This window comes from Vibrio sp. CJQ_6 (assembly GCF_043106745.1).
Lineage (GTDB): Bacteria > Pseudomonadota > Gammaproteobacteria > Enterobacterales > Vibrionaceae > Vibrio > Vibrio furnissii.
In genome coordinates this window covers 173,015-288,357 of sequence record NZ_JBICMV010000012.1, presented here as the reverse complement: position 1 = coordinate 288,357, position 115,343 = coordinate 173,015, and the positions used below count along the sequence as shown (strand labels likewise).

General features: G+C 50.5%; 111 protein-coding genes and 1 other annotated feature (2 of these 112 running past the window's edge). Of the genes, 51 read left to right on the top strand and 60 right to left on the bottom strand.

Annotation, left to right across the window (positions count from 1 at the left end):
* Window positions 1–315, bottom strand: partial view of an MFS transporter gene (locus tag ACF8PK_RS08300; RefSeq protein WP_172562118.1) — the 5' portion only. The gene continues 888 nt to the left of window position 1, outside the view; 315 of the gene's 1,203 nt are visible here — the first part of the coding sequence; its start codon is at window positions 313–315; its stop codon lies beyond the left edge, outside the window.
* Between the two features lie 114 nt (window positions 316–429).
* On the opposite strand from ACF8PK_RS08300, the gene soxR reads away from it, so the two are divergent.
* The 4 genes from soxR (at window position 430) to ACF8PK_RS08280 (ending at window position 3,206) form a co-directional block, all read left to right on the top strand.
* Complete coding sequence (soxR, locus tag ACF8PK_RS08295) at window positions 430–870, top strand: redox-sensitive transcriptional activator SoxR (protein WP_014205269.1); 441 nt, start codon at window positions 430–432, stop codon at window positions 868–870.
* Between the two features lie 312 nt (window positions 871–1,182).
* Window positions 1,183–1,506, top strand: a complete 324-nt coding sequence (locus ACF8PK_RS08290; RefSeq protein WP_038151260.1) for a DUF3392 domain-containing protein — start codon at window positions 1,183–1,185, stop codon at window positions 1,504–1,506.
* Window positions 1,479–2,285, top strand: coding sequence for a vancomycin high temperature exclusion protein (locus ACF8PK_RS08285; protein ID WP_199244870.1), 807 nt, complete (start codon window positions 1,479–1,481; stop codon window positions 2,283–2,285). The genes ACF8PK_RS08290 and ACF8PK_RS08285 overlap by 28 nt, the downstream gene beginning before the upstream one ends.
* Window positions 2,286–2,378: 93 nt before the next feature.
* On the top strand, window positions 2,379–3,206 hold the full coding sequence (locus ACF8PK_RS08280) for a DUF2797 domain-containing protein (RefSeq protein ID WP_392440720.1): 828 nt from the start codon (window positions 2,379–2,381) through the stop codon (window positions 3,204–3,206).
* 86 nt (window positions 3,207–3,292) lie between these two features.
* Here ACF8PK_RS08280 and ACF8PK_RS08275 read toward each other — a convergent pair whose 3' ends face one another.
* From ACF8PK_RS08275 to ACF8PK_RS08260, 4 genes are all read right to left on the bottom strand, one after another.
* On the bottom strand, window positions 3,293–4,519 hold the full coding sequence (locus ACF8PK_RS08275; RefSeq protein WP_238770296.1) for a cysteine desulfurase-like protein: 1,227 nt from the start codon (window positions 4,517–4,519) through the stop codon (window positions 3,293–3,295).
* On the bottom strand, window positions 4,503–5,159 hold the full coding sequence (locus ACF8PK_RS08270; RefSeq protein WP_392440961.1) for a 2OG-Fe dioxygenase family protein: 657 nt from the start codon (window positions 5,157–5,159) through the stop codon (window positions 4,503–4,505). The genes ACF8PK_RS08275 and ACF8PK_RS08270 overlap by 17 nt, the downstream gene beginning before the upstream one ends.
* 447 nt (window positions 5,160–5,606) lie before the next feature.
* A complete protein-coding gene (locus ACF8PK_RS08265; RefSeq protein WP_392440719.1) occupies window positions 5,607–6,008 on the bottom strand; it encodes an ACT domain-containing protein in 402 nt (133 codons plus the stop codon).
* A 47-nt stretch (window positions 6,009–6,055) separates the two neighbouring features.
* A complete protein-coding gene (locus tag ACF8PK_RS08260; RefSeq protein WP_004726267.1) occupies window positions 6,056–6,370 on the bottom strand; it encodes a DUF4144 family protein in 315 nt (104 codons plus the stop codon).
* A 297-nt stretch (window positions 6,371–6,667) separates the two neighbouring features.
* Here ACF8PK_RS08260 and trxB point away from each other — a divergent pair, with 297 nt between their 5' ends.
* From trxB to ACF8PK_RS08235, 5 genes are all read left to right on the top strand, one after another.
* Complete coding sequence (gene trxB / locus ACF8PK_RS08255; protein WP_392440718.1) at window positions 6,668–7,627, top strand: thioredoxin-disulfide reductase; 960 nt, start codon at window positions 6,668–6,670, stop codon at window positions 7,625–7,627.
* Between the two features lie 180 nt (window positions 7,628–7,807).
* Window positions 7,808–9,595: a cysteine/glutathione ABC transporter permease/ATP-binding protein CydD gene (gene cydD / locus ACF8PK_RS08250; protein ID WP_392440717.1), complete on the top strand. Its 1,788-nt coding sequence runs from the start codon at window positions 7,808–7,810 to the stop codon at window positions 9,593–9,595.
* A complete protein-coding gene (gene cydC / locus ACF8PK_RS08245; RefSeq protein WP_154181035.1) occupies window positions 9,588–11,309 on the top strand; it encodes a cysteine/glutathione ABC transporter ATP-binding protein/permease CydC in 1,722 nt (573 codons plus the stop codon). The genes cydD and cydC overlap by 8 nt, the downstream gene beginning before the upstream one ends.
* A 545-nt stretch (window positions 11,310–11,854) precedes the next feature.
* Window positions 11,855–13,552, top strand: a complete 1,698-nt coding sequence (locus ACF8PK_RS08240; RefSeq protein WP_392440716.1) for an ATP-dependent endonuclease — start codon at window positions 11,855–11,857, stop codon at window positions 13,550–13,552.
* Complete coding sequence (locus tag ACF8PK_RS08235; protein WP_222792762.1) at window positions 13,549–14,925, top strand: UvrD-helicase domain-containing protein; 1,377 nt, start codon at window positions 13,549–13,551, stop codon at window positions 14,923–14,925. Before ACF8PK_RS08240 ends, ACF8PK_RS08235 begins: the two co-directional genes overlap by 4 nt.
* A 307-nt stretch (window positions 14,926–15,232) precedes the next feature.
* Here the strand turns inward: ACF8PK_RS08235 and rluB are convergent, their stop codons facing one another.
* The 8 genes from rluB to ACF8PK_RS08195 all read right to left on the bottom strand — a co-directional run bounded on the left by rluB (window position 15,233) and on the right by ACF8PK_RS08195 (window position 25,128).
* The gene (rluB, locus tag ACF8PK_RS08230; protein ID WP_004726272.1) at window positions 15,233–16,177 is read right to left on the bottom strand and encodes a 23S rRNA pseudouridine(2605) synthase RluB; all 945 of its coding nucleotides are present in this window, start codon (window positions 16,175–16,177) and stop codon (window positions 15,233–15,235) included.
* A 146-nt stretch (window positions 16,178–16,323) separates the two neighbouring features.
* On the bottom strand, window positions 16,324–16,944 hold the full coding sequence (locus ACF8PK_RS08225; protein ID WP_004726273.1) for an L-threonylcarbamoyladenylate synthase: 621 nt from the start codon (window positions 16,942–16,944) through the stop codon (window positions 16,324–16,326).
* Window positions 16,945–17,258: 314 nt separating this feature from the next.
* The gene (locus ACF8PK_RS08220; RefSeq protein ID WP_392440715.1) at window positions 17,259–19,709 is read right to left on the bottom strand and encodes a family 20 glycosylhydrolase; all 2,451 of its coding nucleotides are present in this window, start codon (window positions 19,707–19,709) and stop codon (window positions 17,259–17,261) included.
* An 83-nt stretch (window positions 19,710–19,792) separates the two neighbouring features.
* Entirely contained in the window at window positions 19,793–20,431 is a 639-nt protein-coding gene (locus ACF8PK_RS08215) for a bifunctional 4-hydroxy-2-oxoglutarate aldolase/2-dehydro-3-deoxy-phosphogluconate aldolase (protein ID WP_392440714.1), read from the bottom strand.
* A gap of 16 nt (window positions 20,432–20,447) precedes the next feature.
* The gene (locus tag ACF8PK_RS08210; RefSeq protein ID WP_392440713.1) at window positions 20,448–21,392 is read right to left on the bottom strand and encodes a sugar kinase; all 945 of its coding nucleotides are present in this window, start codon (window positions 21,390–21,392) and stop codon (window positions 20,448–20,450) included.
* Between the two features lie 101 nt (window positions 21,393–21,493).
* Window positions 21,494–23,014 (bottom strand): sodium:solute symporter family protein, encoded by a 1,521-nt coding sequence (locus ACF8PK_RS08205; RefSeq protein ID WP_014205284.1) that lies wholly within the window; start codon window positions 23,012–23,014, stop codon window positions 21,494–21,496.
* 225 nt (window positions 23,015–23,239) lie between these two features.
* Window positions 23,240–23,632: a RidA family protein gene (locus ACF8PK_RS08200; protein WP_004726278.1), complete on the bottom strand. Its 393-nt coding sequence runs from the start codon at window positions 23,630–23,632 to the stop codon at window positions 23,240–23,242.
* 53 nt (window positions 23,633–23,685) lie between these two features.
* Window positions 23,686–25,128 carry an amidohydrolase family protein gene (locus ACF8PK_RS08195; protein WP_004726279.1) on the bottom strand — a complete coding sequence of 481 codons (1,443 nt, stop codon included), beginning with the start codon at window positions 25,126–25,128 and terminating at the stop codon, window positions 23,686–23,688.
* Between the two features lie 179 nt (window positions 25,129–25,307).
* On the opposite strand from ACF8PK_RS08195, the gene ACF8PK_RS08190 reads away from it, so the two are divergent.
* Complete coding sequence (locus tag ACF8PK_RS08190; RefSeq protein WP_392440712.1) at window positions 25,308–26,579, top strand: amino acid deaminase; 1,272 nt, start codon at window positions 25,308–25,310, stop codon at window positions 26,577–26,579.
* Window positions 26,580–26,668: 89 nt separating this feature from the next.
* Complete coding sequence (locus ACF8PK_RS08185) at window positions 26,669–27,532, top strand: MurR/RpiR family transcriptional regulator (RefSeq protein ID WP_004726281.1); 864 nt, start codon at window positions 26,669–26,671, stop codon at window positions 27,530–27,532.
* A gap of 30 nt (window positions 27,533–27,562) precedes the next feature.
* On the opposite strand, the gene ACF8PK_RS08180 is transcribed toward ACF8PK_RS08185, so the two are convergent.
* Window positions 27,563–28,414: a PHP domain-containing protein gene (locus ACF8PK_RS08180; RefSeq protein ID WP_392440711.1), complete on the bottom strand. Its 852-nt coding sequence runs from the start codon at window positions 28,412–28,414 to the stop codon at window positions 27,563–27,565.
* A gap of 93 nt (window positions 28,415–28,507) precedes the next feature.
* Here ACF8PK_RS08180 and ACF8PK_RS08175 point away from each other — a divergent pair, with 93 nt between their 5' ends.
* The 12 genes from ACF8PK_RS08175 to ACF8PK_RS08120 all read left to right on the top strand — a co-directional run bounded on the left by ACF8PK_RS08175 (window position 28,508) and on the right by ACF8PK_RS08120 (window position 39,218).
* Window positions 28,508–28,618: a Trp operon leader peptide gene (locus tag ACF8PK_RS08175; protein WP_392440710.1), complete on the top strand. Its 111-nt coding sequence runs from the start codon at window positions 28,508–28,510 to the stop codon at window positions 28,616–28,618.
* Window positions 28,565–28,664 (top strand) — a sequence feature (Trp leader region). (Overlaps the previous gene by 54 nt.)
* A 113-nt stretch (window positions 28,665–28,777) precedes the next feature.
* A complete protein-coding gene (locus ACF8PK_RS08170; RefSeq protein WP_014205288.1) occupies window positions 28,778–30,343 on the top strand; it encodes an anthranilate synthase component 1 in 1,566 nt (521 codons plus the stop codon).
* A gap of 11 nt (window positions 30,344–30,354) precedes the next feature.
* Window positions 30,355–30,945, top strand: a complete 591-nt coding sequence (locus ACF8PK_RS08165) for an aminodeoxychorismate/anthranilate synthase component II (protein WP_014205289.1) — start codon at window positions 30,355–30,357, stop codon at window positions 30,943–30,945.
* Window positions 30,946–31,059: 114 nt separating this feature from the next.
* The gene (gene trpD, locus ACF8PK_RS08160; RefSeq protein ID WP_392440709.1) at window positions 31,060–32,058 is read left to right on the top strand and encodes an anthranilate phosphoribosyltransferase; all 999 of its coding nucleotides are present in this window, start codon (window positions 31,060–31,062) and stop codon (window positions 32,056–32,058) included.
* A gap of 7 nt (window positions 32,059–32,065) precedes the next feature.
* The gene (trpCF, locus tag ACF8PK_RS08155) at window positions 32,066–33,496 is read left to right on the top strand and encodes a bifunctional indole-3-glycerol-phosphate synthase TrpC/phosphoribosylanthranilate isomerase TrpF (protein ID WP_392440708.1); all 1,431 of its coding nucleotides are present in this window, start codon (window positions 32,066–32,068) and stop codon (window positions 33,494–33,496) included.
* Between the two features lie 86 nt (window positions 33,497–33,582).
* Window positions 33,583–34,773 carry a tryptophan synthase subunit beta gene (gene trpB, locus ACF8PK_RS08150; protein WP_004726287.1) on the top strand — a complete coding sequence of 397 codons (1,191 nt, stop codon included), beginning with the start codon at window positions 33,583–33,585 and terminating at the stop codon, window positions 34,771–34,773.
* A complete protein-coding gene (gene trpA / locus ACF8PK_RS08145) occupies window positions 34,773–35,579 on the top strand; it encodes a tryptophan synthase subunit alpha (RefSeq protein ID WP_392440707.1) in 807 nt (268 codons plus the stop codon). The genes trpB and trpA overlap by 1 nt, the downstream gene beginning before the upstream one ends.
* Window positions 35,580–35,896: 317 nt before the next feature.
* The gene (locus ACF8PK_RS08140) at window positions 35,897–37,156 is read left to right on the top strand and encodes a dicarboxylate/amino acid:cation symporter (RefSeq protein WP_004726289.1); all 1,260 of its coding nucleotides are present in this window, start codon (window positions 35,897–35,899) and stop codon (window positions 37,154–37,156) included.
* Window positions 37,157–37,376: 220 nt separating this feature from the next.
* Window positions 37,377–37,922, top strand: coding sequence for a septation protein A (locus ACF8PK_RS08135; RefSeq protein ID WP_004726290.1), 546 nt, complete (start codon window positions 37,377–37,379; stop codon window positions 37,920–37,922).
* A gap of 113 nt (window positions 37,923–38,035) precedes the next feature.
* On the top strand, window positions 38,036–38,437 hold the full coding sequence (yciA, locus tag ACF8PK_RS08130) for an acyl-CoA thioester hydrolase YciA (RefSeq protein ID WP_004726291.1): 402 nt from the start codon (window positions 38,036–38,038) through the stop codon (window positions 38,435–38,437).
* 93 nt (window positions 38,438–38,530) lie between these two features.
* Window positions 38,531–38,827, top strand: a complete 297-nt coding sequence (locus tag ACF8PK_RS08125) for a YciI family protein (RefSeq protein WP_004726292.1) — start codon at window positions 38,531–38,533, stop codon at window positions 38,825–38,827.
* 1 nt (window position 38,828) lies between these two features.
* Window positions 38,829–39,218, top strand: coding sequence for a GspS/AspS pilotin family protein (locus ACF8PK_RS08120; protein ID WP_392440706.1), 390 nt, complete (start codon window positions 38,829–38,831; stop codon window positions 39,216–39,218).
* A gap of 99 nt (window positions 39,219–39,317) precedes the next feature.
* Here ACF8PK_RS08120 and ACF8PK_RS08115 read toward each other — a convergent pair whose 3' ends face one another.
* The 14 genes from ACF8PK_RS08115 to lafA (ACF8PK_RS08050) form a co-directional block, all read right to left on the bottom strand.
* Window positions 39,318–41,240, bottom strand: a complete 1,923-nt coding sequence (locus tag ACF8PK_RS08115; protein WP_055466405.1) for a methyl-accepting chemotaxis protein — start codon at window positions 41,238–41,240, stop codon at window positions 39,318–39,320.
* A gap of 184 nt (window positions 41,241–41,424) precedes the next feature.
* Window positions 41,425–43,719, bottom strand: coding sequence for a 5-methyltetrahydropteroyltriglutamate--homocysteine S-methyltransferase (gene metE, locus ACF8PK_RS08110; protein ID WP_392440705.1), 2,295 nt, complete (start codon window positions 43,717–43,719; stop codon window positions 41,425–41,427).
* Window positions 43,720–43,925: 206 nt separating this feature from the next.
* Entirely contained in the window at window positions 43,926–44,189 is a 264-nt protein-coding gene (locus ACF8PK_RS08105; RefSeq protein ID WP_004726296.1) for a hypothetical protein, read from the bottom strand.
* Window positions 44,186–45,160 (bottom strand): flagellar motor protein MotB, encoded by a 975-nt coding sequence (locus ACF8PK_RS08100; RefSeq protein WP_392440704.1) that lies wholly within the window; start codon window positions 45,158–45,160, stop codon window positions 44,186–44,188. Before ACF8PK_RS08100 ends, ACF8PK_RS08105 begins: the two co-directional genes overlap by 4 nt.
* 2 nt (window positions 45,161–45,162) lie before the next feature.
* On the bottom strand, window positions 45,163–46,020 hold the full coding sequence (motA, locus tag ACF8PK_RS08095) for a flagellar motor stator protein MotA (RefSeq protein ID WP_392440703.1): 858 nt from the start codon (window positions 46,018–46,020) through the stop codon (window positions 45,163–45,165).
* A gap of 1 nt (window position 46,021) precedes the next feature.
* Window positions 46,022–46,762 carry a sigma-70 family RNA polymerase sigma factor gene (locus ACF8PK_RS08090; RefSeq protein ID WP_232281696.1) on the bottom strand — a complete coding sequence of 247 codons (741 nt, stop codon included), beginning with the start codon at window positions 46,760–46,762 and terminating at the stop codon, window positions 46,022–46,024.
* Complete coding sequence (locus tag ACF8PK_RS08085) at window positions 46,717–47,184, bottom strand: flagellar basal body-associated FliL family protein (RefSeq protein ID WP_004726300.1); 468 nt, start codon at window positions 47,182–47,184, stop codon at window positions 46,717–46,719. The genes ACF8PK_RS08090 and ACF8PK_RS08085 overlap by 46 nt, the downstream gene beginning before the upstream one ends.
* A gap of 1 nt (window position 47,185) precedes the next feature.
* Window positions 47,186–48,088, bottom strand: coding sequence for a flagellar hook-length control protein FliK (locus ACF8PK_RS08080; RefSeq protein WP_392440702.1), 903 nt, complete (start codon window positions 48,086–48,088; stop codon window positions 47,186–47,188).
* Window positions 48,085–48,378 (bottom strand): hypothetical protein, encoded by a 294-nt coding sequence (locus ACF8PK_RS08075; RefSeq protein ID WP_004726303.1) that lies wholly within the window; start codon window positions 48,376–48,378, stop codon window positions 48,085–48,087. Before ACF8PK_RS08075 ends, ACF8PK_RS08080 begins: the two co-directional genes overlap by 4 nt.
* A gap of 28 nt (window positions 48,379–48,406) precedes the next feature.
* Window positions 48,407–48,796, bottom strand: coding sequence for a flagellar export chaperone FliS (gene fliS / locus ACF8PK_RS08070; RefSeq protein WP_004726304.1), 390 nt, complete (start codon window positions 48,794–48,796; stop codon window positions 48,407–48,409).
* 16 nt (window positions 48,797–48,812) lie between these two features.
* The gene (gene fliD, locus ACF8PK_RS08065) at window positions 48,813–50,135 is read right to left on the bottom strand and encodes a flagellar filament capping protein FliD (protein ID WP_206981490.1); all 1,323 of its coding nucleotides are present in this window, start codon (window positions 50,133–50,135) and stop codon (window positions 48,813–48,815) included.
* 110 nt (window positions 50,136–50,245) lie between these two features.
* A complete protein-coding gene (gene lafA, locus ACF8PK_RS08060; RefSeq protein ID WP_392440701.1) occupies window positions 50,246–51,079 on the bottom strand; it encodes a lateral flagellin LafA in 834 nt (277 codons plus the stop codon).
* Between the two features lie 356 nt (window positions 51,080–51,435).
* Window positions 51,436–52,320 (bottom strand): lateral flagellin LafA, encoded by an 885-nt coding sequence (lafA, locus tag ACF8PK_RS08055; protein ID WP_392440700.1) that lies wholly within the window; start codon window positions 52,318–52,320, stop codon window positions 51,436–51,438.
* A 254-nt stretch (window positions 52,321–52,574) separates the two neighbouring features.
* A complete protein-coding gene (gene lafA, locus ACF8PK_RS08050) occupies window positions 52,575–53,441 on the bottom strand; it encodes a lateral flagellin LafA (protein ID WP_392440699.1) in 867 nt (288 codons plus the stop codon).
* A 311-nt stretch (window positions 53,442–53,752) separates the two neighbouring features.
* Here lafA (ACF8PK_RS08050) and ACF8PK_RS08045 point away from each other — a divergent pair, with 311 nt between their 5' ends.
* On the top strand, window positions 53,753–55,840 hold the full coding sequence (locus tag ACF8PK_RS08045; protein ID WP_038151275.1) for a flagellar biosynthesis protein FlhA: 2,088 nt from the start codon (window positions 53,753–53,755) through the stop codon (window positions 55,838–55,840).
* Window positions 55,841–56,127: 287 nt separating this feature from the next.
* On the opposite strand, the gene flgA is transcribed toward ACF8PK_RS08045, so the two are convergent.
* The 19 genes from flgA to ACF8PK_RS07950 form a co-directional block, all read right to left on the bottom strand.
* Window positions 56,128–56,829, bottom strand: a complete 702-nt coding sequence (gene flgA / locus ACF8PK_RS08040) for a flagellar basal body P-ring formation chaperone FlgA (protein ID WP_392440698.1) — start codon at window positions 56,827–56,829, stop codon at window positions 56,128–56,130.
* Window positions 56,822–57,241 carry a flagellar export chaperone FlgN gene (gene flgN / locus ACF8PK_RS08035; RefSeq protein ID WP_014205305.1) on the bottom strand — a complete coding sequence of 140 codons (420 nt, stop codon included), beginning with the start codon at window positions 57,239–57,241 and terminating at the stop codon, window positions 56,822–56,824. Before flgN ends, flgA begins: the two co-directional genes overlap by 8 nt.
* A complete protein-coding gene (locus ACF8PK_RS08030; RefSeq protein WP_392440697.1) occupies window positions 57,241–57,516 on the bottom strand; it encodes a flagellar biosynthesis protein FlgM in 276 nt (91 codons plus the stop codon). Before ACF8PK_RS08030 ends, flgN begins: the two co-directional genes overlap by 1 nt.
* Window positions 57,517–57,581: 65 nt before the next feature.
* On the bottom strand, window positions 57,582–58,604 hold the full coding sequence (locus tag ACF8PK_RS08025) for a hypothetical protein (RefSeq protein WP_392440696.1): 1,023 nt from the start codon (window positions 58,602–58,604) through the stop codon (window positions 57,582–57,584).
* A 10-nt stretch (window positions 58,605–58,614) separates the two neighbouring features.
* Window positions 58,615–59,634 carry a FliG C-terminal domain-containing protein gene (locus ACF8PK_RS08020; RefSeq protein ID WP_004726314.1) on the bottom strand — a complete coding sequence of 340 codons (1,020 nt, stop codon included), beginning with the start codon at window positions 59,632–59,634 and terminating at the stop codon, window positions 58,615–58,617.
* Window positions 59,631–61,337: a flagellar basal-body MS-ring/collar protein FliF gene (fliF, locus tag ACF8PK_RS08015; protein ID WP_238810421.1), complete on the bottom strand. Its 1,707-nt coding sequence runs from the start codon at window positions 61,335–61,337 to the stop codon at window positions 59,631–59,633. The genes ACF8PK_RS08020 and fliF overlap by 4 nt, the downstream gene beginning before the upstream one ends.
* A gap of 22 nt (window positions 61,338–61,359) precedes the next feature.
* Window positions 61,360–61,710 carry a flagellar hook-basal body complex protein FliE gene (locus tag ACF8PK_RS08010; RefSeq protein ID WP_014205308.1) on the bottom strand — a complete coding sequence of 117 codons (351 nt, stop codon included), beginning with the start codon at window positions 61,708–61,710 and terminating at the stop codon, window positions 61,360–61,362.
* 29 nt (window positions 61,711–61,739) lie between these two features.
* A complete protein-coding gene (locus ACF8PK_RS08005) occupies window positions 61,740–62,573 on the bottom strand; it encodes an OmpA family protein (RefSeq protein ID WP_238529574.1) in 834 nt (277 codons plus the stop codon).
* Between the two features lie 5 nt (window positions 62,574–62,578).
* Window positions 62,579–63,469, bottom strand: a complete 891-nt coding sequence (locus ACF8PK_RS08000) for a flagellar biosynthesis protein FlgL (protein ID WP_392440695.1) — start codon at window positions 63,467–63,469, stop codon at window positions 62,579–62,581.
* Window positions 63,470–63,483: 14 nt separating this feature from the next.
* A complete protein-coding gene (gene flgK, locus ACF8PK_RS07995) occupies window positions 63,484–64,854 on the bottom strand; it encodes a flagellar hook-associated protein FlgK (protein ID WP_392440694.1) in 1,371 nt (456 codons plus the stop codon).
* Window positions 64,855–64,857: 3 nt separating this feature from the next.
* On the bottom strand, window positions 64,858–65,520 hold the full coding sequence (locus tag ACF8PK_RS07990) for a rod-binding protein (protein ID WP_392440693.1): 663 nt from the start codon (window positions 65,518–65,520) through the stop codon (window positions 64,858–64,860).
* The gene (locus ACF8PK_RS07985; protein ID WP_055466392.1) at window positions 65,520–66,641 is read right to left on the bottom strand and encodes a flagellar basal body P-ring protein FlgI; all 1,122 of its coding nucleotides are present in this window, start codon (window positions 66,639–66,641) and stop codon (window positions 65,520–65,522) included. Before ACF8PK_RS07985 ends, ACF8PK_RS07990 begins: the two co-directional genes overlap by 1 nt.
* Entirely contained in the window at window positions 66,641–67,279 is a 639-nt protein-coding gene (flgH, locus tag ACF8PK_RS07980; protein WP_041942698.1) for a flagellar basal body L-ring protein FlgH, read from the bottom strand. The genes ACF8PK_RS07985 and flgH overlap by 1 nt, the downstream gene beginning before the upstream one ends.
* 74 nt (window positions 67,280–67,353) lie before the next feature.
* Window positions 67,354–68,139 carry a flagellar basal-body rod protein FlgG gene (gene flgG / locus ACF8PK_RS07975; protein ID WP_004726324.1) on the bottom strand — a complete coding sequence of 262 codons (786 nt, stop codon included), beginning with the start codon at window positions 68,137–68,139 and terminating at the stop codon, window positions 67,354–67,356.
* 18 nt (window positions 68,140–68,157) lie between these two features.
* Window positions 68,158–68,892 (bottom strand): flagellar basal body rod protein FlgF, encoded by a 735-nt coding sequence (locus ACF8PK_RS07970; protein WP_014205313.1) that lies wholly within the window; start codon window positions 68,890–68,892, stop codon window positions 68,158–68,160.
* Between the two features lie 2 nt (window positions 68,893–68,894).
* Window positions 68,895–70,088: a flagellar hook protein FlgE gene (gene flgE, locus ACF8PK_RS07965; RefSeq protein ID WP_004726326.1), complete on the bottom strand. Its 1,194-nt coding sequence runs from the start codon at window positions 70,086–70,088 to the stop codon at window positions 68,895–68,897.
* Window positions 70,085–70,789 carry a flagellar hook capping FlgD N-terminal domain-containing protein gene (locus tag ACF8PK_RS07960; RefSeq protein WP_154181011.1) on the bottom strand — a complete coding sequence of 235 codons (705 nt, stop codon included), beginning with the start codon at window positions 70,787–70,789 and terminating at the stop codon, window positions 70,085–70,087. The genes flgE and ACF8PK_RS07960 overlap by 4 nt, the downstream gene beginning before the upstream one ends.
* Window positions 70,790–71,212, bottom strand: coding sequence for a flagellar basal body rod protein FlgC (flgC, locus tag ACF8PK_RS07955; protein WP_004726329.1), 423 nt, complete (start codon window positions 71,210–71,212; stop codon window positions 70,790–70,792).
* Window positions 71,213–71,229: 17 nt separating this feature from the next.
* Window positions 71,230–71,580, bottom strand: a complete 351-nt coding sequence (locus tag ACF8PK_RS07950) for a flagellar basal body protein (RefSeq protein ID WP_038151279.1) — start codon at window positions 71,578–71,580, stop codon at window positions 71,230–71,232.
* Between the two features lie 245 nt (window positions 71,581–71,825).
* Here ACF8PK_RS07950 and ACF8PK_RS07945 point away from each other — a divergent pair, with 245 nt between their 5' ends.
* Genes ACF8PK_RS07945 through flhB form a run of 6 tightly spaced genes read left to right on the top strand, consistent with a single transcriptional unit; the run spans window position 71,826 to window position 75,867 of the window.
* Window positions 71,826–72,587 carry a FliM/FliN family flagellar motor C-terminal domain-containing protein gene (locus tag ACF8PK_RS07945; protein WP_143679171.1) on the top strand — a complete coding sequence of 254 codons (762 nt, stop codon included), beginning with the start codon at window positions 71,826–71,828 and terminating at the stop codon, window positions 72,585–72,587.
* Window positions 72,580–72,966, top strand: a complete 387-nt coding sequence (locus tag ACF8PK_RS07940) for a FliM/FliN family flagellar motor switch protein (RefSeq protein WP_004726332.1) — start codon at window positions 72,580–72,582, stop codon at window positions 72,964–72,966. The genes ACF8PK_RS07945 and ACF8PK_RS07940 overlap by 8 nt, the downstream gene beginning before the upstream one ends.
* Window positions 72,959–73,708, top strand: a complete 750-nt coding sequence (fliP, locus tag ACF8PK_RS07935) for a flagellar type III secretion system pore protein FliP (protein ID WP_004726333.1) — start codon at window positions 72,959–72,961, stop codon at window positions 73,706–73,708. The genes ACF8PK_RS07940 and fliP overlap by 8 nt, the downstream gene beginning before the upstream one ends.
* A gap of 1 nt (window position 73,709) precedes the next feature.
* A complete protein-coding gene (locus ACF8PK_RS07930) occupies window positions 73,710–73,979 on the top strand; it encodes a flagellar biosynthetic protein FliQ (protein ID WP_004726334.1) in 270 nt (89 codons plus the stop codon).
* The gene (fliR, locus tag ACF8PK_RS07925) at window positions 73,976–74,752 is read left to right on the top strand and encodes a flagellar biosynthetic protein FliR (RefSeq protein WP_392440692.1); all 777 of its coding nucleotides are present in this window, start codon (window positions 73,976–73,978) and stop codon (window positions 74,750–74,752) included. Before ACF8PK_RS07930 ends, fliR begins: the two co-directional genes overlap by 4 nt.
* Window positions 74,749–75,867 carry a flagellar biosynthesis protein FlhB gene (gene flhB, locus ACF8PK_RS07920; RefSeq protein WP_392440691.1) on the top strand — a complete coding sequence of 373 codons (1,119 nt, stop codon included), beginning with the start codon at window positions 74,749–74,751 and terminating at the stop codon, window positions 75,865–75,867. The genes fliR and flhB overlap by 4 nt, the downstream gene beginning before the upstream one ends.
* Before the next feature lie 210 nt (window positions 75,868–76,077).
* Here flhB and ACF8PK_RS07915 read toward each other — a convergent pair whose 3' ends face one another.
* Together ACF8PK_RS07915 and parM are read right to left on the bottom strand one after the other, a co-directional pair.
* Window positions 76,078–76,764, bottom strand: coding sequence for a hypothetical protein (locus ACF8PK_RS07915; RefSeq protein WP_283512887.1), 687 nt, complete (start codon window positions 76,762–76,764; stop codon window positions 76,078–76,080).
* Window positions 76,757–77,806, bottom strand: coding sequence for a plasmid segregation protein ParM domain-containing protein (gene parM, locus ACF8PK_RS07910; protein ID WP_014205321.1), 1,050 nt, complete (start codon window positions 77,804–77,806; stop codon window positions 76,757–76,759). Before parM ends, ACF8PK_RS07915 begins: the two co-directional genes overlap by 8 nt.
* 388 nt (window positions 77,807–78,194) lie before the next feature.
* Here parM and metR point away from each other — a divergent pair, with 388 nt between their 5' ends.
* A complete protein-coding gene (gene metR, locus ACF8PK_RS07905; protein ID WP_392440690.1) occupies window positions 78,195–79,106 on the top strand; it encodes an HTH-type transcriptional regulator MetR in 912 nt (303 codons plus the stop codon).
* A gap of 52 nt (window positions 79,107–79,158) precedes the next feature.
* On the opposite strand, the gene ACF8PK_RS07900 is transcribed toward metR, so the two are convergent.
* Together ACF8PK_RS07900 and ACF8PK_RS07895 are read right to left on the bottom strand one after the other, a co-directional pair.
* Window positions 79,159–79,359, bottom strand: coding sequence for a DUF4250 domain-containing protein (locus tag ACF8PK_RS07900; protein ID WP_004726340.1), 201 nt, complete (start codon window positions 79,357–79,359; stop codon window positions 79,159–79,161).
* A gap of 129 nt (window positions 79,360–79,488) precedes the next feature.
* Complete coding sequence (locus tag ACF8PK_RS07895; protein WP_014205322.1) at window positions 79,489–80,169, bottom strand: hypothetical protein; 681 nt, start codon at window positions 80,167–80,169, stop codon at window positions 79,489–79,491.
* 241 nt (window positions 80,170–80,410) lie between these two features.
* Between ACF8PK_RS07895 and ACF8PK_RS07890 the strand changes: the two genes are divergently transcribed.
* A complete protein-coding gene (locus tag ACF8PK_RS07890; protein WP_392440689.1) occupies window positions 80,411–83,164 on the top strand; it encodes a M16 family metallopeptidase in 2,754 nt (917 codons plus the stop codon).
* Window positions 83,165–83,226: 62 nt separating this feature from the next.
* On the opposite strand, the gene ACF8PK_RS07885 is transcribed toward ACF8PK_RS07890, so the two are convergent.
* Both ACF8PK_RS07885 and ACF8PK_RS07880 read right to left on the bottom strand, forming a co-directional pair.
* Window positions 83,227–83,415: a hypothetical protein gene (locus tag ACF8PK_RS07885; RefSeq protein WP_004726343.1), complete on the bottom strand. Its 189-nt coding sequence runs from the start codon at window positions 83,413–83,415 to the stop codon at window positions 83,227–83,229.
* Between the two features lie 40 nt (window positions 83,416–83,455).
* The gene (locus ACF8PK_RS07880; protein WP_392440688.1) at window positions 83,456–84,058 is read right to left on the bottom strand and encodes a glutathione S-transferase; all 603 of its coding nucleotides are present in this window, start codon (window positions 84,056–84,058) and stop codon (window positions 83,456–83,458) included.
* A gap of 345 nt (window positions 84,059–84,403) precedes the next feature.
* Between ACF8PK_RS07880 and ACF8PK_RS07875 the strand changes: the two genes are divergently transcribed.
* Window positions 84,404–85,939, top strand: coding sequence for an EAL domain-containing protein (locus tag ACF8PK_RS07875; protein WP_014205325.1), 1,536 nt, complete (start codon window positions 84,404–84,406; stop codon window positions 85,937–85,939).
* 41 nt (window positions 85,940–85,980) lie between these two features.
* Here the strand turns inward: ACF8PK_RS07875 and ACF8PK_RS07870 are convergent, their stop codons facing one another.
* From ACF8PK_RS07870 to ACF8PK_RS07860, 3 genes are all read right to left on the bottom strand, one after another.
* Window positions 85,981–87,630 carry a methyl-accepting chemotaxis protein gene (locus tag ACF8PK_RS07870; protein ID WP_206981474.1) on the bottom strand — a complete coding sequence of 550 codons (1,650 nt, stop codon included), beginning with the start codon at window positions 87,628–87,630 and terminating at the stop codon, window positions 85,981–85,983.
* Window positions 87,631–88,009: 379 nt separating this feature from the next.
* Complete coding sequence (locus tag ACF8PK_RS07865; protein WP_004726347.1) at window positions 88,010–88,189, bottom strand: hypothetical protein; 180 nt, start codon at window positions 88,187–88,189, stop codon at window positions 88,010–88,012.
* Window positions 88,190–88,395: 206 nt separating this feature from the next.
* Window positions 88,396–89,319 (bottom strand): LysR family transcriptional regulator, encoded by a 924-nt coding sequence (locus ACF8PK_RS07860; protein WP_172562088.1) that lies wholly within the window; start codon window positions 89,317–89,319, stop codon window positions 88,396–88,398.
* Window positions 89,320–89,420: 101 nt separating this feature from the next.
* On the opposite strand from ACF8PK_RS07860, the gene ACF8PK_RS07855 reads away from it, so the two are divergent.
* From ACF8PK_RS07855 to ACF8PK_RS07820, 8 genes are all read left to right on the top strand, one after another.
* A complete protein-coding gene (locus ACF8PK_RS07855) occupies window positions 89,421–89,876 on the top strand; it encodes a nuclear transport factor 2 family protein (protein WP_392440687.1) in 456 nt (151 codons plus the stop codon).
* A gap of 161 nt (window positions 89,877–90,037) precedes the next feature.
* On the top strand, window positions 90,038–90,460 hold the full coding sequence (locus ACF8PK_RS07850) for a VOC family protein (RefSeq protein WP_004726349.1): 423 nt from the start codon (window positions 90,038–90,040) through the stop codon (window positions 90,458–90,460).
* A gap of 230 nt (window positions 90,461–90,690) precedes the next feature.
* On the top strand, window positions 90,691–91,266 hold the full coding sequence (locus ACF8PK_RS07845; protein ID WP_004726350.1) for an NADPH-dependent FMN reductase: 576 nt from the start codon (window positions 90,691–90,693) through the stop codon (window positions 91,264–91,266).
* Window positions 91,267–91,516: 250 nt separating this feature from the next.
* On the top strand, window positions 91,517–93,112 hold the full coding sequence (locus ACF8PK_RS07840; RefSeq protein ID WP_004726351.1) for an ABC-F family ATPase: 1,596 nt from the start codon (window positions 91,517–91,519) through the stop codon (window positions 93,110–93,112).
* Window positions 93,113–93,646: 534 nt separating this feature from the next.
* Complete coding sequence (locus ACF8PK_RS07835) at window positions 93,647–95,992, top strand: YgiQ family radical SAM protein (protein WP_392440686.1); 2,346 nt, start codon at window positions 93,647–93,649, stop codon at window positions 95,990–95,992.
* 387 nt (window positions 95,993–96,379) lie between these two features.
* Window positions 96,380–97,774 carry an MFS transporter gene (locus ACF8PK_RS07830; RefSeq protein WP_014205331.1) on the top strand — a complete coding sequence of 465 codons (1,395 nt, stop codon included), beginning with the start codon at window positions 96,380–96,382 and terminating at the stop codon, window positions 97,772–97,774.
* 11 nt (window positions 97,775–97,785) lie between these two features.
* Window positions 97,786–98,724, top strand: a complete 939-nt coding sequence (locus ACF8PK_RS07825) for a family 43 glycosylhydrolase (protein WP_392440685.1) — start codon at window positions 97,786–97,788, stop codon at window positions 98,722–98,724.
* 106 nt (window positions 98,725–98,830) lie between these two features.
* Window positions 98,831–99,391: a sugar O-acetyltransferase gene (locus ACF8PK_RS07820; RefSeq protein WP_004726355.1), complete on the top strand. Its 561-nt coding sequence runs from the start codon at window positions 98,831–98,833 to the stop codon at window positions 99,389–99,391.
* 133 nt (window positions 99,392–99,524) lie between these two features.
* Here ACF8PK_RS07820 and serC read toward each other — a convergent pair whose 3' ends face one another.
* On the bottom strand, window positions 99,525–100,619 hold the full coding sequence (gene serC, locus ACF8PK_RS07815) for a 3-phosphoserine/phosphohydroxythreonine transaminase (protein ID WP_014205334.1): 1,095 nt from the start codon (window positions 100,617–100,619) through the stop codon (window positions 99,525–99,527).
* Between the two features lie 119 nt (window positions 100,620–100,738).
* Window positions 100,739–102,010, bottom strand: a complete 1,272-nt coding sequence (locus ACF8PK_RS07810) for a DUF945 family protein (protein ID WP_004726359.1) — start codon at window positions 102,008–102,010, stop codon at window positions 100,739–100,741.
* A 232-nt stretch (window positions 102,011–102,242) separates the two neighbouring features.
* Here ACF8PK_RS07810 and ACF8PK_RS07805 point away from each other — a divergent pair, with 232 nt between their 5' ends.
* From ACF8PK_RS07805 to ACF8PK_RS07795, 3 genes are all read left to right on the top strand, one after another.
* On the top strand, window positions 102,243–104,186 hold the full coding sequence (locus ACF8PK_RS07805; RefSeq protein ID WP_392440684.1) for an ATP-binding protein: 1,944 nt from the start codon (window positions 102,243–102,245) through the stop codon (window positions 104,184–104,186).
* A 9-nt stretch (window positions 104,187–104,195) separates the two neighbouring features.
* Window positions 104,196–104,693 (top strand): response regulator, encoded by a 498-nt coding sequence (locus ACF8PK_RS07800; RefSeq protein WP_004726361.1) that lies wholly within the window; start codon window positions 104,196–104,198, stop codon window positions 104,691–104,693.
* A 224-nt stretch (window positions 104,694–104,917) separates the two neighbouring features.
* The gene (locus ACF8PK_RS07795) at window positions 104,918–105,466 is read left to right on the top strand and encodes a hypothetical protein (RefSeq protein ID WP_392440683.1); all 549 of its coding nucleotides are present in this window, start codon (window positions 104,918–104,920) and stop codon (window positions 105,464–105,466) included.
* A 132-nt stretch (window positions 105,467–105,598) separates the two neighbouring features.
* Here the strand turns inward: ACF8PK_RS07795 and ACF8PK_RS07790 are convergent, their stop codons facing one another.
* Window positions 105,599–106,192: a TfoX/Sxy family DNA transformation protein gene (locus tag ACF8PK_RS07790; RefSeq protein WP_038151289.1), complete on the bottom strand. Its 594-nt coding sequence runs from the start codon at window positions 106,190–106,192 to the stop codon at window positions 105,599–105,601.
* Between the two features lie 372 nt (window positions 106,193–106,564).
* Here ACF8PK_RS07790 and ACF8PK_RS07785 point away from each other — a divergent pair, with 372 nt between their 5' ends.
* The 5 genes from ACF8PK_RS07785 to ACF8PK_RS07765 all read left to right on the top strand — a co-directional run bounded on the left by ACF8PK_RS07785 (window position 106,565) and on the right by ACF8PK_RS07765 (window position 112,015).
* Complete coding sequence (locus ACF8PK_RS07785; RefSeq protein ID WP_004726364.1) at window positions 106,565–107,485, top strand: HDOD domain-containing protein; 921 nt, start codon at window positions 106,565–106,567, stop codon at window positions 107,483–107,485.
* Window positions 107,486–107,504: 19 nt separating this feature from the next.
* Entirely contained in the window at window positions 107,505–108,410 is a 906-nt protein-coding gene (locus ACF8PK_RS07780) for a lysine exporter LysO family protein (protein ID WP_392440682.1), read from the top strand.
* Between the two features lie 143 nt (window positions 108,411–108,553).
* Window positions 108,554–109,066 (top strand): hypothetical protein, encoded by a 513-nt coding sequence (locus ACF8PK_RS07775; RefSeq protein WP_055466373.1) that lies wholly within the window; start codon window positions 108,554–108,556, stop codon window positions 109,064–109,066.
* Window positions 109,067–109,204: 138 nt separating this feature from the next.
* The gene (gene panP, locus ACF8PK_RS07770) at window positions 109,205–110,848 is read left to right on the top strand and encodes a pyridoxal-dependent aspartate 1-decarboxylase PanP (protein WP_392440681.1); all 1,644 of its coding nucleotides are present in this window, start codon (window positions 109,205–109,207) and stop codon (window positions 110,846–110,848) included.
* Window positions 110,849–111,160: 312 nt separating this feature from the next.
* Window positions 111,161–112,015 (top strand): MurR/RpiR family transcriptional regulator, encoded by an 855-nt coding sequence (locus ACF8PK_RS07765; protein ID WP_014205342.1) that lies wholly within the window; start codon window positions 111,161–111,163, stop codon window positions 112,013–112,015.
* A gap of 50 nt (window positions 112,016–112,065) precedes the next feature.
* Here the strand turns inward: ACF8PK_RS07765 and ACF8PK_RS07760 are convergent, their stop codons facing one another.
* A complete protein-coding gene (locus ACF8PK_RS07760; protein ID WP_143679188.1) occupies window positions 112,066–113,322 on the bottom strand; it encodes an iron-containing alcohol dehydrogenase in 1,257 nt (418 codons plus the stop codon).
* Between the two features lie 310 nt (window positions 113,323–113,632).
* Here ACF8PK_RS07760 and ACF8PK_RS07755 point away from each other — a divergent pair, with 310 nt between their 5' ends.
* Both ACF8PK_RS07755 and ACF8PK_RS07750 read left to right on the top strand, forming a co-directional pair.
* The gene (locus ACF8PK_RS07755) at window positions 113,633–113,899 is read left to right on the top strand and encodes a GrxA family glutaredoxin (RefSeq protein ID WP_004726370.1); all 267 of its coding nucleotides are present in this window, start codon (window positions 113,633–113,635) and stop codon (window positions 113,897–113,899) included.
* A 168-nt stretch (window positions 113,900–114,067) separates the two neighbouring features.
* Window positions 114,068–115,343, top strand: partial view of an aspartate:alanine antiporter gene (locus ACF8PK_RS07750; RefSeq protein ID WP_004726371.1) — the 5' portion only. Its footprint extends 407 nt past the window's final position; only the first 1,276 of its 1,683 coding nucleotides appear in the window; the start codon lies at window positions 114,068–114,070; its stop codon lies off the right edge, out of view.

Below are 115,343 nucleotides of genomic sequence, written 5' to 3'. Positions count from 1 at the left end.
CACTGCCAGCAGCCCATTCGACTCATACCCAGCCCAATAGACCAAAGCCACCACCCCTGCGGTACTGGCCTGAAGCCATTGCACCAAGACCAGTAAGCGTTTGCGCGAAAATCGGTCGATCAAGGTCGAGAAAAACGGCGTCAGCACAAAAGACGCGGCGGTACATGCCAGCGCCACCATCGCAACAAACGCGCCCATATTGGGTGTCGACAGCATGGCCCACGGCAGAGCCATCATAAACAACCCAGAAGAGATGCCGTCAAAGAAGCGCCCGGTCAGATAGGCGCGCGTGCGGGTTTTATTATTCCATTCCATATTTGTATTCCATATCAAGCCAACTTGGTGTTACGGTAATACCTCAAGTTAACTTTAGGTAAAGCGCTTTTTTATCATTCATCAGAAAAGCGTCGCTGAGCAGGAGTCCGGACGATGGAAATGACCGTTGGTGAAGTGGCCCAACGCGCAGGAGTGAAGGTATCCACCCTACACTTTTACGAGCAGAAAGGATTGATTCATAGTTGGCGTAATGCTGGTAATCAGCGTCGTTACCATCGCAATGTGCTACGTCGGCTTGCGGTGATCAAAGCCGCGCAAATGGTCGGGCTCACCTTAGACGAGGTGGCCGAATCGTTGGCGGATTTACCCAAGCATCAAGCGCCAAGCCGACAAGAATGGGAGCAGATGGCGTCCAACTGGAACGCCATGCTGGAGCATCGCATTGCGCAGCTCAAAGCACTGCAAAGCGATCTCGGCGGCTGTATTGGCTGCGGCTGTTTGTCGATGGAATCTTGCGCCATTTACAACCCGCAAGATATTCGAGCGCAGACCTTTAGCGAAAAAACACGCCTGACGCATCCAGAAGAGTGGTGAAATAACCACCAAACTCACTGCCATGCTGAGTGATGGGCCTCGCCGCACTCATGGAAACACCTCACCCTGTCACGTGAAAACAGGCACATATGCGGGCGCAATGGCGGGCAGACAAGCCATCGCTGTCCGGAAGCTCAACGCCATTAGGCAGTCACCATCCCCCCCAATAAGCGTACGTCAAGGCTGAACCGCCTTAAAACATTCTGCCTCGTCTTCGGTTAAGAGCTTGATAGTTCACCGCAATATCACTTATTATTTTTGCCACTGACACGTTCACGCCGTTTGTTGGCGTTCTACTGATAGATCACGGATATGATGAGCTTTTTTGCCCCAGCGGGACATTACATCGCCCCTTACCTCAGCGAAATTTCCACCGCACTGATCGCCTGTTTGCTGGTGATGCTGGGTGGAGAGATCAATGCGCTGCTGCGCCGCTTAATGCGCGATCAACATTTTCTTTTGCGCACCATCGCCTTTATCTTGGTCAATGCGTTTGGTTACGGATTAATCATAATTAAAGCAAGCCCTTACCTCACTCGGACACTCTCCCATTTAGAGCAAGGCATGATGTTTAGTATTGTTTTTATCAGCTTTATTGTGATTGGCCTATGGGCGCAAAGAAACCGTCAAATCTAAATCTCAGAGTGATGTTCACTCGTCTGAAATCCCGGCTTCGACGTCTGAAGCTGGGGCTTTGGCTGCGTCGAATGTCACTGACGCTGCTTGCCTGCATCGCAGGCATTTACGGCATTGATCGTTGGGTGAGCTGGCAAACCCAAGATCACATCATCAGCAACATTTACAATGTGCCAAAGTTTCAAGTTGCCGTGGTGCTGGGCACCAGTAAGTACCTTGGCCGCACGCTGAATGACTACTATGTTCACCGCATCAACGCCGCGATTGATCTGTTTGAACAAGGCAAGGTCAATGGCTTTCTGCTCAGCGGAGACAACGCCCATCGTTCTTACAATGAACCGTGGACGATGAAACGTGATTTGCTCAAAGCGGGCGTTCCCAACGAACAGATCTATCTTGATTATGCAGGGTTTCGCACCCTCGATTCGATCGTGCGTGCCAAGCGGATTTTCGATACCGATAATTTTCTGATCATCACCCAACGCTTCCACTGTGAGCGCGCGCTGTTTATCGCCAATCATCACGACATCAACGCCACGTGTCTCGCGGTTCCTGGGCCGACCAACCATTCCGGTTTTCAAGTCCGCCTGCGCGAAGTGTTTGCACGCACCAAAGCGTTTTTCGATCTCTATATCTTTGATACTCAGCCGAAATTCCTTGGCCCGAAAGAACCCATTATCTTCGACAAGGCTTCATCAACCGAGATTGCCGATGCCAGCGTGAGCGACTCCGATGCGCTGACGCCCAATGAATCCGCTGCAACACCAACGAACGAATAACCAACAAACAGCGCCATGTGGTCGGCTTGGCGCCCTTTCTGCTTTTCTTTTCTGTTAAACTCACACCAAACAATAAAACCATAGAGTAATGTCATGTCGATCATCGCAACAGGCGTGCTGGATAAAATGCGCGCCAATTTGGAAGGAACCGTCGCTTACCGACTGCCAGTCGGTGAGGACGAAATCGATCTCAACCCACTGATGGGTCACACCATCACGCTGAAACACACGGGCAATATCTATTGCTGCTCATGCGGCAAGAAAACCAAGAAGAGCTATTCACAGGGCCACTGTTTTGTGTGCATGAAGAAACTCGCCAGCTGCGACATGTGCATCATGAAGCCGGAAACCTGCCACTTTGATCAGGGCACCTGCCGTGAACCCGATTGGGCACAAACGCACTGCATGGTGGATCACTACGTGTACCTCTCCAACACATCGAGCCTGAAAGTGGGCATTACCCGCCACACGCAAATTCCAACCCGTTGGATTGACCAAGGCGCGACTCAAGGTTTGCCCATCTACAAAGTGAAGACACGTCAGATCTCAGGCTTGGTTGAAGTGGAATTGGCTAGACACATCGCCGACAAAACCAACTGGCGCGAACTGCTCAAAGGCGACGGCGAACCGATGTCACTGGAAGAACGCGCGGCCGAGCTGAAACCGTTGTTGGCTGACAAAATTGCCGAGATCAAACAACAATTTGGTGACGATGCGGTCATCGAAGTGAGCGAGCAAACCACGCAGCTTGCCTACCCAGTCGAGGTGCATCCGAAGAAAATCACCTCGCACAACTTTGATAAAAACCCGGAAGTGACGGGTGTGCTGCAAGGGATCAAAGGCCAGTACCTGATCCTCGACAGCGGCGTGATCAACATCCGCAAGTTCACGTCATACGAAGTGGAAGTGAGCACCGACTAAACGTCGAACGCCTCGGCATACACTCGCCCAACGCATAGAGAAAGCCCGCATCACGCGGGCTTTTTTTGTTGGTAAATCGAGCGATATTACAAACGTTGTAACGCGTCAAACAGCGCATCGATTTCCTCCGTAGTGTTGTAGTGCATGCACCCGATACGCACCACGCCACCTTTGTCTGCCAAATCCAGTTGGCGAACCAACCCCAACGCGTAGAAATGACCATTCCAAACGCAGATGTTCTGCTCACCCAGTGCTCTGGCGACCAATTCGGGATGGAAATCATCCAACCGAATGGCAAATGTCGGCGTGCGATTTTCACTCTGATAATCGTCGCGGCCATAAAGCGTGGCGCCTTTTAACTCGGCGAGTCTGGTCAGGAAATGCTTGCTCAGCGTCTGTTCGTGTTCATTGAACTGGGCAAAGCTTTGTTCGAGCCGTTCCCGCAGGCTCAGCCCCGCCTCGCCCCACTGCGCGAGATAGTCAATGGCTGCAATGACGCCAGCCAACCCTTCGAAACTCTGTGTGCCGGTTTCAAAACGACCCGGACCAATATTGGTCGCCGGTTCAACTTTATAAGGCTTGAGCGCATGTAGCCATTGCGATGAAACGTAGGCAATCCCCACATGCGGGCCAAAGAATTTGTACGCCGAACAGGCGAGAAAATCACACCCGAGTTCCTGCACGTCGATCAGGTGATGTGGCGCGTAATGCACCGCGTCCACGTAAACCATCGCGCCCGCTTGATGCGCCGCTTCAACAATGCGCTTCACATTGACGATCGACCCCGTGGTGTTGGAGGCGTAAGTGAGCGCCACCAGCTTGGTGTTCGGATTGATGAGTGAAATCAGATGTTCTTCATCCAGCGTGCAGTCTACAGGATTGATGCGCGCCTGATGCACCATCGCCCCTTTGTCTTCGGCGGCTTGCTGCCAGCTCGAGACATTGGAATAGTGGTCGAGCGCGGTGACGATCACTTCATCGCCCACCTGCCAATCACGGCTGATTGCGCGGCTGAGCGAAAACGTCAGCGAGGTCATATTCGCGCCGAAGACAATATTGCCGGAAGACTCAGCATTCAACAGCGCCTGCGCATGTTCACGCGCCTGCTGCATCACATCCGTGGTGATCTGGCTGGAGAAATAGTGCCCGCCAAGGTTGGCGTTGTAATGGCCCAAGTAAGCGGTCATTTTCTCCAGCACCGATTGGGGCACTTGCGATCCCCCCGGGCCGTCGAGGAACACCACCGGCTTATCGTGAACACGTTGATGGAGCGCGGAGAACTGCGCGCGCGCTTGATCAGGAGTGAAGCTCATGAGCATTGCCTTTTGCTGTCAGGACAAACAAGTCCATATAACCTTGTTCATTGCCGCTCAGTGAGCGAATCGGACGGGCGTTATGCCACAACTGGTTGTCTGCCAACATCGCCACTTCCCCATTACCCAGCGCTTTACGGAAAAACGGGTCGTCATGGCAATCTTGATAAAGCAGAATTTCACCGCCTTCAATGTTATGGCGGCCAATGCCCACAATGGCTATGTGATCAAAGCCATCCTGATGCACGCCTTCCGGCGCCACTTGTGTTTCATCGAACACGGTGGCGATGCGAATCTGATGAATTTCGATTTCCTGACCGTTTGGCAGGCTATTAGTTTCCACGAAGAGCTTGCACAGTTCACGCATGCCATCGCTTTGCAGCGTCGACTTTAAAATGGGTTCAAACTGACGCACGACATTGCCCTGAAAATGGTTGAAGTGATCGGTTTGCATGAATTCGTTTTTGCCTGTTTCCAGCACAATTCCGTCCTGAAATTGAACCACCGAGTAGCGACGTAAACGGTACTGGCCATCGGCATGTTCCGTGTGCGGCAGGTCGACAAACGACGGCGCGAGCTGGTTGATCGCCTGAAGACTCAGTTGAGTGATATGTAGGGTATTTTGGTGTGCGTGTAACATCATCGACTCCTTAATGAAGACACATTAATTATCAGTTTTGTTAACAAATAATTTACACACAGAATACGCAATTATTTTGTCAGATCAAATTTCCACCACAAATAAATCCAACAAATATAAATAAACGACATATATACCCAATAATTTGCAATTTGTTAGTCGTTACGACCAAATCTAACATTGCAAGCATTCAAAAATTGAACAGTTTCACTAGCAAATAAAATAACCGATATAAATCAGTTAATTATATGAAACACCTATCATTAAGCGTGGAAAGAAACGGCTTGATCTCGGCTAAAGAGATTGTAGTGAATCATGCTGCCAATCTAGCGCGATGCCAGCGTCTTGAAATCACCAACCCCGCGTCATCGCAGACAAAGAAAACCCGGCAGATCGCCGGGTGAGATAAGGAGAAAAGAGACGGCCGAACGGCGTTATGGGTGCTGATCATGACGCATTGGATAAAGCCTTCAACGCGTTGAGCGCATCATGGGCACGCAGCGTTGGCACAAAAATGTGGTCATGGTAATAAGCGGCAATTACGTTGGCACTGATCCCCTGCTGCGCCAGTGCAGCAGACACCGCAGCGGTCAAGCCGACCGCTTCTAGGCTTGAGTGGACGTTCAGCGTGATCTGCTGAAAACTGCCATCAAATGCCAAGCCGCGCGCTAGCGCTGTGATTTTCGATAGCACCAACGTCAGCCCTTCCCGCTCGTGAAACATCGCGAGCGGCTTTAGCGCGAGATAATCTTGCAGGTCGCCGCTGACACTACAAAACACCACCTCTTCATCGTGCAGTTCCGGCTGCATACTGCGCAGCAACACTGGTAACTCGGTCATGCCTGTCATTGGGTTTCCTCTCCGTTTGAAGCGATGTCCTTTTTCGGCGGGAAAGCCTAAAACGCCATCGCTTTTACCGCTTGTTCGACCGTTGGGAAGTAAATTTTCGTCACGCACACCTGCGCTGCGGCAAATTCATGCGCTTGAATCAGTTGGCTCACCTCGGCGGCGCTATACCATTGATGATCCGCCACCAAAGTCAGCGTATTGGCGGCACGATGAATGTGATAACGCTGCCCTTGGCAGTCAATCACATGATCCGCAGCGCCCAAGATCATGTCGTCGCACTCATGATGAAATTGTATTTCGGAGGCGAGATAAAGCAGTTCGTCGTCACCATCGAGTTTCAGTAATGCAGGCCAATTCACCATGATTCATTCCAACTAAATTGATAAGCAAAGCGATAACATACGCCTGAATGAAAACCCTTCGCAACCCCAAACTTTTTGTGGTGGGAATCCAACACGTTGTCGCGAAACTTCGGCGACGCTTTGTTCAATTCTAAGAATTGGAGATGAATTCCTTTATATTCAAAGGGATTTATTGACACGCTAAGTTCTAACTAATAACGAATAATTACAGTTTCTGCGCGCGTTTAGGCTTTAATTGCCCGACTATATTCCCTACAATCGATCCCATTTACTGAGCACATTGAACGTGGAGCAATCATGAGCGACGTTAAACATTGCAAACTTCTTATTCTCGGTTCGGGCCCGGCTGGCTACACTGCCGCCGTGTACGCAGCACGCGCGAACTTAAATCCTGTTCTAGTGACAGGGATGCAACAAGGTGGTCAACTGACCACAACCACAGAAGTGGAAAACTGGCCGGGTGATGCAGAAGGGCTGACTGGTCCTGCGCTGATGGAGCGTATGAAAGAGCACGCCGAGCGTTTCGAAACTGAAATCGTGTTTGATCACATCAACCACGTTGATTTTTCTCAGCGCCCTTACCGCCTGAAAGGCGACAGCGGCGAATACACCTGTGATGCCCTGATCATCACAACCGGTGCCTCAGCGAAATACTTGGGCCTAGACTCGGAAGAAGCATTCAAAGGTCGCGGCGTCTCTGCGTGTGCAACCTGTGACGGATTCTTCTATCGCAATCAAAAAGTTGCGGTTGTAGGTGGCGGTAACACAGCGGTTGAAGAAGCGCTGTACCTCTCGAACATTGCCGCTGAAGTGCACCTGATCCACCGTCGTGACAGCTTCCGTGCCGAGAAGATTCTAATCAACCGCCTGATGGACAAAGTTGAAAACGGCAACATCGTCCTGCATACCGATCGCACTCTGGACGAAGTACTGGGCGACGAGATGGGTGTAACGGGCGTACGTCTGAAAGATACCCAATCCGGTGAGACGGAAGAGTTCGACGTGATGGGCGTGTTTATTGCCATCGGCCACCAGCCAAACACCGCGATTTTCGAAGGTCAACTGGACATGAAAGATGGCTACATCATCGTCAAATCCGGTTTGGAAGGTAACGCGACACAAACCAGCATTGAAGGCATCTTCGCAGCGGGTGATGTGATGGACCATAACTACCGTCAAGCCATCACTTCGGCGGGAACAGGTTGTATGGCCGCGCTAGACGCAGAACGTTTCCTTGATGCGCTGAATGACAAATAACCGTCGCCACTGCCACATGATGCAGTGAGCAACAGACTTGCAACGTCGCGAGCATGCCGCGTACAAGTTTATTTTTCATTTTTGACAAGACAGCAACAAACCCGGCGGTATATCCGCCGGGTTTTCTTTTGTATACTAACGCCTTTCCAAAAACATAATAATTCTCAATAAGCCTTCAACATGGATAAGAAAAAGCAACGTAGCTTGAATATTTGGCTCAAGCAGCAAAGCAAACTCGCCAAGCGTTGGCTGATGCTTGCTGTAGGGCTCGGTGTGTTATCAAGCGTGTTTCTACTCGCCCAAGCCGCCCTTCTCGCCTCGATTCTGCATCAGCTCATTATTGAGCATGTCGACAAACACGAACTGGTCCCATATTTCATCGGATTGGTGGTCACCATCGCCATTCGCGCAGGCTGTTCTTGGGCCCGTGAACTGGCTGGTTTTCGCGCCGGTCAGCAAATTCGAATCTACATTCGCCAGCTCATTTTCGACAAACTGCGCGCGCTAGGCCCAGCCTACATCAAAGGCAAACCGGCGGGTGCATGGGCCACATTGACGCTGGAGCAGGTCGAGAACATGCACGACTTCTTCGCGCGTTATCTGCCGCAAATGTCGCTTTCGGTGCTGATCCCGTTTGTCATTCTTATTGTCGTATTCCCGGTCAACTGGGCTGCGGGTTTGATTTTCCTCATCACCGCACCGCTGGTTCCGCTTTTCATGGCCTTGGTCGGCATTAAAGCCGCTGATGCTGGGCGCAAAAACTTCAAAGCACTGCAACGCTTATCCGGTCACTTCTACGACCGCCTGCAATCAATGACCACCATTCGTCTGTTTGACCGTACCGGTGCGGAAACGGAGCAGATGAAAGGTGCATCCGAAGTGTTTCGTAAACGCACCATGGATGTCCTGCGCATTGCGTTCTTGTCATCTGCCGTGTTGGAATTTTTCACTTCAATCTCGATTGCGATTACCGCGGTGTACTTCGGCTTTAGCTTTATCGGCGAACTGAATTTCGGCGGCTATGGCGCCAGTGTCACGCTATTTGCTGGTATTTTTGTGTTGGTGCTTGCGCCTGAGTTCTATCAGCCATTGCGCGATCTAGGCACTTTCTACCATGCGAAGCAGCAAGCCGTCGGCGCTGCCGAAAGCATCGTTGAGTTTTTGAATATCGATGTCAGTCAAGTGCAGTCGGGTTCACAAACCCTGCCGGAGATGCAAGGTGTTGAAATTGTTGCGCGCGATCTGGAAGTGTTCAGCCCAGAAGGCAAACGCCTTGTCGGCCCACTGACCTTTACGCTGAACAGCCAACAGACGACCGCACTGGTCGGCCCAAGCGGCGCAGGCAAAACCAGCCTGATCAATGCCATTCTGGGTTTCATGCCTTACCGCGGTAGCTTGAGCATTAACGGCATCGAACTGAGTGAACTGGATCATGCGCACTGGCGCAAACAGATCAGTTGGGTGGGACAAAACCCATTGTTGGTGCATGGCACCATTCGTGACAACGTCACTCTCGGTAAATCCAATATCGCGGATGCACAAGTACAAGCAGTCCTAGACAGCTCCTTTGCATCTGAGTTTGTCAGCAAACATGGCCTAGATTACCCAATCAGCGATCGCTCCGGCGGTTTGTCGGTAGGTCAGGCGCAGCGCCTTGCGCTGGCGCGCGCAATGTTGCAAAACGGCCAATTCTGGCTGTTGGATGAACCGACCGCCAGTTTGGATGCACGCAGCGAACAACTGGTGATGCAAGGCCTCAATCAACAAATCACGCACAAGACGGCGCTGCTGGTGACGCACCAACTGCTGCCACTCAAGTCTGTGAATCAAATCTTGGTGATGCAAGAGGGTCAGTTGGTTCAAGCGGGCGACTTTGCCACGCTCAGCCAACAAGAGGGCTTGTTTGCCACCATGTTAGCGTCTAACCAAGCCCTTCAAGAAGCCAATAAGGGGAACCTCGATGCGTGATTTACTGCCTTATCTGAAACTGTATAAAAAGCATTGGTTCGGCCTAACGCTAGGTATGCTGCTAGCGTTTGTCACGCTGTGCGCCTCGATTGGTTTGTTAACGCTGTCCGGCTGGTTCTTGTCTGCCGCAGCGGTTGCCGGGCTAACCATCGCCCGTGAAACATTCAACTACATGTTGCCGGGCGCGTTTGTGCGTGGCTTTGCGATGGGTCGTACCGCTGGTCGTTGGGGCGAGCGTGTTGTGAGCCACAACGCAACGTTCAAACTCCTGACCGACCTGCGAATTTTCTTCTTTGAAAAGCTGGCACCGATGATTCCGGGCCGCGTGTCGAACCTGCGCGATGCTGATCTGCTCAACCGTTTGGTGGCAGACATCGATGCGATGGACCACGTTTACCTGCGACTCATTAGCCCAGTGACTGTTGGCGTTTTAGGCATTGCAGCGCTTACGGCACTACTCTGCTGGTTTGACATGGCGCTGGGTTTGACGCTCGGTGGTGTGTTACTGGTACTCCTCTTGGTGTGGCCGGTGATGTTCTACAAGCTGGGGAAACGTAACGGCGCAGAGCTGACACAGCACAAAGCCGAGATGCGCGTTGCCACACTCGACTGGCTGCAAGGCTACAGCGAACTGACCATTTTTGGCGCGGAGTCTCGCTACCGTGACGCAATTTACGCGGCGCAGGAAAAACTGCTGGCAAACCAAAAAGTTAACGCAAGCTTTACCGGCCTTGCCTCTGCCCTGCTTCTGCTGGCGAACGGCTGGACCTTGGTGCTCATGCTGTGGCTCGCGGCCGATGGCGTGAATGGTCAAGCGCCAGATCCGATGATTGCTCTGGTGGTGTTTGCCACCATGGCCAGTGTTGAACTGCTGATGCCAATCGCGGGCGCGTTCCAACATCTGGGTCAAACGCTGACTTCAGCACGTCGCCTAAATGAAATCATTCTCTCCGAACCGGACGTGAAATTCCCTAGCGAAGAAACACGTCATTCGGGTCAATTTGATATCACGTTTGAACACCTGACGTTCAACTACAGCGGCGGCGAACAGCCAGCCTTGAAAGACGTCAGCCTGACCGTTCCAGCAGGCCACAAAGTGGCGATTGTTGGCCAAACGGGTTCAGGCAAATCGACGCTGATTCAATTGCTGTGCCGCTACTGGGATGCACAACAAGGCGACATCCGCATTGCGGGTACGCGCCTGCAAGAGTGGAAAGAGAGCGATCTGCGTGCGGCAATCAGTGTGGTGAGCCAGCGCGTTGATATTCTTAACGGCAGCCTGCGTGACAACCTCAGCATGGCAAAACCTCATGCCGATGACAGCGAACTGAGCGCGATGCTAGAACGCGTGGGGCTGGGTAAGCTCCTCGAAGCGCCGGGGCTGGATACATGGCTCGGTGACGGTGGCCGCCAACTTTCAGGTGGCGAAAAACGTCGTATTGGCATTGCCCGCGCCCTACTACACGATGGCCCAATCCTGCTACTGGATGAACCAACTGAAGGTCTGGATAAACAGACTGAGCAACAAATCATGGCGCTGTTTCAATCCCATTTCGAGAACAAGACGGTCATCTTCATTACCCACCGCCTAGTCGAATTGGAAACGATGGATGCCGTTTGCCTAATTGAGCAAGGTGAAATCGTGGAGCACGGTAGCCACCAAGCCCTGTTGGCACAGCAAGGTCGCTACTTCCAGCTCAATCAAACACTGTGATGTGATGATCATTAAATAACAAAAAAGCCCCGTCGCCGATTGGCCCGGGGCTTTTCTTTGTCTAGTGTGGGAGAGGAATCTAGTTTCGAGTGGGTTGTCTTGACCATCTACTGAAATACGTTGCTGGTTTAGTTTGGTGTGGTTTGGTGTGCTTTGGTTTGTTTTGGTGTGCTTTGGTTTGTTTTGGTGTGCTTTGGTTTGTTTTGGTGTGCTTTGGTTTGTTGCGCTTTGGATTTAACGAACCACGTGGCTTTGGTTAAAGCGCACCAGATACTCTTTGCTGGCACAAAGAGTATCCAGAAAGTGCCTTTTGCTTCGTAGTCGCTGGCCGGGACGGTTTTAGGCGTTCCCGACGCCGAAAACCTAAAAATTCATCCATGAATTTTTCCCTGTTTGTGGGGTACAAAGCTAACTCGTAACTGGACATTGGTGAGTTACGTGCGATCACACTTAGGCACCAACAAGTAGTAGGAATAATACAATAACCACATAACCTGTAGTACATTATCAGCATATGCGCTTGTATGCTTTTTAGGGAAATTCCTATGTACGTCAGAAAGGTAACGATTAACAACTACCGTAGTTTCCGCACTTTCGAAGCTAAACTTCAACAACTGACAGTTGTTATTGGTGAAAACGATACTGGTAAAACGAACTTTTTCACCGCACTTTCGTTACCGTTAAGCGGCAACCTAATAGACTTCAACCAGAAGCGTTTGAGTGTTTCTGATATCAACAAAGATTCCGTTATTGATTTTCTAACATCCATTGTCAATGATGACACCGAAGAGAATCAGCTTAGAAAGATCCCTAAAGTATCAGTAACCGTAGAGTTCGCTGATCCGAAAGATGCTTATGAAACAGCACTGTTAGCTAAGTGGATTGTTGCAGATGGAGATAAAGAAACTTACAAAATCAGATACGACTTTAAGCCTAAAGACGACAAAGATTTGCTTGAGGTCGTGAAGAAATCGCTCGCTGGTAAGACTTTAGATGATATTAACTGGTTTACTCTACCCGTTGAGCTATACGACTACCAAGTCGTCTCTGTGAACAATGAAAAGCCTATCGCATACAGTGACTTAAAACACGTCAGTCTCCATAGCATCAATGCAGAGCGAGATGACTTCTCAGAAAGCAGTTCAATGAAGTCCAATAGCATTTTCACCAAACTGCTTATGAACACTCTCAACGATGACGACAAAGGTCAGATCAATACCGCCTACTCTGAGTTTTTTAGTGCTATTGAAAAGACTGAAACATTCGACAAGGTCATTAGAACTAATGACGATTTTGAGAATTACGACAGTATTATCAAACAGCTTGAGTGCACTCCTAACCTGCCTAACTTGAAGAACATCTTATCGAATATCACTTTGAAATACGGGAATGAATTTCTGTACCAAAAAGGCTTAGGACAACGAAATCTTATCTACATACTCATCCTGTTTGCTTACTACAAGTCATGTGGTGATACATTCAACTTGTGCTGTATAGAAGAACCAGAAGCACACTTGAGCGTTAACAACCTTCGTTTAGTAAGAGACTTCATTGAGAAAAGCTCAAGCAACAGTAGCTCGCTTGTACAAACTATCATCTCGACCCATAACCCATCGATCATCAACAAGCTAAAAATCTCTAATGTGTTGGCGTTTACTGGCGAGAAAGCAATTAGTCTGTCTGATACGCCAACTAAGCTAGTTGACTACCTAAGAAAGAGACCTAACTTCGACATCTTAAAGCTGCTGTTTGCGAACAAAGTCATTCTCGTAGAGGGTCCGACTGAAGAAATGCTAATCAGCACTTATCTGTCTAAACAACCAGCCCTCAACGACATTGATATTATTCCAATTGGTCAACGTGGTTACGCCACTTTCTTAGATATATGGCTAGCCTTGAACAAAGATAACCAGAACAAGAAAATTGGTGTTGTCCGTGATTATGACAATTCAGATGCGGCTAAAGCCAAACATGATGCCTATGACACAGCGCATGCGAATGTCACTGTAAGAACAACAACAAACTACACACTTGAAATTGATTTAGTAGAAACAGAAGACAACCTAGCTTTACTAAATGGTTTATTCGAAATGGAAGGCGACCTCGACGCAGTATCCAAACACATGATTAATGGTAAGACAGCAAGAATGCTTGATGTATGTGATGCGATGGTTGAGGAAGAGAATCCACTGGATATCAAGTTACCAGCACACATCGCTGAGGTTATCGAGGCTGTATCATGATAGAAGTACAGATTGCTGGTGCAGGTGCTGGAAAAACTTATGGCTTAGCAAAGACTTTGATAGAGCACATCGAAGCTTGTACTAGTCACAAAAAGACATTTGCACTGACGTACACAAACTCTGCAACAGCGAAGATAGAGCAAGAGATAATCAAACAACATGGCTTTATTCCGTCGAATCTCTATATACAGACCGTACATAGCTTCTTGTTAAACGAAATCATCTACCCATTCTCGTCATTCACTCTCGGAGATGTGTATAACGACGCATCAATAATGATGTTACCGAGCGATGCTAGATTCAAAAACTGGCACTTAAAGCGATTAAAAGATAAAAACATCATTCATGCCGAGAGCGTCTACAACATCGCTAAACAAATTGTTGATGAAACCACCAGCAAGCACAACAACAGAGCGAAGAAAGATAAAGTCCGCAGACTTTTGGCTATTCTAGGAAGCTGTTTTGACAAGATATTCATCGACGAAGTCCAAGACTTAGATAAAGATGCACTTCGCTTTTTCGAAGTTCTAGGCAGCAACGATATTGACATATACATGATCGGAGATCCAAAACAAGCAATCAAGTTTCCCCAAGATCTTGATGCTTTCGTTCAAAAATTAGCTCAAAAAAAATATGCGACCATACTACCGATCAACAATCAAACTAGGCGAGTCCCCAGAGAGATACTAACTGTCTCAAACAGCTTCTGTTATGAAAATCAGCAACAAGAGTCACTATCAGAAATGGTTGGTGAACTCATGTACATTGAATCGACGGACGGGCGATATGACGATCTACTAACGAACTATTTAGACACAAAACAACTTGTTTGTATCGACAAAAAGAATGGTCGCTATACAACTTCATCTAAACACAAACACTCATTCCCACGAGAGATCGAGGAAATGATTCGTGATTCTAACCATAAGAAAGACAAAGCTTTGTTTGTTAAAGCTGCTTTTTCTGACTTTATGGACGATGCGATCAATGAAGATAATAAGAAAGCCATAAGTAAACTCATTGCTCGGCATTCATTGGCTCTTAATAAACAGCACTTCGCCCAATTACATGAGCTATGCAATTCATGCACTAAAAATGATGTTCAATTCAAAGTCCAAAGTATCGAATCTATCAAGGGATTGGATGCTGATGTGTGTGTAATCATACTTAGCCCAAATACCCTGAAATACTTAACTCAAAATGGTATTAGCAAAGCAAATCGATTTAATAAAGAATGGAAAAAAATCTATGTCGCTCTAACTCGTGCCAAAAAGAGGCTGGTGTTAGCTTTAGATCACGATTTACTCGCTAAAGAAGATATGGCGGCTGTTAGGAATTCTATAGGTGAACTGGGATTCGTTACTCATAACTAGTATGCATCCGTCCACAAATACCCATGTAGTCTAATAGAGGTCAGACTCAAAAAATGTGTGATATCTAGTGACCCTGCAAATAATTCTCTTTGACACTGATTGCAACTCATTTTGGGGTAGAAACGCTTTTGAAAAGACAGCGTACCAATGTGATCGCTGCCTTTTTAGTATGAGACGTTATGACTGACTCTCACCTGTTGCTTTTCTTTTGCTGTTTATTGTTTGGACTTGCGACTTCACGCCGTTTTCCGGGCATAAAAAATCCCGGGACAAGCCCGGGATTTTTATACGTTCTGACAGCGAAAGATTAACGACCTTTGCGCGGCGAGCTGTTGTTGCCCGCTTTTTGGCGAGATGCTGCGTCTTTGCGACGAGAGCTACCGCTGCGGCCTGCCGGAGCCGTGACACGTTCTTCGTGACGGCGCACTGCACGACGAATTTTCTGGCTGCGTGAACGCTCACGTTTACGTGATGTGTTGTCTTTGGACACGTCCAGCATGGTGGTTTTCTCTGGCTTCAGTTCAACCAACTCACGCAGGTAGTTCACATCTTTCAGATCCAGTTCCATCCAACCGCCACGAGGCAGTTTCTTATCAAGGAAGATGTCACCGTAACGCACACGTTTCAGACGGCTTACTGTGGTTTCTTGCGATTCCCACAGACGACGAACTTCACGGTTACGACCTTCGTTGATCACCACGTAGAACGTATGGTTCATGCCTTCACCGCCCGCGTAGACTACGTCTTCAAAGCGAGCCAGACCATCTTCCAGTTGCACACCGCGAACCAGATTGCGGATTTTATCTTCGGTCACATCACCGAATACACGCACAAGGTATTCACGTTCAACTTGACGGCTTGGGTGCATCAGGCGGTTCGCCAGTTCACCATCAGTTGTGAACAGCAGCAGACCTGAAGTGTTGGCATCCAGACGACCCACCGAAATCCAGCGAGAACCACGAATCTTGGGTAGACGGTCAAATACTGTACGACGACCTTCAGGATCGTGACGAGTACACAGTTCACCTTCTGGCTTGTAGTACGCCAGTACGCGGCAAATGACTTCTTCTTGTGCTTTTGCAGACACAGCATGTCCGTCAATACGCACTACGGCGTTTTCATCTTCCAGGCGCTCGCCCAGTACAGCTACCTTGCCATTAACACTTACGCGCCCAGCTCGAATCAGAGCTTCTAGCTCACGACGAGAACCATGACCAGCACGTGCTAAAACCTTTTGTAACTTTTCGCTCATTTATCTACCTAATTGTGTCGTCTTCTCAGACGTCGAATAACAAGATGCGACCTCAAAATCGCGGTCGCGTAGTATCGCAAATTCTCTCGCAAAAAGCACCCGTTTTATCAGGGGCTTTCACCCACGCGGCTTTTCCCGCAACCGGGTTATTGGAATGGGGTTGGATCACCGGCGCCAAAACGAACAACTTGCATCTCATCGTCACTGAAATCGACAACGGTCGTTGGCTGCTCGCCCAAGTAACCCCCGTTCAAAATCACGTCAACCGCATGCTCTAGGCGGTCGCGGATCTCTTCTGGATCTGATTCTGTGGTTTCGTTGCCCGGCAAGATCAATGATGTCGACATCAGCGGTTCGCCCATCGCTTCCAATAAATCCAGTGCAATTTGATTGTTCGGCACACGAATACCGATGGTTTTACGCTTTGCATTCATCAAACGGCGCGGCACTTCTTTGGTCCCTTTAAAAATAAAGGTGTATGGCCCCGGCGTGTTGTTCTTCAACAAACGAAACGCAGTGTTATCCACGCGCGCGTACAGCGAGAGTTCAGACAAATCGCGGCACATCAATGTGAAGTTGTGCTTGTCGTCTAAACGTCGAATTTGGCAAATACGCTCCAACGCGTGTTTGTTTTCCAATTGGCAGCCCAGCGCGTAGCCAGAATCGGTCGGGTAAACCACCACACCACCGTTACGAATGATAGCCACCGCTTGGGTGATCAAGCGCGCCTGCGGGTTTTCAGGATGCACATAAAAAAACTGGCTCATTGTCATTCCTCACTTTCGAGTTGGCAGGCTTTTAACGTCGTCCAACCCTGTATATTTTGCAATCAATAGTTTAGATATAGAATAACACGGCACAATAAACTCTGTCCTATTTCATTGGCACTGACATACATTCAAGCGATTTAAAATGGATAGCGATGACTGGACATGGTCGGCACTGAGTGGAACCCATCAAGATGGATGAGGATGACGAAAAGGACTTTGCGCGGCTCGCCCCATAGTAACTTAACGATATCAAGACAAAGCCCCTTGAATCACCGCCCCTGATCAACCATCAGAAAGGCGGTGTTCCATGATTAGAGAAGGGTATCGAGTAGCTGCTTTGTCGGTGTCACAATAGCGACGATGGTTTCATCAAAAATAATGGCATTTTCATTGAGGATTCTTTGATACGCTTCCACGTCAGATTCAGCCAGTGCATCGCCGCGTTTCGCTGTATCAATCAAAATCAGCCCCAATTCAGCCACGTTGATTGCCGCTTCTGCAACTCGCACAGTTTCTACCGACGCCACGTTGGCCGCAAAAATAGGTTTGGCTTGCTGCGCCGCTAACTTAACGCTTTGATAATGCATCGCTAACGCATCCAACGCTGTTTTATCACCTTGAGCATAAGTCGCGACCAAATCGTTCATCTCATACACTGTTAAGCTTTCTACTGGCAATGCATCCGCAAAGCGATTTAATCGTTCGTACTGGTTGTATAAATCGCCTTTGTTTGGCGTCGCGATCCACTTCTCCCAATGACGAGCGTAGTATTGAGCTGGCTCAATGTACTTGGCTAGCATTTGTAGTGGCGTTTCGTCTGCGCCATTTGCAAGGCGTTTGAGCATCATGTTTGCATCCGCATGATGACGCATCCCAAGCGAAATCTCAGACCATGAATCCATCGCTTTCATACGCTTGTACATACTGCGCTCATCGGTCAAATCTTGACGAGACCAAAGCCGCTCGGCAATCGCGTAGCTTCTCGGCCATAAACGTTGCTCGATGGTCATTGAATCGAGGTTCTCCCCCCAAATGGTGATTTCCCCACCCAAGATTAACTGCTGTTCTTCTTCGGTCAGCTCAGCCGGATAGCCGCCATTCGGCTCAGGAATCATGCTCCCTACCCTATCACTGCTCGCCACCAGTTCTCCAGTCGTAGGCCAACGAACATTGCCAATCAACTGGTAACTACTGTCTTTCAACTTGCCATCCGAAAAATCATAGTTGAATTCGGTGTAAGACATAAAGTTATCAAAGTGCCCTCTAAACTTCACACCCGGTACGTACTCGATGATAAATACCTCTTCACGAGACTTACCATTGTAATCCGTAAATGCGCGATAGCTGCCGTCAGTCGCTTCGATAATCGTTAAATTGCCAGTACGAGGCCCACCTTTGCTGCGTGGTTTCACCCATTTGTAAGTCGCAAATGTCTCGCCTTGATGGCGCTTGTCATCAACCGTAATCCCTTTCGGCATCGGGTCATTTCGATAGTGATAACTGGTCGGTTGCGGTTGATCTAAATAATAGCCCGTTGAAAGAATACCTTGATAACCCTCTTTTGCCGCACGACCAATGCTGTCATGTCCTTGCCAGCTTTGAATCACGATCGAAGTCGGCAGATCGTTGTGCCAGATTTCATCCCACCCCGTCATCTTCTTGCCGCGCTTCTTGAGCATGTGTTCAACTTGAGTGTTTAGGTATGATTGCAGGCCCCGTTCACCATTCAGATGGTTGTCATGGATAAATTGCTGAATCTTCGGGTTGTCTTTCCATTGTTGGTAATTCGGCTCATCGCCCCCGATATGAACATACTCATCAGGAAACAACTCAACCACTTCGTCAAACACGCTCGCCAGTAGCTTGTAAAGTTCAGGATTGGTTGGATCCATCAAAGGCTCGAAAACACCCCAACCGCGTTGATGCGGATAAGATTGGTCCCCCATACCAGACATCAGTTCAGGATACGCATGTGCTACCGCTGAAGCATGTCCCGGCAAAGAAATTTCAGGAATCACTCTAATGCCAAGGTTACGCGCGTAATCCACCACATCACGGATTTCGTCTTTGGTGTAGTAATCACCATCGGCCGTCTCTTGCCATAACTTTTGGTAGTTATCGAGCTGGATACGAATCGCTTGATCGTCCCAAAGATGCCAATGGAAAACATTCATTTTTGCAGATGCCATCGCATCAAGCTGACGAAGAATGACATTGAGTTCAATGAAGTGACGCGACGTATCATAGGAGACACCACGCCAAGGGAAACGCGGTTCGTCTTGAATGAACACCGCGGGTACAAAATATCCAGCCGCATCCGTCGTCACAAGTTGCAAAAAGGTTTCTAAACCATGGAACGCACCGTAAGGGCGTTCAGAGCGAATGATGATCTGACCATGACGCGAATCAAGTCGGTACGATTCATCGCTGTTGATGTCCTGTACTTCGGATTTCGGCGCATGACGAATATCAATCACTAAAGTTGCGTCTTTTTCCGACTGGGCATGCCAGTTCAGCATGGGCAATCCCGTTTGTCGATACAAACGGGACATAGTGCGTTTTGCATTGAACTGCACGCGTGGAGAATCATAGCCTTTGATATAAATGCTAAAGGATTTATCCAGTGTGATTTTACCTTGCCCTAACTCTACATTGTGTGGGTAGGGCATCAGGTTCAGATCGGTGTTGGGAGTCATCGCCATCGTTGCCGTTGGAATTGTGATTAAGCCTGAAATGAGTAGTGCTAATGTTCCTTTGTTCATTCGCGCCATCCTATCGTTGTGATTCAACCTGAGTCATGCGGTTTCAAAGCGTCATGTGACTCAGTCAAAAGACTTTGCTTGCGTTATGCGACAAGCGCCACCGCTTCACGAACTAGCTCGCCAATTTTGTCCCACTGTTCGCTTTCAATTAAGCTCGGTGCAACCATCCACGTGCCGCCGCAACAAACCACACGGTCGATGGAGAGATACTCATTGATATTGCTTTTACCAATACCGCCCGTCGGCATCAGGCTCACATCGACGTAGGGCGCCAATAGAGACTTCACCATTGCGATTCCCCCACTCGCTTCTGCTGGGAAGAATTTGAGGAAGTTCAAACCCAACTCAAGTGCTTGTTCAACCTGACTTGGGTTATTCACACCCGGAACGATTGGCATGTTGATTTCTTGGCAACGACGAATGGTATTTGGGTTCAACCCCGGCGCGACAATAAACTCTGCGCCAGCATCTTTCGCTTGGGAAATTTGCTCTGGCGTTAGCACGGTGCCAGCACCGATACACATTTGCGGATACGCATCGCGCATGGCTTTAATCGCATCGGCAGCTGCTGCTGTTCGAAACGTCACTTCCGCGACTGGCAGACCGTTTTCGACTAACACTTTCGCCAGTGGAATTGCGTGCTCAACCTTGTTAATTTGAATCACTGGGATAATTTTAAATTGCTGAAGTTGCTGAAGTTGCTGAATCATGACTTGAGACATAATCGGTTCTCGGAAATTATCGAATAAGATGAATCATGGCTTCGTTTGGAATAATCGCGCCAGGATATTGAATGACGGTCGCCGCTAACGCGTGCCCCTTTTGTGCGGACGCTTCGCAGCTTTGTCCGGTTAATCGCCCTGCAAGGTAACCAGCGGCAAATGAATCCCCAGCAGCACACGTGTCGATCACGTTTGCGACGCTCTCTGCTGCCACATGAGCAAGTTTGTATTCACCATCTTGCTGCCAAATCAATTTGCATGGTTCGCAGCCCCGTTTAATTACGATTTCTTGGCAGCCAAATCGAAGACAACGCTGCGCCACACTTTCCTCTTCTCCCCACACCAATACGTCGTCATCTTCCGTGATAAGCGCAATGTCAACGAATGGTAGAATTTGGCTGTACCAATACTGAGCGTGAGCCGCAGACCAAAGTTGGGGACGAAAGTTATTGTCGAAAACCACCGTTCCCCCAGCGTCTGAGAATTGCTTCAACGCCCTGCTCAGCCTGATTTTGCTCTCGTCATCCAGAATCGCGATGCTGATCCCGCTTAGATACAAATAATCCAATGCTTTGTTCAAAATAGCGGTTTCTAGCTTATTGAGTGAAGATGTTGAAAAATAGCTTTTCACAGCGGCCTTATCGCGCCAATAGAGAAAGCTGCGCTCACCTGCTTGATCGGTTTGTACCATGTACAACCCAGGGAGCTTCGCTGGGAAAATCTCGATGAAATCAGTCGCAATGCCTTCGTGTTGCCAACGCTCGGTGAGCTCTCGAGAAAGTACGTCATCACCAAGACCCGTCGCATAGAAGACTTGCACAGGATATGAGGCTGTGAGTCGAGAGAGATATAGTGCGGTATTCAGCGTATCACCACCAAAACCTTTATGGATTGGATCGCCGCTCAGTTCAATCATGCATTCGCCAAAGAAAGCAATCTTAGTTTGGGATGAATTAGTCATCGTTCACCTACTCTGGGTCGCTTTGAATGGTGGCTCAAAAGAGCCACCAGTTTGTCAGGCGCTTATTGCGGTTCCTTTTCTCTGTTGAAAGAAACTCATTATTAAGCGTTTTGATTGGCCAATTTACGGTTCTTTATGGCCACGCCACCGTCTAGGAGATCTTCATCAGACCGCTTCATTTCCATCAGCGCACGTTCGTCATCTAAAATCATTTTCGCGGTATCTGGAGAGACTTGGTTCGCCGGAGTCATCAGACTCACTGCCACACCGGCCGTAAGAGCAAACAAGCAAGATGGAATCACTGGATTACCCCAAAAAGCCGTCAAGTCAGGGCTCATCATGACCGCAAATGAAGCAAGAGAAGCACCTGCCAATGTTGCCAATGCACCTTGCCAGTTGTAACGCTTCCAAAAGCGACCCAACATGCCGCACACGAACATACCTGACATCACTGTCGAAATCATTTTCGTGATATAGCTGATAATGTCGTTGGATGTCAGCGCAAACAGCAACGCACAACCGATCACGACAACCAAAGCCCAACGCGAATAGCTCAACATGGATTCTTTATTGGGAACACGTCCGGTGAACATGACGTACACGTCACGCAGTAGAATAGAAACACCAGCAATCGCATCTGAGCTGGCACTTGACATTGTCGCCGAGAGGCCTGCAATCAGCACGATAAGGCCAATCCCCACTGGCAGTATCGTTGCCGCGATGTACGGGAAAGCAAAGTTTGCGTTGTTCAATTCAGGGTCAATCGCATGTGCAGCCATACCGATCACGGCTGGAATGATTGAGAAGAACAGATACAGAACACCGGAACCGACAAATGAGCGGCGGATGGTTGATACATCTTTGCCAGAGTAAATACGTTGACGGAATGAAGGCGTTGCCAAAACACCAACACCGATCACCACTGCCAGTGAAATTGCCGGAATCAAACCAAGCTTATCAATCGCAAGGAAGCTAATCGCTTCAGGCTCCATCGCAGAGTAAAGGTTATCTAACCCGCCGATGTGCTGTACAGAAAGCACCGCCATAAGAATAAAACCAACAAAAAGGATGATGGCTTGAATCGTATCGGTCCAAACCACTGCGGTATAACCACCGATCACCACATAGATTGTAAATGCTGCCGCGATGATCATTTTCGCAGTACTAAGCTCGATATCCGCAATCCAAGCGAGGTACATACCACCACCGAGAATATGTGCGCCCAGCCATCCGATCGATGCAATAAAAATAAGCAGGCCAACAACGTTTTTAACGGCACGATTTGCACCCACATAATAGGCGAGCTCTTCACTCATCGTCATGAAGTTAAGTTTACGAACAGGCGCAAACCAGAGTGCCAACAGCAAGATACCGATGGCACCACCAATGCCATAAAGCGCACCCGCCCAACCGTTGGAGTACCCAAAGCCAACCGCCCCCATACTTGAACCCGTGCCAACCATGGTTGCAACCGTGGTACCCAAAACGAGAAATAGCGGTAAACCTCGCCCCCCGAGTAAAAAGTCTTCACCTGATTTTTGGTTGCGAGAAACAAACCATCCCAACCAAATTAAAAATAAGACATACGCACCAAATCCAGTAAGAAAAAGTGTACTGTTCATTGAACACCTCTATATTAAAATCCATTTCTAGAAATATAATCCCAACAGCAATATTAGATTCAGTTCCAAATTATCTAATTTTATTGTTATGTTAATCGCCCAATATACAAGGCACAGCTGTATTATGGAATTATATTTATGTAGGGAGTGAGAGTGCCAAATAGATAATGGCAGGAAAGTTATTATTCGACACTCTCATTGATTTAAAGAAGTAAAAAGTGATGTCTATCGACGATCTTCTCGGTAGCAAGTCACATCGACTTCAACTTTCACATCGACGACAAGGTCACATACCATGCAAATACGTGCAGGTGGGTGATCACCGAAAAACTCTCTGAACACTTTATTAAACGATTGGAAATAACGAGAATCCGTTAACACCACTTTCACGTGTACCACGTCAGCAAGTGTGTAACCTGCTTCTTCCATGATATCCACACAGTTTTGAATCGCTAAGCGAGATTGCTCAATGATGCCGCCTTCCACCACTTCACCATCAGTCATTGGCGTTTGACCCGATACGTATAGGAAGCCCCCGGCCTCTGTTGCGCGTGCAAATGGTAAATGTTGACCGCCTGTACCTACGCCGCCTTCTACACCATAACGTTTAATTGACATAATATTCTCCAGTGATAATGCTATATAGCATATTTAATCGAATTGATAAGTTATTAATGGGTATTATTTCTATATATAAATACGCCATTTCTATTTTCTGTGACGCGACCTTTAAAATAAGATGGCGCACCATTTACAAATACATATTCAATACCTTGCGCAACAGAAATTGGATGTTCAAATGTCGCAGTATCTTTAATTGTATTTGGGTTAAATAAAACTAGATCAGCGTATGCGCCTACTTTTATTTCACCCCGATCTTTTAATTGATAACGCGTTGCTGACATCCCCGTCATCTTGTGAATTGCTTCTGCCAATGAGAAAAGTTGTTCTTCTCGGCAATAATGACCTAACACTTTCGGAAATGTGCCCCACAAACGCGGATGTGGATGTGGGTCATTTGGTAAACCGTCAGATCCCACCATGGTCAACTTGTATTTCAGTACACGTTTAACATCGCTTTCATCCATACAGTGATACACGGCACCAGCTGGTTGCAACGCTTTCGCTGCCTCCATCAGAGGGAGTTGCATCTCTTGAGCAATGCTTTTCAGCATCTTGCCAGCATGTTCTGGCTTACTTTCAGACCAGGTAATGAAGATGTCGATGTCTTCAGTCACCTGATTTAAGTCCAACGTTGAAGAACTCGCAGAATAGGGGTAACAGTCACAAGATACGTCTTGATGTTCAGAGACCTTATCCATCAAATCCAGCACTTCTACCGTGCGTCCCCAGTTGCCCGCACCTGCACATTTTAAATGGGATATCACCACGGGCACTTTGGCGTGCTGACCCGTTTCAAATGCTTCTTCCATGGCGCTGATAATTTCCTCGAATTCACTGCGCATATGTGTGGTATAGATGCCGCCATGATGACCCAGAATTTCAGCCAACCGCATCACTTCACTCGCGTTCGCTTGTTTGGCACTCGCATAAGCAAGACCTGAACTCAACCCCAATGCCCCCTCTGCCATAGCTTGCGCGAGCGTCTGACGCATTTGTTCAATTTCGCTATCTGTCGCCGTACGCAACAAATCGTCCATGACGTTATTGCGTAACGTCGTATGACCAACCAATGCCGCGACATTAACCGCCGGGTTTGCCGCTTGGACCGCTTTGGCGTATGCGGCAAACGTGGGGTATTTAAAATCTTCAAGCTTACCCAATAGGTTCATCGGGTCTGGCGGTGTATCAGTCAGTACCGCAGGGCTTGCACTGATACCGCAATTGCCTACGATGACCGTCGTCACACCTTGACTAATCTTGGGTAGGCAATCGGGATGACGAATTACATTCGTGTCATCGTGCGTGTGCACATCAATAAATCCCGGTGCCAAAGCAAGACCCTGACCATTGATAACTTTCTTTGCAGACAGCTCGTCAAGCTGCCCGACTTGCTCAATTCGATTTTGACGAATCGCAACATCAGCAATGAATGGTGCTGCCCCCGTACCGTCAAATACCTCTACGCTTTTGATCATGGTATCGAACAACATACTTCACTCTCTCTGCCCGTCTTTAACATGATTCCATCTTAATAATTCTTGGCATTTAAACAGTGAAGAAACACACAAAAACAACACCAATGTTTGATAGTTTCTAACATTTTGCTTATGGTAATTAAGAACAAGTAATTAATATCAACCACTTAAAGCATGTTACAAATAGGATAGCCATGAACAATCATCGACAAAATTTTGATAGAAACTATCATAATGAGTACATAACAACGCCAGGTTACGGAGAAAAATCTCAACCTGTTGCACGGCATTCGAACGGACGATACAGCTTGATCCATGAAGAGATCACGTTGCCCGCAGCAGTGATCAAAGCTTCTGCATTAAAAAACAACCTCGATTGGATGCAGCGTTTTGCTAACCAGCATCATGTGAAACTGTCTCCTCATGGTAAAACCACCATGACACCCGATTTTTTCAAACAGCAATTAAAACATGGGGCTTGGGGAATCACCGTCGCCACACCAGCACAGGCAGAAGTTGCCGTACTCGCCGGGGCTGAAAATATCATCATGGCCAATCAATTAGTGGGGCGAGCGAACATGAACATCATCGCCAACTTAATTGAAGCGCACGGAGTCAACTTCTATTGCTGTGTCGATTCAAGCCGCAACATCAACGCCCTAGAACGCGTGTTCGCCGAACGTCAGTTATCTCTCAATGTATTCATTGAGTTTGGCGTCGAAGGTGGCCGCTGTGGCTGCCGAAGTCAGAAGGACATTGTGGAGCTCGCAACGCTCATCCACCAACAAAATCACCTCACTTTAAAAGGGATTGAAGTCTATGAAGGCGTGATCCATGGTGACAATGCAGAACAAGACATTCGCAACTTCCTCAACAGCACATTAGAACTCGCGGCGCTGTTACAAAAGAACCAGTTAATTGAGGCAAAACCAATTGTTACCGGAGCAGGTTCTGCTTGGTATGACGTCGTTTCTGAATGCTTTGCCGACCTGAAAGAGTTTGATGCCATCATTCGCCCTGGCTGCTACGCAATTCATGACACCGGCATCTACCTAGATGCACAAAACAAAGTGATGCAGCGAGCAGAAAGTAACCGCGGTGCAGCATGTGAATTAGGAGGGGATTTGGAATCAGCACTAGAACTGTGGGCCTATGTCATTTCTCGCCCTGAACCCACCAAGCTGGTGGTTGGCTTTGGCAAGCGCGACGTTGCCTTTGATGCTGGCTTGCCAACGCCTGAGCGCGCGTACCGCGATGGCGAAGCAATCACGATTGAAAGAGCCGTGACGACCGCAGTGATGGATCAGCACGCATTCATCGAAGTCAACGAAAATAGTGATCTGCAAGTCGGTGATATGATTGCCTTCTCCACCTCTCATCCGTGCTTAACCTTTGATAAGTGGCGCGCAGTGGCCGTTTGTGATGATGAATATCAAGTCACTCATTGGGTCAAAACTCGTTTCTGATGATGAGCTTAGGAAAGCTTTTCGTTATACTTCATGCCAAACCTTTGGAGGCGCAGTCATCGCCTCCATGCAAAACATAGGAAGACAGCTTGAGCTTAGAAGTCGATATTATTTCTCAAATCACGGAACGTTTTAGTGCTTTACGCGATGCTGAAAAGAAAGTCGCAAAGTTGATCATGGACGACATTCAAGCCGCCGCCAATGCCAGCATTACAGAACTGGCAGAAAACGCAGAAGTGAGTGAAGCTACCATCACACGTTTTGCGAAAGCAATTGGCTGCAAAAATGTGCGTGAAATGAAGATCAAACTGGCGCAAACCTTAACGGTAGGACAACGATTCATCCTTGAGCCACCGGATCAAAGTGGCTACCAAGGAATTTACGAGTCGATCAAACAAACCCTCGATATCAATCGAAGTTTGATTGTTGAAGAGGATATCGAGAGCGCCGTGAGTTGGCTGCATGAGGCGAGACAAGTCATTTGTGTCGGCATGGGAGGCGGTTCAACAATTGCGGCCCAAGAAATGCAGCATCGGTTGTTCCGCTTGGGCTACCCAGTTGTTGCCTATAACGATGGATTACTGTCGCGAATGATCGCTGCAACCGCGGATATCAATGATGTTTTGGTGATGATGTCAGCGACAGGTTATACCCCGGCCATCATCGAAACAGCACAGTTGGCAAAGCAATACGGTGTGAAAATTATCGTCATTACTCCCAAAAACACACCACTGACTGAACATGCTGATCTCGTTTTGCCTATCGAGCATCAAGAGACAGATTTCATTTACAAACCATCAGCTTCCCGTTACGCAATGCTGGCTTTAGTAGATGTGCTGTCGATGGCATTGGCAGTCAATCACAAACGGCGTTCGAGAGATAAACTACGTCGACTCAAAGTTGCGCTCGATTCCTATCGTGGTGGTTTAGAAAGACAGCCTTTAGGGGATTAATATCTAAAAACCGTCAATCCATCCCAAACATTATTCAGCTTGTTCCTGCAGATCCCAGTCTTTCCAAACAGGTTCTACGCCAGCAGGCAGCCAAAGATTACGCCCCAATTCCATCCACGGAGACGGGTAATGAAAGTCGCTGCCTTGAGAAGCTAATAGGTTGTATTGTATCGCATAATCGGCCAAGTTGCGTTTTTCTTGTGGCGCTTGCTGCGGCTGTGCGACTTCCATGGCGTCACCGCCCGCGTCCACAAACGCTGCAATGAGGCGCTTTAGCCATTTGGTCGTCAAGTCATATCGGCCGGGATGAGCCAATACCGCTTGGCCGCCCGCAGCATGAATCGCGGCAATTGCTTCTTGCATGGTGCACCAGTTCGGTGGCACATAACCGGGATGATTGCGCGTCAGGTACTTCTTAAAGACCTGCTGCATATTCTTCACATACCCAGCGTCCACCAGCCATTTGGCAAAGTGCGCACGCGTGATCGGCGCATCGCCAGCAATCGCTTTCACTTCCTCAAGCACGCCCTCACGCGTCGCCTTTTGCAAACGCTCAGCAATCATCTCAGCGCGAACCATGCGGTGTTGCTTTTGCTGGTCAATAAGCGCACTCAGCTCAGGATGATTCGGGTCGATATTCAAGCCAACAATATGGATGTCTTTGTTCTGCCACACGGTAGAGATTTCAATGCCGTTGATCAGCGTGAGCGAATAGCCGCGCTCGGCAATGTATGCACGCGCCGGCGCCAAGGCATCCACGGTGTCGTGGTCGGTAATCGCCAGTGCATCTAGATTAAATTCAACTGCTCGGTCAATGAGTTGGTCGACGTTCAGACGGCCATCGGATGCAGTTGTGTGACTGTGTAGGTCAATTTTTAGCATTTTTTTGAATTTGCCTGTTTTTAAGGCTTGACTTTCGCACCTCGCACTAGTTTACTAGTACACAAATACGAGAGCACATGAATAAGGCTTCCTATGTTACAAGAATTTAACCCAAACCATAATGCAAATTTAAGCGCAGCATCTGCTGAGCTGAGCTGGTGGCGCACTTGGGCAAGTTCTTGGTGGGCTCACGTGTACTTTTAAGAAAGGATACGCCTGAAAAAGCCCGCTCACCAGCGGGCTTTTTTTCAGCCATTTTTATACGAAATTCACCGGCTCGGTTCATCATACAAATTACGCATTCAACATCGATACTGAGCAAGAGCCGCGACGTAAACCGTTTAAAACAGATAAGGAGGTCTTGTGAACAAGGCCATTGAAATCAAAAATCTAGCACAGCTTGAAGTGCTCAACGCAACACTGCCATACACGCAAGACCCAACGGCGCTGTTTCACGCACTGTGTGAAGGAAAGACCGATTGTTTGCTGCTGGAATCGGCAGAAATCGATTCGAAACAGAATCTGAAAAGCCTACTGCTGATCGACGCCGCGGTGCGCATTATCTGTTTCGGTCACCAAGTGACGTTTCAGGCGCTGAGCGATAACGGCCGCGCGCTGATTGAAGTCCTTGCAAACAATGTAGTGGCCAATATTCCCGCAACGCGCAGCGACGACGCGCTCACGCTGACGTTCACCACACCATGCGATACGTTGGATGAAGATTCTCGCCTGCGTGAAGCCTCATCGTTTGATGCGCTGCGTTTGGTGCAACACAGCTTTGATTTGTCGGGCCACGACAAACACGCGATTTTCCTCGGCGGCCTATTCGCTTACGACATGGTAGCCAACTTCGAACCGCTGGGTGATGCCACCGCGATCAACCAATGTCCAGATTACGTGTTTTACGTCTCTGAGAACCTGATGATTGTCGATCACCAGAGTGAAAGCTGCCTACTTCAAGCTACCGCCTTTACCGCCGACAGCGCGGTTAAAGCGACACTGCGTCAGCGTCAGGAAGCAATTCGCGCGCAGGCTTCACAAACCTTGTCTCAGCCGCAAGCGACAAAACTGGCTGAAGTCACCGTCGAAACCAACATCAGCGATGCGGATTTCTGCGACATCGTCAGTGATTTAAAACAGTACGTGGTGAAAGGCGATATTTTCCAAGTGGTTCCATCACGCCGCTTCATGCTGCCATGCCCTTCCCCATTAGCAGCTTACCAACGCCTAAAAGAGAGCAACCCAAGCCCTTACATGTTCTACATGCAAGACGAACGCTTTACGCTGTTTGGTGCGTCGCCAGAAAGTGCGCTGAAATACGCCACCGATACCAACCAAATTGAAATTTACCCGATTGCGGGTACCCGTCGCCGTGGCAAAAATGCTGATGGTTCAATCAACTTCGACCTCGACAGCCGCCTAGAGCTGGAACTGCGCTGCGATAAAAAAGAGAACGCCGAGCACATGATGCTGGTGGATCTGGCGCGCAACGACGTGGCGCGCATTGCCCAAGCCGGCAGCCGCCATGTGGCGGACTTGCTGAAAGTCGACCGCTACAGCCATGTGATGCATTTGGTGTCCCGCGTGGTGGGTCAACTGCGTGACGATTTGGATGCACTGCACGCTTATCAAGCCTGCATGAATATGGGCACCCTGACCGGCGCACCCAAAATCCGCGCGATGCAACTGATTCGTGATGTGGAAAAAGAGCGTCGTGGTAGCTACGGCGGCGCCGTTGGTTACTTAACTGGCGAAGGCGATTTAGACACCTGTATTGTGATTCGCTCTGCGTATGTTGAAAACGGCATCGCCCAAGTTCAAGCCGGTGCGGGTGTGGTGTACGACTCCGACCCACAAGCCGAAGCCGATGAAACTCGCGGCAAAGCACAAGCGGTTATTTCCGCGATTCAATTTGCTCATCAGGCGTAAGGAATTTCATCATGACACACTCAGCAAATATTGTTTTCATCGATAACTTCGATTCCTTCACCTACAACTTGGTGGACCAATTCCGCTCGTTAGGCCACCGCGTTACGGTATACCGTAACCACATCGCCGCCGATGTGATTGAACACGCCGTGTCACAACTAGACAACCCGGTCGTCATTTTGTCACCCGGCCCGGGCGTGCCGTCTGAAGCAGGTTCGATGCCAGAAATCCTGCAACGCCTGAAAGGCAAAGTACCGATGATTGGCATTTGCCTTGGCCATCAAGCCATGGTGGAAGCCTACGGCGGCACCGTGGCCGGCGCCGGTGAAATTGTGCACGGCAAAGTGTCGATGATGGAACACGACAACCACCCCATTTACGAGGGCCTGCCTTCTCCGCTGGCGATTGCGCGCTATCACTCACTGGTTGCCACCGCAGTGCCCGACAGCCTGAAGGTGACTGCCGAAGTCGATGGTTTGGTGATGTCGATTGTCCATGACGAAGACAAACTGTGTGGGTTCCAGTTCCACCCCGAATCCATCATGACCACCTACGGGGCGACGCTACTGGCGAACGCGATTAACTGGGCGTTGGCGCGATAACGCCACAGCACACAGCACACAGCACACAGCACACAGCACAACTAAATAGACGAACACACCGGATTCGCAAACACAACGATTAGAGCGGGTCATTCGGGATACGGAGAAAGCATCATGCAACACATCATCACCAAACTTTACGCACAAGACGCACTGACCCAAGCCGAAAGTCAGGCCTTGTTTGACTACATCATTCGCGGCGAATGTGAACAGCCACTGATGGCCGCAGCACTGACGGCACTGAAAATCAAAGGCGAGACCCCCGACGAAATCGTGGGTGCCGTGCGCGCCTTACTCGCCAACGCCAGTCCATTCCCACGTCCAGATTACGACTTTGCCGACATCGTTGGCACAGGCGGCGACGGTGCCAACACCATCAACATTTCAACCACGTCGGCGTTTGTTGCTGCGGCGTGCGGCGTCAAAGTGGCCAAACACGGTAACCGCGGCGTATCGAGCAAATCCGGATCGTCTGATGTGTTAGATGCATTTGGCATCAACATGACCATGAGCGCTGAACAATCCCGTCAAGCACTGGACGACTTGGGCGTCGCCTTCCTATTCGCTCCGCAATATCACGGCGGCTTTCGCCATGCGATGCCGGTGCGTCAAAGCTTGAAAACTCGTACGATTTTCAACATTTTAGGTCCACTGATTAACCCAGCGCGTCCCAATATCGAACTGATGGGCGTGTACAGCCAAGATTTGGTTCGTCCTATCGCAGAAACCATGGTACAAATGGGTTTGAAACGAGCCGCTGTGGTTCATGGTTCAGGATTGGACGAAGTGGCAATTCATGGTGTGACCCATGTTGCCGAAATCAAAGATGGCGAAATTACCGAATACACCTTAACGCCGCAGGACTTTGGTTTGGAAACCTACCCGCTGGAAGCGATTAAAGGTGGCGAGCCTCAGGAAAATCGCGCCATCATCGAAAATATTCTGACTGGCAAGGGAACGCCTGCTCAAGTCGCCGCAGTTGCGGTTAACGTTGCCCTGTTGTTGCGCCTATTTGGCTTTGAAGATTTAAAAACCAACGCACAACGCGCCATTGATGTCATGAACTCAGGCAGAGCGTTTGATCTGGTAAAACAACTAGCAGAGCGAGGTTAAGCCCCTGATGTCTGAAATGAACGTGTCTGAACAAAACGACCAGCTGTCTGAACACATCTCCGTGAAAAATGCGCAGATGGCCGAAGTCTTGGCGAAAATCGTCAACGATAAAATCACTTGGGTTGCAGCGCGCAAGTTGGCGCAACCGGTCGACACCTTTAAACCGCTGCTGACCCCATCAGATCGCGACTTTTACGCCGCGCTAGACAGTGGCAAAACCGCTTTCATCCTCGAATGCAAAAAGGCGTCACCATCGAAAGGTCTGATTCGTCAGCAGTTTGATCTGGATTACATCGCATCGGTCTACAACCAGTACGCCAGCGCGATCTCAGTGCTGACCGATGAGAAATACTTTCAAGGCAGTTTCGATTTTCTGCCGCGCGTGCGTGCTCAAGTGACTCAACCCATCTTGTGCAAAGATTTCATGATCGATACGTATCAGGTTTACCTCGCCCGTCATTACGGCGCGGATGCGATTTTGCTGATGCTGTCGGTATTAGATGATGACACATACCGCGAGTTGGCCAATGTGGCGCATGAGCTGGGCATGGGGATTCTGACCGAAGTCAGCAACGAGGAAGAACTCGAACGCGCCGTGGCACTAAAAGCACGCGTGGTTGGGATCAACAACCGCAACTTGCGCGATCTCACCACCGATCTGAATCGCACCAAGCAACTGGCTCCTAAACTGCCGCAAGGCACCACGATCATTTCCGAATCGGGCATTTACACCCACCAGCAAGTGCGCGACCTCGCCCGCTTTGCCAAGGGCTTCCTGATTGGTAGCTCCCTGATGAGCCAAGACAACGTGGAACTGGCGGTTCGCAAAGTCGTGCTGGGCGAAAACAAAGTGTGTGGCTTGACGCACCCCGACGATGCCGTGAAAGCCTATCAATCCGGCGCGGTGTTTGGCGGGTTAATTTTTGCGCAGCACTCCAAACGCTGCGTGGATCTTGAAACCGCTCGCCTCACGATGAGCGGCGCCCCCCTGCAATACGTTGGCGTGTTTCAAAACGACAGCATCGACACCATCGCTCACGCGGTCGAAGAACTGGGATTGTTTGCGGTGCAACTGCACGGCGATGAAGACCAAGCGGACATTGATGCGCTCAAAGCACGTTTACCTGAATCGGTTGAAATCTGGAAAGCTTACGGCGTCACCGATCGCATGCCTACCCTGCTCAACCAAATCAACCGTCACTTATTGGATGCCAAAGTCGGCAATCAAAGCGGCGGCACAGGGACGGTGTTCGACTGGTCGCTGATTGAATCGCCCGAGCGCATCATGCTGGCTGGCGGTCTCAACCCAGACAACGTTCAGCAAGCGGCCAAATTAGGCTGTCTTGGCTTGGATCTCAACTCTGGGGTGGAAAGCGAACCGGGCAAAAAAGACATCACCAAACTCCGTCAAGCATTCAACGAAATTCGTAATTATTAATCACTCGTACTCCCCCTTTAAGTCGCTCACGCGAGCTGTTTTCACGCCAAAGGGGACGTACATCGGTTATGGAAGGATAGGACATCATGGCAAAACTTAACGCCTACTTTGGCGAATACGGTGGTCAATTCGTACCACAAATTCTGGTTCCGGCGCTGGATCAACTTGAACAAGCGTTTATTGATGCGCAGGACGATCCGCAATTTCGTGCGGAATTCATGACGCTACTGCAAGAGTACGCCGGTCGCCCAACAGCGCTAACGCTAACGCGCAACATCGTCAAAGGCACCAAAACCAAGCTGTATTTGAAACGTGAAGATCTGCTGCACGGCGGCGCGCACAAAACCAACCAAGTACTCGGTCAAGCGCTACTGGCGTTGCGCATGGGCAAAAGCGAAATCATCGCCGAAACAGGTGCCGGTCAACACGGCGTGGCGACCGCATTGGCGTGTGCTCTGCTCGGCCTGAAATGCCGTGTGTACATGGGCGCCAAAGACGTGGAACGTCAAAGCCCGAACGTTTTTCGAATGCGCTTGATGGGCGCGGAAGTGATTCCGGTTCATTCCGGCTCTGCGACGCTGAAAGATGCATGTAACGAAGCGCTGCGTGACTGGTCTGGCAGCTACGAAACTGCGCACTACTTGCTTGGTACAGCAGCAGGCCCTCACCCCTTCCCAACCATCGTGCGCGAATTCCAACGCATCATTGGTGAAGAAACCAAAAACCAAATTCTGGCTCGCGAAGGTCGCTTGCCTGACGCCGTCGTGGCGTGTGTGGGCGGTGGCTCGAACGCCATTGGCATGTTTGCAGACTTTATTGAAGAAGAGTCAGTGCGTTTGATTGGTGTCGAACCGGCAGGCAAAGGCATTGATACCGATATGCACGGCGCGCCACTCAAACACGGCAAAACCGGCATCTACTTCGGCATGAAATCACCGATGATGCAAGATGAGCACGGCCAGATTGAAGAGTCTTACTCCATTTCTGCCGGCCTTGATTTCCCATCCGTGGGTCCACAGCACGCACACCTGCATGCCATTGGCCGCGCAGAATACGAAAGCATTACCGATGACGAGGCGTTGGACGCGTTCCAAAAACTGGCACGCACCGAAGGGATCATTCCGGCTTTGGAATCGGCCCACGCACTGGCCCACGCGGTGAAAATGGCGTACGCCGAGCCTGAAAAAGAGCAGTTGCTGGTCGTGAACCTATCCGGTCGCGGTGACAAAGATATCTTTACCGTGCATAAGATTTTAGAAGAAAAAGGAGTGCTGTAATGGACCGCTATCAATCGCTTTTTCAGCGTCTGGCTGACAACAACCAAGGTGCCTTCGTGCCATTCGTCACCATGGGCGATCCAAACCCTGAGCAGTCTCTGCGCATCATGCAGACGTTGGTGGAAGCTGGCGCCGATGCACTGGAACTTGGCATTCCGTTCTCGGATCCATTGGCTGACGGACCAACCATTCAAGGGGCGAACCTGCGTGCGCTGAACTCAAAAACGACGCCTGACGTCTGCTTCGAGTTGATCGGCCAGATTCGCGCGCAATATCCTGATTTGCCGATCGGTTTGCTGATGTACGCCAACTTGGTTTACTCACGCGGCGTCGAAAACTTCTACCAACGCTGCCAACAGGCGGGTGTCGATTCCGTGCTGGTTGCCGATGTCCCAACCAACGAAAGTGAAGAATTCGTGGCTGCGGCACGTAAATTTGGCATCAAGCCTATCTTCATCGCCCCGCCAACCGCCAGCGATGAAACGATGAAAGCCGTGGCCGAACTGGGTGGGGGTTACACATACCTACTCTCACGTGCGGGCGTAACCGGCACTGAAACGAAAGCCAACATGCCCGTTCACGCGCAGCTCGACAAGCTGACGCAATACAACGCGCCGCCATCACTGCTGGGTTTTGGGATCTCTGAACCAGCGCAAGTGAAGGAAGCCATCGCATCGGGTGCAGCGGGGGCAATTTCTGGCTCTGCCGTCGTCAAAATCATCGAATCCAACCTCGATAACTTTGACAAAATGTTAAATAAACTCGCTCAATTCACGCAAAACATGAAAGCAGCCACCCACAAATAATCATGCAATTTATGTGTTCGGTTTCTTAACTCATTTAGAAGCCGAACATTTTCGCAACAATTCATTCCTTTCGTCATTCATTTATATTCCACGAAAAATCCGCGCTTCACATTGCCAAAATCAATAGCAAACGTTTTCTTTTGGACAAAAAACCATCTTACGTCAATGAATTCGCTTTTCTACTGACAATTCACTCGATGCACATATTGCCAATTGTGAAAGTTACGTGTAAAAAGTCAGGGCAATATAATTACCCGCCGAACAACTCATGTTCAGTAAGTATCACTGGAAGTTTACATTTAATTAGCACAGAGGTTATGGAAGTGTTAAAAGAAAAGAATTTACTAAGCAACATCGGCGTACAAGTCGTGATTGCCATGATTGTTGGTACTGCCGTTGGTGCCAGCATGGGCCATGATGCAGCGATGTTCGCCCCACTTGGCGCCATCTTCATCAATTTAATTAAAATGCTCGTGATTCCACTGGTTGCCGTGGCACTGATTTCCGGTGCTGCAGGCCTCGGTGATAGCCACTCTGCCGGTAAAGTCGGTTTCGTCACGCTGGGCTATTTCGCCGTTACATCCGCGCTCGCCGTAGCGCTGGCCTTGGTGATGGGCGCTGTGTTCCAACCAGGCATGGGGATCGATGTTTCTGGTGTCGAAGGCATGTTCTCATCGGAATACGCATCAAAAGGTGAACTACCAACTTTCTGGGCGACCATCATTGGTATGATCCCAACTAACGTTTTCCAGTCCCTGAACGATGCGAACATCCTGCAAATTCTGGTGTTCTGCCTATTCCTCGGCGTTGCCATTTCAAAGCAACCTAAAGACAAACGTGATCCTGTCATCAACGGCGTCAACACCATCGTGGATTCCATGGTGTGGATGATCAACAAAGTGATGATCATTGCGCCAATCGGTGTTTTTGGTCTGATGGCAGAAGCCGTGGGCACGTTCGGTTTCGGCGCCCTGATGGTGGTCTTCAAACTATTTTTGGTGTACGTGGCAGCGATTCTGATTTTCGGTTTCGTGGCTTACCCACTGATGATCCAAATCTTCACCAAGACCTCGGCGAAGAAATTTATTATGGCGATGAAAAAGCCGCAAGCCGTGGCGCTGTCGACCGCGTCATCCATGGCTACGCTGCCGGTCACCATGGACACCGTTGAACACGAGCTGGGCGTTCGTAACTCGACTGCATCGTTTGTTCTGCCGCTGGGCGCGACTATCAACATGTCGGGCAACGCGATTTACTACGGTTTGGTGGCGATTTTCTTCGCGCAACTGTTCAACATCGACCTCAGCATGGGCGCATACGCCGCAATCATCGTGACCGCAACGCTGGGCGCCGTGGGTCAAGCCGGTGTGCCTGGACCATCATTCCTAGTCGTTGCCGTGCTGCTGGCGGCAGGGATTCCAATTGAAGGTCTGCCACTGCTGTTCGCTCTGGACCGTATCTTTGACATGATTCGTACTGCGCTAAACATCACCGGCGATGCGGCGTGTGCCGTGATTGTCGATGCGCTGATCAAAGAAGAAGCGGCTGAGACTGAATACAACAATCAGCAAGCTTAACGCTGAATCTCATGCTCAAACCGCCCAAAGGGGCGGTTTTTTTTATCGCCAATATCTGCCCCGCGTGAACAAGGCTCATCACGGGTCATGAAACGCCATCACAGCGCTCAGAATGCAACACTGCACTGGATAAATTTGTTTCAAAATATCATTTACTGTTTAGCTGACCGCCGTATTTCGTTAGACTGTCAACAAGCTATTAATTGGACGTATCCATACAATGAAACAACTGCTCGACTTCATTCCCCTGATTATTTTCTTCGCGTTATTCAAGTTCTACGATATTTACGTTGCGACCGGCGCCTTGATTGCCGCAACGGCGGTTCAAGTGGCGGTCACGTACTTCATGTTCAAGAAAGTCGAAAAAATGCAGCTCATCACATTTGCATTGGTGGCGGTGTTTGGTGGCATGACCATTTTCCTTCACGACGACAACTTCATTAAATGGAAAGTGACCATTGTGTACGTCATTTTCGCACTGGGCTTGGCCATCAGTCACTTGATGGGTAAATCTGCGATTAAAGGCATGCTGGGGAAAGAAATCACGCTGCCAGAAGCCGTATGGGCCAAAGTGAACTGGGCATGGGTGGCGTTTTTCTCGGTCTGCGCGGTGCTCAATATCTACATTGCTTACCAGCTACCGCTCGATGTTTGGGTCAACTTCAAGGTGTTTGGCCTGCTTGCCGCAACCTTCACTTATACCCTGCTCACCGGGATCTACATTTACAAACATTTGCCGAAAGAACAAAAAAATTCCGGCGAATAAGCCCTCATCCGAGCACTCAAGGATGAACTGGTGACAGAATTATTGTTATAATTCGACCTCTTTTTTGCAGCGACCACTTTGGTCGCTGTTTTGTTTGTTGTGGATGTCAAAACATGAATCAGGACGTAAACTCACCGCGCGGCCAACTCTTGCTGCGCACGCTGGCGATGCCGGCAGATACCAACGCCAATGGCGATATCTTTGGTGGCTGGATTATGTCTCAGCTCGACTTAGCCGGTGGGATTCTGGCGAAAGAGATTTCTTGCGGCCGAATTGTGACGGTTTCCGTGTCCAGCATCACGTTTAAAAAACCGGTGAAAGTGGGTGACGTGGTGTGCTGCTATGGCGAATGTACAAAAATTGGCCGCACGTCGATGTCAATCAATCTCGAAGTGTGGGTCAAACCGATCAAAGAAGACGGCATTTTAGACCGTTTCCAAGTGTGTGAAGCCACCTTCAACTATGTCGCCATTGATGCCGACGGTCGTCCAAGACCGATCAAGCAAGGAAACTGATCACAGAAATATGTGCTTTGTGCTTTAAAAGTCGCTCTGTTTCAGTACATTAAAGCCTACACTTACCGTTACGAAATTTATAAGGATATCAATATGTGGTACGTCATCTTTTCTCAGGATGTTGAAAACTCACTCGAAAAACGCATGAGTGTTCGCCCAGCGCACCTTGAGCGCCTGCAAGCGCTGCATGATGAAGGCCGCCTGTTGACCGCCGGCCCCATGCCCGCAATTGATGCAGAGAACCCAGGCGAAGCGGGCTTTACCGGTTCAACCGTGATTGCAGAATTCGACACTCTGGAAGATGCCCAAGCATGGGCAGATGCGGACCCTTATGTGGGCGCAGGCGTCTATGCCAACGTGATTGTTAAACCGTTCAAGAAAGTATTCTGATATGAAAAAATCATTCTTGGGTCTGGCACTGCTTTCTCTTGCAGTACTCGCGGGCTGTAGTTCCAATGGCGAGCGTGAGAAGAATCTGGAGCTATTGGCTGCCAACCGTGCCAGCATTCTGGGGACCGAACTTCCGCTGGAATATGGCCCACTCAACATTATGCGCGTGAATGCCAAAGGCAGCACGATTGAGATGATGATGGTTTACAACACCGATCATCCCGGCGCAAAACCGATTGACCAAGTGTTGCAAAGCAGCATTCATTCGTTCTGCAATAACTCGGACATTCGCGCCAACCTCGATGTGGGCATCGGCTACCGAATTAAAATGCGCAATAGCCGTGGCCAACTGATGGTAGACCAGCTGGTGACCAAAGAGAACTGCAAATAATAACCTTGGCCGGCTTTAACCGCCTTGCCTCGTTACACAGCGGTTAAGGTAGAAAAGGAAACAGGAGGCATTGCCTCCTGTTTTGTCTTTCCCATTCACTCATAATTTAAAGCGACTGACACTCGACACAATCCGCTGGTTGACTTGCGTAATATCGCCCATGCCTTGTGACGTTCGTGAACCGATGTCGTCCAATTCAGACACGATGAGATTCAGCTCGTTCATGCTCTGACTGACCCCATGGGTGACACTGCTCTGCTCTTCGGCAGCGGTCGCAATCTGCGTGCTGAGATCGTTGATCTCGTTGATGAAATTGACCATGTTTTCCAAGCTTTCCGAAACATTTTTCGAGCTGCTGGCGGTGTCATGACAGCGCTGTTTGGTTTTGCCCATGGAATCGACCACCACCTGATTGCCTTGCAGCAATTTGCCAATCGCGTTTTCAATTTCTTGTGTGCTGTCTTTGGTTCGGTTTGCAAGGTTGCGCACTTCATCAGCGACCACCGCAAAGCCCCGCCCCTGCTCACCCGCACGCGCCGCCTCAATCGCCGCGTTCAGCGCCAATAAGTTCGTTTGCTCCGCAATTTCACTGATGACCGTCAGCACTGAATGAATGTTTTGCGTCTCGTCGCTCATGCTCTGCACGTTCGACACCGTCGTATCCACATCTTGAATCAGCGCGTCCACCGTCGCCAGCGAGCGCGCCATGATATTGCGTGATTCCACACTGGTGTGATTGGCTTGCTGAGTCAGATTTGACGTGTTCGAAGCATCTGAGGCCGTTGAACTCGCGGTCGCATTCATCTCCTCCAGCGCCGTCACAATCTGCTCGGTTTCCACCACATGATGACGCAGTTTCTCCGCGTTCAGTTGAGACAACTGCTCCACCTCCGCAACATTGGCTTGCAACGTGTCAGAAGCTTGTTTGATGTCCAGCAACATGGTTTGCAAATGGCCGATGAACTGATTCACCCCCTGCGCAATCTGCCCCAAGTCATCTTGCGATTTGACTTCCAGCCGCTGGGTTAAATCGCCGTCGCCGTTGGACAGGCTGATGATGGTCTGTTTCAACGACAAGATGGGGCGATACAGCACTTGAATCACAAAGAAGGCCACCAGCACACTGAGCACCACCGCAATCACACCAATCAAGATTGCCGAGGTTTTGGATGCAGTAAGCGCGGCGAACGCCATGGCTTTGTTTTGGTCGATGACAAAGTACCAAGTTTTATCTGCAACCGGAATTTCGTGAGAAAACAGGATTTTGTCTTCACCATTCACGCTGTAGTTTAAGGTCGCCATCGGGGTCGAGGTGATGGTATTCGCAGTGGCTTTAAACCACGCGGGCTCTTTGCTATTTTCGCCCGGTTTGAGCACGCTGTTTTTTGAGGCCGCTAGCACGGTACCGTCGTGATTGAGAATCATCGCCGATGATCCGGTCAACGCTGTTGCCTTTTCCACCAGCTTGTTCAAAAAGCCCAAGCGCATGTCCACCCCCAACATACCGTCATGGGTTTTCTGCACAATGCTGATCCAATAGATATCAGCGGTAGCACCATCAGAATACGGGTCGGTCACCGCCGGTGTCACCGCCTTGCGACCATCTTGATAGTAACTCATGGTTCGAATGTCGCCGTTGAACTTGTGATTCGGCCACGCATCGCTGGTCTGGTTCCAGAAGGCATCCCCGTTGGATTCGAAGCCGATGAATGAACTGCCGGTCGCCAACGAGGTCGCCAGCAGCTCGGCAAACGCGACATAATCTTGTGCTGAACTGCCCGGGAAAGACTGGTTTTGGTACAGCGTACCAATACCTTTCACCCCTTCAATTTTTTCCTGCAAAAACGTCTGCACCAGTTCCGCTTTATCGGCGGTGTAGAGCGCCCCAGATTTGGTGATCATCGCGCTGATGACGTCCGATTCTTTGACGTACGACACATAGCTGGAAATGGCAACCGATGCGCCCACCAGCACCATCACTGAGATCAGTAACAGTTGTTTGAGTCCGAGTGTTTTCTTCATATGGGTACTTATCCCTCAGTCTGATGAACGGGCTAGACGACCGATGCTCCCAATTGGAGCGTCCATCCCGGCTCCTCCGCCGACGCCACCTTGGCGATGAATGAACCTATTGAGAATAGCACTCGTGTGTGACGGTAAAAGAAAATAAGGCCTCTTAATGAGACCTTATTGATAATTTTAATCGTTATTCTGCGCTCGGCTGCCATTCGTTGCGCAGCGCTTTGGCCGCCAGCACCATGTGGGTCAGTGCCGCTTCCACTTCGGGCCAGTTACGCGTTTTCAAGCCACAATCGGGATTCACCCACAGGCGCTGTGCCGGAATTTTCTCCGCCGCTTTACGCAGCAAATCCTCAATCCATTCTTGCGCCGGAATGTTGGGCGAGTGAATGTCGTACACGCCCGGGCCAATCGCGTTCGGGTAATTAAACGCTTCGAAGGCTTTCAACAATTCCATGTTGGAGCGCGACGTTTCAATGGTAATCACATCCGCATCCAGCGCGGCGACTGAATCAATGATTTCATTGAACTCGCTATAACACATGTGGGTATGAATTTGCGTTTCCGGGCGCGCACTGGCAGCCGAAATCTTAAACGCTTCCACAGCCCAATTGAGATAAGTCTGGTGGTCGCGTTTTTTCAGTGGCAACCCTTCACGAATCGCCGGTTCATCAATCTGAATGATGTTGATGCCCGCATCTTGCAGATCCGCCACCTCATCCCGCAGCGCCAACGCCAATTGCTGCGCGATCTGTTTGCGGGAAATATCTTCGCGTGGGAAGGTCCAGCACAGAATCGTCACCGGCCCCGTCAGCATGCCTTTCATCTGTTTTGACGTCAGCGACTGCGCATAGGTTGACCACGCCACCGTGATGGGCTGCTCGCGTTCAATATCGGCCACCACAATCGCAGGTTTCACGCAGCGTGAACCGTAACTCTGCACCCAACCAAACTGCGTGGTTTGAAACCCTGCCAGATGCTCTGCAAAGTACTCCACCATGTCGTTGCGCTCCGCTTCACCATGCACCAGCACGTCCAGATCCAACGCTTCCTGACGTTTCACTGCATCGGCAATGTGACCTTTCAGCGCGGCGGTATATTCCGCTTGCGACAAATGTCCCTGACGATAAGCGCTGCGCTGGGTGCGAATTTCACCCGTTTGCGGAAAAGAGCCGATGGTCGTGGTCGGTAAGAAAGGCAGACCCAACACTTCCGCTTGATGGTGCGCACGTTCAGCGTATGGCGCGCTGCGTTGTGCCCACGCCGCCGTGACCTGATTGAGCCTCGTTTGTACTTGTGGCTTATTCACGTGCGTCGCGGTTTTACGCGCTGCAATCGGCTGGCTGTAAGTATCACACGCCAGAATCGCCGCCGGATCGCCATCCAGCGCACGGCCAAGCAGTGTCACTTCCGTCACTTTTTGTTTGGCAAATGCAAACCAGCTACGCACCTCTTCCGACAGGTTTTGCTCCAATTCGAGATCAACCGGACTGTGCAGCAACGAACACGAACTAGCCACCCACAAACGCTCACCCAGCGCCGCTTTGACCGGTTCCAATGTGTGCAGCAGCGTACTTAAGTCCGCACGCCAAACGTTTCGGCCGTTAACCACCCCCGCCGATAACACCCAGTTGCTTGGCAGTTTGGCGAGCACCTCGTCCAGTTGCGCTGGCGCCGCCGACAAGTCGATATGCAAACCATTCACTGGCAAGTCGATGATCTTGTCCAGCGTGTCGTGCACTGAATCAAAATAGGTGGTCAGCAGCAGTTTGACATCGCCCTGAATCACTTGGTACGCCAGCTTGAACGCATCCTGCCATGGCTGCTCCAGTTCGAGCGACAGAATCGGTTCGTCGATTTGCACCCAAGTCACGCCCTGCTTGGCGAGTTTCGCCAGAATCGCCTGATACGCCGTGAGAACGCGAGGCAGCAATGTGAGGCGATCAAACCCCGCTTCAACTTCTTTGCCTAAATACAGGTAGCTCACAGGGCCAAGCAGCACAGGTTTGACATCAAAACCCGCCTTGGTCGCTTCATTGATTTCTTCAAACAGTTGCGGCCAACTGACGTCAAAGCTGTCGTCACGGCTAAATTCCGGCACGATGTAGTGATAGTTGGTATTGAACCACTTGGTCATGTCCGATGCAGCGCTGCCGCTACAACCACAATGGGTTTGCGACTGACCGCGCCCCACACGAAACAGCGTGTCCAGATCAGGAAACCCGTGACGATGACGCTTTGGCACATGTCCCAACAACAGCGTTGTGGTCAACACATGGTCGTACCATGCAAAGTCGCCAGCGGTGGCAAAGCTCAGCCCCGCCTCTTTTTGCAACGTCCAGTTGCGCTGACGAATGTCACGACCGACGGTCTGAAGTTCTGCCTGATTGATTTCGCCGCGCCAGTATTTTTCCAACGCAAATTTCAGTTCGCGTTTTTCGCCGATACGTGGGTAGCCGAGGATGTGTGTGGTAGTCGCCATCGCTAAAGTCCTTCTGATCATGGATTAGGGCAGACATCCGTGTCTTGTGATTTATCAAGATGTCTGGATGGCTAAACTATCTCGCTCGACGGGGTTGAACTCAACGTCCAAATATTCAACTTGTTTATTAAAAATATTCATGCTGGTGGCGAATTGGATGAGCAGAAATAAAAAAGCCGCCTGTGCAGGCGGCTTGAACATCACGATTAATATTGCGCGGCAACCGAGAACATCGCCAGCAAAATACTGCCCCATAAGGGCGCAACCAAATGGCTGTCTTGACGCGTGCTGAGCGTTCCTTTGGGAAAATTCACCACCACGCGCACGATAAAGTAGTTGTAGCAGAGCAGCAGCATGCCCAGGATAAAGTTGATGATTTCATCCGGGACTGGCATCAACAGGTAGCCAAAGGTCAGCACGAAGTTGATCAGCGTTAACCAAGCCACCCAGCGGCGTTTGTGTTTAATCATAACGTTGGATTCATCCCTTCATGGCGACGCCGTAGCGACACGTCGTTGGGTGGCTGATTCGCCGCGGCCGCACGTCGTGCCTGCTCTTTGCTGTCTTGCACTTTAGACATCGATGCTTGGTCGTTGCTCATCTCACTCGGTGTCGCCAATCCTCGGTACACGGCGCTCAGTTGACGCTGTGCGTCGGAGGTCAGCAGAAAAATCTCAATGCGACGGTTCTGACCGCTTTTCGGGTTCTCTGGCAACAAAGGCGCCGATTCCGCCATGCCCGACACTTGGAAAATCTGTGCTCTCGGTACGCCGCCACTATTGAGGAAATATCGAGCCGAGTTGGCACGGTTGGACGACAGCTCCCAGTTGGTCATACTCGTACCACGAAAGCGCGACGCATCGGTGTGGCCAGTCACAATGATTGCATTTTCCACACGGCTAAACACGGGCGCCAGATTCAACAGCAGGTCTTGATAATACGGCGTCATCGACGAACCGCCGCGATTAAACATCGGCCCTTTATCGGAATCACTGATGATGATTTTCAGGCCTTGCGGTGTGATCTGTACATTGACACTGCCCGCGCCGTCCAATTCATTCACCTGATCTTCAATCAGGCGACTGAACAGTTCCAACTCTTGGTGTGTATCCACTTCGCCCTCAATCAACGACGCATCACGCATGCGATCAAATTCCGCATCGATGTGAGCAGTGGCGATTTGAGGCAATTTAATCGGGCTGATACTGTTGCCCAGCGCATCCGCTGATAACGTGTGCGCCTGCACTTCCCCCGTTTGGAAATATTGAATCAGTTGGCTCCCTTCTTCATCGTCCATCATCGTCAATAGCCACAGGATCAAAAACAGCGCAAACATCGAAATCATCAGGTCGGCCATGGCAACTTTCCAGCCGCCACCATGCCCACCGCCGTGTCCGCCACGCTTTTTCTTTTTGATAATGGTAACGCCATCCTGACTCATGATTAGCTCCGCAAACTGGCGATCACTTGCTCAAGCTCAGTGAAGGTTGGCTTGTGATGCAGCTCGATTTGACGTCGTCCCGCATTCACGCACATGTGAGGTGAAAGGTTCTGGCAGTAAGCGGAAATGATGCAGCGCACGCATTGCAGTGGCGCAATTTGTTCTTCAGCGACTTCCTGAATCGCTTGCGACAACGGGCCAAATAGACAATAGCAGCCAAAAATACCGGTAAACGTCCCTACCAGCGCGCCAGCGATACTTTGACCAATCACGCTCACTTCCGCATCGAGATATTGCATGGTCAAAATGATGCCCATCACCGCAGCCAAGATACCGATCCCCGGCATCGCTTCCGCCATGGCGTGCATTTTTTCGGACGGTTTCTTGTACTCTTCCAGCAGCTTCTCGATCTCTTCTTCCAGCGCGGCTTCGACATCATGCGCCGACATTTTGGAGCTGATGATTTGACGGAACGAGTCGACAATAAACTTCAGCGTGTTTTCATCACGCGTGATGGCCGGATACTTTGCAAAGATATTGCTGCTTTCCGGATTCTCAACGTGCGCATCAAGCGCCTTGAGGTTTTGCATTTTCGCCACATTGATCAGTTCAAACATCAAAGACAGCAAGTCCTGATAATACTGACGATCGTATGTGCTCTTACTCAGGCTGATCTTCACCTGTTGTAACATCAACTTGAGCGTGGCGGTCTTGCTGGCGATGATCATGCCGCAAATGGCACACCCAAAAATGATCGCAATTTCAGCCACGCTGATCAGCGCGCCCAATCGGCCGCCATGCAAAACAAATGACACGGCAATAATAATCAGTATGACGACAAACGAAACAATCTGTTTCATATTAATGACCACCTAAACGTGAACGTATTATTTCAATTCCTTTGTGTTTTATTCTGTGAACTTTCATTTCGCTGATCTCGAGAACTTGTGCTGTTTCTTGCGTGCTCAGCCCCATCACATAAATAAAATAGAGGACTTTTTGTATACTTGGTGCTAATTGTTTCAGCTCTTTTTCGAGCATGAGGGAAATAAATTCCTTCTGAGAATCCTCTGCGTGATTCACCAACTCAAATAGTTCCACATCATCCGACATGGTGAGATCGATTATCGCATTCATATACTCTTCAGAAGAGATATTTAACTGTGAACAAATATCGGCTTGTGTTGGTGAACGACCATATTTCGCCATGAATTTTCGTTCTGTGTCTTTAATTTTATTCGAGAGGCTACGTTGCTCACGGCTTAAATAATCACGCGCGCGAAGTTCATCAATAATGGCGCCCTTCAACCGCACCGTGACTGATTTTAAGAAATCATCGTTGATGACGTGATCAAACTTTCTCAGCTCCAAAATAAATGCCATCAGGGCAATTTGTCGCAAGTCGTCCAACGTATCCGGATCGACCACACCGCGGTATTTGTTGAGCGAACGCTGAATCAAATACAGATGCGATTCTAACGCCTGCTGCTCCAACACGTTGCGTTGCGTGGCGCTGCTGATGGGCGTTTTTTGATACGCTTGTCTGGAGAGAAACATTATTGATACACCGCTTTGGTGATCAACACTTCGTTCACTCGCCACTGACGCTCGTCTTTAAACAGGTCACGCAAATCTTCTTGAATGTTCCACACAAACGCTTCGTCGCGATAATACTCAATCGGTTTAACACTGAAGGTTTTGAGGATCAGGTTCTTGATTTTCGGCGTTTCTTTGCGCAGCATTTTTTCGTTTTCTTCTGCTGTGTACAGGTAGAAGTCCAGCATCAGCAGGCTTTGTCGTCTGCCGGTATTGACCGGAATGATCAGCCCCTGCATGGGCACCTGAACGTTGGTTTCCGATAAGGTCGAAATGCGCTGTGCCTGAGTCAGCATCACCTGTTCAATCGAGTGCGGCTTTTCAACGCTCAACAACCCGACCACATCCACCCCCGCGTAACGCAGGCCAAACAAAATGGCTAACGTCGCGGTCACCGACGCAAAAACAGTAATTGCAGTTTTCTTCATGTTAAATTCTCGCAAGCTCGCTCAAAGTCTGTGTCACGTCTGCCTTCTCCTGCTCTTCCGATACCAGGTTGGATGCCACGATCAAGTCGTTGTTGTAGTTCAGTTCTTGATGCGGATCGTGTTGCGTGTGTTCATCAAAAATATGCACATCCACATCAATAAAGTTTTGGTTTAGCAGTTCGTCACGCAGTCGATCGGACGTCAGTTGCAACGACTCACGCGTCAAGTGCGAGGACGCTTGTACCTGAATCTGCACTTTTCCCCCATCCACGCGAACCAACAGATCAATCTTGCCCAGATCGGGGGGATCCAAACGAATGGTCGCGGCAGAGGCTTTGGCGTTGTATTGAACCGCCACTTTATCGGCCACCAAGGCGCTCAGTTTCTGGCCCATTTGTTCGGCAGTGAGATGCTTATCCACCGCAGCCTTAAACACCCAGCCGCGTGCAGCATCTTTGATCTCTGTGGGTGCAGCAGTTTGGAGCAACGTACTCATCTCCACCGTCGGAGTAGATGACTCCGCAGCTCGAACCTCCGCGCCCACCACCATCACCATCGGCATGGCTGATGCGCGTGTATGGCTCACAGACGCAGCCTGCGTTTCCAGCGGCGACAACACGCGAATCGATTCTGGGCCTAGCGCTTCAGAAGTTGACAGAGCAAGGTTCTGAACGCTGTCTTGGCGCACCGAGTCAGGCATCGTGGGGCTGGCTAAACGCTCCGTCACCGTTTCAGGGGTAGCCTGATCCGCGATGTCTGATGTCGACACCGTGTCGATCAATGGCTGAAAGCGATCTGCGCTCAGTTCACTGGCTGCGGGCTGAAAGCCCGGCGCGATCGTGGCCGACACACTCGTTTTGGCGTCCGTCGGGTTGAATTTGGAAAGTGTTATGCTGGCGTTCATAGGGTCTGATTTAACTGCGTCTTCTTGTAAGCGAGATCCCTCACTTTATTGTGTTCAGCGTCATGAAGTTGTGAATGTAAAACGGCGATATCTTTTTTGATGGTGGCCATCGCCAAGCGATGGACGGATTTCAGTTGCATCAGCAGTTTTTGATGGTTCGGATGACTGCGGTCGATGGCATGAATTTTTTCCGGCAGCAACTGAACAATTCTTTCGATCGCATCAATATTGTGGGTTGTCACGGCTTTCTGATAAATCGCAATCAACCGAGCCAGTTCGTGTTCATTCATGAGTAAGTTCTTATTGCTGAGTGAATGCTTATTGCTGATTCATCAAACCTTGCCAGCCTTCTTTGAGGTCAGCCAATGGTTGTTTTAATTCCAATAAATAACTGACATCCAGATCTTTAGAAGCCTTAAATATTTCGCGAATGCTGTATTCATATAAATTATGAATATTGTTAATCAGCTCATTGGAATTATTGAGATCCAGTGATGAATCCAGAGCGGTAAGAATATCGATCGCTTTTTGAGCCGCCAGCGACTTTTTTTCCAGATCATGGTTTTCAATCGCAAAAATCATCACATCGATTTCTTGATCCAAGCGTTCATGCAGCATGAAAATTAATTCAAAGCTGTTCGAGACAGAGGCATTTGCCTGGACTTGTACATTGCTGTACGCCATCTGTTGTTGATTACCCAGTAACATCAAATATTCCTACGAATTAAAATAACGTGTTGATTGAATCCATCGAGGCCATGATGGAGTTCAAACGAGTGTATTGCGCCAGGTAGCGTGAATAGATGACCTGGTATTTATCTTCGAGCTTGTCTAACGCCTCATTGATGCGTTTTTGTTGCAACTCAATGGTTTCTTTCTTGCGTGTCAACGAACCGTCGGCAAAGTCGGTATAGTCATTGACGGACTTTTGCAAGGTGGTGAATAGGCCGCCCTCGGCACGGAATACCTGTTCCATGTCCACACTCTTGGACGCTTCACGAAACTTGTCTTCATCGAGCTCCAATTTGCCCGATTTGTCTAAAGAGAGCCCCACGTCACTCAAGCTGACGCCGTTGTAGCTGTCCCGCATGAGGCTTTTCAGTTGCTGTTCGAGGCTCTTGAACGACGAGTCGGTGGAAAACACGCCGCGTTCACTGCTCTCACCGCTCGACTTGGTCGCCTCGGCAATCACTGACATCATGTCGTTGTAAGCGGTGACAAACTCTTTGAGCAACGTCATGGTGGCATCAGCGTCTGGCCCCACGGTGATGTTGGTGGCGATACCGCCCATTTCGTGGGCCTTTTTCAGTTCCACATCGACACCATTCACGATGTTTTCAAACGTGTTAGAACTGTTCGTCAGTTGAACGCCGCTGCCGTAATCCCCCAGCCACACAATCGCGTCGGTGCCGGTTTTGATCGGGTTATCATTCGCCGTGGAAAATGCGTCGCTTAGCCCAGAGTCATCGGAGGCGGAAATCTGAAATTGGTTGTCTTGACCGGTCTCATTCGAGGTAAACAGCATCTTCATTTCGTTCCCCGAGCGCACCATGGTCGCCGTCACTCGGCCGTCCATCACGCGGTTAAAATGGCTGATGAACTCTTGATACGACACCGTGCCATCACCGTTACTTTCTGCATCCGCGAGTTGAATTGTGATGGTCTCGCCGCCATGCTGCACTTCAATACTGCCCGTGGCCGGTGAGAATTCGTCATTGACGTTCATTGCCGACGTGTTCACCACCACCTGATGGGATGACGCCAACTGTTCCACGTAGAGATCCATGTTGACGCTGCTGGCATTGCCCGACGTGGTCACGTTGACATGGTCTTCCGACGACAACGAGGTCGTGTTTTGCACAAACGATGCGCCGGGTTTGGTGAACTTGTAGATCACCGAATCCAGACTGCTCATGGACGAGGTAATTTTGCTCAGCATCGACGATTGGTTTTGAAAAATCTTCAATCGGCTGTTGTAACGCGTTTCCGCTGGCGAGACATCGTACATCGCCATTTGAGACGCCATACTGGCTGCATCAATGTACATTTATATTCCTTACCCCATAAATCGCCGCCTGAACAGACGGTTTCACTAATACATAATATGATGAAAAAAGGGCGGGCAAACGCCCGCCCCGACTGAAGCGTTTGTAGGAATTAGCCCAACATTGACATCGCCAGCTGTGGCATCATCTTGGTTGCACTCAGCATTTGCGCGCCTGCTTGCATCAGCATTTGGTTTTTCGACATCACGCCAGACTCTTTGGCAAAGTCGGTGTCCATGATGCGACCTTTTGAGGCATCCACGTTTTCCACCATGTTAGCGAGGTTGTTGATGTTGTGCTCTAGGTTGTTGATTTGCGCACCGAATGCTGAACGCGCTGCACCCAAGTCACCGATAAATGAATCTAGACCGTCCATAATATCGCCAATATCAGTATCCAGTTTTGCCGTAGCAAAGTCAGTAATAGAGTCAGACAACGTTTCAAGGGATTCGGATACATCAACCACTAGAACATCAGTTGAACTCGAACCAATTTGGAATGTGACCTTATCGGAAAAAGACCCGCTATCTCCCAGCAACTGTTGACCACCAAAGTTGGTGCTGGTTTGCATTTTGCCCAGTTGGCCAGCCAGCGCTTCGAATTCTGACTGCATCGCAGCGATATCTTCAGCACTGTTGGTGCCGTTCGCCGCTTGCGTGGCCAAATCTTTCATGCGGTACGCCATGTTGGTCATTTCGTCCATAGAGCCTTCAGCAGTTTGCATCATCGAGATGGCGTCTTGTGAGTTACGCATACCGACTGACATGCCGCGCGATTGCGCTTCCAGACGGTTAGCAATTTGCAGGCCCGCCGCATCATCTGCTGCAGAGTTAATCCGCAGGCCGGTCGACAAGCGCTCCATCGAGGTGGTCAGCGCTTTGTTCACCGAGTTCAGGTTGTTTTGTGTCACCAGGTTGGCGTAGTTCGTGTGTAGAGAAATGGCCATAATCAAGTTCCTTGTTAGCCGCTCATTATCGTGAGCTAAAAATTAGTGTGCGATGTTCTCGCGTGTCTAATCATGCTTTACGGCAACTTGGCACATTTTATTTCACTTATTTCGAAAATATTTATAAGTCACTGTTTTTATTGTAAATAAAATCAGAATTATCTCATTCATGCCACTCAAACGATGTAGCCAATCATCACGCGATAGCAGAATCGTCTGACACGCATTCGGCTCCAAAACGCACGCCCCGCCAGTCATAACACCGAAAAATACGTGTACGCCCGAGGAAGATGCGCACGAAGTTGAGCACATAAAAAGGGCGAGCCCATGCTCGCCTTGAAAAAGTGGTGTTGAGATTAACCCAGCATCGACATCGCCAGCTGTGGCATCATCTTGGTTGCACTCAGCATTTGCGCGCCCGCTTGCATCAGCATTTGGTTTTTCGACATCACGCCAGACTCTTTGGCAAAGTCGGTGTCCATGATGCGACCTTTTGAAGCATCTACGTTTTCCACCATGTTGGCAAGGTTGTTGATATTGTGCTCTAGGTTGTTGATTTGCGCACCGAATGCAGAACGCGCGGCACCCAACTCACCGATAAAAGAATCCAATGCATCCATTGCTCCCGTCGCGTTGTCTGCAATGTTCATGCCAGCAATAGGTGCAGGGTCATCATTTCCGTCAACCGCATCAGGGTCACCAGCAAACTGTATTACACTTTCTTCTAATTTTCCGATAGCTTTAGACACATCAATCGTCAACGTATCACTTGAATTAGCACCAATCTGAAACGTAACACCTGCAGCACCGAATGCACCACCAGTACCTAATAATTGTTGACCACCAAAGTTGGTGCTGGTTTGCATTTTGCCCAGTTGGCCAGCCAGTGCGTCGAATTCTGACTGCATCGCGGCGATATCTTCAGCACTGTTGGTACCGTTTGCCGCTTGCGTGGCCAAATCTTTCATACGGTACGCCATGTTGGTCATCTCATCCATGGAGCCTTCAGCAGTTTGCATCATCGAGATGGCGTCTTGTGAATTGCGCATACCGACTGACATGCCGCGCGACTGCGCTTCCAGACGGTTAGCAATTTGCAGGCCCGCCGCATCATCCGCTGCAGAGTTAATGCGCAGACCGGTCGACAAACGCTCCATCGAGGTGGTCAGCGCTTTGTTCACTGAGTTCAGGTTGTTTTGTGTCACCAGGTTGGCGTAGTTAGTGTGTAAAGAAATTGCCATTTTAGAGTTCCTTGTTATTCGCACCCCGTCGTTATCGTCGACACCATGGTGCGAGGCTATGGGTTTCAACCATGCTTTACGGCAACACTGAAGAATTTATTTCACGGACATTGAATTTTTTTTCGTTTTTTTCTGAAAATGAGGTTGGCGTGGACACACGCCCCATCGACACCACACGCGCTCACGCCATCCGCACCAGCATGAGATAGCAAAAAGGCGAGCCCATGCTCGCCTCGAAAAAAGTAGTGTTGAGATTAACCCAGCATCGACATCGCCAGCTGTGGCATCATCTTGGTTGCACTCAGCATTTGCGCGCCCGCTTGCATCAACATTTGGTTTTTCGACATCACGCCAGACTCTTTGGCAAAGTCGGTGTCCATGATGCGACCTTTTGAAGCATCTACGTTTTCCACCATGTTAGCGAGGTTGTTGATGTTGTGCTCTAGGTTGTTGATTTGCGCACCGAATGCAGAACGCGCCGAGCCCAATTCACCGATAAAGGAATCCAATGCATCCATTGCTCCCGTCGCGTTGTCCGCAATGCTCATACCAGTGTCAAGAGGATCGCTAGGGTCATCAGCAAACTTTTCTACACTTTCTCCTAATTTTCCGATAGCTTCAGACACATCAATCGTCAACGTATCACTTGAATTAGCGCCAATCTGGAAGGTAATGCCGTTCTCTTTACCAAAAGCACCAGCTTCACCAAGCAATTGTTTGCCACCGAAACTGGTGCTGGTTTGCATTTTTTGCAATTGTCCAGCCAGTGCGCTGAATTCCGACTGCATCGCCGCCAGATCTTCATCGCTGTTGGTGCCGTTTGCCGCTTGCGTCGCCAAATCTTTCATGCGGTACGCCATGTTGGTCATTTCATCCATCGAACCTTCGGCAGTTTGCATCATCGAGATGGCGTCTTGTGAGTTACGCATCCCCACTGACATGCCGCGCGACTGCGCTTCCAGACGGTTGGCAATTTGCAGGCCCGCCGCATCATCTGCTGCAGAGTTAATGCGCAGACCGGTCGACAAACGCTCCATCGAGGTGGTCAGCGCTTTGTTCACCGAGTTCAGGTTGTTTTGTGTCACCAGGTTGGCGTAGTTCGTGTGTAGAGAAATGGCCATAATCAAGTTCCTTGTTGTCCACTCACATTGTGAGTCAAAATTAGTGATGCGATACGCTCGCGTCTTCAACCCTGCTTTACGACAACACAAAAACTTCCATTTCAATAATTTTAAAATTATTTATAACTTATTGTATTTAAATGCAAAACAAACCCCCCATCCACACTAAAAATATGTAGTGTTTTTCCACATCGCTATCAGACTATTCCTATGCGTGATTATTCAAGTTAGCTCTAAAATAGCGCCCTCTTAATCCGGCTGATGAATCATAAGCATCACCCGGTATCACGTAACAATGAAGACCGCACGCAATGATAAAGGGTTTGAAGATATTCAATTCCAAACTGGCCATTCCAGTTGTTCTCCTGATGGTATTAGCAATGGTGATCCTGCCATTGCCCGCAATTCTGCTGGATGCCTTTTTCACCTTTAACATCATGCTCGCCATTGTGGTGCTGCTGGTCAGTAGCACGGTCAAGCGCGTGCTGGACTTCTCCGTTTTCCCGTCGCTCTTGCTGATTGCCACCTTGCTGCGTTTGACCCTCAACGTTGCATCAACACGTATCGTTCTGCTGGAAGGTCACAACGGGGGCGACGCCGCTGGTAAAGTGATTCAGTCGTTTGGTGAAGTGGTGATCGGCGGCAGCTATGTGGTCGGTATCGTGGTGTTTGTCATTCTGATGATCATCAACTTTGTCGTGATCACCAAAGGTGGCGAACGGATCTCGGAAGTGTCGGCGCGCTTTACGCTGGATGCATTGCCAGGGAAACAGATGGCGATCGATGCCGATCTCAACTCAGGCAACATCACGCAAGAACAAGCACGTACCCGCCGCAAAGAAGTGGGCGACGAGGCCGAATTCTACGGTGCGATGGACGGTGCGAGTAAGTTCGTGCGCGGCGATGCGGTCGCCGGCTTGCTGGTTTTGTTCATCAACTTAGCGGGCGGTGTGATGATCGGGATGTTTGAGCACCAACTGCCATTTGGAGACGCATTTCAAACTTACGCGCTGCTGACCATTGGTGACGGTCTGGTTGCGCAAATTCCGTCGCTGCTGCTGGCAACCTCGGCCGCAATTATCGTGACGCGCATTAGCGACAACGACAACGACATCGCCCAAACCGTGCATCGACAAATTCTGGCCACGCCGTCAATTTTGTACATGACGTCTGCCGTGATGTTCATCATTGGTAGCGTGCCCAACATGCCACACCTCGCCTTCTACAGCTTTAGCTGTGTGGTGGGATTTGTGGCGTGGCGCCAGAGCAAACGCGACACCACGCCAAGCGATGAAGCTGCCCCAATTGAAGCGCCGATGGAGCAAATCTCCTACAAAGATCAGCCCTTAGATTGGTCGCTGATCCCAAGCGTGGACACCATCGCACTGCGCCTTGGATTTAAGTTGGTGCCTTTGGTCACCAAACAAGAGCAAAACGCCTTGCTGAAAAGCATTCGCGGCTGTCGTAAAACCCTCAGCGAGCAGATTGGATTTTTGATCCCCGAAGTGGTGGTCCGAGACGACTTGGCGCTGAAACCATCGGAATACGCCATTTATATTGATGGCGACGAAATCGAACGTGGCGATGTCTATCCCGACATGTTGATGGTGGTTGGCCCCGGCGTCACCGCAGCCAATATTGATGGCACCATCGGGGTGGATCCGGCCTATCGCTTGCCCGCCTTATGGGTTCACAAAGATCACAAAAGCAAAGCCATCAACATGGGCTTTCAGGTGATTGATATTCACGACGTCATTGCCACACACGTGAGCAAAGTGTGCGCCGAGCATTTGGAAGGCATTTTTAACTATGATGATGTGAAAGCGTTGAATGAACGACTGGCGTACCACCATCCGGAGCTGGCGGAGACGTTGTCGACCACCATCACCCCCAACTTACAGATGATGGTGATTCGCAAACTCTTGGCAGAACAGGTGCCCATCATCAACGTGCGCACCATCGCCAACACCTTGATTGAAAGCGCCGATAAGATCAAAGACCCAATTTTGCTGGCATCCAATATTCGTGTTGCGTTAAAACGCACCATTGCCGGTTTGGTCGCACCCAACTCACGCGCCATTCATGCCTTCACCATCGGCAGTAAAATGGAGCAAGAGATCAAAGCGGCGATCACGTTAACGCAGCAAAGCGATCCGAATGCGCCGCTGGATGGCATTCCGCTCGCCGCTGAGATCCTGCAAACGTTCCAAAATAAAATGCCGTCGATCATGCAGACCATGCAAACACAAGGCATGACACCGGTGTTGTTGGTCACGCCGCTGGCAAGACCCATCCTGAGCAAATTGGCGCACACCTTCGCCAAAGGATTGATTGTGTTGTCGTTCAATGAGATCCCGAACGACTACCAAATCACCCCACTGGGTCAAATCGATTCATGATTTTCAGGCCTCACGTCACACCGTGAGGCCTGCCTTTATGCGATTCGCACCGCTCATCCTCCCGCCCTGCCACCACCTCAAATTCAACGCAAAAAAAAGCCTAAGAGAAAACCTCTTAGGCAAAAAAACAAGCACATTCACTGTGAATGTTAGGGGATACACTTATCAGTAACATCGAATACCAATAGCGGAGGAGATGATATGCCTTGGTGTCAGGTGCAGCAACCGCTTGGCGCGACAATCAGATTTAACTGACGCCTAGAGTTCACCATGCCGAAACCTCAAGGTTAAAACTGTTCCACTGCCCCATCACCCACCACTTTCACCGACAACAATCGGCCCGAATCGCGGCTGCGAACCCAAATGGTATCGCCAATCAGCCCGTTGTTTTCTGCCGTCGCGACCGTTTCCAAGGTGAAGCCTGCGGTGCGGTAACGTAAGGTCACACTATGCCCCTGCAACACCACATAATTTTGCTCTAAATGGGCACTGGTGATGAGATGAGATGCGCGAATGGGACGCCGCAATTTGCTGCCGATGACCTGCTCACGCTCACGATAAACCGCGCTTTTGCTGCTGAGCGTCACCCGGCTTGGCGCCACATCCTCCCCTTGCAGGCGATGGCCTTTTTTCAACGGGCGAGTGGCCGTCAGCGCTTCAATATCAATGCTGCTCACACTGGTGGCTTTGATTTTCCACTGTGTCGGACACGATACCCACCAAGATTCCGTGCCCAGTACGTCGGGGGATTTTTTATCAGCATGGAGCGAGGTCGCGCACGGCGCAAGGTGCTGCGCGGCAGGTGCGAGGCGAATGTTGATTTTCGGGTTTTCAAACGCAGAAAACTGCCCATAAAGAGCAGTTTCGATGACAGTCGTCAGGTAGGATTCGATTTGCGTGGCCGCACTTATCGTTTGCGCGCGACTTGTGGTGAACGGCTGCAGGCTCAACACGCCCACTGCCAACGCACAGAACGCGCGATTACGCATGCACCTGAATCCTGAGTGATTCGGTTGCCTGCTGGACGATGTGTTGCTGCTGCACCATCAGTTGGGTGTGGCGCTCTGCCTTGTCTTGGCAGGCCGCAATGGCATCGTGCAATGCATCCGATGCGGCTTTGAGTTTCTCGCCCGTCGGGCCGCCCACGCGATGTACCAGCTCGGCGGCATACCGGCGTTGGGTACACCCGAGCTGAACCGCCAGCGCTTTGCGTTCTTGATGCAACTGCGCAATCGCGTCACTGACGATCGCCACTTGTTGGTTGCATGCGGTCACATTGTCGTGGTCAAATTTCAGGCTGTATTGGCGAATCAAATCCAGCTGTTCTGACAACTGGCGCGCCAAACGCGCACTTTCTACCGTTTTCTGGTAGTACAGTTTAAACCGTTGTTTATTATCCATCAGTTTGAGTTCACTAACGCGTTAGCCAACTCCCTCATGTCGAAGTTGATCTCGCCATTGAGCATCTGTTGACGAATGCTGGCGACATCAACCGTGCGGTTTGTCTCCAATGCCTTGAGTTTTGCACTGCCTTCTGCAATCAGCGTTTGTTCATGCGTGCTCACCGTCACTTCTGGGCTTGACGCCTGTTTGGACAGGGTCGATGGGCTGTCGTTCACCGCTTTGGCTTGGGTTTGCTGAACAGAGAAGTAGGCGTTGCTGGCATCAATTTTCATTACGTTATCCTGATGTATCGGTCACTGCGACACAGTTACATTACGACGACTTTTTTAAATTCATTTCACTTTTTTATCAACGAAACGACATTTTCTCGGTTGGGGCCCACGTAGTGGCGATGAATGCTGTTCATCGCGGCGCGTTGATCCTGTGCAAACAGCGTTTTGATCGTCTGTCCTAAGTCTTCGGCCGCCGAGTGGCAAAATTCAAGCATTTTCTCGGAGCGAAAACGCTGCGCATCCAACACCGCTTTGCAATGCTGATGCATGGCATTGACCCGCTCAACCACGCTCTCTATCGCACTGAGCGCATCGGCTGCATGCACATCCACCATGGTGATGCGCTCGACGGTTGCCTGTTCGGGCTGCACCGCGACCGTAATTGGCACATCCTGCGGATAGCGGCCGCCTTGGCCGGAGATATACGCCTGCAAATCCCACAACCGCCACTGCGCATCGGGCATCGCGACCACCAGCTTGTTGTGGTCGTCTAAACGCAGCCGCATGCGGGCAAAGCCAAACGTCAACGCAAATTGCTGAAATAGCGCGTGATCACTGGCTACGCGATCAAAGGCGAGTGGAATCATTTTGTTGTTGATGTACAACGTGACGATCTCATTCGTCAGACGTTCACGCACCAAATCCAACCCCGGCACCTGAAACTCAATGTCAGCGCCCGTTTCGGTGCACGGCGCAAACGACGAATCGAGAATATAGCGGCCAAACAACTGCGTGTTCACCGCCGAGGCGATGTCACGTTTGTGCACATCAATTTGGTTAAACCGCTCCGGCGTGTAGTCGCCAGCACGCACCAGATTGCGAATGCTGATCGACGCTTTCGCGATGCGCTTGAGCAGCTCGGCCGCCAACATCAAACTGCTGACCGCGCGATGCGAGTCCGCCAGTTCAGCGATGAGCCGTGGACGCTCTTTCAAGCGATTAAGCGCCTGACGCGAAAGTTGCTGCGTCATTTGAACCGACTGCACCGACGCGGTTTTTTGTGTTTGCTCTGTGCGCGCACTGGCAACATGAGCGGCGTGCGCCCCGCGCAAGCGCCCGGCAGAACGGTCGATAGACCCCGATTTCACGCGCGCCCCCTTACGTCAAACGCAGTTCATTGGACAAACTGAGTTGAATCGTGCCCTCTTTTTGCAAGCGACGAACAATCTCCAGAATCTCTTTTCTGGCGCCTTCCACTTGGCTGACTGGAACCGCGCCAGAGCGCTCAATGTTTTCGCGCAGTTGTGTCGCCAATCGGGTTGGCATGGTGCTGAAAATGACCTGACGGTTCTCATCCGGCAAGCCTTTCATCGCCATCGCCCATTGCTCGGTCGTCACCTCATTGTTGATGACATCGATGGTCTCCGAGCTTTGTGTAAACAGGGTGTAGAAATCAAACATCGCTTCTTGAATTTCCGTCGCGGTTTTTTCATCGCGCTCGGTCAGGTATGCAAAGATCGACGTTTTATCGCCTTGGAAGCGGTTGATAATGTCGGCCACCACTTTGGTCCCTTTAAGGGTTTGTGGCGCGCCATTGTTGTAATGATCTTTGCAGCGTTGAATCAAATCTTTCAGGGTTTCAGCGATGGCCGCGGTGAGCACCTGCGTTTTGGTGATCTGATAAATCAGCTCGTTGCATTCATCAATGCTGTATTGCTCCAGTACCTTCGCCGTGTAATCGACCGGCAAATGGGCGATGAGCAGCGCTTGCATCATGATGTGCTCTTTGCGCAAATCGTCAGCCAAAATATCGGCCGGAATCCACACCAGTTGCTCCGCGTAAGAGCGAATTTCATCGCCGTAAATCTCAGAAACCAAGTCTTTTGCCAAGTTCCCGTTTAGGGTTTTTTCCAACACGTTGGTCAGGTATTGGCGCGTGCCGCCGATGATCCCGGAGTGTTTACGAAAATCATCAAAAAAGCCGATGATTGACTTCAAGGCGTCATCCGCTTTGATGTCTTTCATCTTGCTCATCGCATGGGCGAGCTTTTTGATCTCATCGTGAGAGAATCCTTTCAGAACTTCCGCACTGATGTCTTCCCCCAATGTGAGGATCAGCAAGGCGACCCCTTCAACATTTTGGTAGACGTTCAACGGTGGATTGGGAGTACTGTTCATGCGTTCATCCAAGTTCTTAGAATTTCGGTCACTCGTTGTGGATCATTCTGAGCAATGGTTTTGAGGTGCTGAATTTGGATTTCCAGCGGGCTGTCCGATTCCGGCAAGGTATCGTGCAGCGCTTTAATGCCAGCCGCATCCAACGACAACGTATCCAGCTCTTGCGGGCTGTGGTTTGGCAACGACGGCGCTTGACCCGCTTGGCTTGCCAACAGCGCTTCATCGCCCGCAGTGCCCATCGCACTCTCAGCCGACAGCTCGTTCAGCGCTTTCGCCTCGCTGCTCTCGTCATTGTCTGGCTTGGTCAGGAACTGCGCCAACGGACGCAGCACCAACACAATCAGCAGCACCGACATCAAGACACCAAATCCATATTTCGCTGCTTGGAACACGCTTGGGTCTTTATACCAAGCCAGCGGTTCGACTTCTTTCATCGCCGACACCACAAACGGGAAACTGGAGACGTAGATCTGATCGCCGCGCACCGCGTCGTACCCGACTGCGTTTTGAATCACGTTGGTGATGCGCGCAAGGCTCTCATCCGACCAACCTTCTGACGTGGCGCTGTGTTCATTGACGATAACGGAAATGGTCAGTTTCTCCAGCACGCCTTGTTGATGCTGTACGTGCACCACGCGCCCGCCCACGGCGTACTCGCGTTTGGCTTCATTGCGCACATTGCGCGATTCCGGCGTCGCATTGGTGTCGCCATCGGTCACCGGTGGCGTATTACTCAGCGCACCCGGAATACCGAGTGCCATTGAACCTGAATTTTCGTCATTGAAGATGGTTTCTGAGCGCATCACTGGCGCGCCGTAACTCTCTTCCGTTTCCTGACGTTTCGAGAAATCGACTTTGGCTGCCACTTGAACGCGGAAGTTCGCCGCGCCTAAAATCGGCGTCAGCATGTCTGACGCTTGGCTCACCAAACGGGTTTCCAACGTGCGGCGAAAATCGTTTTGGCGATCGCCCGAATGGCTGATGTCACCCATCGACCCATCTTTGGACAGCAATCTTCCGTATTGGTCAATCACACGGACGTTTTCCGGTTTCAAACCGATGATCGCACCAGACACCAAGTTCACAATCGATGTGACCTGCGCCGATTTAAGATCCATGCCGTCAATCAGTTGGACCATCACCGAAGCTTGTGCTTGTTCTTGGTCTTTGCGTTTGAACAGCGAGGTTTTCGGAATCGCCAAATGCACCCGGGCCAACGCAATGGACTCCATGGTAACGATACTGCGAGCCAGCTCGCCTTCTAAGGCATGGCGATAGCGCGCCGATTCCATGAACTGACTTTCGCCCAGCGCGCCTTTACTTTCCAAAGCGTCAAAGCCGCTTGGCAGTTGCTGTTTCAAGCCTTTCGCTGCCAACATCATGCGCGTGGTGGCCACATCTTTGGCTGGCACCATGATCTGCCCGCTGTCTTTATTCAGCTCATATTTCAGGCCAGATTGATCGAGCAGTTGCAGCACTTGGCTGGAGTCATAGTTGGAAGAGTTACTGTAAAGCGGACGATAATCTTCTGACGATGCCCAAAGCATAATCACAATGATCGCGGCTGAGATCATTGAGAAAATGGTAATAATGACAACGTTGCGTTGAGAACTGCTCCAGAACGATTTCGCGTTCTCCAATGCAGCTTGCAACTTGCCAGAAGTGGCAGAGGTCACGATCGTCACCTCTTTTTCATTCGCCATATATTAATGCCTATATCTTGTTCTAAATTTGCATCTTTATGATGTCATTGAAGTTCGAAACCATCTTGTTCCGAACTTGCATCAACGCCGAAAACGATAGCTGCGCTTTCTGCGCGGCTACCGTGGCACCAATCAAATCATCGCTTTGGCCCAGCTCGACTGCCGTAATTTTGGCTTCTGCCAGTTTTTGGTGGGCGTCAACAGTATCAAAGATTTGCTTGAATGTGCTGCCGACACGCAGATCTGAGTCTTTTCCTACGTGGTTACCGGAAACCGCGTTCACCGACTCAAACGTCGGGTTGCTGATCACGCGGCTGCTGTTCAAACGCTCAAGCATCGCGTGCTCAAGTGGACTGATTGCGGGGAATTCCATGGTTTATCTCCTGCTGAGTAAAGCGGTCATTAACGTCTGACCAATTCAATTTCAACGCGTCGGTTGGCCAATCGCCCCTCTTCGGTTGCATTGTTGCCCACCGGGTAGCGCCCGCCCTGCCCGCGAATTTCCATCATCTCGGTGGGCACGCCCGCCATCATCATCCAATAGGCAACATCGTCTGCGCGGCGACGGGACACGCTCAGGTTCACCACCGTATCGCCATGACTGTCGCTATGACCTGTGATGCGCACGGTTTTGATTTTCGGATCAAACAGCACCAATTCGCTGATGGCTTCCAATTGGCTGCGCTGGTTTTGGGTCAGCGCCAGAACGCCTGATTGGAAATTGAAGATGGTGGTCTTCGCTTGGCGATAACTGATCGGGGGCAATGCACTGGTACAGGTCTGAAATGCATCCAACGCCGGACGCATGTTCACGGTGGGAAAAGTGACGCTGTGAAAATCGTCACGCACCGTCAGCCACGCACCAGCGACAATGTCGCGGTAGATAAAGTCTGCGCCTTGCGCCACGGTGATGAGCTTAGGCGTGCGCGTAAACTCATTCACCAAGGTTTCTTCGTAGTCGTGGCTGCCCCATCGAGGCATCTCACTTTGCACAATCAGCCCCTGATTAAATGATGCAACGCTGCGCCCAGACAGCGACAGCGCGAGCGGCTTGCCACCTGCGCTTTCAAACCGCACGTTGACGCCGGAATAGCGGTCTTCCACCGTGAGTTCGCAGCCATCATCGGCTTTTTTGCCGTGCCACTGAATCTCGTCAAACGGCACCACGTAATCGGCTGCACCAACACAAAAGGCAGCACTCGACAGTGCTGCTATCACAAGAGAACGGGAGGTCATCGGCGTTACATTAAATCAAACAGCGTTGGGCTGTTCATGACCGTCATGAACGTGGACTGCGCCGCTTTAAGCGTCAGCATGCTTTGTTCCAGTCGCACCGAAGCTTCCACGTAATCCAGCTCTTGAATGCTGCTGTGCAGCGTGGTCGCGTAGTGTTCGGTGTCAATGCTATTTTGCAACATACGATCCAGCGTGCTGTCATTGGCGCCCAGCACGGCCACCGAGTTCATCACATCGCGCTGCGTGGACTGGGCCACATCAATCGCGGACGCTAATGTTTGGGTGTAATCGCCGGTCGGATTTTTGATTTCCGCAATCGCGGCATCAATGGCATTGAAAAATTCACTGCTGCCCGCAAGCATGTCCTGCGCGGTCACATTGTTGGCAATGGTGGTGTCGGCATCGACTTTGGTAAAACGCTGCTCTTCGTTTCCTAAAAACGCATAAGGCGGCGTGGTTTCAATCGCCGGGGTGTTCACATCGGTGCCGGAGAACAGATACACGCCATCACTTTGCTTATTCAGCAGCGACAGCGCTTCGTTTTTCAACGCTTCCAGTTCGGTGACGATGCCTGCCATCGCCTCTGGGTCGAGGGTGCTGTTTTGCGCTTGCAGCAGCAAATCCGATACGTCCATGGCCACGTCGTTGAAACTGGTCATGTAGGTTTCGTACTGCGCATACCCCGACTGCACACTGGCGATGTTTTTCTGAGATTGCAACGCACTGGCGATGGTTTTCTCCAGCCCTTGTAACTTGTATGACGCAATCGGATCATCAGATAAATGATTGATTTTATTTCCGGTTGCGATCTGTTCGGCCACTTTGTTGATGCTGACATTGTTGTCCATCATCGCGCGGCTCATCATTGAATTGAACTGAGTATCAGTGACTCGCATAAAAATATTCCTGATTAAAACGAATTCAGAACGGTGTCGAACATTTGATTGGCGGTCGCAATCACTTTCATGTTGGCCGAATAGGCGTTCATGTACATCATCAGGTTGGCCGCTTCTTCATTGGAGCTGACCGCGCTAATGCTGTCGCGCGCCGATTGCGCTTCGGTCAAGCCGATCATCGCCGCTTTGTAATCGCCTTGCGCTTTTTGCGACACCACGCCGACCGTGCCGAGCATTTGCGCGTACACATCGTAGATGTTCACTTGTTCACCGTTGATATCGATCGGTTGATTGGCAAGCTTTGCCAGCTCGGTCGCAATGTCGGCATTGCCCACGCTGCCATTGGATGAAAACGCCAGCTCAGCCGCCGTGATGTTGGATACCGACAAGGTCGACGCCGGATTAGCCGGATCGTAGGTAAAGAGCGGCTGACCCGGATTGCCATTGAGATCAGTACCCGTCATCAGCAGCGCATTCACGGCATCGGCAAACCCAGCCGCCATATCATTAAGCTGCGCCATAATCGGCAGATACTGCTCATTTTTGAGTGTGTCGATCGCGCCCAGCTCGCCGCCTTTGGGATCTTTAAACGCAAACGACTCGCCATTAAAACGGACGGTGATCTCGGTGCTGTATTTGTCGCCTGAAGACGTATCAACGGACAATTGCGCCACATGCGAACCCACCACCAGCGGTTGGCCTGACTGCGTTGCCAGCTCAACGGTGCCATCTTGGTTGTAGAGCACGTTGATCCCCATCGATTGAGACACCAAGTTCAGCTCGGTATCGAGGGCGTCTTGATAGGCTGAAATGTCGTGCCCTTTGGCGCTCGCCAAACGGATCTGCTCATTGAGCGTCGCCACGTTTTGCAGTTGGCTGTTCACCTGCGTCAGTGTGGTCGATTGCTGCTGAATCGCAGTATTCAGATGGTTGGACAGTTGATTCATGGTGCCGTTGAAACGGGCGCTCAAGCTCTTGGCATTCGCCAGCACTTGGGTGCGATAAACCAAGGACTCGGGGCTTAGCGTGGATTCTTCCAACGCGGCAAAAAAGTCGTTCAGCCCTAAGCTAACGTTGAGGCCTTCCATCCCCAGCACGCTTTCGATGTTTTTCATGCCCGACATGAACGCCAGATGGTGTTGCAGCTCGGTGTTGGCTGAGCGCAGACGCTCGACCGCCGCTTGGTCTGACACGCGGCGAATGCTGGTCACCGACACGCCGCTGCCCGCACTGTTGGGGCCGGCATTGCCGTAAACCACCGCACTTTGATCCACCACTTTGCGGCTATAGCCTGCCGAGTTGATGTTGGCGGTGTTTTGCGCCGTCACATTCATGGCCACCTGGTTGGCCATGGCGCCGGATAAAGCAATATTGTACATACTCATGGGTTATACATTCCTCATGTGCTGGCCTGAGAGTTGTTGGTAGAGCATCTCTGCAAGGCCAAACGAGCGTTGCTGCGTGACCGACATCGCCAGTTGGTTATCTAACATGCTCTGAAACATCGAGTTTGAATTGTTGGACAGGGGGTTCTCTTCATCGCCCAGCGCTTCAGTTGCCGAGCGCATGCGTTTGAACAGCTCTTGAACAAACAGCGCTTCAAACTGACGCGACACTTCGCGCAGCGCGGCATCTTGGTCCGCGTCATACTTGATGGACGCCAATGCCTGTGGATCGAGATAGAACGCGTTGTTTTGGCCTGCCACCGATTGCCCCTCAAGGCGTGATGCCACCGCCGCCACATCGTCAAACGCTGCCAGTTGCTGCCACGCCATATCGGCTGTGGCGCCTGTTTCTGGTGTGACCGTGTTCGCTGCGGGAGTGTTACTCGCGGAAGTGCTGCTCGCGAAAGTGTCACTCGGCGCTGGCCGATGTGCCGCACTCACGTTCGGCGCCGCCGTAGACGGCGTTAAGGCCAATGAATCAGAATGAAGCGGAACATAACATTGCTCCGCCACCCACTGTATCGGGTTGGATCGCACCGGCGCGTCAGTTAATTCTGGTTTCGCCGCCGACTCGATACCAAAGATGCGTAGAAAATCAGCAAACATCAGATCACCACCAAATTGGCATTGATGGCACCCACTTCGTCCAGCGCTTGCAGAATCTGCATCAAGGTCATCGGCGAGGCGCCAATGTGGTTGATTGCATCCACGATATCCTGCAGTTGCGTGCCTTCTGGCCACACCATGGCGCCGTTGTTCACTTCCTCAATGTTGATGTTGGAGTCGGCAATCACGGTTGTCTGGCCTGGCGCATTGATCGAACCGCTGCTGTTGGGTTGTGACACCAGTTTGTTCTCTTGAATGCGAACGGTTAAACCGCCTTGCGACACAATCGCCTGCCCCACCGTCACGCCTTGGCTCATCACCACGGTGCCGGTTCTGGAGTTAAACACGATGCGTGGCGGCTCGGCGCCAATATCTACATCAAGCGTTTCAACCATCGACAAAAACATCGAGCGATCTTCACTGTCGAGCGGCGCGGCAATTTCTACCGTGCCTTTGTTGATCACTTTGGCCACGCCACGCCCAAACGTGCGGTTAATGGCTTTGGAAATATTGAGTGCGGTTTGGTAGTTCGGTCGCTTCAGTTGCAGCATCACCATCGGCTCTTCGTCGACGCCTTGGGTGAACGGCACTTCGACAGTTGCGCCGTTGGGAATGCGCGCCACGGTCGGCGTATTGTGTGTCACGCTGGAGCCGTCATTGGCGTCGATGCGAAATCCGCCCACCACCAAATGTCCTTGCGCCACCGCATAAACGTTGCCATCAATGCCGCGCAGCTCGGTGATCAGTAGCGTGCCGCCGCGTAAACTTTTGGCATCGCCGATTGACGCCACCGTCACATCCAGCGTTTGCCCCGGACCTTTGTGCGCATCCACCGTCGCCGTCACGCTCACGGCCGCAACGTTTTTCAGTTTCGGCTTGCCGCTTTCTTGTAGCTGAACACCAAACTGCTGCACCATGTTGACGATCGATTGCTGGGTGAATTTCACCTGCGATTTATCACCGGTGCCATCCAGCCCGACCACGACGCCGTAGCCAATCAACTGGTTGTGGCGATCGCCATACACATCGGTGATGTGCGAAATCGGCACCGCCCAGCTCAGCGGGCTCACCGCCACGCACAACACGCCCAAAACCCAGGCAAAAAAACGTTGGTTTCGCATCAGAATGGCATCCATGGTGAATTGAAGAACTGGGTTAACCAGCCCGCCGTGTTGGTGTCGGCAAAGCTGCCACGGCCCGCGTAAGTAATGCGCGCGTCGGCAATGCGTTGGGACGACAGCGTGTTATCGGCGCTGATGTCACTGGCCCTGACGTTGCCCGTCAAACGAATGAATTCATCGCCCTGATTGAGCTTGAGCCATTTTTCGCCGCGCACTCGCAGCACGCCGTTGGGCAACACTTGATACACGGTCACGGTGATCGAACCACTCAGGCTATTGCCCTGTTTCGAGGCAGCGCTGCCAGCAAAATCGCGGTTGCCGCTGGCACTGGCGGACAGGTTGTCGAACACATGCGTGCCCAAGGTTGGCACATTGAGTGACGCGTTGGAGTTCTTGCCATATTTGGTGGTGGCGCTTTTGTCTGACTCGGTTTTTTCATTCAGCAATACGGTCAAAATATCGCCAACGCGATAGGCACGGCGATCCTGAAACAGCGTCATGGCGGCATTACCCGTGTAGAGGCTGCCTTTGCTCACGCGCGCCACGTCGTAGTTGATTTCCGGCGGCGCGAAATCCGCATCATCCGGACTGGGCGGCACGAAGTCAGAGGTGCGCCCCGCGCACCCCACCAACGTCATGCTCACCAGCGCCAGTACCACGTACCGCTGGTTAAATCGCCGCCAAGCGCTCGCCATCACGTTCACGCTACGCATCATGTGTTATTGGCGATGTATTGCAGCATCTGGTCGGCGGCGCTGACCATTTTGGCACTCATCTCATACGCGCGCTGTGTGGAGATCATATCGACCATCTCTTCCACCACTTGCACGTTCGAGGTTTCCAGCGCGCCTTGTTTGATCACGCCCGCGCCATCGGTGCCAGCCACCAGTTCCATCGCTTCACCCGACGCTTCGGTTTCCGCCAACAGGTTGGCACCTTTCGCCGTCAAACCCGATGGGTTCATGAACTTCACCAGCGTGATTTCACCCAATTGCTCTGGCTCGACTTGGCCTGAAACCACCGCCGACACTTGGCCGTCTTCGGTAATCGTCACCAACGTGGCGTTATCCGGCACGTTGATTTCCGGTTGCAGCAGGTAACCTTGCGTGTTGACGATGGCGCCATCCGCGTTCAGATGAAACTGACCGTTGCGGGTATACAACACTTCCCCTTCCGGGCCTTCGATTTGGAAGAAACCGTCGCCGACGATCGCCAAATCAAACTGCTGGCTGGTGTTGTTGATGTTGCCCTGCGTGAACACTTTTTCCGTGCCCGCGACTCGCACACCATTGCCAAGCTGCACGCCCGTTGGGTGTATATTTAAATCGTTGGTACCCGTACCGGCTTGTTTTTCGACCGAATAGAACAAGTCTTCAAACACCACGCGATCGCGCTTAAAGCCAACGGTATTCACGTTGGCCAAGTTGTTGGAAATTGCCGTCATTTTGGCGTCCTGCGCCGCCATGCCGGTTTTGGAAATCATTAATGCGTTATGCATATGTCACATCTCACTGATTTAGGCTCTCAGCAGTTGATTGCCCATTTTTTCTATTTCACTGGCCGACGCCATGGCTTTCACCTGCATCTCATATTGGCGGGTCAGCGCCATCATGCTCACCAGCTCATCAAGGCTTGATACGTTACTGCCTTCTAGGTAGCCAGAACGCACCGCCACCTCAGGATCAAACGCCAACGTCTCGCCTTGCTTTGGCACAAACAGGCCGGAGGTGTGCAACGTCATGTCGGCATATTCCGGGTTGACGAGCTTGAGCAGGCCAATTTGCATTTCTGCGCCGCCCCCTGGTGGCGTGATGCTGATGGCACCATCGCTGGCGATGTTGATGGCCTGAAATTCCGGCACTTCAATCGGACCGTCTTCGCCCAGCACTTGGCGATCGCCCAGCAGCAATAAACCGTCACTGCTTAAGCGAAAGTTGCCCGCGCGGCTGTAGAGTTCTTCTGGCTCGCCCGCTTGGCCTGCCACGGAAAAGAAACCTCGACCGGGGATCTGTACATCCAGATCGCGCCCAGTGCGCACTTCTGCGCCGGGGGTAAAATTGGTGGACGCCGAGTTGGTTCGCGTGGTGACCGAGGATTGAAATCCAGAGCCAGCCACCGCCATCGCATCGGAGTGTTCCATCAACGACTTGAAACCGACGGTGTTGGCATGCGCAAGGTTATTGGCGCGCACTTCCTGAGCCAACATGACTCGTTCCGCACCTTTCGCGGCCGTGAATAGAATCGGATTCATGATTAAACCGCGTTAAACAGCGACATCATCAATTGATCCGCTGTGGTAATAGTTTTGGTGTTCGCTTGATAGTTGCGCTGCGCGCTCATCAAATGCACCAGTTCAGACGTGAGGTCGACGTTTGAACCTTCCAGCACGCCCGAGGCCAATTCACCAAACTGGCCAGAGCCGGGAATGCCATACACTGGCTGACCAGAGCCGTAAGTCTGCGTCCAAGCGGTGTTGCTGGTTTGCATCAATTCTTGTGGCGCGTTGAAGTTCGCCAGCACCAATTGCCCTTGCAGCAGCGACTGACCGTTGCTGTAAGTGGCGTACACCATGCCGTTGGCTTCCACACGAATGTCGGTGAAACTGCCGGAGGTATAACCGTTTGGATTATTCTTTGAGACGACAAAATCGCTGCCGTATTGACTCAGGTTCGTCATGTCAACGGTGATGTTCAGGGTATCGGCACCTGCTGCTGACGCGCTGATGGTGTACGCCGTTGCTGAGGTCAGATTACCCTTGGAGTCGAATGTCGCTGGCGTGGTCGTCAATGTGCTGGTGTCACCATCGACAATGGAGTGAATCTCCCACGTGTTGTCACCCGTTTTGACGAAGTACTGCGTCAAGGTGTGTTCGTTCCCTTTGGAATCGTAGACCGGTGTGGTGTACGAGTTGTTGTACGAATCCACATTCTTCGGGTCAAACGGATTCTCCTTGGTATCAATCGCATCCACACGGTCATCGAGGTTGGCGGCGAAGTCGACTTTATTGGTCGCTTTCGCTTCTAGAGACGACATGTCCACCTTGAGCGGCCCCATGGAGCCTGCCAACAAGTTGTTGTTGCCATCCACAGTGTAGCCTTGCAAGCTGCCGCCGGTATTGGAAATCACGTTGCCTTGTGAATCGAGGCCAAATACGCCCGAACGGGTGTAACTCAGTTGGCCGTTTTTATCTTGCACGACAAAAAAGCCTGAACCCGTCAGCGCCATGTCCAGTGAGCGTCCAGTGGCCGACATGGATCCGGTCGCTTCGAAGTTCTGGCTGATGCCCATCACCTGCACACCGCCAGCTTGCTGGCCGTTGTATACCGAACCAAATTCCGTGCGTGATTCTTTGAATCCAGTCGTGGATACGTTCGCAATGTTGTTCGAAATCGTATTCAGTTCCTGATTCGATGCATTTAAGCCACTCAGGGCGATGTTAAAACTCATACATCATTCTCTTGATTAGTCTCTTCGCTTTTCTTGCCAAAAGAGGAAATTTCATAAAATGGAATGTCACCGACACCATGAATGGTGAGCACACTCGCGCCGCCGGTTGAAGGCACCGTGACTTTCTGTACTGTGCCTTCCAACGTGATCGCTGGCGTGTAGTTCTGACCCTCATCAACCACAACGGTCATCTCGTATTTGCCTTTCAAGCCCAGCTTTTCGGCATCAATCGAGAAATCCACTTTGCCTTCCGACTGAGCGCCCAGTGGAATACGCGTAACATTGCCCGCTTCATCCACCAGCTCCAGCGTCACCGTGTTGGAGGATGACGTCAGCTCAATGGAGCCGTTGTAAGTGCCCTCGCCATCGGCGTGCAGCGTATCGGTTCTGACAGACACGCTCTGCCCCACCAAGCCTGCCGTAGTCAGCACTTGCAAGTTGTCCATCATGATCGCGTTGTTGTTGAGGATCGACACCATGTTGTCCGTGCTTTGCACCTGCGCAAACTGCGCCAGTTGCGTGACGTATTGCGTGCCATCAGTGGGGTTCAACGGATCTTGGTTTTGCACCTGCGCCACCATTAAGGTGATGAATTCGTTGTATAAAGAGCTCGTACTGTTTGCATTGGTGGTGGTTTTGGTCGATGCAGACTGCACCGTCACACGCGTATCCACTCCCGCGACGACTGAAGTCGTTGCCATTTAGAGCTCCCAGATTCGCATCAATGACTGTTGCATTGATTTCACGTTATTGAGCACTTCCACGTTGGCTTCAAAGCTGCGTGTGGAAGACATCATGTCGGCCATTTCATTCACAACGTTGATGCCCGAGTGGTACACGTAACCTTCGTTGTTCGCCAAAGGGTGACCCGGTTCATAGCGACTTTCTGACATGCCCGACACTTCGATCACATCGGCGATGCGCACGGGCACCGAGCCGGATGCAGACTGCGCCGACAGCGAATTAAACACCGACGTAAACACCGGCTTGAGCGGCTTGTAGACATCATTCGGGTTCGACGCAACAGAATCTGCGTTGGCCAAGTTACTGGAGATCGTGTTGAGCCGAATCGTCTGAGCCATCATGGCCGACCCCGACGTTTCATAAATACCGTTAAACGACATAGCGCCTCTTCATTGATTTATTGCCCTTCGATAGCCCGTTTCAAGCCCGAAATTTTTGACTTCAGAAACTGCAAGCTCTGCTGGTATTCCATGTTGTTCTGCGCAAATCGGGCTTGTTCCGATTGCAGTTCCACGGTGTTCCCGTCTCGTGAACGTTGCACCGGAATGCGATACAACGATTCGGTTTGAATACCGATGGCGCTGGTCTCTTTCATCAAACCGGTCATCACGACGTTAAAGCTCACGTCTTTGGCTTTGTAATTGGGGGTATCGGCGTTGGCGATGTTCGAAGCCAGCACAGAGGTTCGCTCTGTTCTGAACTGCAGCATCATCGGATGCACACCCAAGGCCTCATCTAAATTAATCATGTTCTAAACCGTAACAATTGAATTTCAGAACCAATAATTAAAAAGTGTCGGACTGAAAATGGGTCAGCATTATAATTAATATCGATTAAACCAAATGTAAGAATAATCCGATCGGGACGAAAGATGAGGCGTATTGCGGGGTAAAAAATTTATCTTACAATATTCTGACTAATTAAAAATTGAACCCAAAATTCTCTTATGTATAATGCGCCGCCTTATTATATTTATGTGTTTTGGAACATCATATGAAACTAATTTCTATTGTGGAGATAGGCAATCATAAGAGCCTTTTAACGAAACGCGTAATCGATTTCATACAAGCGCAACAAATCCAGATTAAAACGCTTTTTGAGAAATCATTATCCATTAAAAACATAGAGTTAGAAGTTACAGAAGCCGAAGAATTGCCCGCATCGCTGTACACCTGTCACTTTTCAATCGGCGAACTTGGCACCCTCAGTGCCTCATTATCATGCCGAGGCATCGATAATATTTTTTGCCGACATCTGAATATTCCTACATGGGTGTCAGACGATATTTTAAATTATGAAAAGCTCACGTTTTCGCACGTTAATTTCTTTCATCGACAGGTCATAAGTCTTTTAGAGATCTTATTTCCAAAAATAAAGGTCGACCTATTAAAAAGCGAAACAACTCAGCAAACTTCCATTGACATTAATTTGTCTTTGGTTGCGAACGAATGTCAAGAAGAACTATACATCAGCTTTAGTAACGAGCTGCTGGATTATTTCTCGGATGGATTAAAGAAACAAAAAGATTTCAATGTTCACGACGTTCAACACCAGCTGAATGACATACCGTTTAACATTAACGTCGTCCTGATGAAAAGCGAACTTTCCATCAACGATGTCAATGCGATTGCGGTCGGCGACTTCATTGAATTGCAGAAATACGATCTGCTGGACGTGAATGTCGAAAACCAAACTCTGTTCAAAGGCCAACTGATTGTTGGCGAGAATGCTCAATTAGGAGTGAAGTATGCGTGATGATTTAGACGCTTTTGATGAACCGATGGATGACTTGGATCTACTCGGTGATGATCTGGATTTTGACGGCCCAGCCATGGCCGATGAACTGTCTTCACTCCCCCAAGACACGGCGCTGCCTACGGGCAATAAGTCCAACATGGGGCTGATTCGTGATATTCCGGTCGAAGTCACGGTGGAAGTGTCTCGCCGCCGCTTACCACTCAAAGAGATCATGAGTATCGAACCGGCGTCGGTCATCATGCTCGACAAGCAAGAAGGTGAACCGGTCGATATCAAAATCAACGGTGTGTTGTTTGGCACCGGGAACATCATCATCCAAGACGGCAAATACGGTGTGCAGGTGCTGGCGCTGGTCAACAATGAACACCATGAATAAACGCTGGGCAGGATGGCTGGTCGCCATCCTCTTGGTCGGGCTACCGTCTTGGGCATCTGCGCAAGACATCAGCCTGTTCACGATTCACGATGCGTCGGGAACCAGTGAATACTCCGCCAAGCTGCAAATTTTAATCATGATGACGATGCTGAGTTTTGTGCCAGCATTCATCATCATGTGTACCTGTTTTACGCGTATTATCATTGTGTTATCGATTTTGCGCCAAGCACTCGGCTTGCAACAATCGCCCCCCAACCAAGTGTTGGTCGGCTTGGCCTTGGTCTTCACGCTGCTGATCATGCGCCCAGTGTGGACCGAAATTTACGCCGACGCGTACCAGCCATACATGCAAGAGAAAATCACCTTGAGCGAGGCCATCAGTACCGGGGCCAAACCGCTGCATCACTACATGCTGGCGCAAACGCAAGTTCAGACGCTGGAGCAAGTGACCAAAATCGCGGGTGAATCACTGGCGGAAAATGACGATGACATTCCGTTTTTGATCCTGTTACCGGCGTACGTGTTGAGTGAGCTGAAAATCGCCTTCCAAATTGGCTTTATGGTGTTTCTGCCGTTTCTGGTGATCGACCTGGTGGTGGCATCAGTGCTGATGTCGATGGGGATGATGATGCTGTCACCGCTGATCGTGTCACTGCCGTTTAAACTGCTGGTGTTTGTGGTGGTCGATGGCTGGGGCATGCTGGTGAGTAGCCTATCGCAAAGTTTTTGGATGGGAGGCTAAGATGACGCCCGAAATGTCCGTCACGCTGGTTGCTCATGCGTTGTGGGTGATCATCGCCATGGTGTCGGTGTTGATCGTGCCCAGCCTGCTGGTTGGCCTCATCGTCGCGGTGTTCCAAGCCGTGACGCAAATCAACGAACAAACGCTCAGTTTTCTGCCTCGTTTGCTGGTGACCATGGTGTCGATCATCGTGACGGGCCATTGGCTGTTGATGAAGCTGACCACGTTGTTTGAGACCATTTTTCACAGCGTTCCTAGCCTGTCCCAATGATGGATGTCACGTTCACGCAACTGACCGAATGGTTGGGCATTTTGTGGTGGCCTTTCGTTCGCTTCAGCGGTTTCTTTTTGGTCGCGCCAGTGTTTGGCGACAGCAAAGTGCCGCTGATGACCAAAGTACTGCTGGCCCTGTGCTTTTCGCTGCTATGCGCGGGCATGGTGACGAACGTGCCGAGCTTTAATCCGTTCTCCCTGCAAGCCGTGCTGTTTGGCCTGTACCAACTCAGCTTCGGACTGATTTTTGGACTTGCGGTGCAGATGTTCATCACCATCTTTACGCTCGCCGGGCAAGCGCTGTCGATGCAAATGGGCTTATCGATGGCGATGATGAACGACCCCAACAGCGGCTCCAGTGTCGCCATCACCGGGCAAATTTTCTCGCTCACCGCGATGCTGCTGTTTTTGTCGATGGATGGGCATTTGATTGTGCTGGATGTGTTTGTCGACAGTTTTACCCTGTGGCCCATGAATCAGCCCTACCCGTTTGAGAGCATCAAGCACCTGATTTCCCTATTCAGCTGGATGTTTTCATCCGCGCTGATCATTTCGATTCCGGCCATCATTACCATGCTGCTCAGCAACGTCACCTTTGGGTTTATGAGCCGCATTGCGCCGTCGCTCAACGTATTTGTGCTCGGCTTCCCGATGACCATGTTTTTGGGGCTGTTCGCGTTGCTGATTTCGATTTATGGCATCGGCGACATCTTTTTCAATCTGCTCACCGAACTGCACGAGCACTTAAACATCATGTTGAGGATGTCATGAGTAGCGGCGATAAAACCGAACAGGCCAGTAGTCAGAAGCTAGATAAAGCCCGCAAACAGGGGCAAATTGCGCGCTCCAAAGAGTTCTCCAGCGCGATCATGTTGATGGTGTGTATCGGCTACTTTTATGCCAACGCCGATAGTTTGTCTGGCCACCTCATGCAGCTGTTTGAAGTGTCGTTTCGCTTTTCGGCCGAATCGCAAAGCGATCACGACCACATTCTGCATTTGATCACGCAAAGCTTGTATTTGATGATCAAAGTGTTTGCGCCACTGATCATCTTTCAATTCATCGCATCAGCGATTGCCACCTGCCTGTTGGGCGGTTTTCATTTTAACCTCAGCTTGCTGGCGCCGAAGTTTTCCAAAATTAACCCACTCAGCGGGATCAAACGTATCTTCTCGAAGCAGACGCTGGTTGAGTTTCTTAAAAACGTGGCCAAGATCAGCCTGATTTTCGCGTTGCTGTATTACATGATCAGCACCAACTTTCACATGATCGGCAGCTTGGTGCGCGCGTCGTTTCAAACCACCATTCACTTCTCATTGCAGTATGTGTTGGAATTGCTGGGCATGCTGATTTTGATTGCGATTCTGTTTGGCGTCATCGACATTCCGTACCAAAAAATGACGTTTGGCACACAGATGAAGATGACCAAACAGGAAGTCAAACAAGAACACAAAGAGCAAGAAGGCCGCCCGGAAATCAAAAGCCGCATTCGTCAGATTCAGATGCAAAATGCGCGTCGCTCAGCCAGCCAAACGGTGCCCACTGCCGACGTGGTTTTGATGAACCCGACGCATTTTGCCGTGGCACTCAAGTACGATTTAACCAAAGCGGAAGCGCCGTTTGTGGTCGCCAAAGGCAAAAACGAGGTCGCCTTTTACATTCGTATGCTCGCCGAACAACATCAGGTGGAGGTGTTGGTGGTGCCAGAAATCACCCGTTCGATTTATCACACCACACAATTGAACCAGATGATTCCCAACCAGTTGTTTCTCGCAGTGGCGCAGATTTTAAAATACGTGCAACAGCTCAAATCGTGGAAAACCGGTCAACAAGGCAAACCAGCCAAGCTGCCGGCCTTCGTGATCCCAGACAACTTGCGCTACTGAGCGTTTGACGTGAAAGGGTCGAATGGCATCGACCCAGCAAAATACGAGGGACATGACATAGAAAGCTGCGTAGAAAGCTGTGTAGAAAGTGCGAAGAAAGCTGTGTAGAAAGCTGCGGCGAAGAACATTGCAAAGAAAATCCCCGCGACAGCGATAAAAACCGACCAAAATAACCGATAAAAAAACCAGCGATATCGCTGGTTTTTTTCTTTAGAACACGCCTTTTTGGCGAATCTTTTGCACCCGCTCTAATCGGGCTTCCACCGGTTCCGCACTGGCATCATTGGAGCTTTCCTGCCCCACCACGGCGCCTTGTTTTAAGCTACCGATCAACTGATGAATGAGTTGACTTTGTTTGACGATCAGGCGTTTGAGTTCCTGCACCTGCTCACCTTCTGCCGAACTTGCCGGGGTGGTGTGCGAGGTCAGCGTCTCTTCCAATCGCTGTACTTGAGCCAGCACGCTGGCCACGCCGTCAGACATCGCAGACGCATCCGATGGCGCTGCCGCGCTGAGCTGCGCTTGCACCGACGCGGCCACTTTATCCGCCAGCGTTTGACACATCGCCTCATCCAGCCCCGCAGCCGACTGCGGTTCGATTTGATGCAACTTGAGCATATCGAGCAGAGACTGCGTGTTGATCGACTCTGTCGACAACGCCGATGCCAAGCTCATCGCCAATTCCGGTTTCAGGCTGTGCAGGTACAACCCGCTCAAATAGATGTGCTTGTGAATGTGCACCAGTTGATGCAACTCCATGGCTGCCGTGGCATCGGCAGCCAGTTCCTGACGCTTCTTCGACCACCCCAACATGGTGTTGAAGGCGAAGTTATCCGCGCTGGATTGTTTGGGATCCAGATAGAGAGCAAAAGAGACGCGCTTAAAGCGGTTACTCATCGCTCATCTCCTCGGCCAGCGGCAGATCGCTCATCTCGGTTTCCGGTTGGTCCGCATGATACAAGCAGATCTCCTGCGCCAGCGCTGACTGAGCATTTTCAATCAGAATCACACGCTCACCCAGTGACGGATACGCCGCACACACCGCCGGATAAATCAGTGACGCACCGCCCCCCACCAAGTAGATGCGATTCGGGTTTTTAGCGAATTTCTTCGCTTCAGTCACGACTTGCTTGCCCAGCTCATGGATCTTGGCTTCCATTTTTTCGCGCACCATGTCGATTTGCGCTTCGTCATTGATCACTTCCGACACAAATTCATCGTCATTGCGACGGCGGATCAATTCATTCGCCACCAAGTAGCTCGAATCGCTGTCAGCGAACGCCAATGCTTTGCGCACAGTGTTGGTCACCATCGACACACCGATTTCATTGTTGCCGTAAACCGCCGAGACTTCGTCAAATTCACCCACCACGATGCCCATGTCTAAGGTGGTACCGCCAAGGTCAATCACCAGCGAGCGCGTGAATTCATTGCAGTTGGAGTTCACCAGCGTCGACAGCACCGCAGGCAAGCTTTCCGGCATCACCTCCACGTCCACAATATCAAAGGTCTGGCCTTTGTTGAGGGTGATTTGGCGCATCAAATTGTGGCGCTTACGTGCGATGTTCTTTTCGTTCTTCTGGCAATCTTCAAATCGGTAATATTCGGTGATCGGCAAGGTCACCACCAACGCCACCGGGCAAGGTTCAATGCCGGTTTGCAGCAGCGCGTGATGGACGGCCAGCAGGTTCAAATCGTCGTATTGATAGTCGACGTGCGTGGTTTCCAACGCTTTATCCGACGTGGCATCGTAGGTGTACTTAAAGCCATCGATGGTGTAGTTGTAGACTTGTTTGTCCTTTCTTAAGGCCGCACTTTTCCAATCTTTGCGAAAGGAATTGGGCGAGACTAGGCTCCTAATCTTACCGCCATCCAACCAGCTCACTTTGACGTTTGTGGAACCATCATCGACGGCGAATTTCATTAAAGCTTGAGTCATGTAAATCTAAACCTACTAAGAAAGATGATTAAAATAGAGCCGCGGATCATATCTCAGTCTGGGTCAGTCCCCTAACTTCCCTCACAACAATAAAAACAACACTATCAAAATAACCAATTGTTATTTATAAACAAATAATATCTCAGTAACGGACTGACATCACGACCGGAATTGCCCTACAGCGAATGTACGCCGCGAAAAACGGCTTCGTCTCATCGCCCTCGCAAATCCAACACCGCTCGCCGATTCAACGCGAAACGATCGACAGAACACCGGATCGATGCCATTGCATTTCCAACAAATAGACGTCTAGATGTTTACAGCTCCAAAAAATCGGCGTAGTTTAAATAAAAATTCATGTTGATCTAGGGAAAGATGAGGAGAACTCATGATCGAGCTCAAACACTTACGCACGTTAGTTTCACTGCGCGACACCGGTTCGCTGACCGCCACCGCCACCGCATTGCACTTGACTCAGTCTGCACTCTCCCATCAGATCAAAGACTTAGAAGCGCGAATTGGCGGGCAACTGTTTTTGCGTAAAACCCGTCCGGTGCGTTTTACCTCGGAAGGTGAGATCTTGCTGAAACTGGCGGATGACATTTTGCCAAAGCTTGCCAAAGCAGAGAACGAACTGGCCAGCCTCAAAGAAGATGTGAATGGCCGCCTGCACATGGCCATTGAGTGCCACTCCTGTTTTCAGTGGCTGATGCCGGCACTACGGGAATACCAAATTTCCTGGCCAAGTGTGGCGCTGGATTTTTCTTCCGGGTTCGGCTTTGAGCCCCTACCGGCCTTGCTGGCAGGTGAGCTGGATTTGGTGATTACCTCCGACATTTTGCCGCGCTCTGAAGTGCACTATGAGCCGCTGTTCGATTTTGAGATGCGCCTGATCACCGCAACCAATCACCCCTTGGCTGAAAAAGCCGTGATTGCGCCGCAGGATTTGGCGGATCAAACCATGTTGAGTTATCCGGTGCAGAAACAGCGCCTCGATGTGGTCAAACACTTCCTGCAACCCGCAGGCGTTGAACCCGCAAAATGGAAACAAGCGGACAATACCTTGATGTTGGTGCAGATGGTGTCGGCAGGGCTCGGAGTGGCCGCACTGCCAAACTGGGCCATCAGTGAATTCTCCCGTCAGGGACTCATCACCAGCAAACCGTTGGGGAAAGGATTATGGCGCCGTCTGTTTGCGGCAACCCGCAACAGCGAAAAAGACAAACGTTACTTGCAAGCCTTCTTCTCCACAGCGCGCCAACAATGCAAAAGCCACCTCGATGGCATCAAGATGGCTTAAGCGTTGAATGAACAAAATGGGTTAATCAAATGACGGGGTTGAACGCTTTCGTTTAGCGTTCAACCGCTTTGAACTGGTTGGTCAGCGGGTCATATCGGAAGCCCAGCCCGCTTAGCTTATCGACCACATTATTCATGTCCATTTCGTAAGTGGTCACCAGCTCATCAAAGCTGTCGCATTCCAAACGCAATTTCTCGTTCACAATCCCCAGCAAAATGACACTGTCTAATTTACCGACGTTACTCAGATCCATCTTGGTACTCCTGTTTCGAAACGCTTTCTCTAAGCTTAGTTCGAAATTTGCCGTAGAACCGTGATTTTGCTCTAGGCAAAGAAAAACGGCGCAAGCGCCGTTTTATCAGGTAGGAAATCATCAAATGGCTTACATCAGATACAAGCCGTGAAACCCCGTGGCCGCCACCAGCATCAAGAGCTGCGCAACGGTCAATTGCACTTTACTCACCGGTTTCGACATCATGATGTGCCAGCACCACACAATAATCGCGGTCACCATCAGCGCAAAGCTGATCAACAGCGGTTGTGTCAGGGTCGCCAACACCTCAGCATCCACGCGATACGCATACGGCACCACGCACAGCGTGGTCAACATGGCCGACAAAATGCCCACCACCGGCAAAATACGGTGAAACGCTTGCAGGCGCGTGCGCGCAATCGTCAGCAGCAGATGCGCAAACATTGCGCCCAACATCGCCACCATCGCTAAAATCGAGAGCGCTGCTGGCCAGCTTGGCGCTTCTCCCATCAAAATAGCGACATACGCGATCGACAAACCGTTGGCCAGATAAAGCACCCACAGCGGCCCTTCATCACGCGTCTTCTTGGTTTGCACCTGCGAATAGAAATAGAACACGGCAGCCACAATCATAAAGGCTTCGATTTTTACCGAAGCGACGGCCAGCCACAGCACTGCGATCGCAGGCAGCACTTTGTGAATCCGGCCACGTTGGCCCGGACAGATCTCCCCTTTCACCAAAACGAGGGTCAGGATGATTTGTGCGCCCAGCAACATCGGCGCAAACACGGAAAGTAATGAATACAGCATAAATCCAACAATCAATGGCGATTAAACTGGCGCGATGATAGCAAACTCCGCCCGCGCATGCCTAGAGTCGGTTGACGCGCGCGGTTGAATGTTCACAATTCATCATTTAAAAATACAAAATGATAACAAACACCGTGCATATTCTTGGGTCACACGCATTTTTCAATCAAATTGATTTTTGATGTTTAATAAATTCGCTGGATACGTATATAGTGACGCCAAAACAAGAACAGAGGTTGTTATGATATACCGTTATTTGGCAGGAATTTTTGCTCTATTATTAGTAGGTTGTGCTGCTCAGCCCACATCTACCCCCTTCAAACCGAGTCAGGCTTGGGTCTCCCAAACCCTCGACAACGGGCTCACCTATCACCTGCGTCCCGACTCAAACGAAGCGGTGTCGATCCGCTTGTACGTGCACGCGGGATCGTTTCAGGAAACGCTGCGCCAAGCCGGTTACGCACATTATGTGGAACACATGGCCTTCAACGGCAGCGTGCATTACGAACACAACGCCGTGATTGATATGGTGGCGAAAAGTGGCGGCCAGTTTGGGGCTGACCTCAACGCTTACACCAATTACTCGCAAACGGTGTATCAATTGGATTTGCCAGATAACCAGCACATGGACGATGCGCTGCTGTGGATGCGCGACATCGCCGATGGCTTGACGTTTGATCCACAAGAAGTGGAAAAAGAAAAAGGGGTAATTCTGGGCGAGTTTCGTTTTCGTCGTTCAGAGCCGGACATGTTGTATGAGCATTTCACCGAAGGCACCGATTACCTCACCTACGACCCACTCGGCAATCGCAGCAATGTGCAGATGGCGACCGCAGACGGGCTTCGTGAGTTCTACCAAACGTGGTATCAGCCACAACTGACGGAAGTGATCATCACCGGCAACATCACTTTGGAACAAGGCGAGCAATGGGTGCGTCAGTATTTCTCTGACTGGCAGAAAGGCACCACGCCGCGCCCGGCGCGCCCTGCGTTATCGCAACAAAACACCAGCGATTTGATTTACACCGCATCACCGGGTGATTCGCCGCGCCTCTCCCTGTTTTACCCGCAGGGTGAAATCCGCATTGCGGATCATGAAGCATTGCTCAACTACCGTTTGAATGAGATCGCCACCCGCTTGATGGAACACCGCTTGCAGAACGCGTTTTACAACGCTGCACTGCCGACGCAAGACTTGGCGGCGTTCAGCTACAACACCGACGATCTGCGCTACACCGAATTGACGATTGCGTTTCCGGTCGAGCAGCGCGCGTCATCGCAATCGCTGTTTCTCAATACGCTGGCCTCGCTGCGTGATCACGGCACCACCCCGCAAGAGCTGGAGATGGTATTGCAAAGCTACCGTGACGATCTGGAAAACTTCGATTGGTATCGTTCGCAACTAACGTCAAACACCTTGGCCGATGACCGCGTGTATGCCATCAGCTACGACGAAGTTCTGCCATCGGATTTAGAGTACAAAAAGGCACTGAAAGCCCTACTTTCCGCCGCCACGCTCACACGCGTCAATCAGCATCTCAACGCATTTTTACAAGTGGATCCGATGATTGAGCTTGTCGCCGCCGAGAGCGAAGATCTCAACGCGTTGCAGCGTTCAACCGACCATCTACGTCACACACTTAAGCAGCCGGGTATCAGCCAGCGCATTAGCCAAGTGGAAACACCATTTCTGCCACCCGCTACGCCAGGAGACATCCTCCGGAGCCAAATCTTTGATGACCAACCGGAATTAACCCAATGGACACTCTCCAACGGCGTTGAGGTTTATTACTTGCGCAGTGAGCATGCTGGTGACGACGTTTACCTTCATTACGGCAGCATCGGCGGCGCCGTGGCTCTGCCGCGTGCGCTTTATCCGGCGGGCCAATTGGCTGTGAATGTCGCCAGCCGCAGCGGTTTAGGCCAATTGTCTAATGTGCAACTCAACAACTACCTCAAAGAGAAAAACATCTACTTCGCGCCCTACATTAATCTCACCTCACACGGGGTGATGATGCGGGCCAATCAGAAGAACATGGAAGCGCTCTTTGCACTGCTGAATCAAATGACGCGTGACATTCGTGTCGATGACAACCAACTGGCTTCGATTCAATCTGAGACTGTGCAAGCGATTGATGAAGGCCAAGCGTCATCGGACGGTCAATTGGGTCAGGCGATCAACCACGCCACTTACCTCGAAGATTCGGTCCATTGGTTGTTTGATAAAGCTGACTACCAACAAGTCACGCGCGATCAGATTTATCAGGTGCATCACGAACTGTTTCAAAAGCAGCGCAATAACACGCTCGTGATTGTGGCCAACACATCGCCGCTGGGGCTACAAGCCTTGCTGCGCCAATACGTGGCCAATTTGGCCTTCGACAAGGGCAACACCCCTGATTTTCAGGTTGCCTATCGCCAGCCGATCCAACCTCGCATTGAACTGCCGGTCAACACCAAGCCAAACACGCAGTACTACATCCGCATCGTGGCGCCCATCAGCACACCGGATGCCAAAACCGTGTTTATGGATGATTTGTTAACGCGCATTGCCAACCACCGTTTGACGGCCGTGGTGCGTGAACATCAGAGCCTAGATTACTCACCGTTTGCGTTGGCATTGAACATGGACAGTGAACGCAGCGTGGATTGGATGTTGGGCGCGGTGGTTGAACCGGAAGATGCTCAAAAAGTGGAAGCGGCGTTTGATGAGGTGGTCAGCAGCATGGCGACCTCAATCAGCGCTGAAGAAACGCAGGTGGTGGCGAAACAGTTGTTGACCGACCTCAACAACATGAAGAAGAACGCGTCAAGCATGGCTTGGTACATCAATCGCTACGTGATTCATCACTTTGGTCTGGAAGCGGCATTGAATATGGAAGCGACCCTGCGCAGCATCAGCGCAGACGACCTGACACAGCGTGCGCGCCAGATCTTTGGCGAATCATCCATGAAACAAAAGATCCTGATGACGCCAGTGCCAGAAACGCACTAAACGCAGAACGAGACGTCATAAAAAAGCGGTGTTAAACACCGCTTTTTTCGTTTTCATCTCCGTTAATAGCGTCCCATGCCATGGAACATGCCACCAAAAATCGCCCCCAAGATCGTAAAAAGAACGCCGAGAATGATCATCGCAGGGATCGACGCAATGGCAAATTTGACCATAAAAATCACCATCGACATAAACGGCATTTTAATGTCGACTACCGTCACTTCTTGTTTGTTGTTATCCATATCAGACATCAGTTTCTCCTAGCACAACGTGAATTATTTTTGCGGCCACTTATTTTGCATCTTCCCAACGCAATGCTTCAACCACCGCATCTTTAGTCAGCGGCCATTCGAGCAAACTTTGTTGGTACTCACCCGCCTTCCCTTCTAGCGCCACGCCGTAACTTTGCAGGCGAAACGCCAACACCGCATAAAACGTATCCACCACGCCCGCCTCTTCAAACATAAACGGCAGTTGCGCCTGAACAAATACCGCAGTCGCGCGGGCAATGTCAGCTTCCAGCTCCGGCGTCGGCTCGGTGAGGGGCTCAACCGGTTCGAGGCTAAACGGGCACAAGCGACGCAACGCCATAAACCCCGAGTGCATTTCAGCACACAAACTGCGTGCGACGGCCCGTTGCAGTGCATCACGCGGATAGAGCGCGCCATCAGCCAGTTCATTGAAGTATTCGGCAATCGCCAAGGAATCGTGAATCACAGTACCATCCACAGTCAACGCCGGAACCAATCCAGACGGTGACTGCACCGAGAGCTGCTTTTTGTAATCCGAGCCCGACAAATCAACCACGCTCACATCTAGCTCAACCTTTGCCAAACGGCTGCACATCCACGCGCGCAGCGACCATGTAGACCCCGTACCCACTAACATTTCCATTTGATTTCCTTATGTTCTGGTCAATTTCCACTCACTCAACATACGAGATAAATGGCTTAAAATCCATCGCTTCGCGCTCTCCCATCCGCGTCATCGCCATCGCGATTGATTACGATTTACAATGCAGCCATAACGCGCGATGATGCTACGCAGTTTTTAATTCGTTTTGATGACGTTATCGATTGAACCGAGAGAAGATTCGTCATGAAGATGACCTCGACATACTTTACTTCGATCACACTTTTTGTGATGAGCGCGCTCTGTAGCACGGAGAACGCACGGTTCAGTTACAGTATGAGTACTTGGGTTGTTTTTCGCGTCCACGCTGTTAAGGAATGAAAAATTTTGTTCAACACGTCTTCGACCAATTATCGCCAGTCCCGATTACACAAAGCGCGTTGGTACACGGGCCTGCTGTTTATCGTTTTGGCGCTCAGTTCAGTGCTGCTGGCTTATCAGTTGGTGGCGCGCCAAATTGCAGTGCAGGCACGAGACGAAGCGACCAATGTGTTGGAGCAACTGGATCATCTGTTTAGCCAACTCGATAGCGCGACGCAACATTTGGTGCCCAACCTCAACGATTCGTGCCAATCGCTCAAACCGTTGTTGATGGAAGAAATCTTAAAGATCCCCGGCGGCCTCACAGCGACCAAACCGCTCCATCTTGGCTACTGCAATTCACTACGCGGCTTTATGGATCGACTGCCGGTGACCGTGAACGGCCCCTCCGTCAGCCTTGATACCGGCGTGATTGAACCTGTGTCGGTGTACTATCGCAGCCAATCTTTGGTGTATGAGCTGTCGATGAACTACTTTCTGTATCAGCTCAAAATCAACCCCGAGTTTATTAAACCGACCCTGCTGCTGGCCGACAAAGAACTCACCACCGGCTACTCGCAATCGCGCCTGATCAAAGGCGAACTCTTCCCCTCGCCCAAATACAATTACGCCATGCGCATTCAGTACGATCAAACCATGTACTTTTGGGAACTGTTGCAGCGCGTGGTGTATTACTTGGTGATTCCGTTCACGCTCTATCTGTTTGCTTGCTATCAGTTTTATCGCTTTCTCTGTCAACCAGACCGCTTGGCGAGTGAACTCGCGCGCGGCTTGGCCCACCAGCAATTTAAACCGTATATTCAGCCGATTTTTGATTGTGGCGGCAGCTTAGTTGGTGGTGAAATTTTAGTGCGCTGGCATCACCCCACCCGCGGTGTCATTGGCCCGTATGAATTTATTTCCATTCTTGAACGCGGCGGTTTATCCCACAAACTGACCGAGTCATTGATGGAACAAACCGCCTTGCAACTGGCACCGTACACCAAAGCGCTGCCAGATGGCTTTCACCTCTCATTTAACATCAGTGCCGAGCAGCTCACCGACAGCAAAATTGTCCAATGCTGCCACCGTTTTCGTCAGGTGGTGGACACGCACCACATGCAGCTCATTTTGGAGCTGACTGAACGCGAACAGGCCATTGAAGCGGTGGAGTTGATGGACACCTATCAAGCCTTGAAAGCCGAAAACGTGCTGATTTCCATTGATGATTTTGGCACCGGCCATTCGAGCCTGATCTACTTTCAAATGTTTAAAGCCGACTACCTGAAGATTGATAAGAGCTTTGTCGATTTAATTGGCGAGAATGAACTGTCGAATCACATCGTAAACAACGTGCTCGATCTAGCGCGTCGCTTAAACATTCCGACGGTCGCCGAAGGGGTTGAACGCCCAGAGCAGTTGCAATATCTGACCGTACACGGCGTTGATTTTTTCCAAGGGTATCTATTTAGCACGCCCATCACCTTGGATGATTTTATTGAAGATTACTGCCAGCCTGACTCCTTCGCTTCGGCAAAACGTTTCCCTGATTTTGAGATTTAAAAAAGGCGCATGATGCGCCTTTTTGCTGAGTTCATACGCCATTAGACTAAGCGAAATTGCCCGACCAGTTTGTCCAACTGCGACGACAGTTTCTGCAGGCTCGCGCTGGATTGATTGAGCTGACCCGCAATGTCCGTGGTTTGCATCGTCAGTTGGTTGATGTCTTCCACGTTGCGGTTAATGTCTTCCACCACACTGGCCTGCTCTTCTGTGGCGGTTGCCACCTGAATATTCTGATCACTGATTTGATCAATATGCCCATTGATTTGCTCGAGTGAATCATTGGCTTTGTTGGCGTACTCGACCACCTGCACGCTTTTTTCTCGGCCTTTTTCCATCACGGTCACAGCCCGTTTCGATTCCGCCTGCAATTTGTCGATCACTTCTTGAATCTCTTCCGTCGATGCCGCCGAGCGGCTCGCCAGCGTGCGCACTTCATCAGCAACCACCGCAAAACCACGCCCTTGCTCACCGGCACGCGCCGCTTCAATCGCCGCATTCAGCGCCAGCAAATTGGTTTGGTCAGAAATACTGCGAATGGTATCAAGCGTTGAACTGATCGCATTGATTTGACTCGCCAGCGCTTCGACCACGCCGGTGGCTTGTTGCAGCTCATTCGATAGCTCCGTAATACGCAGCTGCGCTTGGTTCACCACGTCACGACCATCTGCCGAGCGATGGGTCGCTTCACGCGCCACTTCTGCCGCTTGTGCAGCGTTTGAGGCAATTTCGTTTACCGTCGCGCCCAACTCATGAATGGCGGTAGCGACTTGCACGGTGCGATCTCGCTGCGCAACGCAGTTATTTTGCGTATGATGCGCCTGATCCGCCACGTTATCCGACATGGTGGCCAAGTCACGTGCGCTCTTCGCCACTTGGTCAATCGAGGCGTGTACTTTCTCAATAAACTGGTTAAAGCTCACACCAATGTCAGTCAGCTCATCCTTACCGTCCATGTTGATGCGCGTATTGAGCGACAGATTTTTCGCCGCCTCGCCGATGGTTTCGCGCAGAAACGTGACGCGGTTACGCAGGTTGGCCACGATGAACCAAGAGGTCAAAATCGAAATCACAATCGACCCGATGATGATCAGGATGCTGCTGTTCTGCCCGGCTTTAAAGCTGAGCACACTGTTGTCGTTGCGGCGTTCCGCCTGAGCCAACAGCGCATCCAAAATATCATTGGCCCCTTTACGCATCACACCATAAGTCTTGGCGTATTGATCGCGATAAATGCGTTGTGCGCTGGCCATATCGCCGCGATCAAACGCGTCCAACATGGGGTTGAGATCGGTTTTCACCATGGTTTCGAACTGATCGAGCAACCGCTGCGCCTGCTGTTTCATTTCGGGATTGAGCTGTGCTTCCACCGCCATTTTCATGGTTTGACGCATTTCTGGAATGTCTTCGTTGCGCGCTTCCTGCACGCGGGTTTTCACCCCTTTTTCATCACGCAGCGGCGTCTCTTGCAGCAGCATCATGTCGATGCCTACTCGCATACGTGGAATGCGTGAAGCCGCTTCGGCCATCGCGCGCAGCGGGGCTGCGGTATTGAGGTACAATTTCTGCGATTGAAACTGCATGCTCGACATCGTATTGAGGCTGGTCAATCCGGTGAACACCAACGCGAGGCACGGAATGGCCACCGCGACGATGAGCCGGGTTTTCAGGGTCAGGTTATTGATGAACATAGTGCGTTCCTTTTGTGCAGGCTGATTTTTTGCTCATCCTCAAATGCAGGAGATGGCTGTTATGGATTGTCTAGGCGACCCGATTGAATCAACGCTTGAGTTCAATCCCGTGAACGAAATAACATTGATTCAAACTGAGAGAGCAGTTCCAACACCCCATGAAAACATGGGCATGACCGACAATCGAGGCAGCGACGCACCTGACCAGCAGATGGCCTGCCAACCTTTCAAGAATAGACCTGAGTGAGCGTCACGTCGCCCCGACGCAAAAAAACGCGCAGCAAACGTGAGCTAGAGAAGATTTTAGCGGTCGCGCCCCTCGCCTTGTGGCGGCAGCATGGGCTTAAACTGCGCGCCCAACCGGCGTGATCGCGGGGTTTCATCGACCTGATTCTGAGGATGGCTCGGACGCCTGCGCCTCTCGTTTCGGTTTACGAGGCATAAAGAAGCCACACGCAACACGCTTAGCTTGCGTGGGTTGTTCCCAAGCACCACACATATCCTGCGGATTATTGGCCGTGCGGGTAAACTGACGGCATTGACCACAATATTCACTCATCCTTGATTCTCCTGATTCGATGTCCAAGTGCGGTGACGCGCCACCCAACGTGGTCATCGCTTATCCGCACACCCTTTGATATAGCACGCTGCCCACACAACGATCTTGTTCTGCATCAGGGATTTAGCAGTTGTGCCGACGGGGGTTACACACGCATGCCATCGTTTCAGAAGGGACTTCCTAAAGGTGCTTTCTAAAGCGACTTTCTAAAGCTGATAGACCGATGTTGGCTGTTCGGCCGCCGCCACCAGCGCATCAATCACCACCCGTTGTCTCGGTTTTAAGTAACGCGACCGGGGCCATACGGCATGAATCGGCATTTCCGCCCCAGCATAATCGTCAAGAATCGTCACCAATGCGCCCGAAGCAAGGTGTTCATTGATGAGCCACGTCGGCAACTGGGAGACGCCCATACCATCGAGCACCGCTGATAACATGGCATCTCCATCACTGAAACAATACCGTCCATGCACCACTTGCGTAAAACTGTCGCCATTGGCGCGTCGGAACAACCACGCCGGTTGATTGCTACGCTGTCCGCCGACAATACAATCGTGCTCTGTCAACTCCGTCACCAGTTTCGGTGTGCCTTTCTTTTTCAAGTAATCGGGGCTTGCGCACACAACCAAGCGCTGGCGCCCCAAACGGCGGGCAATCAAATCGGCATCATCTGCCAATGCGCCAATACGCACCACCAGATCCACCCCTTCATCTACCAAATTGATGCGCTTTTCGCTAAATGCCACCGACAGATCCAAATTGGGATGCGCTTTGGTGAGTTCCAACAGCAAAGGCATCACATGTCGGCGACCAAATGCAGCGGGTAAATGAATGTTTAAGTTGCCCGAAACGTGAACGCTCCCGGCCACCACGCCATGTTCCAGGCTGTCAATTTCATCGAGAATCGCAATCCAGCCATCAAAATAACGCTGGCCTTCGGGGGTCGGCGTCAGGCTGCGCGTGGTGCGATGCAGTAACTTGGTTCCGAGTTTTTTCTCCAGTCGCGTGACGCTTTTGCCTACCGCTGAGCCAGTTAAGCCGAGGCGCTCCCCTGCTGCGGTAAAGGAACCAGTCCGCAGCGTTTCAACATATTCGATCACGCCCGAAAATTGCGTTTCATTGAGCTTCATTATGGAACCACAGGATGAAATAATTGGAATATAAACTGTATTATCATTTTTCATTAAGTCAATACAATGACCTCCTATGATCAACAATGTTGTGGAGAATCATGATGACAACCCCCGAAAAACGCATCAATGACTTACTTGATCGCGAAGAAATTCGTCAACTGAGATTGCGCTATAGCCAACTGCTAGACGGTGGAGAAGCAGAGAAAATGGGCGAGGTGTTTACTGACGATGCTGAAGTGACGGTCACGGTCGGCTCAATGAAAGGTTTGGACGCCATCAAACTTGGCTTGAGCGAGGCCTATCACACCTTTGACACCCAACACCGTGAACATTTTCCGTTTGTGCATGCCGTGACCAACCACAGTATCACCTTGGTGGATGAGAACCACGCCCACGGCAGTTGCTACTTATTGGACTTCGTGACCGACAGAGCCGCCTCGCAACATCCGTTCTTGCTGTTGGGCCATTACGTCGATCACTATGTGCGCATCCACGGAGAATGGCGCATTGCCCACACCGCGTTGGATGTCGTGTGGCCGCAGGAATCTCATTAATTTGTTTCACGTGCGCTCATCGCTTGCTGCATCAAGCGAACATCCCCTATCGATGTACGGTGAGGAATGCAGCAAACGCGTGACTTTCCAGTGTGTTTTGGGGCGATTTCAGTTAAGGTGTGGCACCGAAAATCCCACCGCTCAACCCATAAGGGAATCGCATGAAACAATCGATTATTCACATCAGCTTAGTGGTTCGTGATTACGACGAAGCACTGGATTTCTACCTCAATAAGCTCAAGTTCGAATTGGTGGAAGATACCTATCAACCGGAACAAGACAAACGTTGGGTCGTGGTGTCGCCTCCGGGCTCACAAGGCGCCACGTTGCTGCTGGCCAAAGCGTCGAAACCAGAGCAGCTGCCTTCGATCGGCAACCAAACTGGCGGGCGCGTTTTTCTGTTCCTCAATACCGATGACTTCTGGCGCGATTACCATCGCATGGTCGAAGATGGCATTCAGTTCGTTCGTCCTCCGATGGAAGCCGACTACGGCACCGTGGCGGTGTTTGAAGATTTGTACGGGAATCTATGGGACCTGCTGCAAATGAACGACACGCATCCGATGGCGAAACGTTCTCACTGATTGAAGCGCGTATCGCGACTTACCCATTTGCGCCCTGCGTAAATGGAGAGAGTGCTCGTCCTACACTAGACTTACTCCCGATACTCCGTATTTGTCGCGGTTAACCTTACAGGCAACCCGGCGCCATGATGCGGAGTGCAGACTTGTTGTTCCATCGTCTCATCGCCGCAGTCACATCGCATCAGTCACTTCGCACCGGTGTGCAGTGACTGTGGCTATCAGGAGTTCCTATGACCCAATACAAAATCGGCTATTTCGTCGGGAGTTTGTCGTCGACCTCCATCAATCGCAAACTAGCGCATGCACTCGCCAAGCTGGCGCCCCCCGAGCTCGACTTGGTGGAAATTCCCATCAAAGATTTGCCGTTATATAGCCAAGATTACGATGCCAATTATCCAGACGTGGCCCAAGCCTTCAAACAGGCGATCGCCGATTGCGACGGCTTATTGTTTGTGACCCCCGAGTTCAACCGCTCGATTCCCGGATGCTTGAAAAATGCCATCGACTGGGCAAGCCGCCCGTGGGGGCAAAACTCATTTGCCAGTAAACCTTCCGGCGTTATCGGCACCTCGCCCGGCGCGATTGGCACCGCCGTGGCTCAAAGCCAGCTGCGCAGCGTGCTCTGTTTTTGCAATTCTCCGTTGATGAATACCGTTGAAGCCTATCTGCAATATCACGATGGCATGATCGACGACGATGACAATGTCACCACCGAGCGAACCAAAGCGTTTTTGGAAAACTACATGAACGAACTGCATCAATTTGTGGTGCGCGTGCTCACGGTGTTACCTCGCCAAAAGGGATAGCAAAATCACCGCCCCTCCCCAATGAGTGAACGTAATCATCATCGAGCTTGCAGGCCGATTCACGTTAAGTTGAACGATCGTGGGTGATGTTAATCACAAAAACTGTTATCATGCGCGGCTTTGAAAGTTGGCCTCGGCCAACTTTTTACTTATTGACGATGCCCACTCGACCTTGAAGCCATGCCGACTGCCCCGCAGCCGCAGGATCACTTCACGTCGGAACGGGCAGACCAACAACTTGGAATGCCTTGTGTTAACGACTGCAAACATCACCATGCAATTTGGCGATAAGCCATTGTTTGAAAACATCTCGATTAAATTTGGTAATGGCAACCGTTACGGCCTGATTGGTGCCAACGGTTGTGGTAAATCCACATTTATGAAAATTCTTAGCGGCGAACTGGAGCCATCAGCAGGCTCGGTTTCAACCGATCCAAACGAGCGCATGGCTAAACTGGGTCAGGATCAGTTCGCGTTTGAAGAGTTCACGGTGGTGGACACAGTGATCATGGGTCACAAAGAGTTGTGGAAGGTCAAAGAAGAACGTGACCGCATTTACGCGCTGCCAGAAATGACCGACGAAGACGGCATGCGTGTTGGCGACTTGGAAACTGAATTCGCAGAAATGGACGGCTACTCCGCCGAAGCGCGCGCGGGTGAACTGTTGCTGGGCTTGGGCATTCCTGAAGCGCAACATTTCGGCCTGATGAGCGAAATCGCACCGGGTCTGAAACTACGTGTATTGCTGGCGCAGGTGCTGTTCGCAGAACCAGAAATCATGCTGCTCGACGAACCAACCAACAACCTGGACATGCACACCATCGCATGGCTGGAGCAAACGTTGCTGGCACGTAACTGCACCATGATCATCATCTCGCACGACCGTCACTTCCTGAACACCGTGTGTACCCACATGGCAGATTTGGATTACGGTGAACTGCGTCTGTTCCACGGTAACTACGACGAATACATGATCGCAGCTGAACAAGCGCGTGATCGTCTGCAAGCAGACAACGCGAAGAAGAAAGCTCAAATTGCTGAGCTGCAAACCTTCGTTAGCCGCTTCTCTGCAAACGCATCGAAAGCCAAACAGGCCACTTCTCGTCAGAAACAGCTGGATAAAATCCAACTCGAAGAAGTGAAACCATCAAGCCGTCAGTCACCATTCATCCGTTTCGATCAGAAGAAAGAGCTGTTCCGTAACGCGCTGGAAGTGGAAGGTTTGAAACAAGGTTACGGCGAAAACATCCTGATCAACAACGTCAACCTGATGGTTGAAGTGGGTGAACGCATCGCGATCATCGGTGAGAACGGTATCGGTAAATCCACCACGCTCAACACGCTGGCAGGTGTGATGGAACCGATGGCGGGCATGATCAAATGGTCTGAAAACAACAACATCGGTTTCTACGCTCAGGATCACGCGCATGATTTCGCAGAAGACATGTCGCTGCTAGATTGGATGAGCCAGTGGAAAAACGAAGGCGAAGACGAGCAAACCGTGCGCGGTATTCTGGGCCGTATGCTGTTCTCGCAAAACGACATCAAGAAATCGGTCAAAGTGATTTCGGGTGGTGAGCAAGGTCGTATGCTGTTTGGTAAGCTGATCATGCAAAAACCAAACATCCTGCTGATGGACGAACCAACCAACCACATGGATATGGAATCGATCGAAGCCTTGAACTTGGCGCTGGAAAACTACAAAGGCACGCTGCTGTTTGTATCTCACGACCGTCAGTTCGTCTCATCGATTGCGACACGCATCATCGAAATCACCAAAGATGGTGTGAACGACTTCCACGGCACTTACGATGAGTACCTGGCGAAACAAGGCCTGATTGGCTAATTCGCCACTCGGTTTTAAGCCAAAACGCTTGCTTAAAAGCCATCGCCTTTGCGATGGCTTTTTTATGTGCACCAACCAGTGAGAGCCTTCTCCCCCCAACGCGATATTCAACGCGGACGCCCGCTCAACCACGCCGTAAAGTTTTTGGCGACCCGTCACAGAAATTGAGCGACACCGCCGAGAACGTGATACACTCCACCGCTATTTTGTTTGGCTGCTTTTTTCACCTAGTATTACAGCAGGCAGAAAGGTCGCACAACGACGGTCAACGGTGATAGAACGGCATCATCGAAGCCAAAAAAACGGAGCGGAAAACGGAAGTTGGACGCTCGTCATACGCGTAAATAACGCCAGCGGGAAGCAACAAGCGTGAGGCGAACCTGAGTGATGAAGATCAGGAAGACTCTAGCGCGCAAGCATATCGGGTGTTGAGTGAAAGACCGCACAACAGAAGCTGGGCGTCAGCCTAGGCGAAATAATAATGGTTCGAACGCCACTCAGCCCCTTCAGTAAAGTGAGCACCTTTTTAAACTTATGAATACACCAAAGATTAACGAATACAAGAAATACTGGGCCGAGTGTTTTGGCACGGCCCCATTCCTGCCAACATCGCGTCAAGAGATGCAGGCGCTGGGCTGGGACAGCTGCGACATCATCATCGTCACAGGCGATGCGTATGTCGATCACCCGAGCTTCGGTATGGCGATCATTGGCCGCTTGCTGGAGTCGCAAGGATTCCGCGTCGGCATCATCGCGCAGCCGGAATGGAACAGCAAAGAGGCGTTTACGACGTTAGGGAAACCGAATCTGTTCTTTGGCGTCACCGCTGGCAACATGGACTCCATGATCAACCGTTACACGTCCGATAAAAAGCTGCGCCACGATGATGCGTACACGCCAAACAACGAAGGCGGTAAACGTCCAGACCGTGCCACGCTGGTGTATTCACAACGCTGCCGCGAAGCATACAAAGACGTGCCGATTGTGCTAGGTGGCATTGAAGCCAGCCTGCGTCGCGTCGCGCACTACGATTACTGGTCAGACAAAGTTCGCCGTTCCGTGCTGTTTGATGCCAAAGCCGACATCCTGCTGTTTGGTAACGCCGAGCGCGCACTGGTGGAAGTGGCGCATCGCCTCGCCAACGGGGAAAGCATCAGCGAGATGACCAACGTGCGCGGCACGGCTGTTAACCTGCCTGCGGCGCCAGAAAGCTTCACCATCATCGACTCGTCACGCATTGATAAGCCGAGCAAACCGTTCGTCCCTACCAACCCGTACGAAGTGGAAACCCAGTGCGAAACCGGTAAAAAAGACGAAGCGGAAGCCAAACCGATCACCATTCGTCCTTCTCGCCACGATGCCAAGACGACCGCGGTACGTCTGCCCTCTTACGAGAAGCTGCAAAACGACCGGATTCTGTATGCACACGCCAGCCGTGTGTTGCACCTAGAAACCAACCCGTATTCTGGCCGTGCGCTGATTCAAAGCCACGGCAACCGTGAATTGTGGGTAAACCAAGCTCCGATTCCACTCTCCACTGAAGAGATGGATTTCGTGTTCGACTTGCCTTACGCCCGTGTGCCACACCCGATGTATGGCAAAGCGAAGATCCCGGCTTACGACATGATCAAGACCTCGGTCAACATCATGCGTGGCTGTTTTGGTGGCTGCTCTTTCTGTTCGATCACCGAACACGAAGGCCGCATCATTCAAAACCGTTCGAAAGAGTCGATCATCAACGAACTGAAAGAGATTCGTGACAAAGTTCCGGGCTTTACCGGCACCATTTCAGATTTGGGTGGCCCAACGGCCAACATGTACCGCCTTGGCTGTTCAGATCCGAAAGCGGAAGCCAACTGTCGCCGTCCGTCGTGCGTGTTCCCGGGCATCTGTCACAAGCTCAATACCGATCACAAGCACACCATCGACCTGTATCGTGATGCACGTAAAGTCGACGGTATTAAGAAGATCATGATCGCCTCAGGCGTGCGTTACGATCTGGCCATTGAGTCTCCGGAATACATCAAAGAACTGGTCACGCACCACGTGGGTGGTTACCTGAAGATTGCACCGGAACATACCGAGAAATCGCCACTGGATCTGATGATGAAACCGGGCATGGGAACCTACGATCGCTTCAAAGAGCTGTTTGAGAAATACAGCGCCGAAGCGGGCAAGAAACAGTACCTGATCCCGTACTTCATCTCCGCGCACCCGGGCACAGAAGATGAAGACATGCTCAATCTGGCGCTGTGGCTCAAGAAGAACAACTACGAGTGTGACCAAGTTCAGAACTTCTACCCATCACCGATGTGTAACGCGACCGCGATGTATCACTCCGAAGTGAACCCGCTGAAACGCGTGAAGTACAAAAAACGTGAAGACGTCGCGGTGCCTAAAGGCGACCGTCAGCGCCGCCTGCACAAAGCACTGCTGCGTTACCACGATCCAGCCAACTGGCCGTTGATCCGCGAAGCGCTGATCAACATGGGTAAAAAGCACCTGATCGGCGACAAGCCGGGCTGTTTGGTGCCATCAGAAGATGGTGAAAAACTGACGCCGGCCCAACGCCGTAAATCGGGTCGCCATGGTTCGAACCGTTTTGCAACGAAGCATACAATGTCACAGCCGGGCTTTGATGCGCTGCGTGGTGGTAAATCCAATGGCCAACGCTCTGGCCAAGGCAAATCCAATGGTCAATCTGGCGGACAAGCCAAGCCGGGAGAGCATGGAAAACCCGCAAGCAACCCAAACAAGCCAGGCCAAAACGGGAAACCGAATGGCAATGGCCGCCCCAACACCTCAGGACAAGGACAAAATCGCACTCGTCCCGGAGGGAAAGGGAAAGCGCAAGGTCGTCATAGCCAACGCGCATCATGAGATGAAAAAAACCGCCAACACTGGCGGTTTTTTTATCACTATCATTTCTTAATTCAGCACCCTAAATTAAAAACCATAAATTGAACCTATATTTCAAATTGAATTCGTCAGATTTTCATTAAAATTTAAATATGTGACATTGTACGAACGATTGATACTCCCGCCCAGAAAAACACAAAATCTCTCTATAGACCATGGATAATATCGCTACCAGCTTAGCGACAGCCTCAAACCCATGAAGCGCTGGAATAACAACCAAACATAACCAGTTTCGCTAAAGACATGTACAAATCTGCTGGATAATTCTTTTCATGAGAACTCTAACAGCGACCGAAGATGAATCACTTTAAGGTAATTCACAGTTGTTCATCGACGGAAGAGAATACAATGTATAAATATAAGCTGCCTGTATTAGAGAAAGTGGGGTTCGGGGCCGGTGATATGGCCGTTAACGTCGTAATTTCCTCTATGATGTTAATTATTACCTTCTTTTACACCGATATCTTTGGCATCAAACCGCAAGATCTCGCGATGTTGTTCATTGTCGTGCGTCTGATCGATGCGGTGACCGATCCATTGATGGGTATGCTGACTGATAAAATCAAAACGCGTTGGGGACGCTACCGCCCTTACATGCTGTTTTTGGCTGTGCCATTTGGCTTGTCAGTTTACTTGGCGTTCAGCACGCCAGACGCCGACTACAACAGCAAACTGATCTACGCCTACGCGACTTACATTCTGGTCACCATCATGTTTACCGCGGTGACCATTCCGTACATCTCGCTCATCAGCGTGCTGACCGATGACCCGAAAGAACGCTTGTCTGCCAATGGCTACCGCTTGTTCTTCGCCAAGATCGCAGCGTTTCTGGTCACCATCATTGTGCCGCAACTCTCTGCGTATTGGGGCCAGGACAACATTCAGTTAGGTTACCAATACTCCATGGGACTGATGGGCCTCATGGGCACGCTGTTATTCCTGTTCTGCTTTGCGACCACCAAAGAGCGCATCGAACACAAAGTCGAGCAAACCAATTTTGCTCAGCAAGTGAAACTGTTAGTCAAAAATGACCAATGGTTGATCCTGTGTGCGGTGTGTGTCACCGGTACAGTCGGCTACGTGATTCGTGGTTCAGTGGCTGCTTATTATGCCAAATACTATCTTGGCGGTGACGCTGGCACCATCTCAGCCTTCTTGGCGACCGGTGTGGTGGCTGCAATTCTGGCGATGGTTGCATCCACGTGGATCACCAAGTTCTACTGCAAAGTCAAACTGTTCCGCTACAGCCAAATTGCGGTGCTATTTCTGAGCGCACTACTTTATCTGACCGTCGGTCGTGGCGACTTTGCGTTGGCCTTCATCCTCTATTTCTTGGTGTCATTTGTGGTGGACTTGCATGCCCCTGTGTTTTGGTCAGCCATTGCCGAAGCCGTCGATTACGGCACCTACAAAACCGGCCAACGTGTTTCTGGCCTCGCCTTTGGTGGCATCTCTTTCTGCCAAAAATTTGGGATGGGGATCGCGGGGGCGATTGTGGGCTGGCTACTCACCACCTTCGAATACGTCCCCAACCAAGATCAATCTGATTTCACACTGACCGGTATCGCGCTGATGTTGACGGTGATCCCGGGCTTGTTCCACTTCCTGATGGGCGCTTTCATGTTCAAGTACAAAGTGACGGACCGTTACTACCACTCCATCACCGCAACCAACATTCTTGAACAAGAAGAAAACCTCAGCGAAGTGAAGACTCATATACCTGTTAAAGGCCAGGCAAATTAAGGTTAAGTAAGATGCAAGAACTCATCAATCCAATTATTGAACAGCGTGCTGATCCACATATCACCAAGCACAGTGATGGCTACTATTACTTCACGGCGTCTGTCCCCGAGTACGACCGCATTGAAATTCGCCGTGCCAAATCCATTGCTGAGCTGCGCACGACCAGTGAACTCATTAACGCTTGGTACAAACCCGACACAGGCCCATACAGCGACCTCATTTGGGCGCCGGAATTACATTTCATTGATGGCGCTTGGTATGTGTACTTTGCCGCAGCGCCGTCTCGAGCGATCGTTGACGGATTGTTTCAGCACCGCATGTATGCCGTCTCCAACCACAACGCCAACCCCATCACCGACAATTGGGTATTTGAAGGGCAAATCGACACCGGCATGGACACATTCAGTCTGGATGCCACGTCGTTTAGCCATCAAGGGCGAAACTACTACGTTTGGGCGCAAAAAGAGAACGGCATTCGAGGCAACTCCAACCTTTACATTGCCGAGTTGGAAACGCCAACACAGCTAAAAACCCAGCCGCAACGGTTAACCATTCCCGAATTCGATTGGGAACAACGCGGGTTCTGGGTCAATGAAGGGCCGTCGATATTGCATCGTCATGGCAAGTTCTGGATGACATATTCCGCCAGTGCGACCGATGAAAACTACTGCATGGGCTTACTCTGGGCCGATGAGAACAGCGACTTGCTCAACCCAGCAAGCTGGCATAAATCTGACCATCCCGTCTTTGCGACCAACTGGGAGAAAAAGGTGTATGGCCCGGGTCACAACAGCTTTACACAAGATGAAAACGGTCACGACTTGTTGGTGTACCACGCGCGTGATTATACCGAAATTGAAGGCGACCCACTGTGGGATCCAAACCGTCACACCCGCATCAAAGTGCTGACGTGGAAAGACGGCTTCCCACAATTTGGCGACGCCATCTAACCCCTCAGGCAGAGGCCGCGTTTTACGCGCCCTCTGCTTTTCGGTTCAACACATTTCCAACCATCAAGCAAACCACTGGATGAACAACATGAGTGCCCTTACCGATATGCGCGCTGGCGAGCGCTACTGGATTAACGACCCAGAACTGATCGAAATTCGAGATACAACGCGAGATTTGGCGGCTGAATACAATCAGTTGCCTCGACGAGACCGCGACCAACAACGTGCGATTTTGACCCAAATGTTTGCGGCGGTTGGTGAAGATGTCCACATCGAAAAACAGATCAACATCGACTACGGCATCAACACCACGTTGGGCAGCCACGTGTTCATCAACTTCAACTTCACCCTACTCGACTGCGCGCCAGTCACCATTGGCAACCACGTGTTTATCGGCCCCAATGTGCAGGTCTACACCGCGCATCATCCGCTCGATTTTACGACCCGAGATGAACACATCGGTTGGGCAGAACCTGTTACGATTGGCAATCATGTGTGGATTGGCGGCAACTGTACCATCATGCCTGGCGTCACCATCGGCAACGGTGCAGTCATCGGGGCCGGCAGCGTTGTCACCAAAGATGTCCCGCCCAATAGCCTGGCGTTCGGTCATCCATGCCGAGTCCACAAAACGCTCGGACAAGCACAACGCGAAGCAAACCATTAAACGTAAAAAGCCACCCATGCGGTGGCTTTCGTTTGTTTGACTATTCGCTGAACAAACATCACAACAGACAAACAAAAAAGCCCAGTGTCGCCACTGAGCTTTTGCATTGTGATGGGTAAGTTGTGCTTGAGAATTACGCGTATTGCGCTTCGAACTCTTTCATGAAATCAACCAACGCTTGAACGCCTTCCAGCGGCATTGCGTTGTAGATTGAAGCACGCATACCCCCGACGACGCGGTGACCTTTTAGCGAAGTCAAACCACGGGCTTCAGCCAATTCGAGGAAAGTGCCATCCAGTTCTGGTTTTGCCAGTTGGAACGGAACGTTCATCAGCGAACGGTTGTCCGCGTGAATTTCGTTGCGGTAGAAGTCAGAAGAATCGATGTAACCGTACAGCAGCGCAGCTTTCTCGCGGTTCACGGCTTCAATCGCTTTAACACCACCTTGCGCTTTCAGCCATTTGAACACGAGACCAGACAAGTACCACGCGAACGTTGGCGGGGTGTTGAACATCGAATCTTGTTCAGCCAAGATTTTGTAGTTCAGAATGCTAGGAATGACATCGTTGGCTAAGCCCAACAGATCGTCACGTACGATAGCAATACAGATGCCCGCAGGACCGATATTTTTCTGAGCGCCCGCGTAAATCACGCCGTATTTCGCTACGTCGATTTCGCGCGAAAGAATCGTAGAAGACATATCAGCAACGATTGGCTTGTCAGTCACTGGCAGGTCGTTGATCTCAATCCCGTCGATGGTTTCGTTTGGACAGAAGTGAACGTAAGCGGAGCCCGCATCAATTTTCCATTCGCTCGCTGGCAGTACGGCAGTTTTGCCGTCTTTGTTGATTTTCGCGTCAAATACATCCGTGGTGCAGTATTTTTTCGCTTCTTTCACAGCGCTTGCTGCCCAGTAACCTGCGTCAATATACGTCGCCTGAGTTTTGTCGCCCAGTAAGTTCAGTGGCACGGCCGCGAATTGTGCGCGCGCACCACCTTGGCAGAACAGAACTTTGTAGTTATCTGGAATGTTGAGAAGATCGCGTAAGTCTTGCTCCGCTTCTTTCGCAACTTGAATGAAAGGTTTGCTACGGTGACTAATTTCCATCACTGAAACGCCCAAATCGTTCCAGTTTACAAATTCAGCCTGTGCTTGTTGCATCACTGCTTTTGGCAACGCTGCGGGACCAGCACTAAAGTTAAAAACAGTGTCCGTATTCGGCTCCATGTGTTCTTTGCTCCTGCTATCGTAAATTAGTGTGATTAATACCACTTTTTTGACGGGATAAAAAGTGAGAAAAGAGGTCTGAAGACCTCTTTTCTTGAATAACTGATCAATTGAGCAGATTAATAACCTTGTTGCATCATTAACGGCATCAACAGCGCCACCAAGGGGATCTGCTGACCGTTGGCAAACACGAGATTGCCATCCTTCACATCCGCTTTAAGGTGATAGCCTTTTTCATCCTGTGTCGCCATATCCATCATCACCAGCTCGTCCACGCCTTGTTGCACAAACGGGTAATCGGCCGCCAATTGGGATGACACAAACGTGTTCAAATGACCCGTCAGCGCCGACAAAATCACGCTTGGGTCTTGCAGCACGTCATGAGTCCCCTCAGGGATCGCAAGCGCCCAATTCGAGTCAAACTCACCGTCACCCACATTCAGCGCCATCTTGTTCATGCTGAGCTTAAACCCTTTGGCGAACAGTGTGTCAACGTAAGGCAGTGCTTCTGAAATGGCCTGCTGTGACATGTCTGGATGGTTTTGATAGATATTGGACAGTTTTTCAAATGACAAACTGTCGACATCCCCCAAGGTGAAATCAATTTGCAGGTTGTTGACCGTACCGCTGTCGTTGACGAGCTGGCCAGCCATCACCCGGTGTTGGCTACTGAAACGCTGCTCGAGCTCATCCAAAGTTGAGGTAAAATCGTAACTCACGTTGTCCGCAGAAAGCGGCGATGCCCCTTGCGTGTCACGTGTGTCCAATTTTTCGAGCGTCAGTTTTTGCTGACCAATCCAGAATCCATTGACTTGTTTGCCATGGCCTTCACCAGCAAAATTGCTCATCTGCACCTTTTCACCCGTCGAGAAGTCCATGTCGATCGATGGAATCGAGGCCGAATAAGTGATTTCACCCAGTGTCGTCGCCGTGCCGCTCAACGTCATCGGAGTGACCGACAACGTAAACGGCGTTTCGCCTTGGTTGACGTAATGCCACGCTTCGGTTGTCGCTGTGTACTCGGTATTGCCGTTCAGACGCGTGGTGCTGTTGATCACCATCGGGAAATCGGGGAACTGCGGGAACGTGGAGACAGACGTCAAGCTCAGCAACCCGTGGTGCACATCGCTATCCATGACGATTTCAGTCGGAAAACCTTCCGCTTCCATCTGTTGCTTCATTTTTGGATCCACGACCGTGTAACGGGTTTGTACCTTTGAGGATAAATAGCCGCGATCGTAACTGACTAACTCAGCCGTCACTTTATCGTTGCTGACGTGCGCCACGCCGTCGGTGATCACGCTCTGGCCGATTTGTCCAACGGCCAACGGCCAACACAGCGCCAACGCAATAGCCCCACCCACTGCACCAATTCGTTTAATAGTTTGCATAATAAAAGGATTTCCTGATTGTTTGGCTCAGTCTACCGTAGTTATTCAACTGAGCTCAAGAGACGAGAGTCTAAACGATGATTGTCCGAGGTTAATGAGGAAAGTATGAGTTAAATCAGAGTATTGACGCCTGCATTGTCAAAGTTTGGTGTCTTCAAACCTAGCTCTCAAATCCGCCACGCGAAGCTTGTTACAGTAATGCTGCCGATCCGTAACCGACAACGAGACTGACGTGAACCGATATGCCCTGCTCTGTTTAGACAATAATCCCATCAGTGTGGAACAGTGGCGCCACGAATTAAGCCCGTTTGCCACCAAGTTCGATCTGCATACGGCCGACTCCGTTGACGATGCACAGCAAACACTGGAATACCTCGAACAGCAAAATCAAACCGTCGCGCTGGTGATTGCCAGCCATCACGAAGCAATGAACGGCGCGGATTTCCTCATTCATCTCGATAAGCTGCCTCATACGCGCAACGCGCGTAAAGTATTGGTCAGTTGCGGCCAAGACATTCAAGCCATTCTCAATGCGGTGAACGAAGGGCGATTGGACTACTGCCTGACCAAACCGTTGCAAGATCACGTGCTGCGCAAAACCGCGCAACAGGAATTGACGACCTTCATTCTCGAACACGATAAAGACAATATCCTCAGCTACAGCACACAACTCGATCAACAACGTATTTTACGCGCCCACATCGACAATAAAATGCGCTCTTTTCGCGATGGCTTTATCACCGATTACCACCGCCTGTCAGACACGGAACTAGCCGAACAAGTCATCGGCGCGCTGTACCTGTTTTTCGAAAAAGAGGATGAAACCCGAGCTTGCCGCACCTATTCAGCCGAACACCTGCTGACCAAAGAAGGCGAAGAAAATCGCTTTTTGTGGTTTATCACGGAAGGTGAAGTGGCGCTGTATAAAAAAGATGATTTAGGACAGCAACGCGAAGTGGTACGCCATAAGAAAGGCAATATCGTCGGCGGGATGTCGTTTGTGACCGGAGAACCCTCCTTCTCCACCGCCATCACCTTAACCAAAACAGAGGTGATTAAACTCGATCGCGACGTGTTTGCCAAAGTGATGCATTCCGACAGCAGCTTGTTGCCGCTGTTTACCAATTTGTTGTTGCGCCATTTTAACCGTCGTTTACAGCGCAGCATCAACACAAAAATCAAACTGCAAAAGACGCTCGAATCCTTAGAATCCGCCCATCAACAGCTGATCGAGCGTGAAAAAATGGCCATGCTGGGTCAATTGGTGGCCGGGGTCGCTCACGAACTCAATAACCCAGTGGCCGCCATTTTACGCGGAACGGAAACGCTCAGCCGAAATATCGAAACCATTGTTGACAGTTGCAATGCGCCAGCCCCAGCACAGATCACGCAAGGCGCCCAATTGCTGCGCAGCGCATTGCTGGCCAAACCGATGTCGACATCGGAAGAGCGCGCTCGCGCCAAGCAGTTGGAACAGCAAACGCAGCATCGATTGGTGGCCAAAAAAATGGTCAAACTCGGGTTAGAACAAGACACTGAATTGATCGCACTGGCACGGCGCAATCCCGAACACGCGCTGGCCCAAATCGAGACATTGGAATCGTATCATTTGGCGGGCAGCAACTTGCGCTCGATTCATGTCTGCGCGCAACGCATTGCCGATATGGTCAAAAGCCTCAAAGGTTATGCGCGCCCCGATGACGAAACTTTCCATCGTGTCGATATTCACGAAGGGATTGAAGACACCTTAGTGATCTTCGAAAACCGTCTCAAACTGCACCGAGTAGAAAAGGAATACGCCAACATTCCACCGATTGATTGCTTGCCGATTGCACTACAGCAGGTGTGGACCAATTTAATTTCGAACGCCATTGATGCCTTCCCCGAACGCGGCGTACTTCACATTCGAACACGAATGGAGGAGAAAAATAATCAAACCTATGCTGTCATAAGCTTCACCGATAACGGTTGTGGGATTCCTGATGAGCTCAAAGCGCAGATTTTTGCACTCAACTACACCACCAAACGTGAAGGCAATTTCGGATTAGGTATTGGCCTTTCCGTCTGCCAACAAATTGTGTTGCAGCACCAAGGTTGGATAGCCGTCGACAGTCAACCGCATCAATACACCACCATGAGCGTTTGGTTGCCGCTCTCACCTCGCTCAATCGATTAGGAGACAAGCATGAATAAATACATGATTTTATGTGTCGATGATGAAAGAGAAGTGCTTGATAGCGTGGTTCAAGACTTGGATTGCTTTGAAGAACATTTCGTGATCGAAGCCGCCGAATCGGTGGCCGAAGCCAAAGAGGTGATTGATGACTATCGCCAACAAGGCATTTCACTGGCGCTGATTTTGTGTGACCACATCATGCCAGAGCAAACGGGAATCAGCTTTTTGATCGAACTCAATGACGATGAAGAGACCGCCAAGACACGTAAAGTCCTGCTGACCGGACAAGCGGGCCTTGAAGACACGGTACAAGCCATCAATCACGCCAGTTTGCACTTTTATGTGGCCAAACCGTGGCGTGGCGACGCATTGCGCGAAACGGTGAAAGATCAATTAACTCAGTATGTTATCGATAACGACGACAACCTGATGCCTTGGATTCAAGTGCTCGACGCCGAGAAAATACTCAATGCCATTGCGGCAAAACGCATGAGTTTCGGTGAATAATGGGCACTCAAAAAATCACAAAGGCTTCATCTATTTGGCACCTAAATTGCTTAATATCACCTTAGACGACAAAACAATGACATTTTTTGGTGGAGCCTGACTGCACCGATGAATTATGATGTCGACACTTTTGAAGCCTGGTTATCTTTCAAGGCTTTACGTCTTAGCGGATATTCCGCTTTCGACCATGGAATTAATCATAAAGATATAGGTTTATCGTGACTATGCGTAAAACAATCATTGCAACAGCACTTCTTCTTGCTTCAGCGCAATCAATGGCTGCAGTTGACCGTAACAGCCCTTCCGTAATGAGCAACTTCAACTACGACTACATTGAAGCTCGCATCGGCGTAAGCCCTGTCACCTACGGTGCTGCTGTCAGTAAATCTATTCACCCAAACGCGCACGTGATTGCACGTGTCGACTCTGAATTTGAGAGCGACTATGACGTCGCGACTGGCTTTGGGTTCCACGCGCCAGTCAATAACTGGGCAGACTTTACCGGCGAGATGCTGTTCCGTCTGAAAGACAAAAAGAACAATGGCAGCGCAGACACTGGGATGGAATTGAACCTTGGCGTGCGCCAATGGTTGGGGCCTCAATTGGAAGTCGGTGGTAAAGGCGGTTACGTTTCCATTGACAACGATGATCACTGGATTGGTTCTGTGTACGCCCGTTTCCACTCAACAGAGCTGTTCTCTTTGGGTGCAGAAGCGCGCATCAACGACACTTATGATGACCAACTGATGTTCACGGCTCGCTTTAAATACTAAGTGTTCACATCCCGCAGCCACGATCGTTCATCGAGGCTGCGACTTGCACAAAAAAACCGAGGCCAAAGCCTCGGTTTTTTTATTGCCTTTCCCAACAACAGTGTCCATCTCCCCCCACTGCGTCCGTTGTCCTTAACGCGCGTGACAGCTTTCTAACAATTGACGCTTGCGCGGCTCTTGCAGCAGTTTCCAATGGATCCCTTCAATCGCACCCGCGAATTTCCACAGCAATTTCACATCCAAATCACTACCGTAAATGCGACGAACTTTATTGAACACTTCCGGCGCACCCAAACGCATGAAGGTGTCCACGTCTTCAACGCCCGCCTTCTTCACCATACGTTCCAGCGTTAACTGCATATTAGGCAAATCCCTCAGCCGGCGATTCGCATGCGATTTCTGAAAGTACCGTTGTTCAATCGAATACAAGATAGCGCGTTCGATAATTGAATCTAAATCCGAATAATTTTGTTCAAATAGCTGTGTAATATCGTAATAGTTAACCGTTGCGGTTGTTTGCTTCTTCACATGGCGATATTTCTCACACCCCAGATCCGTCAAAATTTTATCAAGGTCTTCACCACCTCGAATAAAGATGCAGTCATCGGTTAGCAAGGCATACATCGCCTCTTGTTGAAACAAACCAATACCACCAAACATAGAGCGTTTTTGGTAGGCACCAAACTTAATTGCATAATCGAAAAATCTATGCTCACACATATCCATTGATCCTTTAATCACGTCCCCGATTAAGAAAGATCACCAGATAGCAGCAAATTTTTAGCGAATAAAATGAATAGGTTAAATAGTAAGCTTTATTTGTATACAGAATGCTTACTTATAAGTTTTATACATCATAGTTAACGAAACGAAATAAGTCTGGGCTTAATTCACATCAACACATTGATTATTTACCAATAATGAGAGCAGCGTCACAAGGCCATCATTTCCATGCGCTTAAATAAACGAACAGGTACGCAAAATGTCTCACAGATCATCGAAATGTAAAGAAATTGACGCTTTCTGCAGGTTTGTGGTTGCTTCTATTTATTAGCGATCGGTAGAATGACACGGAACGAAAACTATCAATAATAAAAAATGAATCATTTATCTTTCTTTTGGCTTCCAGAAAACCGACACAAACTCATTGAAGGGCTAGAGAGTGAGTTTGCTCAGTTGGTTAAAACTTCCATCAGCACCGGCAAAATCTCTCTGCCGCCGATTCCTGACGTCGTGCTCAAAATTCAACGTTTGTGCACACTCGAATCGACGGGTGTTTCAGACATTGCCGACTGCCTCACCGACGATCCCGGCCTCGCCGCGATCGTCATTCGTGTGGCGAACTCCGTGGTCTTCAATCGCCGCAACATTACCTGTACCGATTTGATGACCGCAGTGTCTCGTTTGGGCATCGTGCGCGTGCGTGACATCGTCACCGCTCAAGCGATCGAGCAGCTCAAAAACTCCATCAACCTCAGCAAAGAATGCAACAAGATACTGATCAACAGTGCTTCGGTGTCTCGCGAGCTGGGGGCCACAATGGTGCTTGTCGCTCAGTCGTTCAAAAAGCTTGAGCCGGACAACTACCTGCACCTTGAACAAGACAAAGCCCTGCTGGTTGGCCTGTTGGCTGACATCGGATTGTTCTGTTTGGTCAACGAATACTACCTTTACCTCGAAAACGGGAACTACCTCGATCAAGACATTGCGCTGCAAATTTTCCAATCCAATTGTTCCAGCACCAGTCAACTGGTGTTGAAACATTGGGGCTTCGATCAAGATTTCCTTGAAGTCGCTTGCAATGAAGAATTAGTAGAACATTGTCAGGAAGTCAGCTACCTTGATGTGGCACGAATTGCACATCACTTACTTATGTATAGAAAACAAGACGATGCGATAGAAGAGCACGAGGTCGAAATCAATGCGACGGGCGCCGAAGTGCTTTACGACCTTAGCAATCTCAGTGATGTGGAATTCAAAACCCAACTCAGCGCGGTGATCAACGCGAGCGGTTTCTAAATCACTTTTCGAGGAATGTATGTTATCAGGGATGATGTTTATCTTTGCCCCACTGGTGGTGGGGTATCTGTTTGCGATTCAAAATAAAGCGTGGCTTGCCCAACTCAACCGAGCCACCGCCTCTCTGGTTTATGTCATTCTATTTTTAATGGGTCTGAGCCTTGCCGCATTGGATAACTTGGGCGACAACCTACAACTGATCCTCAAATATGTGGGCGTGTTCTTTGTGCTGCTTGGCGCCTGTAACCTGCTTGCCTTGCCGCTGGTTGACCGCTTTCTCCCGTTGGAAACGGACACCAGCCACACCAAATTGCCGCTGTCGAGTATGGCATTGGAGTCAGTCAAACTGATTCTGGTCGTCGGGGGTGGTTTGCTCGTGGGCGTGCTGTTCAATTTAGACCTCTCTTGGGTCGATACCGCCAGCGAGTGGATTCTTTTCTTACTGCTGTTTTTTATCGGTATTCAACTGCGCAACAGCAGCCTGACGTTAGGTCAAATCCTGCTGAATAAACATGGCATGATCATCGCCGCAGTGGTGATGGTCACCAGTTGGATTGGGGGCGCGATTGCCGCGTTAGTGCTCGACATTCCGGTATACAAAGGGCTGGCGATGGCGTCCGGCTTCGGTTGGTATTCATTGGCGGGGATTCTGATGGGCGATGCCTTTGGGCCGGTTTACGGTGGGGCGTCATTTATGATTGAGCTGCTGCGCGAGCTGATCTCACTGGTGCTGATCCCGATGTTCATCAGTCGCAAACCCTGTACCTCGATTGGCTACGCGGGTGCCACAGCCATGGACTTCACGCTGCCCGTCATTCAAACCACCGGCGGTGTACGTTGTGTGCCCGTGGCGATCGTCAGTGGGTTTATTCTCAGCCTGTTAGTCCCTGTTTTGATGTTATTCTTTGTGTCTCTTGCAGGCTAGATCTCAGGAATCATGTTACACATCCTTTAAAATAGCGTACTTGGCATGTAACCGATTGGTTGCGTGCATCAAATCAAGCCCAACTGGAAGTCTATAAAAACCCCAACCAAGGGGTTACGATAAAAATCGCAAAAGGAACGATTATGAAACGCTTTATTGTCACCATGCTCTTATCGGCCACCTCGATGACCGCAGCAGCCGCCGACAATCAATGTTTTGCGAAAAAATACGATGCCTACATTGATGCTTCTTTGGCGTGGTACCAAGACCTTGCCGAGATGACCACCGAGAAATATCCCGAGCTTGCAAGTGTCAGCCAATGGTTCCTTGAAGGTCGCCAGCACCACTTCGAACTGAGCCGCGCGGCAGTGCACTACTACCTCGAGCACGATGCTTCTAAAGTGGCGACCGCACAACCCGTGGAAGCCTGGTTAAAACTCGAACAGCACGACATTAAAGTACTTGCATCGCGCAGCGATGAACTCGGGAAAATCGCCAAAACCACCTTCGATGATCGTCAAGCCAAACCGCATGAAAAAAACTATGAGTTGCGCTCGGCGTTTGCTGAATTGCTGAGCCACCCAAAACAGATTGAAGGCGCGCTGAACAAGTACAACGAAGCGATTGCGAAAACCGAAAAAATCGTGTGTCACTAAGCACTGCTCTTGCGCATTCAGCGCATCAAGCACTGCCCTTTCCACTGGGTAGCAGTCCGAATTAAGGCGGGACTTTGGTCCCGTTTTCGTTTAGATTGTCTCGCCTGAAATGTTAGATTAAACCGATAACGACGCTGTATGGTATCTGAACACAAAACCGCGGATGCGAACTTTGACACTCTGCTTCGTATATTCACCGTACCCGAAGGGCCAGACTCAACACTGACCCGAATCGAAGAAGAGCTCTCTCGCAACCTGAATAAGTTTCTGCGCGAACACATCGTGGCAGAAGAGAAGCCATTGAAAGAGATCGAAAAAGATTTCTCCGATGCCCGCATTCCTGATGAGCCGGAATTTGTTTCTGACCATACGCAACATCTGCTCGACACCTTAGTCGCCCAATCAGTGCATACCGCATCCCCCAGTTTTATCGGCCACATGACCTCAGCGCTGCCCTATTTTTTGATGCCGCTGTCAAAAATCATGATCGCCCTGAATCAAAACTTGGTCAAAATCGAAACGTCAAAAGCATTTACGCCGCTAGAACGTCAAGTATTGGGAATGCTGCACCGCTTGATCTACGGGCAGGATGACGCCTTCTATCAACAATGGATGCACAGCGCAGAGCACTCATTGGGTGCATTCTGCTCTGGCGGAACCATTGCCAACATCACGGCCTTGTGGGTTGCCCGTAACAACGCATTGAAAGCCGACGGTGATTTTCATGGCGTGGAGAAAGAAGGTCTGTTCAAAGCCATGCGCCACTACGGTTATGACGGTTTGGCGATTCTGGTTTCTGAACGCGGCCACTACTCGCTGAAGAAAGCCGCTGATGTTCTGGGCATTGGTCAAGAAGGCTTGGTTTCGGTCAAAACCGATGAGAACAACCGCATCTGTCCAGATGATCTTCAACGCAAAATTACCGAACTCAAAGCCAACAACATCAAACCATTTGCAGTCGTTGGTGTGGCGGGCACCACGGAGACAGGCAACGTTGACCCGCTGCGGGTAATGGCGGAAATTTCGCATCAAGAAGGCTGCCATTTCCATGTCGATGCCGCTTGGGGCGGCGCAACCTTGATGTCGAATCACCATCGCCATGTGTTAGATGGCGTCGAGCTTGCCGATTCAGTCACCATTGATGCCCACAAACAGCTCTACATTCCAATGGGCGCAGGCATGGTGCTGTTTAAAGACCCCAGTGCCATGAATTCGATTGAGCACCATGCGCAGTACATTTTACGCAAAGGCTCAAAAGATCTAGGTAGCCATACGTTAGAAGGCTCCCGCTCCGGCATGGCCATGTTAGTCTATGCCAGCATGCACATCATCAGTCGCGCCGGTTACGAACTGCTCATCGACCAAAGCATTGCCAAAGCGCGTTACTTTGCCGATCTGATAGAAGCGCAAGATGACTTCGAGTTGGTCTCTCAACCGGAGTTATGCCTGCTCACGTACCGTTATTTGCCCCGAAATGCTCGCCAAGCGCTGCAACAAGCCAACGCCGACGAGCAAGCACTACTCAATGAATTATTGAATGAACTGACCAAGTTTATTCAGAAGAAACAACGGGAAACCGGTAAATCGTTTGTTTCACGGACACGGCTCAACCCGATGGTTTGGAACAAATTGAATACCCTCGTTTTTCGCGTCGTTCTGGCGAACCCGCTAACAACCCATGATATCCTTCAATCGGTGCTGGACGAGCAACGCCAAATTGCCACGTTAGCCCCGAATTTGATGGGCAGAATTGAACATTTAGCACAACAAATACTGGCATAAACCGCCCGGATAAAGTTACAGCGAACTGAAAATTTATTTCTTTTTGCTGTAACTTACACATCAAGTCGATGCATCAGAATTCCTTTTACTGACAAATCTGCGGCTAAAACTGTAGTTTTTATGAAATTTAGTTTGAGGCTTGTCATATTCTCATCATTCGATACGTCGTTTCATTTCTGAAATATCGGTGCTTAGGTTTATACTCATTTAATGGCGTTGGTGAATGTACCTTTTGGAAATGATTTATTTCCCTCCCCTGAAATGGTTACATCGCTTTACCAACGAGTTGTTCTCTATGCCCGCGTGAACACTATGAATACATTAGAAAAAATTCAAAAGAACCTAGAAAACTTTAGCAAGTCGGAACGTAAGGTTGCCGAAGTAATCATGGCGTCGCCGCAAACTGCCATTCACTCGAGCATTGCGACTCTTGCCAAGATGGCTGATGTCAGCGAGCCAACGGTGAACCGCTTCTGTCGTCGCTTGGATACAAAAGGTTTCCCCGATTTTAAACTGCACTTGGCCCAAAGCTTGGCAAACGGTACACCTTATGTGAACCGTAACGTCGAAGAAGATGACGGCCCGGATGCGTATACACACAAGATTTTCGAATCGACCATGGCGTGCCTGGACGTAGCGAAAAACAGCTTAGACCCGATGCAAGTCAACCGTGCGGTTGATCTGCTGACGCAAGCCAAACGAATTTCGTTCTTTGGTTTGGGGGCCTCCTCGGCGGTCGCGCGCGATGCACAAAACAAGTTCATTCGTTTCAACATTCCGATTGCTTGTTTTGAAGACATTGTGATGCAACGTATGAGCTGTATTAACTGCACCGACAACGATGTGATTGTGCTGATCTCACACACCGGTCGCACGAAGAGCCAAGTCGAAATCGCGAATCTGGCCCGCGAAAACGGTGCGACCGTCATTGCGATTACCGCCAAAGATTCCCCGCTGGATAAAGCGGCATCACTGTCGATTTGTCTGGACGTCCCAGAAGACACCGACGTGTACATGCCTATGGCAAGCCGCGTCGTTCAGATGACAGTGATTGATGTACTGGCGACCGGTTTTACACTGCGCCGTGGCTCAGGTTTCAGAGAGAACCTCAAACGCGTGAAAGAAGTCTTGAAAGACTCACGCTACGACAAGCTGTCGCATTTCTAACGCTGATTAAAAAACGGAGCCACACGGCTCCGTTTTTCTATACGCTTGATTCATTCACTCAGTGAACTACGCGCTTCCTGCAGCGCATCATGCACCACAAGCACTTGACCTTTCACGTGCGCTTCATGGTCACTGTCTGCCTCAGCGCAGACGCCACGACACGAACAGACCTGTTCAAGAATATAAATCAGCCGCTCGTAGGTCAAAGGAATGGGATTACCTTTGATGGCATTGGATTTAAGGGCATCCTGCGCCACCTGATCAAATGACGTACTGCACACACCAAACTCACTCAGCTTGGGGAGCGCCAACTGATCCAACATCATTTGAACCCACAACACCCCATCCTCAACATTGGCGTTTTTACGCCCAGTGAGCAGATGCGATAAACGTTGATAGCGCGACAAAATATCCGGCCTGCCCACCAACTGCGCGGCATGAATGTTTTCTCGCATCACAAATGGCGCGAGCCTTGCCGTGATCACGCTGTGCGGCGCATCCAACTTGCCGCCTAATGCCGAAGCCAAACCGTGCGCGGCGCCAAGTTTAGCATTGGTGATCGCCATGCCACCCAACATGGCCGCAAACGACAAATCGGAACGCGCCTGATGATCATCGCGTTCACACGCAGCCATGACTGAACGCGCGATACGCCGTACGCCTTCTTCACAAATCATATCGGTGAGCGGGTTCGGTTCACCGCACACATAGGCTTCCATCAAGTGAGTAAACGCATCCATCGCGCCGCGAGCGGAAGTTAAACGATCGGTGCCATACGTTAATGTCGGATCGACAATCGCCACATCGGCCAGCATCTCTGGGCTGCGTAAACTGACTTTGACTTGATCTTGCCCGGATCGCAACACGGCATTGCGAGTGACTTCGGAGCCCGTACTGGCGGTGGTTGGAATGGCGATGAAAGGGAGTGGTTTGGCTTTGAGCGGCACGTTGCGTCCAACGACTTCAACGTAATCATACACGTTGCCTTGATTTGGAATGATGGCGGCTAAGGCTTTCCCCATGTCGAGTACGCTGCCACCGCCCATTGCCACCACCACATCCGGTTGAAAGCGCCGCCCGCCAATGGCCGCTTCTTCGACCATGGTGATGTTGGGTTCACCGCTGACCGCGACATGCTGATAGCGTAGATGTTGTTGCTGAAGATACTCAATCACATGGCTTGCCCGTTCAATTCGCTTTCCTGACACCAACAACACGCTGTAACCATATTGACTGATGACCGATAACGAACTGTCCAGCGCACCTTCGCCGAAGATGATTCGACTTGATGTCATGAACTGAAACATGATCTCTCCCGACCCGAACTCGTTACACTATGAAACAGCTTGCGCGTATTGCACAAAAAAATGTTTGATGCAGTGCAACTTGCCGCCAATAACCCTAATAAAAATATGAGATTATGGCGAACATCACAGCCAAGGAATGCAAACATCACGCTTTCAATACGTTGCTGCTGGGTCGGTAGCTTAACGATTCAACCGCGACTGAAGTAAATTTGAGCGATAGTTTTTACCTATTGAACGAACAGGTACTTGCCACTTTATTTTCTACTTGGGATCGGGCATAGTGGCACAAACTCAAATAAAGGAGAAAGTTATGTTCGTAGTGATTTTTGGCCGCCCTGGTTGCCCTTACTGTGTTCGTGCAAAAGAGCACGCGGAAACGTTGAAAGCAAAACGTGACGACTTCAACTACCGTTATGTCGATATTCACGCAGAAGGCATCTCAAAAGCTGACCTTGAAAAAACCGTTGGCAAACCAGTTGAAACCGTGCCACAAATCTTCCTCGATCAGCAACACATTGGCGGCTGCACCGAGTTTGAAGCGTACGCCAAAGAGCACCTAGGTCTGTTTGACGAGTAAGCACCCGAATACATTAGAACCCGCTGATATTTGGCGGGTTTTTTATTTGCGGTTTTCCTTCAGAGAAATGTCAAACCACAAAAAATTTCACTTATCTTTTTGCATATTTACGATACAATCCTCACACTTTAACTATTCTATTGTTGCGCGCTTGAATCGAGCTAAATTGTGAATATCGACGTCGTACTTTTGCTAGACCAAAACCCCATCCTGCTGATTTTTGTTGTGCTGGCTATCGGGCTTGCTTTCGGAAAAATCCGTTTTGGCAGCCTGCAGTTGGGCAATTCTATTGGCGTGCTTATCACGTCTCTCATCATGGGACACCTTGGCTTTTCGTTTAATGCGGAAGCCTTAACCATCGGCTTCATGCTGTTCATCTATTGTGTGGGCATCGAAGCGGGACCCAACTTCTTCGGTATTTTCTTTCGCGACGGCAAACACTATCTGATCCTCAGTTTGGTGGTGTTGGTGACGGCGACCACGCTGACCTACTTATCCAGCCATTACTTCAATCTCGATTTTGGTTTGGCGGCCGGTATGATGGCAGGCGCCTTGACGTCGACCCCAGTGTTGGTTGGTGCACAGGATGCATTGAACTCCGGCCTGTCGTCCGTGCCACGCAACATGGACTTATCACTGGTGCTGGAAAATGTTTCCGTCGGTTATGCCATGGCCTATCTGATTGGTCTCATCAGCATGATCATGTTCGCCAAACTGCTGCCCAAAATTCAAAAGCAAAACCTGTCGGATTCAGCGCAGCAGATCGCGCAAGAACGCGGCTTGGGTGGCAGCAGTCAACGCAAAGTGTATCTCCCCATTATTCGCGCCTACCGTGTTGGCCCGGAGCTGATTAACTGGGTGGACGGACGAAACCTACGCGAACTGGGCATTTACCGCCAAACTGGTTGTTACATCGAACGTATTCGTCGCAATGGTATTCTCGCCCATCCTGATGGGGACGCGATTTTGCAAGAAGGCGATGAAATTGCGTTGGTGGGTTTCCCGGATAGCCACGCGCGTTTAGACCCAAGCATTCGTAACGGCAAAGAAGTGTTTGACCGTAACTTGCTCGATTTGCGGATTTCGGAAGAAGAGATCGTCGTTAAGAGTGACAGCATCGCGGGCAAGCGCCTGTCGGATCTAAATCTGTCAGAATACGGCTGTTTCCTCAACCGCGTGGTACGCGCACAAATTGAAATGCCGATGGATCTCGACATTGTGCTAGCCAAGGGCGACGTGCTGCAAGTCAGTGGCGAGAAAAGCCGTGTGAAAGGACTGGCCGAGAAAATCGGTTTCATCTCGATTCACAGCCAAATGGCAGACCTGTTGGCGTTTTGTAGCTTCTTTATTTTGGGCATTCTGTTTGGTCTGGTCACCATGACCTTCGGTCAGGTGTCGTTTAGCCTCGGCAACGCCGTCGGCCTGCTGTTGTCTGGCATCACGC

Bases quoted from the DNA above. Each gene is read 5' to 3' on its own strand.
- soxR (WP_014205269.1), top strand. From the start codon at position 430: ATGGAAATGACCGTTGGTGAAGTGGCCCAACGCGCAGGAGTGAAGGTA.
- ACF8PK_RS08290 (WP_038151260.1), top strand. From the start codon at position 1,183: ATGATGAGCTTTTTTGCCCCAGCGGGACATTACATCGCCCCTTACCTC.
- ACF8PK_RS08285 (WP_199244870.1), top strand. From the start codon at position 1,479: ATGGGCGCAAAGAAACCGTCAAATCTAAATCTCAGAGTGATGTTCACT.
- ACF8PK_RS08280 (WP_392440720.1), top strand. From the start codon at position 2,379: ATGTCGATCATCGCAACAGGCGTGCTGGATAAAATGCGCGCCAATTTG.
- ACF8PK_RS08275 (WP_238770296.1), bottom strand. From the start codon at position 4,519: ATGAGCTTCACTCCTGATCAAGCGCGCGCGCAGTTCTCCGCGCTCCAT.
- ACF8PK_RS08270 (WP_392440961.1), bottom strand. From the start codon at position 5,159: ATGTTACACGCACACCAAAATACCCTACATATCACTCAACTGAGTCTT.
- ACF8PK_RS08265 (WP_392440719.1), bottom strand. From the start codon at position 6,008: ATGACAGGCATGACCGAGTTACCAGTGTTGCTGCGCAGTATGCAGCCG.
- ACF8PK_RS08260 (WP_004726267.1), bottom strand. From the start codon at position 6,370: ATGGTGAATTGGCCTGCATTACTGAAACTCGATGGTGACGACGAACTG.
- trxB (WP_392440718.1), top strand. From the start codon at position 6,668: ATGAGCGACGTTAAACATTGCAAACTTCTTATTCTCGGTTCGGGCCCG.
- cydD (WP_392440717.1), top strand. From the start codon at position 7,808: ATGGATAAGAAAAAGCAACGTAGCTTGAATATTTGGCTCAAGCAGCAA.
- cydC (WP_154181035.1), top strand. From the start codon at position 9,588: ATGCGTGATTTACTGCCTTATCTGAAACTGTATAAAAAGCATTGGTTC.
- ACF8PK_RS08240 (WP_392440716.1), top strand. From the start codon at position 11,855: ATGTACGTCAGAAAGGTAACGATTAACAACTACCGTAGTTTCCGCACT.
- ACF8PK_RS08235 (WP_222792762.1), top strand. From the start codon at position 13,549: ATGATAGAAGTACAGATTGCTGGTGCAGGTGCTGGAAAAACTTATGGC.
- rluB (WP_004726272.1), bottom strand. From the start codon at position 16,177: ATGAGCGAAAAGTTACAAAAGGTTTTAGCACGTGCTGGTCATGGTTCT.
- ACF8PK_RS08225 (WP_004726273.1), bottom strand. From the start codon at position 16,944: ATGAGCCAGTTTTTTTATGTGCATCCTGAAAACCCGCAGGCGCGCTTG.
- ACF8PK_RS08220 (WP_392440715.1), bottom strand. From the start codon at position 19,709: ATGAACAAAGGAACATTAGCACTACTCATTTCAGGCTTAATCACAATT.
- ACF8PK_RS08215 (WP_392440714.1), bottom strand. From the start codon at position 20,431: ATGTCTCAAGTCATGATTCAGCAACTTCAGCAACTTCAGCAATTTAAA.
- ACF8PK_RS08210 (WP_392440713.1), bottom strand. From the start codon at position 21,392: ATGACTAATTCATCCCAAACTAAGATTGCTTTCTTTGGCGAATGCATG.
- ACF8PK_RS08205 (WP_014205284.1), bottom strand. From the start codon at position 23,014: ATGAACAGTACACTTTTTCTTACTGGATTTGGTGCGTATGTCTTATTT.
- ACF8PK_RS08200 (WP_004726278.1), bottom strand. From the start codon at position 23,632: ATGTCAATTAAACGTTATGGTGTAGAAGGCGGCGTAGGTACAGGCGGT.
- ACF8PK_RS08195 (WP_004726279.1), bottom strand. From the start codon at position 25,128: ATGTTGTTCGATACCATGATCAAAAGCGTAGAGGTATTTGACGGTACG.
- ACF8PK_RS08190 (WP_392440712.1), top strand. From the start codon at position 25,308: ATGAACAATCATCGACAAAATTTTGATAGAAACTATCATAATGAGTAC.
- ACF8PK_RS08180 (WP_392440711.1), bottom strand. From the start codon at position 28,414: ATGCTAAAAATTGACCTACACAGTCACACAACTGCATCCGATGGCCGT.
- ACF8PK_RS08175 (WP_392440710.1), top strand. From the start codon at position 28,508: ATGTTACAAGAATTTAACCCAAACCATAATGCAAATTTAAGCGCAGCA.
- ACF8PK_RS08165 (WP_014205289.1), top strand. From the start codon at position 30,355: ATGACACACTCAGCAAATATTGTTTTCATCGATAACTTCGATTCCTTC.
- trpD (WP_392440709.1), top strand. From the start codon at position 31,060: ATGCAACACATCATCACCAAACTTTACGCACAAGACGCACTGACCCAA.
- trpCF (WP_392440708.1), top strand. From the start codon at position 32,066: ATGTCTGAAATGAACGTGTCTGAACAAAACGACCAGCTGTCTGAACAC.
- trpB (WP_004726287.1), top strand. From the start codon at position 33,583: ATGGCAAAACTTAACGCCTACTTTGGCGAATACGGTGGTCAATTCGTA.
- trpA (WP_392440707.1), top strand. From the start codon at position 34,773: ATGGACCGCTATCAATCGCTTTTTCAGCGTCTGGCTGACAACAACCAA.
- ACF8PK_RS08140 (WP_004726289.1), top strand. From the start codon at position 35,897: ATGGAAGTGTTAAAAGAAAAGAATTTACTAAGCAACATCGGCGTACAA.
- ACF8PK_RS08135 (WP_004726290.1), top strand. From the start codon at position 37,377: ATGAAACAACTGCTCGACTTCATTCCCCTGATTATTTTCTTCGCGTTA.
- yciA (WP_004726291.1), top strand. From the start codon at position 38,036: ATGAATCAGGACGTAAACTCACCGCGCGGCCAACTCTTGCTGCGCACG.
- ACF8PK_RS08125 (WP_004726292.1), top strand. From the start codon at position 38,531: ATGTGGTACGTCATCTTTTCTCAGGATGTTGAAAACTCACTCGAAAAA.
- ACF8PK_RS08120 (WP_392440706.1), top strand. From the start codon at position 38,829: ATGAAAAAATCATTCTTGGGTCTGGCACTGCTTTCTCTTGCAGTACTC.
- ACF8PK_RS08115 (WP_055466405.1), bottom strand. From the start codon at position 41,240: ATGAAGAAAACACTCGGACTCAAACAACTGTTACTGATCTCAGTGATG.
- metE (WP_392440705.1), bottom strand. From the start codon at position 43,719: ATGGCGACTACCACACACATCCTCGGCTACCCACGTATCGGCGAAAAA.
- ACF8PK_RS08105 (WP_004726296.1), bottom strand. From the start codon at position 44,189: ATGATTAAACACAAACGCCGCTGGGTGGCTTGGTTAACGCTGATCAAC.
- ACF8PK_RS08100 (WP_392440704.1), bottom strand. From the start codon at position 45,160: ATGAGTCAGGATGGCGTTACCATTATCAAAAAGAAAAAGCGTGGCGGA.
- motA (WP_392440703.1), bottom strand. From the start codon at position 46,020: ATGAAACAGATTGTTTCGTTTGTCGTCATACTGATTATTATTGCCGTG.
- ACF8PK_RS08085 (WP_004726300.1), bottom strand. From the start codon at position 47,184: ATGAAGAAAACTGCAATTACTGTTTTTGCGTCGGTGACCGCGACGTTA.
- ACF8PK_RS08080 (WP_392440702.1), bottom strand. From the start codon at position 48,088: ATGAACGCCAGCATAACACTTTCCAAATTCAACCCGACGGACGCCAAA.
- ACF8PK_RS08075 (WP_004726303.1), bottom strand. From the start codon at position 48,378: ATGAATGAACACGAACTGGCTCGGTTGATTGCGATTTATCAGAAAGCC.
- fliS (WP_004726304.1), bottom strand. From the start codon at position 48,796: ATGTTACTGGGTAATCAACAACAGATGGCGTACAGCAATGTACAAGTC.
- fliD (WP_206981490.1), bottom strand. From the start codon at position 50,135: ATGTACATTGATGCAGCCAGTATGGCGTCTCAAATGGCGATGTACGAT.
- lafA (WP_392440701.1), bottom strand. From the start codon at position 51,079: ATGGCCATTTCTCTACACACGAACTACGCCAACCTGGTGACACAAAAC.
- lafA (WP_392440700.1), bottom strand. From the start codon at position 52,320: ATGGCAATTTCTTTACACACTAACTACGCCAACCTGGTGACACAAAAC.
- lafA (WP_392440699.1), bottom strand. From the start codon at position 53,441: ATGGCCATTTCTCTACACACGAACTACGCCAACCTGGTGACACAAAAC.
- ACF8PK_RS08045 (WP_038151275.1), top strand. From the start codon at position 53,753: ATGATAAAGGGTTTGAAGATATTCAATTCCAAACTGGCCATTCCAGTT.
- flgA (WP_392440698.1), bottom strand. From the start codon at position 56,829: ATGCGTAATCGCGCGTTCTGTGCGTTGGCAGTGGGCGTGTTGAGCCTG.
- flgN (WP_014205305.1), bottom strand. From the start codon at position 57,241: ATGGATAATAAACAACGGTTTAAACTGTACTACCAGAAAACGGTAGAA.
- ACF8PK_RS08030 (WP_392440697.1), bottom strand. From the start codon at position 57,516: ATGAAAATTGATGCCAGCAACGCCTACTTCTCTGTTCAGCAAACCCAA.
- ACF8PK_RS08020 (WP_004726314.1), bottom strand. From the start codon at position 59,634: ATGAACAGTACTCCCAATCCACCGTTGAACGTCTACCAAAATGTTGAA.
- fliF (WP_238810421.1), bottom strand. From the start codon at position 61,337: ATGGCGAATGAAAAAGAGGTGACGATCGTGACCTCTGCCACTTCTGGC.
- ACF8PK_RS08010 (WP_014205308.1), bottom strand. From the start codon at position 61,710: ATGGAATTCCCCGCAATCAGTCCACTTGAGCACGCGATGCTTGAGCGT.
- ACF8PK_RS08005 (WP_238529574.1), bottom strand. From the start codon at position 62,573: ATGACCTCCCGTTCTCTTGTGATAGCAGCACTGTCGAGTGCTGCCTTT.
- ACF8PK_RS08000 (WP_392440695.1), bottom strand. From the start codon at position 63,469: ATGCGAGTCACTGATACTCAGTTCAATTCAATGATGAGCCGCGCGATG.
- flgK (WP_392440694.1), bottom strand. From the start codon at position 64,854: ATGAGTATGTACAATATTGCTTTATCCGGCGCCATGGCCAACCAGGTG.
- ACF8PK_RS07990 (WP_392440693.1), bottom strand. From the start codon at position 65,520: ATGTTTGCTGATTTTCTACGCATCTTTGGTATCGAGTCGGCGGCGAAA.
- ACF8PK_RS07985 (WP_055466392.1), bottom strand. From the start codon at position 66,641: ATGCGAAACCAACGTTTTTTTGCCTGGGTTTTGGGCGTGTTGTGCGTG.
- flgH (WP_041942698.1), bottom strand. From the start codon at position 67,279: ATGACGTTGGTGGGGTGCGCGGGGCGCACCTCTGACTTCGTGCCGCCC.
- flgG (WP_004726324.1), bottom strand. From the start codon at position 68,139: ATGCATAACGCATTAATGATTTCCAAAACCGGCATGGCGGCGCAGGAC.
- ACF8PK_RS07970 (WP_014205313.1), bottom strand. From the start codon at position 68,892: ATGAATCCGATTCTATTCACGGCCGCGAAAGGTGCGGAACGAGTCATG.
- flgE (WP_004726326.1), bottom strand. From the start codon at position 70,088: ATGAGTTTTAACATCGCCCTGAGTGGCTTAAATGCATCGAATCAGGAA.
- ACF8PK_RS07960 (WP_154181011.1), bottom strand. From the start codon at position 70,789: ATGGCAACGACTTCAGTCGTCGCGGGAGTGGATACGCGTGTGACGGTG.
- flgC (WP_004726329.1), bottom strand. From the start codon at position 71,212: ATGTCGTTTAACGGTATTTATGAAACGTCGGGGTCGGCCATGATGGCT.
- ACF8PK_RS07950 (WP_038151279.1), bottom strand. From the start codon at position 71,580: ATGATTAATTTAGATGAGGCCTTGGGTGTGCATCCGATGATGCTGCAG.
- ACF8PK_RS07945 (WP_143679171.1), top strand. From the start codon at position 71,826: ATGAAACTAATTTCTATTGTGGAGATAGGCAATCATAAGAGCCTTTTA.
- ACF8PK_RS07940 (WP_004726332.1), top strand. From the start codon at position 72,580: ATGCGTGATGATTTAGACGCTTTTGATGAACCGATGGATGACTTGGAT.
- fliP (WP_004726333.1), top strand. From the start codon at position 72,959: ATGAATAAACGCTGGGCAGGATGGCTGGTCGCCATCCTCTTGGTCGGG.
- ACF8PK_RS07930 (WP_004726334.1), top strand. From the start codon at position 73,710: ATGACGCCCGAAATGTCCGTCACGCTGGTTGCTCATGCGTTGTGGGTG.
- fliR (WP_392440692.1), top strand. From the start codon at position 73,976: ATGATGGATGTCACGTTCACGCAACTGACCGAATGGTTGGGCATTTTG.
- flhB (WP_392440691.1), top strand. From the start codon at position 74,749: ATGAGTAGCGGCGATAAAACCGAACAGGCCAGTAGTCAGAAGCTAGAT.
- ACF8PK_RS07915 (WP_283512887.1), bottom strand. From the start codon at position 76,764: ATGAGTAACCGCTTTAAGCGCGTCTCTTTTGCTCTCTATCTGGATCCC.
- parM (WP_014205321.1), bottom strand. From the start codon at position 77,806: ATGACTCAAGCTTTAATGAAATTCGCCGTCGATGATGGTTCCACAAAC.
- metR (WP_392440690.1), top strand. From the start codon at position 78,195: ATGATCGAGCTCAAACACTTACGCACGTTAGTTTCACTGCGCGACACC.
- ACF8PK_RS07900 (WP_004726340.1), bottom strand. From the start codon at position 79,359: ATGGATCTGAGTAACGTCGGTAAATTAGACAGTGTCATTTTGCTGGGG.
- ACF8PK_RS07895 (WP_014205322.1), bottom strand. From the start codon at position 80,169: ATGCTGTATTCATTACTTTCCGTGTTTGCGCCGATGTTGCTGGGCGCA.
- ACF8PK_RS07890 (WP_392440689.1), top strand. From the start codon at position 80,411: ATGATATACCGTTATTTGGCAGGAATTTTTGCTCTATTATTAGTAGGT.
- ACF8PK_RS07885 (WP_004726343.1), bottom strand. From the start codon at position 83,415: ATGTCTGATATGGATAACAACAAACAAGAAGTGACGGTAGTCGACATT.
- ACF8PK_RS07880 (WP_392440688.1), bottom strand. From the start codon at position 84,058: ATGGAAATGTTAGTGGGTACGGGGTCTACATGGTCGCTGCGCGCGTGG.
- ACF8PK_RS07870 (WP_206981474.1), bottom strand. From the start codon at position 87,630: ATGTTCATCAATAACCTGACCCTGAAAACCCGGCTCATCGTCGCGGTG.
- ACF8PK_RS07865 (WP_004726347.1), bottom strand. From the start codon at position 88,189: ATGAGTGAATATTGTGGTCAATGCCGTCAGTTTACCCGCACGGCCAAT.
- ACF8PK_RS07860 (WP_172562088.1), bottom strand. From the start codon at position 89,319: ATGAAGCTCAATGAAACGCAATTTTCGGGCGTGATCGAATATGTTGAA.
- ACF8PK_RS07855 (WP_392440687.1), top strand. From the start codon at position 89,421: ATGATGACAACCCCCGAAAAACGCATCAATGACTTACTTGATCGCGAA.
- ACF8PK_RS07850 (WP_004726349.1), top strand. From the start codon at position 90,038: ATGAAACAATCGATTATTCACATCAGCTTAGTGGTTCGTGATTACGAC.
- ACF8PK_RS07845 (WP_004726350.1), top strand. From the start codon at position 90,691: ATGACCCAATACAAAATCGGCTATTTCGTCGGGAGTTTGTCGTCGACC.
- ACF8PK_RS07835 (WP_392440686.1), top strand. From the start codon at position 93,647: ATGAATACACCAAAGATTAACGAATACAAGAAATACTGGGCCGAGTGT.
- ACF8PK_RS07830 (WP_014205331.1), top strand. From the start codon at position 96,380: ATGTATAAATATAAGCTGCCTGTATTAGAGAAAGTGGGGTTCGGGGCC.
- ACF8PK_RS07825 (WP_392440685.1), top strand. From the start codon at position 97,786: ATGCAAGAACTCATCAATCCAATTATTGAACAGCGTGCTGATCCACAT.
- ACF8PK_RS07820 (WP_004726355.1), top strand. From the start codon at position 98,831: ATGCGCGCTGGCGAGCGCTACTGGATTAACGACCCAGAACTGATCGAA.
- serC (WP_014205334.1), bottom strand. From the start codon at position 100,619: ATGGAGCCGAATACGGACACTGTTTTTAACTTTAGTGCTGGTCCCGCA.
- ACF8PK_RS07810 (WP_004726359.1), bottom strand. From the start codon at position 102,010: ATGCAAACTATTAAACGAATTGGTGCAGTGGGTGGGGCTATTGCGTTG.
- ACF8PK_RS07800 (WP_004726361.1), top strand. From the start codon at position 104,196: ATGAATAAATACATGATTTTATGTGTCGATGATGAAAGAGAAGTGCTT.
- ACF8PK_RS07795 (WP_392440683.1), top strand. From the start codon at position 104,918: ATGCGTAAAACAATCATTGCAACAGCACTTCTTCTTGCTTCAGCGCAA.
- ACF8PK_RS07790 (WP_038151289.1), bottom strand. From the start codon at position 106,192: ATGGATATGTGTGAGCATAGATTTTTCGATTATGCAATTAAGTTTGGT.
- ACF8PK_RS07785 (WP_004726364.1), top strand. From the start codon at position 106,565: ATGAATCATTTATCTTTCTTTTGGCTTCCAGAAAACCGACACAAACTC.
- ACF8PK_RS07780 (WP_392440682.1), top strand. From the start codon at position 107,505: ATGTTATCAGGGATGATGTTTATCTTTGCCCCACTGGTGGTGGGGTAT.
- ACF8PK_RS07775 (WP_055466373.1), top strand. From the start codon at position 108,554: ATGAAACGCTTTATTGTCACCATGCTCTTATCGGCCACCTCGATGACC.
- panP (WP_392440681.1), top strand. From the start codon at position 109,205: ATGGTATCTGAACACAAAACCGCGGATGCGAACTTTGACACTCTGCTT.
- ACF8PK_RS07765 (WP_014205342.1), top strand. From the start codon at position 111,161: ATGAATACATTAGAAAAAATTCAAAAGAACCTAGAAAACTTTAGCAAG.
- ACF8PK_RS07760 (WP_143679188.1), bottom strand. From the start codon at position 113,322: ATGTTTCAGTTCATGACATCAAGTCGAATCATCTTCGGCGAAGGTGCG.
- ACF8PK_RS07755 (WP_004726370.1), top strand. From the start codon at position 113,633: ATGTTCGTAGTGATTTTTGGCCGCCCTGGTTGCCCTTACTGTGTTCGT.